Source organism: Bacteroides cellulosilyticus (assembly GCF_020091405.1).
Taxonomy (GTDB): Bacteria; Bacteroidota; Bacteroidia; order Bacteroidales; family Bacteroidaceae; genus Bacteroides.
Window position 1 is genome coordinate 5,365,423 of record NZ_CP081903.1, and the last position, 115,343, is coordinate 5,480,765.

99 protein-coding genes, 7 tRNA genes and 1 pseudogene (2 of these 107 only partly in view) are annotated in these 115,343 nt (G+C 43.7%); 44 read left to right on the forward strand and 63 right to left on the reverse strand.

Features of this window, described 5'->3' with window-relative positions; translation table 11 throughout:
• On the forward strand, positions 1-295 hold the end of the coding sequence (locus K6V21_RS20360; RefSeq protein WP_224319695.1) for an SDR family oxidoreductase. 509 nt of this gene lie to the left of the window's left edge; 295 of the gene's 804 nt are visible here — the last part of the coding sequence; the start codon falls outside the window, past its left edge; it ends in the stop codon at positions 293-295.
• 75 nt (positions 296-370) lie between these two features.
• Positions 371-1,048, forward strand: coding sequence for a porin family protein (locus K6V21_RS20365; protein ID WP_224319696.1), 678 nt, complete (start codon positions 371-373; stop codon positions 1,046-1,048).
• A 1-nt stretch (position 1,049) separates the two neighbouring features.
• On the opposite strand, the gene K6V21_RS20370 is transcribed toward K6V21_RS20365, so the two are convergent.
• The 7 genes from K6V21_RS20370 to K6V21_RS20400 all read right to left on the reverse strand — a co-directional run bounded on the left by K6V21_RS20370 (position 1,050) and on the right by K6V21_RS20400 (position 8,641).
• A complete protein-coding gene (locus K6V21_RS20370; protein ID WP_224319697.1) occupies positions 1,050-2,411 on the reverse strand; it encodes an MATE family efflux transporter in 1,362 nt (453 codons plus the stop codon).
• The gene (locus K6V21_RS20375; RefSeq protein ID WP_044267718.1) at positions 2,408-3,421 is read right to left on the reverse strand and encodes an ABC transporter ATP-binding protein; all 1,014 of its coding nucleotides are present in this window, start codon (positions 3,419-3,421) and stop codon (positions 2,408-2,410) included. The genes K6V21_RS20370 and K6V21_RS20375 overlap by 4 nt, the downstream gene beginning before the upstream one ends.
• Positions 3,422-3,445: 24 nt before the next feature.
• Positions 3,446-4,483 (reverse strand): iron ABC transporter permease, encoded by a 1,038-nt coding sequence (locus K6V21_RS20380; RefSeq protein ID WP_224319698.1) that lies wholly within the window; start codon positions 4,481-4,483, stop codon positions 3,446-3,448.
• The gene (locus K6V21_RS20385; RefSeq protein ID WP_217715734.1) at positions 4,480-5,634 is read right to left on the reverse strand and encodes an ABC transporter substrate-binding protein; all 1,155 of its coding nucleotides are present in this window, start codon (positions 5,632-5,634) and stop codon (positions 4,480-4,482) included. The genes K6V21_RS20380 and K6V21_RS20385 overlap by 4 nt, the downstream gene beginning before the upstream one ends.
• A gap of 121 nt (positions 5,635-5,755) precedes the next feature.
• A complete protein-coding gene (locus K6V21_RS20390; RefSeq protein WP_224319699.1) occupies positions 5,756-7,111 on the reverse strand; it encodes an FAD-dependent oxidoreductase in 1,356 nt (451 codons plus the stop codon).
• Between the two features lie 4 nt (positions 7,112-7,115).
• Entirely contained in the window at positions 7,116-7,706 is a 591-nt protein-coding gene (locus K6V21_RS20395) for a DUF417 family protein (RefSeq protein WP_224319700.1), read from the reverse strand.
• Positions 7,707-7,792: 86 nt separating this feature from the next.
• Positions 7,793-8,641 carry a helix-turn-helix domain-containing protein gene (locus K6V21_RS20400; protein ID WP_217715766.1) on the reverse strand — a complete coding sequence of 283 codons (849 nt, stop codon included), beginning with the start codon at positions 8,639-8,641 and terminating at the stop codon, positions 7,793-7,795.
• Between the two features lie 118 nt (positions 8,642-8,759).
• Here K6V21_RS20400 and K6V21_RS20405 point away from each other — a divergent pair, with 118 nt between their 5' ends.
• The 7 genes from K6V21_RS20405 (at position 8,760) to K6V21_RS20435 (ending at position 17,502) form a co-directional block, all read left to right on the forward strand.
• Positions 8,760-8,918, forward strand: coding sequence for a hypothetical protein (locus K6V21_RS20405; RefSeq protein ID WP_224319701.1), 159 nt, complete (start codon positions 8,760-8,762; stop codon positions 8,916-8,918).
• Positions 8,919-9,003: 85 nt separating this feature from the next.
• Positions 9,004-9,726 carry a precorrin-2 C(20)-methyltransferase gene (locus K6V21_RS20410; protein ID WP_224319702.1) on the forward strand — a complete coding sequence of 241 codons (723 nt, stop codon included), beginning with the start codon at positions 9,004-9,006 and terminating at the stop codon, positions 9,724-9,726.
• A 267-nt stretch (positions 9,727-9,993) separates the two neighbouring features.
• Positions 9,994-10,389: a DUF1573 domain-containing protein gene (locus tag K6V21_RS20415; RefSeq protein ID WP_044267682.1), complete on the forward strand. Its 396-nt coding sequence runs from the start codon at positions 9,994-9,996 to the stop codon at positions 10,387-10,389.
• 135 nt (positions 10,390-10,524) lie between these two features.
• The gene (locus K6V21_RS20420) at positions 10,525-12,516 is read left to right on the forward strand and encodes an OPT family oligopeptide transporter (protein WP_007213898.1); all 1,992 of its coding nucleotides are present in this window, start codon (positions 10,525-10,527) and stop codon (positions 12,514-12,516) included.
• 10 nt (positions 12,517-12,526) lie between these two features.
• Positions 12,527-13,396, forward strand: a complete 870-nt coding sequence (locus K6V21_RS20425; RefSeq protein ID WP_044267678.1) for an alpha/beta hydrolase — start codon at positions 12,527-12,529, stop codon at positions 13,394-13,396.
• 16 nt (positions 13,397-13,412) lie between these two features.
• A complete protein-coding gene (locus K6V21_RS20430; RefSeq protein WP_224319703.1) occupies positions 13,413-16,628 on the forward strand; it encodes a glycoside hydrolase family 2 TIM barrel-domain containing protein in 3,216 nt (1,071 codons plus the stop codon).
• An 88-nt stretch (positions 16,629-16,716) separates the two neighbouring features.
• Entirely contained in the window at positions 16,717-17,502 is a 786-nt protein-coding gene (locus K6V21_RS20435) for an N-acetylmuramoyl-L-alanine amidase-like domain-containing protein (protein ID WP_224319704.1), read from the forward strand.
• A 62-nt stretch (positions 17,503-17,564) separates the two neighbouring features.
• Here K6V21_RS20435 and K6V21_RS20440 read toward each other — a convergent pair whose 3' ends face one another.
• The 3 genes from K6V21_RS20440 to K6V21_RS20450 form a co-directional block, all read right to left on the reverse strand.
• Positions 17,565-19,127 carry an ATP-binding protein gene (locus tag K6V21_RS20440; RefSeq protein WP_224319705.1) on the reverse strand — a complete coding sequence of 521 codons (1,563 nt, stop codon included), beginning with the start codon at positions 19,125-19,127 and terminating at the stop codon, positions 17,565-17,567.
• 290 nt (positions 19,128-19,417) lie between these two features.
• The gene (locus K6V21_RS20445) at positions 19,418-20,341 is read right to left on the reverse strand and encodes an AAA family ATPase (RefSeq protein WP_224319706.1); all 924 of its coding nucleotides are present in this window, start codon (positions 20,339-20,341) and stop codon (positions 19,418-19,420) included.
• 2 nt (positions 20,342-20,343) lie between these two features.
• A complete protein-coding gene (locus tag K6V21_RS20450) occupies positions 20,344-20,700 on the reverse strand; it encodes an HNH endonuclease signature motif containing protein (RefSeq protein ID WP_224319707.1) in 357 nt (118 codons plus the stop codon).
• A gap of 369 nt (positions 20,701-21,069) precedes the next feature.
• Here K6V21_RS20450 and K6V21_RS20455 point away from each other — a divergent pair, with 369 nt between their 5' ends.
• Genes K6V21_RS20455 through K6V21_RS20465 form a run of 3 tightly spaced genes read left to right on the forward strand, consistent with a single transcriptional unit; the run spans position 21,070 to position 24,045 of the window.
• Positions 21,070-21,519 (forward strand): hypothetical protein, encoded by a 450-nt coding sequence (locus K6V21_RS20455; RefSeq protein ID WP_224319708.1) that lies wholly within the window; start codon positions 21,070-21,072, stop codon positions 21,517-21,519.
• 53 nt (positions 21,520-21,572) lie between these two features.
• A complete protein-coding gene (locus tag K6V21_RS20460; protein ID WP_224319709.1) occupies positions 21,573-22,202 on the forward strand; it encodes a BT4734/BF3469 family protein in 630 nt (209 codons plus the stop codon).
• Positions 22,203-22,236: 34 nt separating this feature from the next.
• Positions 22,237-24,045 (forward strand): DUF3987 domain-containing protein, encoded by a 1,809-nt coding sequence (locus K6V21_RS20465; protein ID WP_224319710.1) that lies wholly within the window; start codon positions 22,237-22,239, stop codon positions 24,043-24,045.
• 212 nt (positions 24,046-24,257) lie between these two features.
• Here K6V21_RS20465 and K6V21_RS20470 read toward each other — a convergent pair whose 3' ends face one another.
• Positions 24,258-24,476, reverse strand: a complete 219-nt coding sequence (locus K6V21_RS20470; RefSeq protein ID WP_217715767.1) for a DUF4248 domain-containing protein — start codon at positions 24,474-24,476, stop codon at positions 24,258-24,260.
• Between the two features lie 220 nt (positions 24,477-24,696).
• Between K6V21_RS20470 and K6V21_RS20475 the strand changes: the two genes are divergently transcribed.
• The 6 genes from K6V21_RS20475 to K6V21_RS20500 all read left to right on the forward strand — a co-directional run bounded on the left by K6V21_RS20475 (position 24,697) and on the right by K6V21_RS20500 (position 28,687).
• Positions 24,697-25,176 carry a DNA-binding protein gene (locus tag K6V21_RS20475; protein ID WP_217715748.1) on the forward strand — a complete coding sequence of 160 codons (480 nt, stop codon included), beginning with the start codon at positions 24,697-24,699 and terminating at the stop codon, positions 25,174-25,176.
• Positions 25,177-25,220: 44 nt separating this feature from the next.
• Positions 25,221-25,328: a smalltalk protein gene (locus K6V21_RS20480; protein ID WP_217715749.1), complete on the forward strand. Its 108-nt coding sequence runs from the start codon at positions 25,221-25,223 to the stop codon at positions 25,326-25,328.
• A gap of 2 nt (positions 25,329-25,330) precedes the next feature.
• Complete coding sequence (locus K6V21_RS20485; protein ID WP_217715750.1) at positions 25,331-25,744, forward strand: N-acetylmuramoyl-L-alanine amidase; 414 nt, start codon at positions 25,331-25,333, stop codon at positions 25,742-25,744.
• Between the two features lie 111 nt (positions 25,745-25,855).
• The gene (locus K6V21_RS20490) at positions 25,856-26,971 is read left to right on the forward strand and encodes a DUF262 domain-containing protein (protein ID WP_224319711.1); all 1,116 of its coding nucleotides are present in this window, start codon (positions 25,856-25,858) and stop codon (positions 26,969-26,971) included.
• Entirely contained in the window at positions 26,968-27,981 is a 1,014-nt protein-coding gene (locus K6V21_RS20495) for an AAA family ATPase (RefSeq protein WP_224319712.1), read from the forward strand. Before K6V21_RS20490 ends, K6V21_RS20495 begins: the two co-directional genes overlap by 4 nt.
• Before the next feature lies 1 nt (position 27,982).
• On the forward strand, positions 27,983-28,687 hold the full coding sequence (locus K6V21_RS20500) for a hypothetical protein (protein WP_224319713.1): 705 nt from the start codon (positions 27,983-27,985) through the stop codon (positions 28,685-28,687).
• A gap of 75 nt (positions 28,688-28,762) precedes the next feature.
• On the opposite strand, the gene K6V21_RS20505 is transcribed toward K6V21_RS20500, so the two are convergent.
• Positions 28,763-29,857 carry a PspC domain-containing protein gene (locus K6V21_RS20505; protein WP_224319714.1) on the reverse strand — a complete coding sequence of 365 codons (1,095 nt, stop codon included), beginning with the start codon at positions 29,855-29,857 and terminating at the stop codon, positions 28,763-28,765.
• Between the two features lie 52 nt (positions 29,858-29,909).
• Positions 29,910-30,236 (reverse strand): PadR family transcriptional regulator, encoded by a 327-nt coding sequence (locus tag K6V21_RS20510; RefSeq protein ID WP_007213892.1) that lies wholly within the window; start codon positions 30,234-30,236, stop codon positions 29,910-29,912.
• Positions 30,237-30,482: 246 nt separating this feature from the next.
• Between K6V21_RS20510 and K6V21_RS20515 the strand changes: the two genes are divergently transcribed.
• Positions 30,483-30,983 (forward strand): GNAT family N-acetyltransferase, encoded by a 501-nt coding sequence (locus K6V21_RS20515; protein ID WP_224319715.1) that lies wholly within the window; start codon positions 30,483-30,485, stop codon positions 30,981-30,983.
• A 78-nt stretch (positions 30,984-31,061) separates the two neighbouring features.
• Here the strand turns inward: K6V21_RS20515 and K6V21_RS20520 are convergent, their stop codons facing one another.
• From K6V21_RS20520 to K6V21_RS20535, 4 genes are all read right to left on the reverse strand, one after another.
• On the reverse strand, positions 31,062-32,624 hold the full coding sequence (locus K6V21_RS20520) for a peptide MFS transporter (protein WP_217715755.1): 1,563 nt from the start codon (positions 32,622-32,624) through the stop codon (positions 31,062-31,064).
• 93 nt (positions 32,625-32,717) lie between these two features.
• Complete coding sequence (gene ybaK, locus K6V21_RS20525) at positions 32,718-33,197, reverse strand: Cys-tRNA(Pro) deacylase (protein WP_044270263.1); 480 nt, start codon at positions 33,195-33,197, stop codon at positions 32,718-32,720.
• Positions 33,198-33,200: 3 nt separating this feature from the next.
• Positions 33,201-36,029, reverse strand: coding sequence for an excinuclease ABC subunit UvrA (gene uvrA / locus K6V21_RS20530; RefSeq protein WP_217715756.1), 2,829 nt, complete (start codon positions 36,027-36,029; stop codon positions 33,201-33,203).
• Positions 36,030-36,821: a gliding motility-associated C-terminal domain-containing protein gene (locus K6V21_RS20535; protein ID WP_224319716.1), complete on the reverse strand. Its 792-nt coding sequence runs from the start codon at positions 36,819-36,821 to the stop codon at positions 36,030-36,032.
• 98 nt (positions 36,822-36,919) lie between these two features.
• Between K6V21_RS20535 and K6V21_RS20540 the strand changes: the two genes are divergently transcribed.
• Together K6V21_RS20540 and K6V21_RS20545 are read left to right on the forward strand one after the other, a co-directional pair.
• A complete protein-coding gene (locus tag K6V21_RS20540) occupies positions 36,920-38,698 on the forward strand; it encodes a LysM peptidoglycan-binding domain-containing protein (protein ID WP_217715758.1) in 1,779 nt (592 codons plus the stop codon).
• A gap of 26 nt (positions 38,699-38,724) precedes the next feature.
• Entirely contained in the window at positions 38,725-39,408 is a 684-nt protein-coding gene (locus K6V21_RS20545; protein ID WP_044270335.1) for a porin family protein, read from the forward strand.
• Positions 39,409-39,532: 124 nt separating this feature from the next.
• Here the strand turns inward: K6V21_RS20545 and K6V21_RS20550 are convergent, their stop codons facing one another.
• The 5 genes from K6V21_RS20550 to K6V21_RS20570 all read right to left on the reverse strand — a co-directional run bounded on the left by K6V21_RS20550 (position 39,533) and on the right by K6V21_RS20570 (position 43,309).
• A complete protein-coding gene (locus tag K6V21_RS20550) occupies positions 39,533-40,000 on the reverse strand; it encodes a DUF4293 domain-containing protein (protein ID WP_044270268.1) in 468 nt (155 codons plus the stop codon).
• A 77-nt stretch (positions 40,001-40,077) separates the two neighbouring features.
• The gene (locus K6V21_RS20555; protein WP_007213882.1) at positions 40,078-40,413 is read right to left on the reverse strand and encodes a DNA-directed RNA polymerase subunit omega; all 336 of its coding nucleotides are present in this window, start codon (positions 40,411-40,413) and stop codon (positions 40,078-40,080) included.
• A 22-nt stretch (positions 40,414-40,435) separates the two neighbouring features.
• Positions 40,436-41,251 (reverse strand): outer membrane protein assembly factor BamD, encoded by an 816-nt coding sequence (locus K6V21_RS20560; RefSeq protein WP_007213881.1) that lies wholly within the window; start codon positions 41,249-41,251, stop codon positions 40,436-40,438.
• 151 nt (positions 41,252-41,402) lie between these two features.
• Positions 41,403-41,828: an amino acid-binding protein gene (locus K6V21_RS20565; RefSeq protein WP_007213880.1), complete on the reverse strand. Its 426-nt coding sequence runs from the start codon at positions 41,826-41,828 to the stop codon at positions 41,403-41,405.
• A 182-nt stretch (positions 41,829-42,010) separates the two neighbouring features.
• Positions 42,011-43,309 (reverse strand): phenylacetate--CoA ligase family protein, encoded by a 1,299-nt coding sequence (locus tag K6V21_RS20570; RefSeq protein WP_007213879.1) that lies wholly within the window; start codon positions 43,307-43,309, stop codon positions 42,011-42,013.
• A gap of 115 nt (positions 43,310-43,424) precedes the next feature.
• Between K6V21_RS20570 and uvrB the strand changes: the two genes are divergently transcribed.
• From uvrB to K6V21_RS20600, 6 genes are all read left to right on the forward strand, one after another.
• The gene (uvrB, locus tag K6V21_RS20575; RefSeq protein WP_007213878.1) at positions 43,425-45,476 is read left to right on the forward strand and encodes an excinuclease ABC subunit UvrB; all 2,052 of its coding nucleotides are present in this window, start codon (positions 43,425-43,427) and stop codon (positions 45,474-45,476) included.
• Positions 45,477-45,817: 341 nt separating this feature from the next.
• Positions 45,818-48,025, forward strand: coding sequence for an alpha-galactosidase (locus K6V21_RS20580; protein WP_224319717.1), 2,208 nt, complete (start codon positions 45,818-45,820; stop codon positions 48,023-48,025).
• A 236-nt stretch (positions 48,026-48,261) separates the two neighbouring features.
• Positions 48,262-51,513 (forward strand): UvrD-helicase domain-containing protein, encoded by a 3,252-nt coding sequence (locus tag K6V21_RS20585; protein ID WP_224319718.1) that lies wholly within the window; start codon positions 48,262-48,264, stop codon positions 51,511-51,513.
• A 6-nt stretch (positions 51,514-51,519) separates the two neighbouring features.
• On the forward strand, positions 51,520-52,227 hold the full coding sequence (locus K6V21_RS20590) for an energy transducer TonB (protein WP_007218254.1): 708 nt from the start codon (positions 51,520-51,522) through the stop codon (positions 52,225-52,227).
• A 28-nt stretch (positions 52,228-52,255) separates the two neighbouring features.
• Positions 52,256-52,900 (forward strand): carboxypeptidase-like regulatory domain-containing protein, encoded by a 645-nt coding sequence (locus K6V21_RS20595; protein ID WP_224319719.1) that lies wholly within the window; start codon positions 52,256-52,258, stop codon positions 52,898-52,900.
• A 39-nt stretch (positions 52,901-52,939) separates the two neighbouring features.
• A complete protein-coding gene (locus K6V21_RS20600) occupies positions 52,940-55,837 on the forward strand; it encodes a PD-(D/E)XK nuclease family protein (RefSeq protein ID WP_224319720.1) in 2,898 nt (965 codons plus the stop codon).
• A gap of 104 nt (positions 55,838-55,941) precedes the next feature.
• On the opposite strand, the gene K6V21_RS20605 is transcribed toward K6V21_RS20600, so the two are convergent.
• The 5 genes from K6V21_RS20605 to K6V21_RS20625 all read right to left on the reverse strand — a co-directional run bounded on the left by K6V21_RS20605 (position 55,942) and on the right by K6V21_RS20625 (position 60,427).
• Positions 55,942-57,069 carry a response regulator gene (locus tag K6V21_RS20605; RefSeq protein WP_044270284.1) on the reverse strand — a complete coding sequence of 376 codons (1,128 nt, stop codon included), beginning with the start codon at positions 57,067-57,069 and terminating at the stop codon, positions 55,942-55,944.
• A 36-nt stretch (positions 57,070-57,105) separates the two neighbouring features.
• Complete coding sequence (locus K6V21_RS20610) at positions 57,106-58,044, reverse strand: UDP-glucuronic acid decarboxylase family protein (RefSeq protein ID WP_224319721.1); 939 nt, start codon at positions 58,042-58,044, stop codon at positions 57,106-57,108.
• Positions 58,045-58,207: 163 nt separating this feature from the next.
• A complete protein-coding gene (locus tag K6V21_RS20615; RefSeq protein WP_217716214.1) occupies positions 58,208-58,741 on the reverse strand; it encodes an IbrB-like domain-containing protein in 534 nt (177 codons plus the stop codon).
• Complete coding sequence (locus K6V21_RS20620; RefSeq protein WP_217716215.1) at positions 58,738-60,030, reverse strand: DUF3440 domain-containing protein; 1,293 nt, start codon at positions 60,028-60,030, stop codon at positions 58,738-58,740. The genes K6V21_RS20615 and K6V21_RS20620 overlap by 4 nt, the downstream gene beginning before the upstream one ends.
• A gap of 1 nt (position 60,031) precedes the next feature.
• Complete coding sequence (locus tag K6V21_RS20625; RefSeq protein ID WP_224319722.1) at positions 60,032-60,427, reverse strand: hypothetical protein; 396 nt, start codon at positions 60,425-60,427, stop codon at positions 60,032-60,034.
• 1,246 nt (positions 60,428-61,673) lie between these two features.
• On the opposite strand from K6V21_RS20625, the gene K6V21_RS20630 reads away from it, so the two are divergent.
• From K6V21_RS20630 to K6V21_RS20670, 9 genes are all read left to right on the forward strand, one after another.
• On the forward strand, positions 61,674-62,876 hold the full coding sequence (locus K6V21_RS20630) for a hypothetical protein (RefSeq protein ID WP_224319723.1): 1,203 nt from the start codon (positions 61,674-61,676) through the stop codon (positions 62,874-62,876).
• A 26-nt stretch (positions 62,877-62,902) separates the two neighbouring features.
• On the forward strand, positions 62,903-63,775 hold the full coding sequence (locus tag K6V21_RS20635; protein WP_224319724.1) for a FimB/Mfa2 family fimbrial subunit: 873 nt from the start codon (positions 62,903-62,905) through the stop codon (positions 63,773-63,775).
• Between the two features lie 14 nt (positions 63,776-63,789).
• Positions 63,790-65,226, forward strand: a complete 1,437-nt coding sequence (locus K6V21_RS20640; protein WP_217716218.1) for a DUF4906 domain-containing protein — start codon at positions 63,790-63,792, stop codon at positions 65,224-65,226.
• 8 nt (positions 65,227-65,234) lie between these two features.
• The gene (locus tag K6V21_RS20645) at positions 65,235-67,202 is read left to right on the forward strand and encodes a fimbrial protein (protein ID WP_224319725.1); all 1,968 of its coding nucleotides are present in this window, start codon (positions 65,235-65,237) and stop codon (positions 67,200-67,202) included.
• A 30-nt stretch (positions 67,203-67,232) separates the two neighbouring features.
• On the forward strand, positions 67,233-69,389 hold the full coding sequence (locus tag K6V21_RS20650; RefSeq protein ID WP_224319726.1) for a hypothetical protein: 2,157 nt from the start codon (positions 67,233-67,235) through the stop codon (positions 69,387-69,389).
• A gap of 17 nt (positions 69,390-69,406) precedes the next feature.
• Positions 69,407-69,988, forward strand: a complete 582-nt coding sequence (locus K6V21_RS20655; protein WP_007218244.1) for a DUF3575 domain-containing protein — start codon at positions 69,407-69,409, stop codon at positions 69,986-69,988.
• Positions 69,989-69,995: 7 nt separating this feature from the next.
• Positions 69,996-71,429: a DUF3868 domain-containing protein gene (locus K6V21_RS20660; RefSeq protein WP_224319727.1), complete on the forward strand. Its 1,434-nt coding sequence runs from the start codon at positions 69,996-69,998 to the stop codon at positions 71,427-71,429.
• 442 nt (positions 71,430-71,871) lie between these two features.
• The gene (locus tag K6V21_RS20665) at positions 71,872-72,717 is read left to right on the forward strand and encodes an alpha/beta hydrolase (RefSeq protein ID WP_224319728.1); all 846 of its coding nucleotides are present in this window, start codon (positions 71,872-71,874) and stop codon (positions 72,715-72,717) included.
• 155 nt (positions 72,718-72,872) lie between these two features.
• Positions 72,873-73,193 carry a hypothetical protein gene (locus tag K6V21_RS20670; RefSeq protein ID WP_007218240.1) on the forward strand — a complete coding sequence of 107 codons (321 nt, stop codon included), beginning with the start codon at positions 72,873-72,875 and terminating at the stop codon, positions 73,191-73,193.
• A gap of 117 nt (positions 73,194-73,310) precedes the next feature.
• On the opposite strand, the gene K6V21_RS20675 is transcribed toward K6V21_RS20670, so the two are convergent.
• The 3 genes from K6V21_RS20675 to K6V21_RS20685 form a co-directional block, all read right to left on the reverse strand.
• A complete protein-coding gene (locus tag K6V21_RS20675) occupies positions 73,311-74,045 on the reverse strand; it encodes a DUF5036 family protein (protein ID WP_224319729.1) in 735 nt (244 codons plus the stop codon).
• A gap of 127 nt (positions 74,046-74,172) precedes the next feature.
• Entirely contained in the window at positions 74,173-74,595 is a 423-nt protein-coding gene (locus K6V21_RS20680) for an acetyltransferase (RefSeq protein WP_217716224.1), read from the reverse strand.
• Between the two features lie 149 nt (positions 74,596-74,744).
• Positions 74,745-74,818, reverse strand: a tRNA-Asp gene (locus K6V21_RS20685).
• Positions 74,819-75,014: 196 nt separating this feature from the next.
• Here K6V21_RS20685 and K6V21_RS20690 point away from each other — a divergent pair.
• Positions 75,015-76,328, forward strand: coding sequence for an aminotransferase class I/II-fold pyridoxal phosphate-dependent enzyme (locus K6V21_RS20690; protein WP_007218072.1), 1,314 nt, complete (start codon positions 75,015-75,017; stop codon positions 76,326-76,328).
• 18 nt (positions 76,329-76,346) lie between these two features.
• Here the strand turns inward: K6V21_RS20690 and K6V21_RS20695 are convergent, their stop codons facing one another.
• Both K6V21_RS20695 and K6V21_RS20700 read right to left on the reverse strand, forming a co-directional pair.
• Complete coding sequence (locus K6V21_RS20695) at positions 76,347-77,927, reverse strand: SusD/RagB family nutrient-binding outer membrane lipoprotein (RefSeq protein ID WP_224319730.1); 1,581 nt, start codon at positions 77,925-77,927, stop codon at positions 76,347-76,349.
• 20 nt (positions 77,928-77,947) lie between these two features.
• Entirely contained in the window at positions 77,948-80,920 is a 2,973-nt protein-coding gene (locus tag K6V21_RS20700) for a SusC/RagA family TonB-linked outer membrane protein (RefSeq protein WP_224322076.1), read from the reverse strand.
• A gap of 279 nt (positions 80,921-81,199) precedes the next feature.
• Between K6V21_RS20700 and K6V21_RS20705 the strand changes: the two genes are divergently transcribed.
• On the forward strand, positions 81,200-81,793 hold the full coding sequence (locus K6V21_RS20705; RefSeq protein WP_007218068.1) for a YqgE/AlgH family protein: 594 nt from the start codon (positions 81,200-81,202) through the stop codon (positions 81,791-81,793).
• On the opposite strand, the gene K6V21_RS20710 is transcribed toward K6V21_RS20705, so the two are convergent.
• Genes K6V21_RS20710 through recR form a run of 4 tightly spaced genes read right to left on the reverse strand, consistent with a single transcriptional unit; the run spans position 81,790 to position 84,640 of the window.
• A complete protein-coding gene (locus K6V21_RS20710) occupies positions 81,790-82,323 on the reverse strand; it encodes a GNAT family N-acetyltransferase (RefSeq protein ID WP_217716227.1) in 534 nt (177 codons plus the stop codon). The genes K6V21_RS20705 and K6V21_RS20710 overlap by 4 nt on opposite strands.
• Positions 82,324-82,325: 2 nt before the next feature.
• Positions 82,326-83,534 (reverse strand): glycosyltransferase family 2 protein, encoded by a 1,209-nt coding sequence (locus tag K6V21_RS20715; RefSeq protein ID WP_224319731.1) that lies wholly within the window; start codon positions 83,532-83,534, stop codon positions 82,326-82,328.
• Positions 83,531-83,989 (reverse strand): hypothetical protein, encoded by a 459-nt coding sequence (locus tag K6V21_RS20720; protein ID WP_007218065.1) that lies wholly within the window; start codon positions 83,987-83,989, stop codon positions 83,531-83,533. The genes K6V21_RS20715 and K6V21_RS20720 overlap by 4 nt, the downstream gene beginning before the upstream one ends.
• Before the next feature lie 33 nt (positions 83,990-84,022).
• Positions 84,023-84,640: a recombination mediator RecR gene (recR, locus tag K6V21_RS20725; protein WP_007213814.1), complete on the reverse strand. Its 618-nt coding sequence runs from the start codon at positions 84,638-84,640 to the stop codon at positions 84,023-84,025.
• 159 nt (positions 84,641-84,799) lie between these two features.
• Here recR and yihA point away from each other — a divergent pair, with 159 nt between their 5' ends.
• Positions 84,800-85,405: a ribosome biogenesis GTP-binding protein YihA/YsxC gene (yihA, locus tag K6V21_RS20730; protein WP_224319732.1), complete on the forward strand. Its 606-nt coding sequence runs from the start codon at positions 84,800-84,802 to the stop codon at positions 85,403-85,405.
• Between the two features lie 13 nt (positions 85,406-85,418).
• A complete protein-coding gene (locus K6V21_RS20735; protein ID WP_007218063.1) occupies positions 85,419-86,021 on the forward strand; it encodes a DUF4923 family protein in 603 nt (200 codons plus the stop codon).
• Positions 86,022-86,082: 61 nt separating this feature from the next.
• On the opposite strand, the gene K6V21_RS20740 is transcribed toward K6V21_RS20735, so the two are convergent.
• The 8 genes from K6V21_RS20740 to K6V21_RS20775 all read right to left on the reverse strand — a co-directional run bounded on the left by K6V21_RS20740 (position 86,083) and on the right by K6V21_RS20775 (position 90,326).
• Positions 86,083-86,158: transfer RNA gene (locus K6V21_RS20740), tRNA-Gly, on the reverse strand.
• A 31-nt stretch (positions 86,159-86,189) separates the two neighbouring features.
• Positions 86,190-86,271: transfer RNA gene (locus K6V21_RS20745), tRNA-Leu, on the reverse strand.
• A 34-nt stretch (positions 86,272-86,305) separates the two neighbouring features.
• Positions 86,306-86,378: transfer RNA gene (locus K6V21_RS20750), tRNA-Gly, on the reverse strand.
• Between the two features lie 15 nt (positions 86,379-86,393).
• Positions 86,394-86,477: transfer RNA gene (locus tag K6V21_RS20755), tRNA-Leu, on the reverse strand.
• A 45-nt stretch (positions 86,478-86,522) separates the two neighbouring features.
• Positions 86,523-86,604, reverse strand: a tRNA-Leu gene (locus K6V21_RS20760).
• Between the two features lie 26 nt (positions 86,605-86,630).
• Positions 86,631-86,703, reverse strand: a tRNA-Gly gene (locus tag K6V21_RS20765).
• A 111-nt stretch (positions 86,704-86,814) separates the two neighbouring features.
• Complete coding sequence (gene nspC / locus K6V21_RS20770; RefSeq protein ID WP_224319733.1) at positions 86,815-87,957, reverse strand: carboxynorspermidine decarboxylase; 1,143 nt, start codon at positions 87,955-87,957, stop codon at positions 86,815-86,817.
• A 17-nt stretch (positions 87,958-87,974) separates the two neighbouring features.
• On the reverse strand, positions 87,975-90,326 hold the full coding sequence (locus tag K6V21_RS20775) for an ATP-dependent helicase (protein ID WP_224319734.1): 2,352 nt from the start codon (positions 90,324-90,326) through the stop codon (positions 87,975-87,977).
• 67 nt (positions 90,327-90,393) lie between these two features.
• Between K6V21_RS20775 and K6V21_RS20780 the strand changes: the two genes are divergently transcribed.
• Complete coding sequence (locus K6V21_RS20780) at positions 90,394-92,130, forward strand: hypothetical protein (RefSeq protein ID WP_224319735.1); 1,737 nt, start codon at positions 90,394-90,396, stop codon at positions 92,128-92,130.
• Positions 92,131-92,290: 160 nt separating this feature from the next.
• On the opposite strand, the gene K6V21_RS26845 is transcribed toward K6V21_RS20780, so the two are convergent.
• The 12 genes and pseudogenes from K6V21_RS26845 to K6V21_RS20840 all read right to left on the reverse strand — a co-directional run bounded on the left by K6V21_RS26845 (position 92,291) and on the right by K6V21_RS20840 (position 102,798).
• On the reverse strand, positions 92,291-92,659 hold the full coding sequence (locus tag K6V21_RS26845; RefSeq protein WP_408912905.1) for a hypothetical protein: 369 nt from the start codon (positions 92,657-92,659) through the stop codon (positions 92,291-92,293).
• Positions 92,649-94,055, reverse strand: coding sequence for a group II intron reverse transcriptase/maturase (ltrA, locus tag K6V21_RS20790; RefSeq protein ID WP_224322077.1), 1,407 nt, complete (start codon positions 94,053-94,055; stop codon positions 92,649-92,651). The genes K6V21_RS26845 and ltrA overlap by 11 nt, the downstream gene beginning before the upstream one ends.
• Positions 94,056-94,475: 420 nt before the next feature.
• On the reverse strand, positions 94,476-94,598 hold the full coding sequence (locus tag K6V21_RS20795; RefSeq protein WP_408912622.1) for a hypothetical protein: 123 nt from the start codon (positions 94,596-94,598) through the stop codon (positions 94,476-94,478).
• 16 nt (positions 94,599-94,614) lie between these two features.
• Positions 94,615-94,719 carry a smalltalk protein gene (locus tag K6V21_RS20800; protein WP_217716232.1) on the reverse strand — a complete coding sequence of 35 codons (105 nt, stop codon included), beginning with the start codon at positions 94,717-94,719 and terminating at the stop codon, positions 94,615-94,617.
• 108 nt (positions 94,720-94,827) lie between these two features.
• A complete protein-coding gene (locus K6V21_RS20805) occupies positions 94,828-95,328 on the reverse strand; it encodes an HU family DNA-binding protein (RefSeq protein WP_224319736.1) in 501 nt (166 codons plus the stop codon).
• Positions 95,329-95,504: 176 nt separating this feature from the next.
• On the reverse strand, positions 95,505-96,881 hold the full coding sequence (dnaB, locus tag K6V21_RS20810; RefSeq protein ID WP_224319737.1) for a replicative DNA helicase: 1,377 nt from the start codon (positions 96,879-96,881) through the stop codon (positions 95,505-95,507).
• A gap of 20 nt (positions 96,882-96,901) precedes the next feature.
• Positions 96,902-97,513 carry a hypothetical protein gene (locus K6V21_RS20815; RefSeq protein ID WP_217716234.1) on the reverse strand — a complete coding sequence of 204 codons (612 nt, stop codon included), beginning with the start codon at positions 97,511-97,513 and terminating at the stop codon, positions 96,902-96,904.
• Positions 97,514-98,014: 501 nt separating this feature from the next.
• Entirely contained in the window at positions 98,015-98,296 is a 282-nt protein-coding gene (locus K6V21_RS20820) for a DUF4248 domain-containing protein (RefSeq protein WP_224319738.1), read from the reverse strand.
• Between the two features lie 119 nt (positions 98,297-98,415).
• A complete protein-coding gene (locus K6V21_RS20825; protein WP_224319739.1) occupies positions 98,416-98,808 on the reverse strand; it encodes a TM1812 family CRISPR-associated protein in 393 nt (130 codons plus the stop codon).
• A gap of 241 nt (positions 98,809-99,049) precedes the next feature.
• Positions 99,050-100,810 (reverse strand): AAA family ATPase, encoded by a 1,761-nt coding sequence (locus K6V21_RS20830; RefSeq protein ID WP_224319740.1) that lies wholly within the window; start codon positions 100,808-100,810, stop codon positions 99,050-99,052.
• A 327-nt stretch (positions 100,811-101,137) separates the two neighbouring features.
• Positions 101,138-101,329: pseudogene (locus tag K6V21_RS20835) on the reverse strand (DUF3575 domain-containing protein); the annotation flags it as partial.
• Positions 101,330-101,814: 485 nt separating this feature from the next.
• Complete coding sequence (locus K6V21_RS20840; protein WP_224319741.1) at positions 101,815-102,798, reverse strand: tyrosine-type recombinase/integrase; 984 nt, start codon at positions 102,796-102,798, stop codon at positions 101,815-101,817.
• A 164-nt stretch (positions 102,799-102,962) separates the two neighbouring features.
• Here K6V21_RS20840 and K6V21_RS20845 point away from each other — a divergent pair, with 164 nt between their 5' ends.
• Positions 102,963-103,232 carry an AAA family ATPase gene (locus K6V21_RS20845; protein WP_224319742.1) on the forward strand — a complete coding sequence of 90 codons (270 nt, stop codon included), beginning with the start codon at positions 102,963-102,965 and terminating at the stop codon, positions 103,230-103,232.
• 25 nt (positions 103,233-103,257) lie between these two features.
• On the opposite strand, the gene K6V21_RS20850 is transcribed toward K6V21_RS20845, so the two are convergent.
• The 5 genes from K6V21_RS20850 to K6V21_RS20870 are packed head-to-tail and all read right to left on the reverse strand — an operon-like array spanning position 103,258 to position 110,346.
• Positions 103,258-104,229 carry a hypothetical protein gene (locus K6V21_RS20850; RefSeq protein ID WP_117987605.1) on the reverse strand — a complete coding sequence of 324 codons (972 nt, stop codon included), beginning with the start codon at positions 104,227-104,229 and terminating at the stop codon, positions 103,258-103,260.
• A gap of 39 nt (positions 104,230-104,268) precedes the next feature.
• Complete coding sequence (locus K6V21_RS20855) at positions 104,269-105,273, reverse strand: hypothetical protein (protein ID WP_224319743.1); 1,005 nt, start codon at positions 105,271-105,273, stop codon at positions 104,269-104,271.
• A 2-nt stretch (positions 105,274-105,275) separates the two neighbouring features.
• Positions 105,276-106,205, reverse strand: coding sequence for a hypothetical protein (locus K6V21_RS20860; protein ID WP_224319744.1), 930 nt, complete (start codon positions 106,203-106,205; stop codon positions 105,276-105,278).
• 27 nt (positions 106,206-106,232) lie between these two features.
• Positions 106,233-108,527 (reverse strand): hypothetical protein, encoded by a 2,295-nt coding sequence (locus K6V21_RS20865; RefSeq protein WP_224319745.1) that lies wholly within the window; start codon positions 108,525-108,527, stop codon positions 106,233-106,235.
• A 46-nt stretch (positions 108,528-108,573) separates the two neighbouring features.
• The gene (locus K6V21_RS20870; protein WP_224319746.1) at positions 108,574-110,346 is read right to left on the reverse strand and encodes a tetratricopeptide repeat protein; all 1,773 of its coding nucleotides are present in this window, start codon (positions 110,344-110,346) and stop codon (positions 108,574-108,576) included.
• Positions 110,347-110,551: 205 nt separating this feature from the next.
• On the opposite strand from K6V21_RS20870, the gene K6V21_RS20875 reads away from it, so the two are divergent.
• Both K6V21_RS20875 and K6V21_RS20880 read left to right on the forward strand, forming a co-directional pair.
• Positions 110,552-111,172, forward strand: coding sequence for a superoxide dismutase (locus tag K6V21_RS20875; RefSeq protein ID WP_074435178.1), 621 nt, complete (start codon positions 110,552-110,554; stop codon positions 111,170-111,172).
• Positions 111,173-111,332: 160 nt separating this feature from the next.
• The gene (locus K6V21_RS20880) at positions 111,333-111,941 is read left to right on the forward strand and encodes a thiamine phosphate synthase (RefSeq protein ID WP_217716575.1); all 609 of its coding nucleotides are present in this window, start codon (positions 111,333-111,335) and stop codon (positions 111,939-111,941) included.
• A gap of 20 nt (positions 111,942-111,961) precedes the next feature.
• Here K6V21_RS20880 and K6V21_RS20885 read toward each other — a convergent pair whose 3' ends face one another.
• Positions 111,962-112,846, reverse strand: coding sequence for a sensor histidine kinase (locus tag K6V21_RS20885; protein ID WP_217716573.1), 885 nt, complete (start codon positions 112,844-112,846; stop codon positions 111,962-111,964).
• Positions 112,847-113,018: 172 nt separating this feature from the next.
• Positions 113,019-115,343, reverse strand: partial view of a pyruvate, phosphate dikinase gene (gene ppdK, locus K6V21_RS20890; protein ID WP_029328406.1) — the 3' portion only. The gene runs 402 nt beyond the window's last position; only the last 2,325 of its 2,727 coding nucleotides appear in the window; the start codon falls outside the window, past its right edge; it ends in the stop codon at positions 113,019-113,021.

Sequence of the window (115,343 nt, forward strand, 5' to 3'; positions counted from 1 at the left end):
AGTCGAACCGGGAGATTTCCAGACTGGTTTCACAGCGCAACGGCAAGTGAGCCAGACTTCCCTCTCCCATGCGCAATATGGGGAGAGTTTTGCAAAAGCCATGCGAAATGTAGAGCAGTCTGAAAACAATGGTTGCCGACCGGAAAAGTTAGGTCAAGCGATTTGCAAACTGGTAAATAGCCGCCACCCTGCTTTCCGCACAAAGGTCGGTCCATGGGAGCAAGTATTCTTTGCACGCATCAAGCCTATGCTGCCGTTTAGTCTGGTAGATTGGCTGATCAGGAAATTCTATTAGTTAGCAATTGTATGTAATCATATAATTTATATCTTTGCGATCAAATAAACATCACCCCCTTACAAGGTTCAAGTAATGAAACAGACTATTCTCACTATTTTCTTTGCAATCATAGCATTGGGAGCAAATGCCCAGTCCCCTATCTCCTTCCAAGTAAAAGCCGGAGTCGGTACCTCCAACTTCTATGGAGAAAATGTAGAAAGTGATACACGCATCGCCTACAAAGTAGGTGTCGGCATGAACTATGAACTCAACCGCACATGGGTGTTTCAACCATCACTGAACTTCGTATCGATAGGTGCCCGTGAGGAAGTGGAATATGTAGGCAAAGTGAACATGAACGAGTTGTATATCCAGCTCCCCATCATGATGGCCGCCCGCCTCAACCTTGGAAAGAATTACAGTGCTTCCTTGAGTGTCGGTCCGTATATTGCCTATGGTGTAGGCGGAAAGACATCCGGTGAGATGGAGGAATATGATTACAGTAGTGAATACAATCCTAACAGAAGCTACAGATTCCGCATAGATACTTTCGGTAACCGGATAGATGACAAAATGGGAAACAAACGCTTTGACGCCGGCCTTATGTTCGGCCTCAACATCGAATATCACAAATTCATATTCGGAGCAGAGCTTCAATTGGGAATGATCAAAGTAAACGACCAGCTGGATAATCTATTGCAATCATCCGGCATTGAGAAATTCTCTCCCAAGAATCTCGCTTCGTTCTTCACCGTAGGATACCGGTTCTGATTTACAACTGCTCCGCCTGCTTTCGTTTCATTTCATTCAGTACACTGCATGTCAACGGTATGGCAAGAATGAAAGTCAGAAGATCAGCAGTAGCCTGACACATTTCCACACCCTGCAAACCCAGATAATGAGGCAGGATAAAAATCAGCGGAATAAAGAACAATCCTTGGCGGGCAGAAGAAATAATGGTAGCCTTTACCGGTTTACGAATCGTCTGCAACATCATATTACTCATCACAATCCATGAACCCAACGGAAAAGTAATGAACTGCCAACGCAAGGCGGCAGCCCCTACTGCAATTACATCCGGGTCTCCCTTACGGAACAAAGAAACAATCTCTTCTGCAAATCCCATGCCTGCCAGCGCACACACCAGTAAGAAGATGAATCCCACCTTTACACAAAACCAGAATCCCTGACGAACACGCACATACAATCCCGCACCGTAATTGAAACCGCATACCGGCTGGAAACCTTGTCCAAAACCTATCAGGAAAGCATTAATGAACATTGCGATACGGGTAACAATAGACATGCCTGCAATAGCCGCGTCTCCATAAGCCCCGGCAGCCACATTCAGCAAAATAGTAGCTACACTCGCCAGTCCCTGACGGGCAAGCGAAGGGGTACCACCACCAATAATCTCCTTTATGAAAGCCAGTGAAGGTGTGAAGTTCTTGAAACGGATACGGATATTGCCACCCTTTCTGCACATATATAGCAACAGGGAGAAACTACATATCTGACTGATGACCGTAGCCAACGCAGCACCCGATATCCCCATATCAAAAACAAAAATCAGAATAGGGTCCAGTATCACATTAATCACCGCACCCGATACGATTCCTACCATCGCATACGCTGCATTTCCCTGGAAACGGATCTGATTGTTCAGTACTAACGAAGCAGTCATGAAAGGGGCACCCAGCAATATGATGCCCAGGTATTTCTCCGTATAAGGCAGGATAGTAGGTGTAGAACCTAATGCCAGCGACAACGGGCTAAGGAAGATAAGTCCCACTACTGCCAGAAATATACCCATAAACAACGCCCAGAAGAAACCGGTAGCCGCCATCTTCTCTGCATTCCCAGTCTCCTGCGCACCGAGTTTCCGCGAAATATAGTTCCCCGAACCATGTCCGAAGAAAAAGCCCACCGCCTGAATTATGGACATGACCGAGAACACAATACCTACAGCCGCCGTCGACTGGGTATTGATCTTCCCCACAAAGTACGTATCCGCCATATTATAGAATGACGTAACCAACATACTAATAATCGTAGGTACAGCCAATGATACTATCAGACGGGGCACCGGGGTGGTAGTCAGATAGAGATAATTATCTTTTGTCGAATATCTCATAGAATCTTTACAATCTCTGCAAGCAGTTCATCAATGGTTTGCACAGTCACCGCTTCGCCGTTTACGGGGTGCAGTACAAAAGTACCGTCCCCTTTCAAATCTCCCGTTTCAATATAAACGTCCGACTCCACGTTTCGGTTTGCCAGAATACCATTTCTTTGCAAAGCTTTCCGCACCATAGCGTATTTTTGTCCATGCCCGACAATACGGATCTGGGAAGTATACTCATTGTTCACCCGGAATAATCCTGTCTCCAGATCAAACACAATTCCTTTACGGGCAAAGAAACTACTGAGGGTTCCATCCAGTGAAAGATCTTCGGGAGTTCCGATAGTCACCCCGTTCACCTTATCCATCAACCAGATTTTATCCGCAATCTGCAAGGCAAGTTCCAGGTCATGGGTAGACAGGAAAATAGTCTTATCCGTCTGCCGGCTCAACTGATGGAGCAATTGCATCATTTCCACTTTACTCGGGAAATCAAGAAAGGCAGTAGGTTCGTCCAGGAAAATCACCGGAGTTTCCTGAGCCAGTGCCTTGGCAATCATCACTTTTTGTCGTTCGCCATCACTCAGTGTATGTACCATGCGATGTGCCAGGTGAGATATTCCGACCAGATTAATAGCATGATCCACTACCTCTTTATCTTCTTTGGAGAGTGTTCCCCAGAAACCGGTATATGGGCTGCGTCCCAGACCGATAAGTTCCACAGAAGTCATATTACGGATGTCGCACTTTTCAGTCAGGACTACACTGATCACTTTTGAAAGCTGTTTGTCCGTATAAGAGCCAATCTCTTTTCCCTGTATACGTATTTCACCGGATAACTTCGGTTGAAATGCGGAAAGTGTACGCAACAATGTAGACTTCCCCACCCCGTTGGCACCCAACAGACAAGTCAACTCCCCGCTATTGATTCCGGCACAAATATCGCTTGCCACGACTTTCACATCTCCTTTACCGGGATAGCCAATGGATAGTTTCTCAATATGTATAGTTTCCTGTTTCAAAATCTCTTTATTTTCAATTCTCAATTATTCTTCCAGTTCCCCTTTGCGCTTCCTGAAGAGCACGGATGCCACTACCGGAGCACCTACCAAAGCAGTCACCGAATTCACCGGTAAAGCTCCTTCAAATCCCGGCATGCGGGCGATAAGGTTGCACACCAACGCCAACGAAGCCCCTACCAACAATGTGGCAGGCATCAGTATCCGATGGTCGGATGTATGGAATATAGCCCGGCAAAGATGGGGAACAGCCAAACCGATAAACATAATCGGACCGCAATACGCTGTCACAATCGCCACCAGCACACCTGAACAGGAGATCACCAACAGGCGTGCCCGCTTGATGTTCAACCCCAGATTCCGAGCATAGCCATCGCCCAGCAGCAACAGATTCATTGTCTTTATCAGCAAAAACGAGAGTGGCAACAAGACCGCCATGATACAGACAAACAGTATCATCTGATCCCCCGACACACGGGCAAAACTACCCAGTCCCCAAATGACGTATGCACGAATATCTTCCTCCACACTGAAATATTTCAATACACCGATAATAGCACTTGCCACATAACCGATCATCACACCGATAATCAACAACGTCACATTTCCCTTTACTTTCTGTGAAACGTATACGATAAGCGCCATCACGGACAGTGCTCCGATAATAGCTGCAATGGACAACGCCACTTCTCCCATATATCCGAGCTTGCTCAATGCCACACCGCCCATCGCTCCCGATAGCAATACCACACAGGCTACTCCCAGGCTGGCACCCGAACTGATACCCAATACCGACGGTCCTGCCAGCGGATTCCGGAAAACCGTCTGCATCTGCAAACCACTCACCGATAGCCCCGCTCCCGCCACCAATGCCGTCAATGCCTGCGGCACACGGGATTTCCAAATGATATTCTGCCAGATAATGGATTCATCCGTATTCCCCCATAAAATGTTCCAAACGGCACGAAAAGGAATATGGACAGAGCCTAACAGCAGGTTCAGCAAGAAAAACAGGAATATAGATGCCAGTATCACCAACATCAGAAGCAGTGTCGGTCTTTTCATTGCAAACGTGCGTAGTATTTCGGTTGGTAATCAGGTAATAAATCGGGGTGGAACGCATGGATCAGATCTTCCAGTACTATTTCCGGTTCCATCGGCATACTTTCGTAGAAAGGTTGCTCGCGCATATTGCAATAAACAACACCTTTGTCACGGAATGCACGGAAGTCGGCATAACGGGGATCAAGAGACTTCAAAGCATCATAAGAGAATGTACCGTCGTAACTATTCACAATACGCCAGTAATCGGCACTCTCCGCCTGGCTGTATACTGTTTCAAAATCCAGTGTAACACCACCGGAACGGGGATCGTCCTTCAAGAAGTAATCGGCTCCCGCATCACGGAACAGTTCGGCCAGGAAGCTCTTGCCGCCTACTGCATACCAGTTTCCTCCACGTATCTCACCGCTGAATACTACCGGACGCTTCTTCACATCGGCAGCCAGTTGTTTCAGGTCATTATAGTGCTTTTCTATAGCAGCAAACTTTTCATTCGCCTCCTCTTCCTGTCCAATAAACAAGCCGATGAACTTAATCCATTCCGCCTGTCCCAGCGGAGTCATTTCCTTATATCCCAGGTGCGGAACCAAAGGTATTCCTATTTCACGCATCGTATCATATCCGCCACGCTTGAAAGGAGAGATAAAGATAACATCCGGATTCACACTCATGATCACTTCATTATCAAAGTTACCTTCAATTCCTATTTTGGCAGTCTTACCCGACTTCAGGCGCTCATTCATTTCTTTGTTGAACAAGTGGCGTGTACTGGTTATACCCACCACCTTATCACAGGCTTCCAGTTTGATGAAATTGGATAATTGTAAAGAAGTCATGCAAATGACACTGCGCACAGGTATTTCGATCACCGTATAATCAGAAGGAATTCCTTCAGGTTTCGTTCCCCGGGGCACCAATGCATAATGGAAAGTATTACTACTTTCATTTTGAGGATCACGCAAGTCTACCAATCGGACATGATTGGGAAGATATTTCACTTCAAACCCTTGGGCATAGACCGGATAAATAGAGTCTGCAGCTGATACGGAGGCTGTGGTAGCCTGTAAATCAGTAGAGTTTTGTTTGTTTTTCGGGCCACAAGCCACACATAAAATACTTAAAAGGAAGACAATTATTGCAGTAGTTCGTTTCATGACAATAAAAAGGTATAGAATTCGAGCACAATATTCGTCATTTTTGGGGAGATACGCAAATACAGGCACAATTTAATGAAGAATGAGGAATGAAGAATTCTTCATTAAAAAAACTTCCTCATTAAAAACTCATCAGATCATTCAATGCTTCGCTCATGCTGGGATGTGTAAATATATAATCACGTAAGAAAGTATATTCCTGTCCCATTTTCATTACAATAGATACGATATTAATGATCTCACTTGTTTCCGGTCCGAACAGGGAACAGCCCAGAATCTTATTTGTATCGGCATCCACTACTACCTTAAACAATCCGTCAGTCTCACCTAAAGTACGTGCCCGCGGAATGGCTGCTACGGGAAGTGTATTCACCTTTACGTTCAGTCCTTTCTTACGGGCCTCCATCTCACTCAGTCCTACACGTGCCAAAGGAGGATCCATAAATACCGAATAACTCACAGGCTCACGGTCGTCTGTACGCCGCTCTCCTGCACCAAACAAATCCTCACGGATAATGCGGTAATCGTCCAATGAGATATAGGTGAATTGTAACCCGCCTTTTACGTCGCCAATGGCACGGATGGCCGGATTGGTAGTACGCAGCCACTCATCTACAATAATGGCTCCCCGTTCATTCACTTTCACGCCGGCAACTTCCAGGTTCAACCCCGAAGTATTCGGACGACGCCCAGTTGCCAATAAGATAGCATCTCCTTCCAGGTGATGGATTTCATGAGTTACAGCATCCTCATAAATCACTGTTGTACCGTCCACGGATTGTACTTTCGCGTTGAGATGGAAAACAATGCCTTTCTTTTCCAATACGGTCTGTACGCTGGCGGCAATATCCCTGTCTTCGCGACCAATCAGTTCGGGATACCCTTCGAGTACCGTCACCTTCGAACCGAAAGAGGCATACATGGAAGCAAATTCCAGGCCGATATAACCTCCACCCACAATCACCAGCCGTTCGGGAAGTTCTTCCAGTTCCATGATGGAAGTGCTGGTGTATACGCGAGGATTCTCTTTTATTCCATCAATAGGTGGTACGATGGTTTCCGCACCGGTATTTATAAAGATCTGAGAAGAGTGCAATTCAATTACTTCTGTCTCCGTCCGCACTTCTACCACATCAGGACCGGCAAACGATCCGACACCTGTATACACCGTCACATTAGGATTATCAGCCAGATTATGATAGTTCTTATTCCGCAGGAAGGAAGTCACCTCTTCTTTACGACCAATGGCCTGACGATAATAGTCCTTCTTCTCTTCCCACGTAGCCTTTACCGGAGTTTCCTTAGCCAGATGCACCAACGTCTTTGTAGGAATACAGCCGATATTGATACACGTGCCTCCATACATACGATCTGAACGTTCTACTATGGCAACCGTCTTCTGACGTTTTGCAAATTCGGCAGCCAGGGTCTTCCCACCTTTGCCGAAACCAATGATAATGGCATCATACTTTTTCATATCTTTATTTTTTTAATTGTTCCAGTACGCTCTTCGCACTGTCTGCTAATATAACAATTGCGCCGGCCAAAATGGCTGTATCTTTTATAACTAATCTTCCTGCACCGGTCAATAAAGGGAAACCGAACTCTCCACTGCCCAGATTAGGCACCCATACTTCGGGTGTGGTGACAAGGAAAGAAAGCGTTCCGAGAGTCATGATAATGGCAAGTCCCGCCCCTACCAAGCCTACTTTCGGCCAAAAGATGCCGAGAAAAGTAAGAACACCAATGGTCATGATGAGAATGCCCAGCCCATGAGAAAAGCCATACGTATTGTTTTCCTTATGCCACTCATGCTTCACGGCATCAAATTCACCTTCTTTCAGCTTGTATTCCTTATATTCAGGAGCACTATGCGTATAGAAGAAGCTCATAAAAGGACTGTTTGCCACAAAAGGCACGATACCTTCGGCTTCATAATTCCAGAACTTCAATCCGCCTATCCAAACGAAAATAACCAGAATTGCCACACGGATAAGATTGATACCCAATTTCTGAGTAGATGCAGCCAGTGTCAGGGCCGCCACGAACATTGATTGTAATTTTGTTTTCATACGATTATTGCATTAATGAATTGTTTTGTTTTTCTGATGCAAAAATCGGGATTTATGTCGGGGGGTGAAATGGCAATTCTGCCGTATCAGTTGGCAATATTTCCCGTTGTGTTCGATTTACGGAAATCCGACACACTTTCGCCTGTCATTTTCTTGAAAAAGCGGCTGAATGTGGACAAATCTTCGAAGCCAAGGAGTTCACTGATTTCCTTGGCACTTTTGGGAGTGTAGAGCAGTAGACGTTTGGCTTCCGCTTCCACTCGTTCGTGAATGATGCGCAAAGGAGAAGGGACTCCGCAGGAAGAAAACAGATTGGAAAGTGTCTTGGGAGAACGGAATAAAAGGTTGGCATAATCCTGTACTTGTTTCTTTTCACGGAAATTCTGGTCAACCAATATATAGAAGCGGCGGACAATATCGAAAGCTTTCTCCTGTTCCGGAGTAACACCGCACTTCTCACGGGCAATGCGGGTACAGGTGATGATGAAACGTTTGAGAATGATGCGCAGCATTTCTTCCTGCAGGTTATCACGAACGGCAGATTCCTGACGGAAGATACGGACAATATCATTCAGATTGGCAGCCTGCCCCTGAGAAAGCTTCAATCGCATCACCTGGGAAGAACCATGAAAAAGGAAACCATTGCACGATACTTCGTCATCATGGCCGAAGATGCAGTAGAAATTACTATTGAACAGAAAAGTGAGGTATTCGCCCTCCACAGCTTTAATTTCGATATGATGCAAAGGCGTAAGACAGGCAATTTCGTCTTGTTCCAGCCGCATCGGGATATGGTCTATTTCAACAGTCAGGATGCCGTTGCGTACCCATATAAATTTGTATAAGGTAGTATCTTGTTGCAGTGCTTTATTTTCATGAAAACAAGAAGTCATTGCCAAATTCCCGTTCAAGGGGGTATTTAATTGATAATCCATCATATAATTAAGAGTTAGTGTTCTTTGTCGCACATTGAAGTACAAAAATACATTATTTATCGGGCGATGCAAGGGAAAGCAATGATTTAGTTAGAATTCTTTTCTTAATAAGTTGTGTATGCTCATCATGATTAACCAGACCACGGAAGAAATAGCCCGGATATTAGGTATAGCTTCCGCCAGCGTCACCAGGATACGCTATCGGCTAAGACCCAAACTCCATATTCCGGAGAAAGCTTCACTGGATGCGGAAATAAGGAGGATTATGAAGGGATAAGATTAGTTTTTGGTTATCTTTGCACAGCTTTTCAGTAAGCATTATTCATGTATCACCAAACACTAACCGTTAATCACTAACAAACATGTCCAACCCCGTCATATTCGTATCCCTCGGCCCCGGAGAACCGGAACTTATCACCCTGAAAGGCTTGAAAGCCCTGCAAAATGCCGATTGCATCTTCTGTCCCGAAACTCACACAACAAACGGACGTACCTTATCACGTGCTGCCGATATACTGCACGCACTGGATATTCCGGATACACTTCTCTCCCGTTTCGCATTGCCCATGAGCAAGAACCGGGAACAGGCACTTGCCGCTTATGACAAAGTGTATACCGCATCTGCACAGCTTTATAAAGAGAATAAGAAAATCTGCATCGTTGCCGAAGGAGACGCCGGCCTCTACTCTTCCGTTCATTATATCTTTGATAAGCTACAAGCTGACGGTATCCCCGTGCGGCATATTGCCGGTATTCCTGCTTTCATCGCAGCGGGTGCTTGCGCAGGACTTCACATCGCCAGTCAGGAAGAACGGCTGACCGTCATTCCCGGCATCATAACCGCTAAAGAAATAGAAAAGTATATGCAGGAAAAGACTACCATCGTCATCATGAAACTCTCTCAATGCACCGACGAAGTTCACCGTTGCATCCATCTGCATCCTGAGTATGCTTACCATTATTTTGAAAACGTAGGGACTGAAAATGAAATATATTTAAATGACATCCCGCTGATTGATGAGCGTACCTTCCCCTATTTTTCAATACTTATCATTCGCCGACAAGAAAACATACATAAAGAATAAGAAAAGTTTTTGTTCTGTTTCTCTCCCTCTTTATTACCCGAACCGTACCAAAGCCGTATCAGCTCCGTATTGGCTCCGTATTAGCTCCGTATCCATACGTTTGGACCAGATACGGCCTTGACACGGACCAGACACGGAGCGGGTACGGTGCAGACCCGGATATTGGTCTAAATTTCTGATTTAATACTATTTCGCACATAATAAACACAATTTTTCCGAAAATGCACTACCTTTGTCCCGATTGTAAACTTAAAAAGAGAAATAGACATGAAAAAACTTGCATTGTATATGTTTATGCTCGTTCTGAGCATTGGTTACGTTTCAGCACAGGGGAAAGCTGATATTAAGTTTGATAAGACCTCACATAACTTCGGTACGTTTTCTGAAAATGATCCGGTAGTAAGTTGTGTATTCACATTCACCAATGTGGGCGATGCTCCGCTGGTTATACATCAAGCCGTAGCTTCCTGTGGATGTACAGTTCCCGAATATACTCAGGAACCCGTATTGCCGGGCAAAACCGGAACCGTTAAGATTACTTACAACGGAACAGGCAAGTATCCGGGACACTTCAAAAAGTCCATCACTTTGCGCACGAATGCCAAAACAGAAATGATGCGACTCTTTGTAGAAGGAGATATGACACCGAAAGATGCAAAATAAGCATCTTTATATATAAGAATAAAGGAGAATTTTTCAATTCTCCTTTTTTTTTGCTTTCTTTGAAGCTGATTTGGATAAAATAAACAATTAATTGACGACATAATAACTATAAAACATAAAAGCAATTAAGAAACTATGAAACAAGAAGAAGAGAAATTGACCGGTCTGCCGGAAAATGCGTTCCGTGAACTGAAACCGGGCGAGGTCTACAACCCGTTGATGAGCCCTGACAAGAAGTACCCGGAAGTTAACCTCTGGTCTGTATTATGGGGTATCGCTATGGCTATCCTCTTTTCGGCTGCGGCAGCCTATCTGGGATTGAAAGTAGGACAAGTGTTCGAAGCAGCCATTCCTATTGCAATTATTGCCGTGGGCGTATCAGGCGCAGCAAAACGTAAGAATGCGTTAGGAGAAAATGTCATTATCCAATCCATCGGCGCCAGTTCCGGCGTTATTGTGGCAGGTGCCATCTTTACCCTGCCCGCCTTATACATTCTACAAGAAACTTATCCGGAAGAAATCACAGTAACTTTCACCCAGGTATTCATCAGTTCTCTATTGGGAGGTGTGTTGGGCATTCTCTTCCTCATTCCGTTCCGTAAATATTTTGTAAGTGATATGCATGGCAAGTATCCTTTCCCCGAAGCAACAGCTACCACACAGGTACTGGTATCGGGCGAGAAAGGCGGAAGCCAAGCCAAACCGTTGTTGCTGGCAGGTATCATCGGAGGTTTGTATGACTTCATCGTTGCCACATTCGGCTGGTGGAACGAAAATTTCACCACACGCGTATGCGGCTTTGGTGAGATGCTGGCTGATAAAGCAAAACTGGTATTCAAAGTGAATACAGGTGCGGCCGTACTCGGTTTGGGATATATTGTAGGTCTGAAATATGCCTCTATCATCTGTGCCGGCTCACTGGCTGTATGGTGGATTATCATTCCGGGAATGTCCATGATCTGGGGTGACAGTGTGCTGAACCAGTGGAATCCGTCAATTGTGGCTACCGTAGGCAGCATGGCTCCCGAAGAAATTTTCAATTATTATGCCAAGAGCATCGGTATCGGTGGTATCGCTATGGCAGGTATCATCGGTATCATCAAGTCGTGGGGCATTATCAAGAGTGCTGTAGGACTGGCAGCAAAGGAGATGGGTGGAAAGTCCAATGTAGAAGCCAGCATGAAGCGTACTCAGCGCGATATTTCTATGAAGATTATTGCTATCGGTTCTATTATAACGCTGTTACTGGTATTCTTATTCTTCTACTTCGATGTGATGCAAGGCAGTTTGCTGCATACTGTGGTAGCTATTCTGCTGGTGGCAGGTATCGCTTTCCTGTTTACGACTGTGGCTGCCAATGCCATTGCAATCGTAGGTACGAACCCGGTTTCCGGCATGACGCTGATGACATTGATTCTGGCATCGGTAGTGATGGTATCTGTTGGCTTGAAAGGTCCTGAAGGAATGGTAGCCGCATTGGTAATGGGTGGCGTTGTGTGTACGGCACTGTCTATGGCAGGTGGTTTCATTACCGACTTGAAAATCGGTTATTGGCTGGGTAGTACACCCGCCAAACAGGAAGCCTGGAAGTTCCTCGGAACGATTGTTTCAGCTGCAACCGTAGGTGGTGTAATGATTATCCTGAATAAGACATACGGATTTACCAGCGGACAACTGGCTGCTCCGCAAGCTAATGCGATGGCGGCAGTTATCGAGCCGTTAATGAATGGCGTAGGCGCTCCCTGGTTGCTTTACGGCATTGGTGCAGTACTTGCTATCGTACTGAATGCATTCAAGATTCCCGCATTGGCATTTGCATTGGGTATGTTTATTCCGTTACAACTGAACATTCCTCTCGTTGTGGGTGGTGCTGTGAACTGGTACGTAACCAGCCGTAGCAAAGATGCCGCTCTCAATGCAGAACGTGGCGAAAAGGGTACGTTGCTGGCATCCGGTTTCATTGCCGGTGGTGCGCTTATGGGCGTAGTCAGTGCAGCAATGCGTTTCGGAGGCATCAATCTGGTGAACGATGCCTGGGTAAACAATACGTGGTCCGAAGTACTGGCATTGGGCGCTTATGCATTGCTGATAATTTACTTCATCAAGGCTTCGATGAAAACCAAATAATAGAAATACAATGAGAACAATTTTATTCATTACAGCACTGTTTATGTCAACTCTGCTATCTGCTCAGAAGCCCGTTGAGATACCCTTGTGGCCCAACGGTGCTCCTAATACGAATGGCCTGACAGGAGATCAGGAAGATTTGAACGGCGGCCGTGTGGCCAATGTCGTTAATCCTACCATCACGGTTTATCGCCCGGCAAAGCCAAATGGCATGACTATCTTGATGTGTCCGGGCGGCGGATATGCCCGCCTGGCCATGAATCACGAAGGCCATGACATGGCATCCTGGTTCAACACACAGGGAATCACGTATGCCGTTTTGAAATATCGCATGCCGAACGGGAATCGCGAAGTGCCCCTCTCAGATGCAGAACAGGCTATCCGCATTATTCGCCAGCATGCCAAAGAATGGGGTATCAATCCGAATCAGGTAGGCGTTATGGGTGCATCGGCAGGAGGACACCTGGCCGCTTCTCTCTCTACACTTTACAGTAGTGATGAAACGCGTCCGGACTTTCAGATATTGCTTTATCCGGTCATCTCGATGGTACCGGGTATTACTCATGGAGGTTCGCGCAATAATCTTCTTGGTGATAACCCGACCAAAGAACTGGAAGATGCGTATTCTCTGGAACGTCGTGTATCTCCCCGCTCTCCGCAAGCTTTCATCGTACTTTCTGCTGATGATGGCGCTGTGCCGCCCATGAATAGTATCGGCTACTTCCTTGCTCTCAACCAACAGAAAGTTCCCGTATCCATGCACATCTACCCCATTGGCGGACATGGCTGGGGCTTCCGCGATAACTTCACTTACAAACGCCAGTGGACAGAAGAACTGGAGAAGTGGTTGCGTGACGGGGTGAAATTCGAGAAAAAATAATTAATATAGTAACTCAATGAAAAAACTGACTTTTATCACCTGTCTCGCATTGCTGCCCTTGGCCCTTCAGGCACAAGAGGACCGTTACGACCAGTTGACCAATCCGAAGTTGACCAGTATCAACAAAGAAGCTCCCCGAAGTACGTTCACTTCTTACGACAGTGAAGAGAACGCCATCATCAACGACCGGACGAACGGAGCCAGCCGCCTATCCCTCAACGGGAAATGGAAGTTCAACTATGTGGAGAACTTTGCCGACCGTCCTACCGACTTCATGAATGTGCGTACTGAGGTAAACCGTTGGCCGGACATCAATGTGCCGGGTAACTGGGAGTTACAGGGCTTCGGTACTCCGATCTACGTCAACCAGCCTTACGAGTTCTGTTCCAAGGGTTACGAACCTTATTGGGACAAGCCTAATCCGCCTTATGTACCCAAAGACTGGAATCCGACAGGTACGTATCGCCGTGATTTCGTTGTAGGTAATGACTGGGATGGAAAAGAAATCTTCCTTAGTGCAGATGGTGTGCGCGGTGCTGCTTTCTATTACATGAATGGCAAGTTTGTAGGTATGAGCAAGGATGCCAAAACTCCTGCCCGCTTCAACGTTACCGCCATGGTGAAAAAAGGCAAGAATATGATTGCCATTCAGGTACACCGTTTCTCGGATGCCAATTATCTGGAATGTCAGGACTTCTGGCGCATCAGCGGCATAGAGCGTGATATCTATCTCTATGCCACGCCCAAAATCCATATTGCAGACTTCAAGGTAGAGACTCCGCTGGATCCTTATTACAAGGACGGTATCCTGCAACTGAAAGTGAAGCTTACGAACGAAAGTGATATTAAGTCTCCTTATGTAGTTTCCTATCGTTTACTCGATGACCAGGATCAGCAAGTAACCCAATCCTCTACCCGTGTGGAAGGTGATCAGACCGAAGTAGAGTTCACGAAGAAAACCCTCCGTGGTGTAAAGCATTGGACAGCTGAAACGCCTAATCTTTATACACTCGTCATCAGCCTGAAACGCACCAATGGCGAAGTAATAGAAGCTACCAGTTGCAAGGTAGGTTTCCGTACGATAGAGATTAAGGATAAGCAACTGCTTGTGAACGGCGTGCCTATCCTTGTGAAAGGTGTGAATGTACACGAGCATAATGAATACACAGGACATTACGTTCCGGAAGATCTTATGATCAAGGATTTCGAACTCTGGAAAAAGTATAATGTGAACACCGTACGTACTTGCCACTACCCTCAACAGGAACGCTTCTACGAACTTTGCGACCAATATGGCATGTACGTAATTGATGAAGCAAACATTGAAAGCCACGGTATGGGTTATAACCTCAATGTAGGTGGTACTTTGGGTAACAATCCGTTATTCATGAATGCTCACCTCGACCGTACCATGAATATGTACGAACGCGATAAGAATCATCCGTCTGTAATCATCTGGTCACTGGGTAACGAAGCCGGAAACGGACTGAACTTCTACGTTACCTATAATACTCTGAAGATGCTCGATAGCCGTCCTATCCAGTACGAACGTGCCGGATTAGAATGGAATACGGATATTTATTGTCCGATGTACTCTTCTCCCCAATCTATTGAAAAGTATGCCCAGAATAAGGAAATGACTCGTCCGCTTATCCTGTGTGAATATGCTCATGCTATGGGTAATAGTCTTGGCAACTTCCAGGATTATTGGGATGTGATTGAGAAATATCCGATATTACAGGGTGGTTGCATCTGGGACTGGGTAGATCAAGGCTTTGCCGCCAAGACCAGTGACGGACGCAAATACTGGAATTATGGTGGTGACTACGGCGATACCGGAACTCCTTCCGATGGTAACTTCTGCATCAATGGCGTAGTTTATCCCGACCGCAGTATAAAGCCCCAGACTATTGAAATGGGTAAGGTTTATCAGAACATTAAATTCATTAAGTTCGACCCGCAAACCTGCACGGTGCAAATACGCAATGACTTCTCATTTACTGATCTGAATAAATATGATTTCCACTACATCGTTCGCGATCATGGAAAAGAAATTTATAAGGGCAAAATGGATAACATCAATGCTGCTCCGGGTAAGACGGCTACCAGCGCATTCCTGCAAGGTATTCCTAAAGAAAAGAATACTACGGGAGATGTACGCATCGAATTCTATGCAACCATACGTAAGGCAGAACCTTTCTTACCGGTTGGCACGGTAATCGCACGTGAACAAACTTATGTTCACCCGTTCTTTAAGAAAGAAGTGGTACGCATGGATCCCGCTAAAGTAGATGAAGTCTTTTCACAGGTTGTTTTCAGCGGTGATGATTTCAAGGCTACATTTGATAAACAAAGCGGCTTACTGACCTCTTATATCTATAAGAAACAAGAGTATATCCATAACGGTCAAGGTCCGCAACCTTTCTTCTGGCGTGCACCTACCGATAATGATTACGGAGCAAAACTTCCCACTCGCCTGAAAGCATGGCGCGAGGCCAGTTACCAGGCACCTAAGGCAGAATCGTTCAATGTTTCTAAAGATGGCGGCAAGTCCATTGTAAAGGTTACCTATCGTTTTCCGCAGGTAGATGCGCAGTGGGAAATTACCTATAAAGTCTTTGCCAATGGCATTATCAAAGTGGATAATCGCTTTGTAGCCGAAGGCACGGAAACTCCGATGATACCCCGTGTAGGTTTGCGTATGCAATTATCGGAAACATTCAATGATCTTACTTACTACGGTCGTGGTCCGGAAGAGAACTACCGTGATCGTCGCACTTCCCAGTTTATAGGAGAATATACTACTCCGATAAAGGACTTGTACGAACCCTACATCCGTCCGCAAGAAAATGAGCATCGTACGGATATTTACTGGTGTGCACTCACCACTAAGCAAAAAGCCGGTTTACTCTTCATAGCCGACCGTACGTTTGAACTGAATGCTTCCAACTATCTGCTTGAAAGTCTGGACAGCGGCGAAACGATCAACAATGGTGCTCCACGTACCAACGAAACGAATCATCGTCATCTCACCGATCCGCAACCAGTGAAGCAAGTAGACATGTTCATTGACTATCGTATGATGGGTGTAGGTGGTGATAATAGTTGGGGAGCTATAGCGCACGAACCGTATCTGATTCGTCCCGGTGTAGAAAACGCCATTGAATACGGCTTCTCCATCGTACCATTTGACAAAAAGGCGGATTACAAAAATTTAATCTATCAATATTAAATTTAATCTGTCCAAATTAAGGATTTATGAAAAGGATGTCGTACTTTTGCGACATCTTTTTTTATTTATATTAAAAAACGAAAGAACAATGAAAACAATGATTACACTCCTGTTCAGTGCGCTTTGTGTAGCTACTGTCAGCGCTCAGACAGACGAAAAAGACAACGCCATGCTGAACAATGGAATAAATTTTCTGGATATTCCTTACGTAGCACATACGTTGGAAGTTACTGATGGTGAAGAAGAACTTATCATCAATTGTGATGAAGTAGACTGCACCACTTTTGTAGAATATACTCTTGCTATGGCTCTCTCTCCTACCGAAGACGGACAGGTAGCTGAAGGAGATTTCGCTACCAATCTGCAGAAGATCCGCTACCGTGATGGAAAAATCAACGGTTATCCTTCACGCCTGCACTACATTGCAGACTGGGTAAACAATGGTGTTCGCAACGGTTTCCTGGAAGACGTAACAACAGCTTACAGCCCATACACCCAGAAAGTTTCTCTTTCCTACATGTCTTCTCATCCGGAACAGTATAAGCAGTTGAATAATTCTCCGGAGAATGTAGCAAAAATGAAAGAGATCGAGAAGTCATTGAATGGTCAGGAATTTCATTATGTTCCCCAGGATCAGTTGCCGTTCAACGGTCTGCCTTGGATTAAGAATGGAGATATTATTGCCATTACGACTAATACTCCGGGATTGGATGTAGCTCACATGGGCATTGCTTTCTATATTGATGGTAAACTTTGTTTGTTGCATGCCTCTTCTAAAGAGAAGAAAGTGGTGGTTTCTAAGGTTGCTCTGGGACAGATGTTGCAAAGCAATGATAATTGGACGGGAATTAGAGTGCTGAGAATGAAGAAGTAAAAATTCCAATATGATATATAAGAAAGGCGATGAAGATTAAATCTTCATCGCCTTTCTTAATTCTATTCCTCTACGATAATATATTCATCAATATTCCGTGTTTCTTTGCTGAAATTCACCCCAACTTTCACCAGCCTCTTGCCATCCAACGTGTAAGGTATCAAATATCCCTTTTCTTCAATTTGTTTCAATGCAGCTTCAGCTGTACCGTCCAATTTGAACTCAAAAACATAGATGACGTGAGGGGTATGAACCACAGCATCGGCACGGCCGCGGCTACTACGCACTTCTGATTGGATGAATTGCCCCAGCAAAGTAAACACTACATGAAAAATAGCCTGATAATGACGTTCTGTATCATCACTCAACTCATACGGAATCCCTGCAAAGAATATCTTCAGACGTTCTACGAATGCCTCCACATCGCCACTCTTCAATTCACGCATAAACTTAGCAATATGAAAACCGGATTCATCATTAGATACATTTGTATAGTAGGGCACCAGAAAATTCAGAAAACCATAACGGACTTCATCGTTTGGAAAACCTAAAGTATATAGCTTCACGTCATCATCATACCCCTTAATAGTCAAATAACCACTTTGGTAAATCATTGGAAGGGGATTTCGCGATTCCGCACGATATTCAGAGAAAGCAGAAACTAACACTTCTACCCCATCTATCAATAAACGTATATCGTAATCGCTCTGCTTCAGCAAATCAACCAAATAAGTAGGAGTTCCGGTCTGAAACCAATAGTAACCCAATTCTTCCGCATCGAATGCATTCAACACACTGAACGGATTGAACATCCCTGCACCTTCCGGATGAAAATGATAACCATCGTATTGGCATTCCATTAAATCAATCACTTCTTGCAACGATCTCCCTCTCCGTTTGGCAAGACGCTCCAGTTCCGGAAGAAAGGTCTGCTGCAACTCTTCTCGGGTAATGCCACACAGTGCTGCATAGGGAGATTTCATACTGATATCATTCAGTTGATTCAAGTCACTGAACACGCTTACTTGGGCAAACTTTGTTACTCCGGTGAGGAAAACAAAACGAAGATAACGGTCTGCACTTTTCAAAACGCCATAGAATGCTTTCAATATTTTCCGATACTCATCCAGCAAACCCTCATCCAAGATGGCTTGAAGCAATGGTTTGTCATATTCATCAATCAAGACAACCACTTGTTTTCCTGTCTGTATACATGCCTGCTCTATTATATAAGCAAAACGTTCTTCCGGACTACGATCTTTTTTCTCTGAACCATAGAGTAATTCCCACTTTTCTAAATACTGATTAAGCATAGCTACCAAATCAGCAGCGGTCTCATATTTCCGGGCATTCAAGTCAAGATGTAGCACAGGATATTGTTCCCATTTGGTTTCTAACTTTTCAATGGCTAAACCTTGGAACAAGTCTTTACGCCCTTGGAAATAAGCTTCAAAGGTAGAAAGAAGCAGGCTTTTGCCAAATCGACGCGGACGACTTAGGAAATAAGGAATAGAAGTAGATACTATTTGGTAAATCATAACCGTTTTATCTACATAAAGAAAATTCTCCTCACGCAGTTTATCAAAAGTTTGTATGCCTATCGGCAGTTTACGTATCTGTTCCATTCACTAAAGCTTAATTGGTGTATGACAAAGGTACAATTTATATTTCAAAAATAAGATGAATGACGATGAAGATTTCGCCATATACAATGTAAGCAGTCATTTTAGACCTGTAAAAGCCTAAAATGACTGCTTACAATTGAGTGCTTACGAAATAAACTTTAGACGTTTCTATGATACTTCAAGCCCACGTTCCCTTGCCCAGGTATTTATATTACAATATAAATTGGTGGAGAAAAAATCTCCCTGTGAATAGACATTGAGCATACATTGAAAGATTGCGGCATGTTTACTTAGAGATTAGCCTGAGATTGTTCATACAAATCGACACTCAAGTCCCAATTCATATTAAAAATCTGTGGAGAATGAGTACTTACAATACATTGCAAATTTCTCAATGCCATGATTGATTGCAGATTGGCTAAATAATCCACTTGCCACATCTGATGAAATGAAATTTCCGGTTCATCTATCAACACCAATGAGTCATCAGGAGCCATAAACAGCAATTCAAAAGCCATGATAAGCATTTGTTGCTCTCCGGAAGAGAGCTTGTCTACAGCAAGAATAGTACGTTCTTCATTATCGGCTATAAAACGATAACCATAACGCAGATCAATTTGCATTGTTTTATGGGCAAAAGCAGACTTTTCAATAATATCACTGAATACTTTCAAGCGTTCGCGAAACGACTGATTCTCCGAATTTGCATTTTCCCTCAACAACTCTTTTAGTATATCTACATGTTTCCTCACAGTAGGTACACCATCTGGAGTTTGCACACGGCCATCCCGAATATAATAAAGGGGATGGGAAGTAAAATATAAAGATAGTCCTAAATTCCCTAAATCTTCTTCACCGCCAGTATCCCACCTTATAGAATAGAGAGACCGCTCATTTCCGCTCTTTCTGAATTCTATATCCAAATGTACATTGGTTAACGATGATTCATCAGCATCCTCGTCAATAGTATAATCACGCAGCTGTGCTACAGTAACTTCATAACCATCATCAAACGTAAGCTGTAAATGCTTAAAAGGAATAACTGCCAGTTCACGTATTTTACCCGTGTATAACGCATTCAGAATGTTCAGGATCGTTGTTTTTCCATATCCGTTAGGTCCTGTTATAAAACGAAGAGGTACCTCGTCCGGCTTTATATCCAATGTATAGGAATAAATATCAAACAATGATTCTATAGAGATGGTTTTCAGCATATTCAAGCATTTTTATAAAGCTGCTTTAGTTTTTCACGCAGTTTCTTATTAACAGTAAGATTTCGTTCATCCATAACGTTTTCCCGTCCATCATATTTCACAGACGCAGTATACGAAGGGTAATCACTGGCTTTACTTAGATTATTTTTATAGTGCAATGCCCTTAGATTCAGTAAATTATCATCACCGCCTAATGATATTGGTAGTATATGATCAATAACCCATCCGAAAGGATTATTTTTCCCAAATTTATCCCACATAATCAATGCTCCGCAAGCATCTTTGCGAAACATGGAATCATCCAAACCATCCACAGAACGGGCCTTCTTCCACACCAATAACTTTATATCTTCATCCATTGCAGAACCTTCATGTTTGTGCAAAGATAGAATAATTTGTATACAAGAACAAGTTTCTCAATCAGAAATCCGCAAGCATATAACAATCAAACAACATCCATTTATTGATTTTTCATGCTGATTGATGTAATCCAAAATATTTATTCATAAAGCAGACATTACAATAATATTTTTCATCAAACATTTTGTCAGTTAAAAAACACATTTATCTTTGTACACATTAAACAAATGTTTTTCGCACTCAAAAAACGTATACAAAACAGCTACACATCAACAACTTACCATCAAAAAAGCAACTTCTTTTTCACTTATTGCATAATTTATTTTCACCCTTCATCTTTATCTTATACTTTTGCGTTTTTTTAAACATTGCAAATATCAGTTAATAAACAATCAATATATAAACCAAATGGAAAGTATAAAAAAAATGAATGGCTAAAACGGTCTAGTCAAACAAATAAGACCTATAGTACTGTAAAGCAAAGAAATACAAGTAGAAAAGCAGTAAGTGATGTCAGCTTTATTGAGGAAGAATGGCTGGCGGAACGGAAATATTTCGGAATTAACACCTACGTATACGTAGGCATCCTCAGAGCCTTCAAATTAGGAGCTTATAGAGGACTCGGAATCGAGACAATCAATGATTTAGCAGCACATTTATTTGCAAGTGGAGATATATTAAAACAGGATAAAGGGAAAGATACCCCACTGAAATTAAGCAGTTTAAGGACAGAACTAAGTAAAGTGTGGGCAGTGATAAAAATGGAAGATACGGAAAACATAGATCCTTATGGATATGACGTGACATTAAATCCATAATAGTTCATTCCAAAGAAAGAGGCGACCTTTGCACGAAATTTAAAAACAACGCAATGGAAAACTCTTTTAGAATGTCGCTATTCATGCCCCCTATCTCTCCGATAAAGGACAAAGCAACCGGAAGGATCGTGAAAAATGCCACGCTGACCCCACTACGCACAGTGGAACTCAGCGAAGTATACAAGTTGGTCACTTCAAACGCGAAACTTGCCGCACTCACTCTCGATGTACGAAACGCCGTACAGCAGGGTGACGACAGTGTCTGCCGCCTATTGAAGCAGCAGACACTGCCTTACGTGACCCCGTGCGGAGTCTTCACCCGACGCAGGAGCGACTGTATAGAAGAAACGTCCGGACTCGTAGTAGTGGACGTAGACCATCTCGAATCCAACGAGGAAGCCAAAAAGCTGCGCCAACTATTATTCGAAGATCCCTATCTACACCCGGTGTTAGTGTTCATCAGTCCCACCGGAAAGGGCGTGAAAGCCTTCGTGCCCTGCGCACCCGGACAAAGCGCCACAGATGGAATCCGCTGGGCAATGAGCTATGTACACTGCATGTACGACACCGACCACCGGAATTCGGGTAAAGGAGTGGATACCTCAGGAAAAGACCTCGTACGCTCCTGTTTCCTGTGCCATGACCCGGAAGCGTTGATAAGAACTGAAAATGACAACAAATAAATTACAAATTACGAATTACAAATTACAAAAACCAATGGAACCACTATCTTCATTGCACCTCCTGACCGAAGCCGTCAGAAATGCGGGAGCAGACATCGCTCCCAGTTATCAAGAGTATATACAACTGGCCTTTGCCATCGCCACCGACTGCGGCGAGGCGGGGCGTCAGGATTTTCTCGCCCTGTGCAGCCTCTCATCAAAGTATGACCATCAGGCAGCAGAAAAACTATTCAGCAACGCCCTGAAAAACGGACACAACGACGTACACATAGGCACCGCCTTCCATCTGGCAGAGCTGTGCGGCGTGAAAATCGAATATGAAAATCCAGGCACCGTTGGTACAGTTGGTACAGAAGTCCGCCCCCCTTCTGGCACACACACACGCGCACGCGTGAAAGAGGTGTACTCACAAGAGAAAAATGACTTCTCTTGTGAAGAAGAGACTTCGCCGGGCAGCGCTCCGCTGTCTCCTCTGCCCACTTTCGACAAGAACATCCGGTGGCCTTATCCTCTGGAACGCATCATGAGTTGCGCCACCTCCGATGCCCAGAGCGACGTCCTGTTGCTGGGAACACTCAACGTACTGGGAGCCACCATGGGACCGCACGTCCGGTGCGCATACGGAGGAAAGATGATATCGCCCTGCATGCAGACTTTCACTTCGGCCAACTCCGCATCCGGAAAAGGAGTCCTGTCGCTGGTACGCCTGCTGGTAGAACCTTTTCACGATGAGATACGCAAGCAGGTGGCAGAAAGAATGGCATGCTACCAACGCGACAAGGCAAAGTACGACGCACTGGGAAAAGAACGGGCGAAAGCTGAGGTTCCGACACTGCCGCCCAACAAAATGTTCCTCATCCCAGGAAACAACACGGGAACGGGCATCCTGCAAAATCTGATGGACTCTGATGGCATCGGACTGATATGCGAAAACGAAGCCGACACCATATCCTCCGCCATCGGCTCGGACTACGGACACTGGAGCGATACCCTGCGAAAGGCTTTCGACCATGAACGGGTGGACTACAACCGACGCACCGACAGGGAATACCGGGAAGTAAAAAAAACGTATCTCTCAGTACTCATATCCGGCACTCCCTCACAAGTGAAGTCACTGATACCTACTGCCGAAAACGGGCTTTTCTCACGACAGATTTTCTACTACATGCCCTCCATACGACAATGGCAAAACCAGTTCGACCGAAACGACCGGAATTTGGAAGAACCCTTCACCAAGATGGGGGTGGAATGGAAAGAAAAGCTGAAAAACATCTATATGGGAGGAATTTTCACCCTACACCTCTCCGACGGCCAGAAAGAGGAATTCAACCGGCTGTTCTCCCAACTCTTCACCCGCTCCGAACTGACAAACGGCAGCGAAATGTCGGGCAGCGTGGCACGTCTGGCTATCAACATCTGCCGCATCATGGAAGTGGTGGCCATGCTGCGTATGCTTGAAAGTGGAGATATAGCCACGTCACCACACCTTTCGCCCGATCCCGGCACTTCTGCCGATAATCTGAAAGACCACATCGTAAGCTTATGGGACCTCGACATCACTGAAGATGATTTCCACGCCGTGCTGTCGATGGCCGAATGTCTATATCGCCACGCCACCCATATCCTTTCCTTCCTGCCCGCCACCGAAGTAACCCGTCGGGGCAATGCCGACCGGGACGCACTGGTGCAGTGCATGAAAAAGAGATTTACACGGATTGAATTCCTGCAAAAGGCTGAAGAGATGGGCATAAAAAACGCCACCGCTTCAACTTGGCTGAAACGAATGCTGAAAAACGGGCTGGTGGAGAATATGGATGGAAAAGGAACTTATCAAAAGCCCTGATATAACTTATCAAAAACCTTGATATAACAACGTGCGCTATAATATAAAACGCATGCGTGCGCACGTGTGTGTGTGTGCCAGAAGACCGATGAACTTCTGTACCAACTGTACCAATCCCCCGTTCTCCTTTGCGCTGCCCAACCTCACCTTTACACCGCTCAAGTCAACCTCTACTACACTCAAGCTCACCTTTACGATGTCCAAGCGTAGCCTCAGGGTTCCCCCAGTGCGCCTACTATCAGGCTCACCTGGGCGGGCGTGTAAGAGCGTGAACGGGGAGAAAGCCCCAGGGCGGACAGACCGTCACGCAAACCGGGATAAAGATCAATCCAATGTTTCAACTTACGGTAAGCAGCCTCCGGACAGAGATCGGGACAATAGAGTTGGGCTAATTCTGTACGCCCATAGGTACGGATTTCAAAAGAGTTCATATCTGATATTCCTGTGTTATATTTCATCAAAGATAGACATAAATCATGACATTATCAAAGATATATATGTAAATAACAGACTAAAACAGACCTAAATCGACTCTAAGAGTCCGAAAGTGACAAACGCCTATACCCTCAGTATTACCTTTGCACAGTTGAGTTCAACATCGTGAATCTTTTAAATTATAATTGTTTAATCATTTAAATTATCTATCAAACTATGATTCGTTACAAAAAGTATCAAGTGACGGGCGAAAACAGCCCGCTGAAAGGTCTCTGGTATGCGCGTCCCGTAATTGAAGAGACTTTCGACATTGAGAGACTTGCCAAACACATGTCCAACCACAATACTCCCTACTCGAGTGGTGTCATCAAGGGAGTGTTGACAGACATGGTTTCCTGCACCAAGGAACTGATTCTGGATGGCAAGAATGTAAAAATGGATGATCTGGCAATTTTCTCCGTAGGGATTGTCAGCCAAAAAGGCGCAAAATCTGCCGCCGACTTCTCATTGGCTAATAACGTAAAGGGGTTGAAACTCCGCGCCCGTGCCACGGGTGAGCTGAGCAATGCTCAGATTAATCTGGAAGGGCAAATGAAGGAGGCTTCCATGTACACCGTGGAAGGCAGCTCATCCGGCAACACTCCCGGCGGTGGTTCCGGAGGAGGCGGTGGGCTCGATGAAAATCCATTGGGATAACCCCCGCATTCGCATAAATCATAAACTATAAATCTTTATCTCTCATGAACGAAGAAAGAAGGTCAAAAAACGTATGGGGCATTGTCCTCAAAGTAATCATCACCGTAGCCACCGCCATTGCGGGAGCTTTAGGGTTAGGCGCCTGCCAGTAGACATGCGCACGATTACCCTACTCATTATTCATTGCTCGGCCACGCCTCAGGGCGTGGACCTGAGCTTCGAGGATTGCCGCCGCGACCACATTCGCCACCGCAGCTTCAGTGACATCGGCTACCATTTCTACGTGACTCGTGACGGTGAGATTCACCGTGGCCGCCCACCGGAAAAAGTTGGTGCGCATTGCCTCAATCATAATCGGCACTCCATCGGTATCTGTTATGAAGGAGGTTTGGATGCCGACAGTCAGCCATCCGACACTCGCACCTTAGAGCAAAAAGCTTCGCTGCTTGCACTGCTGCGCGAACTGAAGCGCATCTTTCCACACGCTCTGATTGTGGGTCATCATGATCTGAATCCCATGAAACCTTGTCCTTGCTTCAATGCGGAAAGGGAATATAGGGGGCTGTAAAGTCCCCTATATGCTTATTTCAGAGAAATGAGTTCTACAGAAAACAACCCATTTCTTTGGCTTTGAACTTGATAGTTGTTACCTTTGTTCACAAGAATCCATAGTGATAAAATGAAAGAGCAAGAAGAACTGTTAGAAAGTGAGTCCGGGTTGGACATGGAAGAAAACAACTCGTCGACTATTTATCCCAACGCGGAAGTACGGGTGGAAAAAGCACAATTTAGCATTTTGCACCTGCGACGCCTATGTGTGGAACGAAAAGAAATCATCATTTCCCCCGATTTTCAAAGAAATGACGTCTGGAAAGGAAGACAAACATCCGAATTAATAGAATCGATATTAATGGGAATACCCATTCCCATTATGTACCTATTTGAAACCAGAGAAGGAAAGAAACAAGTGGTAGACGGGCGGCAACGCATTGACACAATATTAAGGTTCTTGGACAATGGATTCAGACTGAAAGATTTAAAAATATTGCATAGCCTAAACGGCTCCCTTTTCAAAGAACTGGATCCCAAACTACAAGGCATATTTGAAGACTACCAGTTATTTTTTTATATCATACAGCCCCCAACCCCGGAACGCGTAAAATATGATATCTTTGATAGAGTGAACCGAGGTGGGACACGATTGAACAATCAAGAAATGCGCAACGCCCTATACAGGGGTAACGCCACATTCCTCATTGATGATATCTGCATATCAGACGAATTCAAAAAAGCAACGGGAGAAGGCGTAAGTTCCATCCGAATGCGGGACAGATATATTGTGCTGCGGGCTATAGCTTTTTATTTACTCATGACCAACCAATTACAAACAGCAGATTTAGGTAAACCAATCGAGTATAGAAGTGATATTGATGATTTTCTCGCCAAAGTGATGATATTTATGAATCAACGCATGTCGCAGGAAGAAATAGAGAAACTAAAAGAGAAATTCCTGACTGCATTAAAGAAAATCTATTCATTACTGGGTGAGGACGCATTCCGGTTTGCCGGCATAAACAAACGCCGACCGATAAATATGCCGCTGTTTGAATGCCTTACCTATCTATTTTTGCTTGAATGGGATTGGAATGATGATAAGGAAATCTATTGGAGCATAGAAGATCTGAAAGATTCACTGGATAAAAGCGGCTCTTTTCAGGGAAATGTGGATTCCATTGCCAGTTTAGGGTATAGATACTCACGTATAAATCAATTCTTTAAAGGTCTACAACAATGATACAGAAAGTAATAATTAGTGGGTTAAAAAATATCAAGCGTGAAGAAATGACGTTGAAACCATTAACGTTATTGACCGGTTTAAACTCAACAGGGAAATCAAGTGTGTTGCAAGCTATCTTATTAGTTAACAAGGCTACCACGAAGAATGGCCAAATCTATTTGAACCATGTACTTTCTTCTTTCTCCACCCTTAGAAACATATATGAAAATGCAAAAGAAGTTTTCATCAGTTTGGAAATAAACGAAAACTGCATAGATTATAAATTATCAGAAGAAATAGAAGAAGTAGAAGAGAAAGGTGAGGGATATACCGGATTGGAAATAGAAAAAAATCTCTATTATCTGTCAGCTAATCGTGTTGGTGCAGAGAACTTAGCCCAAATCTCTTCTGCAATTTTCTGCGGTATTAACGGAGACTATTTATTAGGCACTTTTGAAAAGGAAAAGTCGAAACCTTTGCCTGAACCTTTGATAAAAGATGAAAGCTCCTTTACGTTAGCAGCCCAACTCAACTACTGGCAAAGTTATATATTAGGTTTGAAACTTGAGTTGAAAACAGAAAAGCGTAACGATCAGATAGTTGAAGTAAAATATAATAGCGACAATATTCCGGGAATTCTTCCCACGCAATTAGGAGCCGGTGTAAGTTATCTGACTAAAGTGCTTATTCTTTGTTTAAGAGCTGCCCCAGGAGATGTAGTAATGATTGAGAACCCAGAAATACATCTTCATCCTGCCGCCCAATCACGTTTAGGAGAATTTTTCGCTTTTATAGCTAATGCCGATATTCAGCTGATTATAGAAACTCATTGTGATCATTTAATAAATAAATTGCAGTATCTGGTGTTCAAGAAGAAATTTGAATCTGACAAGGCAATTATATATTATAAAAAAGGAATTGTAGACCCGTTTGAGAAAATTCAGTTGAACAAATATGGACGTTTTGAACCAGAATTTCCTGATGGTTTCTTTGATGCCACATTAGCCGAACTTATAGAGATGGAATAAAATGGGAAACTACAGTTTTGTATTGAGTGATGAATTGCAAAAAGAATATTGCAATTTCAAAGAAGGAAAAGTGTGTGACAGAAATCTAATTGAGAATCTTCTGCATTACTACAAACCTTCCATACTGACAAATACCAGTCAGTTAAAAAGAATTGGTAAGGATACCAGCAAACAATTGGAAACGACATTAAGGAAAAGTGGTTTTACAACACAGTCACTCGAAGATTTAGCTCAAAATACAACCTATAAAATAATATTGTGCACTGACAAAGACCATTATCCTTACGTAAACATCAATGGAGATAAAATAGAAAATAACCTAACAGCTTGTTTTTTCAAAAGAGAAAATAGGCAAAAAGCAATAGAACATATTACCGCTTTATGCAGAAAAGCGAAGAATATTTCTATTTATGATAAATATTCTTTTCTGAATGGAGCAAACATCGAACTACTAAAAAGCATTCTTCCTTTAAAAGAATTGTCCATAACCTACGATTCACAATATATAAATGTAGTGGCATTACAGGAATATTGTGCAAAATGGACATTTATAGACCGTACATTGCCCGAATATCACGATCGCTATCTGGTAGTAGACGATAAAATAGAAATCATATTAACCAGTGGATTTGACTATCTGATTAGAAATGAAAAAGAATTCACTTATATCGTTCGCCCTGTTTCAAGACAACGTTTTCTGATGTAAGGAGGAAAGATAGTTAGCTTGGAGATATTTTAAAGAATACCTCCAAGCCCCCAGAAAAACTAAAATAACAATCTGTTACCCTCGCATCAGCAATTCCGGGAATGTAAATCCTTGCATGGTATAGCAGATAAAGAAGATGGTAGCACTAACAATCCACAGAATAAGCAATGTCCATTTCAACCCGGAAACCATGGGCTGCCAATTGAATACCGGACGGAAGATTGCGAAAACAAGGCTAACCAGAGGAATACCCACTACGAGGATACCTGCAATATATAGTACGATGGCTGACAAAGGAGATGTAGGTAATACAAAATCAATAGCCGGGAACCAAGACATCAACGCTGCACCACCACCAATAGCAACTGCAATAGCGGCAAAGAGCAAAGCCACAAATACAATACCGAAAACAAACAGTACCGGACTGCAAATGATAGCCACAATAACCAGACAAATCTTCAGGAACCAGCCGACAATCATTAACAACGTATCACCGGTCCTTTGCATAGAAGTACGAGGTTTATCAGACTTCATATAATCGTTTACATTATTTGAAACTCTCTCAAAACCATCAGTTACAGTCTTTCCAATGTTCTCTACCGTAACAGCTTCGCCGCGCATATTCAACTTTTCAGTCGCCGTACGAGCTTCGGGAATCACTATCCAGCAAATGATATAGATAGGGATCAAGAACTTGAAACCAAAGATTGCGCAAAAAACAAGAATCAAACGGAACCAGGTAGAATCCCAGCCTAAATAAACACTAAGTCCCCCTATCACGCCACCCAGCATTTTATCGTCCGGATTGCGATACAAACGGCGACGGGTTGAAGTATAAGAAGAATTAGTATCACTATTCCAAGAGCCGGAACCATAACCTTCACCGGAAGCAGCATTCTCCTCCGTACCAGTTTCCATCTCTTCAGGTTTACCCATCCGATTGATTACTTCTTCTGCATCGGTTATAGTGATCACCTGAGAGCCAGCAGTCAGCTTCTCTGAAAAAAGTTCAGAGATGCGGAGTTCGATGTCATTTACAATCTCGTCAGCACCGGCTTGTCGTCTAAAGTGCAGTTTCAGATTGCATAGATAGTTATCCAAAAGGCGATAGGCGTCTTCATCAATGTGGAAAACAGTTCCGCCCAGATTTACTGTTAATGTCTTTTTCATTGCTATTCGTTTTTTAAATTTATACTGATACGAGGTTTTTAATATCCTGAATCTAATAGTTGGCTATATGATTCACTGTTTCATTCAACTCACGCCAGGAGATTTCCAACTCTCCAAGAAAAACTTCCCCTTTTGGGGTGAGCTTGTAATATTTACGTGGCGGTCCTTGTGTGGACTCTATCCATTCGTAACTTAACAGATCGTCATTCTTCAGACGAGTGAGCAAGGGGTAAAGCGTTCCTTCCACTACGATTAGCTTGGCTTCTTTAAGTTTCTGGATAATATCCGAAGCGTAGGCCGGTTCTTTGTGAAGCAGTAGCATGATGCAATACTCTAACATGCCCTTACGCATTTGCGACTTTACATTATTTACGTCCATCTCTTATTGGTTTACGATTCGACAATTTTCTATTTTACAGCAAAGATAGCAACTGATTGAAATAGAGCTTTTCTTTGTATGACACAAATATATGCATTATCTTAGTACTATGCAATACAAAGTACCTTGCATTTTATTTAATTAACACTATTATCTATTCACACCTTATTAATAAAGCGTCAGGGGAGAGAATAACATATAAGAGAAAAATGTATCTTTGCGGAAAAGATATAAATACAACGAACTATGTTAACTATCAGAAAAGCAACTACAGCCGATTGTGAGTTGATCCATAAACTTGCATGGCAGATATTTCCGGAGACTTACAAGGATATACTTTCACCGGAGCAAAACGATTATATGATGGAATGGATGTACTCCATAGAGAACATCCGCAAGCAAATGGAAGAAGAAGGGCATGTATATTTCATTGGATACAAGGACAACGAAGTGTGTGGTTATGTATCTGTGCAACAACAAGGTGAAGACCTATTCCATTTACAGAAAATATATGTACTCCCCTCCTTTCAAGGATCACATTGCGGTAGCTTCTTATTCCATGAAGCCGTCAAATATATCAAGGAAGTACATCCCGGCCCATGCTTGATGGAATTAAATGTGAACCGCAACAACAAAGCGCTGAATTTCTATGAACGCATGGGGATGAGAAAATTGAGGGAAGGGGATTTTCCGATAGGGAACGGATATTATATGAATGACTTTATAATGGGGCTGGAAATCAATTAGAAATTAAAAAAATTAAAGGCTGCGCAGTTCAAAAGAGAACCTTGCGCAGCCTTTATCTTTTTAATTTTCAATTTCTAATTATTCCGTTACTCGTTCCAACCATTTTACCATGGCAAACATAACACCCATTGACACAAGACAAATAACAAAGAATACAGTCCAGCACTGCCAGATAGGAATCTTATTATACATCATAGGACCAAGGAATAAGAAGAGATTTCCTATCGCTGTTGCACCAAGCCACAAGCCTTGACACAAGCCCTGAATATGCTTGGGAGCTACCTTAGAAACAAATGAAAGACCAAGCGGCGAAATGAAAAGCTCAGCTACAGTCAAGAAGAAATAAACCACAATCAGCACCCACGGACCAGCCTTCAACCCTGCTTTGGCAGAGTCAGCCATCGCCTTAAACTCAGTGCCTGAAGGATAACCTTGCATTGCCGAATAAATAGTAAGGAATAAGAAGGCAAGTCCTGCAATACCCATACCAATGGCAATCTTCTTAGGAGTAGATATTTGCTGACCACGACGGGAAAGCGCACCAAAGAAGAGCATGATGAGCGGAGTAAGTACTATCACAAAGAATGGATTCACAGCCTGCCAAATTTCGGGTGCAATACTATCGGTTACTACGAAGTCGCGGGCAAAAAGTGAAAGCGACTGTCCGTTCTGGTGGAATGAGAACCAGAAGAAAATCACGATACCTAATACAGCAAACAGTGCATACAGACGTTGCTTTATCTCCTTTGCCATAGCTGCTTTCTCTGCAGGGGTATAAGTCACCGATTCTTGTTTTTCCTTCTTGCCCGGTGTAGGGAATACCTTTCGACATGCAATGAAAATGAAAAGAGAAATAAGCATAGCTACTACTGATGCTATGAATGAATAGTGGATACCTGTATTAAATACGTCAAGATATTGGGTACAGAAAACGCTCAAATCAGTTGTTACCGTACCTCCTACTTTGACAACCAGTTCATTTAGGTTAGAGAGATTATCGGAAGCCATATTGGCACCTTCCTTAATATATTGATGGCACAATGCAGGCAGATCAGCATTATACATCATGCTGTGAACCTTCAGCCACCATTCTCTAAGCAGGGGAGCAACAAAAGGTGCAATCAAACCACCAATATTGATGAATACATAGAATATCTGAAAACCAGAATCACGACGGCTCTTAGCCAGCTTCAAGGCTTCAGGTCCTTTTTTCTCAGCTTCTTTTTCAAGGTTGTCGTACATCTGACCTACGATAGCCTGTAAGTTTCCTTTAAAAAGTCCGTTACCGAAAGCAATGAAAAACAAAGAGACACAAGTCAAAGGAAGCAACCAACCAATATTTTCAGCAGTAGACAGTACAGGAATAGATAGAATGACATAACCCAATGACATCACTATCAATCCTGACATGATTGTTCCTTTATAGTTTTGCGTCCTATCGGCAATAATACCGCCTACCAAACTCAGTACATAGATACCACAATAAAAGACCGAGTAGATAATGGAACTGGTTTCGTCACTCAGGCCGAATTTGGAGCAGAGGAACAGTACCAGTACGGCATTCATGATGTAGTAGCCGAACCTTTCGCCCATATTGGAGATAGCAGCTGCCAACAGACCTTTAGGATGATTCTTGAACATAGATATAAGTTTTTAAATTAGTAATTAGATTGATTTTCGTTTATTAAATGCAAATATATACATTTTGCTGAAATAACCTGTAAAAAAGTGAAATTAGTCATGAAAAAGGATGCAAACTTCAGCATGAACCTCCTTAATTAAATCATTTGGATCAAGTTTAAGTTGCAGGCCACGCTGACCTGCGCTTATGTAGATATAAGGATAATTGAGACAAGATTCATGAATGTATGTAGGAAAAGGTTTCTTCATGCCGATAGGAGTACATCCACCACGAATATATCCCGTCAAAGGAAGTAATTCTTTCATCGGAATAAGATCACACTTCTTATTACCGGAAGCCTTAGCCGCCAATTTTAAATCTACCTCATGCTCACCGGGGATGACACATACGAAATAGCCATTCTTATCGCCATGCAGGACAAGGGTTTTGAATACCTGTTCGATATTCTCCCCCAAACTGTCCGCCACATGAATAGCGCTTAAATCGTTTTCATCCACTTCATAGGGAATGAGTTCGTATGGTATTTTGGCTTTATCCAAAAGCCTCGCCGCATTCGTTTTATTGATTTTCATAATTTATCCTTTCAATTCTTCTCGCAAAAACTTAGGGGTATATCCCTTCTTACTCTTGGCCACTTCTTCCGGTGTGCCGCAACTGAGGAGTTGCCCCCCACCCTTACCACCGTCAGGACCCATATCGATGATATAATCTGCCATCTTGATAACATCCAGATTGTGCTCGATGACAATCACTGTGTTACCTTTGTCCACCAGTTTATTAAGTACATTCATCAGTACACGAATGTCCTCGAAGTGAAGTCCGGTAGTAGGCTCATCAAGGATATAAAGGGTTTTTCCCGTATCTCGCTTGGAAAGTTCCGTAGCCAATTTCACACGTTGGCTTTCGCCGCCGGAAAGTGTGGTGGAAGATTGTCCCAACTTTATATATCCCAGACCGACTTCCTGTATCACCTTAATCTTATTCAGAATCTGCGGCACATTTTCAAAGAACTCCACCGCACGGTTAATGGTCATATCCAGTACATCAGCAATGGATTTTCCCTTGAAGCGCACTTCCAATGTCTCACGATTATAGCGTTTGCCATGACAGACTTCACAGGGTACATATACATCGGGCAGGAAGTTCATTTCAATTGTTTTGTAACCATTTCCCTGGCACGCTTCACAACGTCCGCCACTTACATTAAAGGAGAAGCGCCCCGGTTTATAACCGCGTATCTTGGCTTCCGGTAATCCTACAAACAAATTACGAATATCAGAAAAGACTCCCGTATAAGTGGCCGGATTAGAACGCGGCGTACGCCCCAACGGAGACTGATCCACATTTACCACCTTATCGATGTTTTCCAATCCTTCGATGCTATCGTATTCCAGAGGATCCTGAAGCGAGCGATAGAACTTCTGCGAAAGAATAGGTTGCAATGTTTCGTTGATAAGCGTAGATTTTCCGCTGCCGGATACACCGGTGACACAGATCAACTTACCAAGAGGAAATTCCACATCTACCCCTTTCAGGTTATTCCCCCGTGCACCACGCAGCCAAAGGCTATGTCCATTACCTTCACGACGTTTTTGGGGTATTTCTATCTCACGTTCACCATTGAGATATTGCGATGTCAGCGTATGCGTCTCCAACATTTCCTTGGGAGTTCCTGCAAAAACAACCTCACCACCCAAGCGTCCGGCTTTCGGTCCCATATCAATCACATAATCGGCAGCCATCATCATATCCTTATCATGCTCCACAACAATGACGGAGTTACCGATATCCCTCAGCTCTTTCAGAGAATGAATTAGCCGCTGGTTATCCCGCTGATGCAAGCCAATACTCGGCTCATCAAGAATATAAAGCACATTCACCAATTGCGAACCGATTTGAGTAGCCAAACGGATACGCTGGCTCTCACCGCCGGAAAGGGTTACAGAACCACGGTCAAGAGCAAGGTAATCCAGTCCCACATCCAACAGGAATTTCAAACGGGTGCGGATTTCTTTCAATATCTCGACAGCAATTTGTTTCTGTTTATTATCCAGATACTGATCGACATTCATCAACCAGTCGTAAAGCTCATTGATATCCATACAAGACAGTTCATAAATATTCTTATCATGGATACGGAAATGAAGGGCTTCTTTATTCAACCTCGCTCCTTTACATTCAGGGCATACAGCAGTCTTAGCAAATTGTTCCGCCCACTTTTGCGCAGTAGCGGAAGCATCCTTTTCCTGTAACATCTGAATATACTTCACTACTCCCTCAAACGTTACAAAGTAATCGGAGGAAGTGCCGATAAGGGAGCTTTTAATCTTAATACGTTCATCCGAACCGTAGAGAATTTCATCAATGGCTTCATCCGGCAATTCCTTAACAGGAGTCTTCAGGGTAGCTTCATATTTTTCCAATAAAGCGGCAATCTGCCAGAAAATCATGCTATTCTTGTACTTACCTAATGGAATGACAGCTCCTTCGTATATAGAAAGCTCCCGATCCGGAATCACTTTTTCCACATCAATCTGATTCACAACTCCCAATCCCTTACATTTAGGGCAAGCACCTTGCGGAGAGTTGAATGAAAAATTGTGGGGTGCCGGCTCACGGTAGGACAACCCGGTAACAGGACACATCAACCGCTTACTATAGTGACGAACATTTTCGGATTGCAAATCAAGTATCATCAACAGGCCGTCACCTTGCTGCATCGCGGTAGCCACACTGTTTTTCAGACGAACATCATCTTTATCCGTCACAACCAGCTTATCAATAACCACTTCTATATCATGATTCTTATAGCGGTCCAGCTTCATGCCGGGTAATGCCTCCCTGATTTCACCGTCTACACGAACATAGAGATACCCTTTCTTACGCACCTGTTCGAACAGTTCTTTATAATGCCCCTTACGAGTACGGACTAATGGAGCCAGAATATAAATTTTCTTGCCTTTATAATCATTCAGGATCAAATCAAGGATTTGCTCTTCAGTGTATTTTACCATTCTTTCACCCGAAAGATAAGAATAAGCTATACCGGCACGTGCATAAAGCAAACGTAAATAATCATAAATTTCCGTTGTAGTGCCGACTGTAGAGCGGGGATTCTTATTCGTCGTTTTTTGTTCAATAGAAATAACCGGACTCAATCCCGTAATCTTATCGACATCGGGACGCTCCAGATTTCCCAGGAAATTGCGGGCATACGCAGAAAATGTTTCGATATACCGACGCTGTCCTTCGGCAAAAATCGTGTCGAATGCCAAGGACGACTTGCCGCTTCCGCTCAGTCCCGTAATAACGGTAAGGCTGTTACGGGGAATTTCCGCATCGATATTTTTTAGATTGTGCACGCGCGCACCATATACATTGATGTATTCTGTTTCTTCTGTCATTTATCTTAATATATTAATATCACTTTTAATCTTGTAATTAACTCCATCTGCTCCCTCCGCTTCTACCACTATAAAATAAACACCTTCAGGGACATTCTTTCCATGCGCAGTACCATCCCATCCTGCATCAATATTCTGCAATCCCCAGCGGTAAAGTTCCTGTCCCCAACGATTGAAAACATACGCATTGAAGCGAACCAGCGACTTGTGCTTTACACGAAACACATCATTCACTCCGTCGCCATTAGGCGAAAAAGCATTCGGCACTTTAAGCTCCGATTCAGTAATGCGGATCATAAAAGTACCGGAAATATTCGTTTCTTCCGTCTCAATATCCGTTATAATCAGACGGACATAAAACATACCTGACTCCTGAAAACTATAAATAGTTTCAGCATCAAAACGTGTCAGAAAGATATCGTTGAAAGCAGCGTCGCGAGAAAAATTCCACTCATAACGCAGATTTACCGTTTCGTCCGATTCTCCTCCGGAATCTTCGTCTCTCCACACGAATCGGAATTCAAGAGGAGCAGCACCGGTATATGTATCATCTGGCGAAATGGTAACTTTCTCTTCAGGAATTGCTCCGTTTTCAGAAAGCAAGATTGCCACGGGAGACATATCCAACAGTTCTGTCTTTCCCCCGTCAGCCCACACCGGTAAATATCCAAGCAGCAACATTGCTGCACAACCGATATATGAAAACAATCCGCATCGCATAATACCTGCAAAAATAACGGTTTCCAAGCGAATATCAGCGGATACATCGGATTTTTCAGTTTTAAAATGCACAATATTATTTCTTAACGCATTCCTTTCGTTAATTTTAGGCAAAATTCTTACCTTTGCAGCTACTTTGGGAAATTGTAAACGTAAACCAACGATATCGAATGAGAACGATTAACCGGATTTTCTGCTCCTTGCTGCTTGCCGGTGCATGCAGTCTCGGAGCTATTGCGCAAGAGAACCAGTCATATTTTCTGCATACCATTGAAAAAGGGCAAAGCCTTTATTCCATATCCAGTATGTATGGTGTCACACAGTCGGACATCGTGAAGTTGAATCCAGGAAGCGATGAAAAAATATTTGTAGGACGCACTCTCCGTATTCCACGGACAGCTGCCAATACTCAGACAGAGACCTTTCACACCATAGCACAAGGCGAGACGCTCTATCGGCTAACCGTCAAGTACGGTGTGTCTGCCAAAGCCATTTGTGATGCCAATCCCGGACTGAGTGCGGAAAACTTCCGCATCGGGCAGGTAATACGCATACCTTCTGCCAGCGAAACCGATGTGGTTACCACTGAAAATGTTACAGAGGTTGCCATCCCCACTATCCAAGGCCCCGTACAATCACGTTGCCGGGATATGCATAAGGTAAAACGGAAAGAAACCGTATACAGCATCAGTCGTGAATATGGCATCTCAGAGGCAGAATTAATAGCTGCCAACCCTGAATTGCAAGGTGAAGATAAGATTAAAAAAGGTACTTTCCTATGTATCCCTTATCCTACCGCACAAGTAGAGAAACCCGCGCAACCACAGGTAGCACCCAGCAACAGTGAATTATTCAGCGAAAATAAAAAAGAAACAGAACGCTTCAGCACTATCAAAGCCGCTCTTATCCTTCCTTTCCTGGATGTTTCCAAAAGTGAAGCGGCACGCATGGTAGAATACTACGAAGGATTCCTCATGGCCGTAGACAGTTTGAAACGCAGTGGAGTTTCCATTGATCTATACACTTACAACTCAGGACCTGAGAATGCGTCTCTGAACTCCATTCTTTCCAAAAAAGAAATGAAAGATATGGATATTATCTTTGGGCCGTTACACCAGCAGCAAGTCAAACCTTTGGCAGATTTTGCACAGAAGAATGATATCCGACTGGTAGTACCGTTTACCTCCAAAGACAATAACGTATTCCGCAATCCGTCCATTTATCAGATTAATACTCCTCAATCATACCTTTATTCTGAAGTGTACGATCACTTTGTACGTCAGTTCCCGAATGCTAACGTAATCTTTATAGAAGCCAGCACGGGCACAAAAGATAAAGTAGAATTTATCAAAGGTCTGAAAGACGAACTGAAAAACCGCTCCATTCCTATGAAATCATTGAAAGAGGATGCAACGGTAGAATCTCTGAAAACAGTATTACGTACCGACCGGGAAAATATATTCATTCCCACTTCGGGAAACAATATGACTTTGATAAAGATACTTCCCCAATTGACTTTGTTGGTTCGCGATAATCCGGAAAGCAATATTCATTTGTTCGGTTATCCGGAATGGCAAACTTATACAAAAGATCACTTGGAAGCATTCTTCGAACTGGATACTTACTTCTATTCATCATTCTATACCAACAACCTGTTACCTGCCGCCATCAATTTCACGAAGAGTTATCGCAGATGGTACGGTAAGGAAATGGACGAACGCTATCCCAAATTCGGAATGTTGGGCTTCGATACCGGCTATTTCTTCCTGAAAGGTCTGTCGCGTTATGGTTCTGAATTAGAAAAGAACATGCAACGCATGGATCTGGTGCCTATCCAGACCGGATTCAAATTCCAACGTGTAAACAATTGGGGTGGATTCATCAACAAGAAAGTATTCTTTGTACGTTTCACCAAGAATTATGAGTTGGTAAAACTGGATTATGATTGATTACAGAAGTTTTAAATCCAAAGACAATGAAGATGAAAAATAGTATAGGGGCTGTCTTGTTGCTTGCCGCATGGGCTTTGCCCAGTCATGCACAGATTGGCGAACAACGCCAGAATTTTGCAGTAGGCTTCAACGGTGGTATCAATATCAATAGCGTCAGCTTCTCTCCTACGGTCCGGCAAAAAAGCCTGATGGGTATCAACGGAGGCTTAACAGCACGCTATATCTCCGAGAAATACTTCAGCATGATTTGTGGCGCACAAGTCGAACTGAACTTTTCTCAACATGGTTGGAGTGAATTCGATGAAGATCACCCCGAACTGGAATATATACGCAAGATGAATTATGTAGAAATACCGCTTCTGGCACATCTGGCATTCGGCAGAGACCGTGGAGTGCAGTTTTTCGTTCATGCAGGTCCGCAAATAGGCTTTTTTATCAGCGATACCAGGAAGAAGAATGACGCATGGAACAACTATACCTCTACTCCTGAGCAACACGATAAGAATGTAGAAAACAAATTCGATTATGGTATTACCGGTGGTGCCGGATTGGAACTACGTACCAAAGCCGGTAATTTCCTTGTAGAGGGCAGGTACTACTATGCCCTGTCCGACTTTTACAAAAGTACCAAGAAAGACTATTTCTCCCGTTCAGCACACGGCACTATAGTAGCGAAAATAACCTATCTGTTTGATCTCAAAAAATAAATTACCTAATACGGAAGAATAAATTACTCAATACAGAAAAATAAATTCCCCAATACAAGATAAAAGAAACGTCCCGAGACTTCTGTACGAAATCCCGGGACGTTTCTCTTTTATCTGCTTTCTCTTATTTTCTCAATCTGAAACTATCCGCTGCTTTCACCATTACTTCATCACGATAAATAGCACGGAAAGACAAATAATTCAAAACAATAGAAATCGCGGGGAGACAAAGCGCCCAACCTAATTGGAAAGACATTGCATCCAAATCATCTTTCAACATAAACATAAATACGAAAAATGCCGCATAATATCCAATCAATAAAATACTGTTGAATACCGTCATACGAACTTGCAACATCCGGTTACGAAACAGGAAAATAGTACAGAATGCCACAACAGTACTCAAAAACAAAATTCCAAATAATCCCCATGTAGATTGAAAGGCATCACTTGCCAACGTCACACCCAATGGCTTAAAAACAAATGCAGTAACTCCATCCGAAGCTATAAATTGCCCTACCGGCAAACACATAGCCGCTATCAGCAAGCCTGTCACAATCAATAAATAGACAGATTGAATTCGTTGTATCATAGTTCTTTTTCTTTGTTAAAGCAACAAAGGTGTGCCTAAGTAAACTTTACTCGGGCACACCTTTGCAGTAATTTCATTTACTGTAATTTTTCTTTTTCTTTAGCCGGGTTACGATAGTAGATCTTACCTTCAACGTACTCTTGCGTTGCGATCAATGTCGGCTTCGGCAATTTCTCATAATAGCGTGAAATTTCAATCTGCTCCCGATTTTCGAATACCTCTTCCAGGTTGTCATTATAGGAAGCAAACTCTGACAGCTTCTTGGAAAGATCACTTTTGATTTCCACACTGATCTGATTTGCACGCTTACCTATAATAGATACGGTTTCGTACACGTTACCGGTATCTGCACACAACTCCATCATATCACGGGTAACCGTGCTGCTGGGAGCATTAGTTTTCTTGTAATCCATAAATATCTAAATTAATATTATCCTAACTCTGTTTATCTTCATTCAATATCTTCTCTGAATCTTTAAAGATTCTATCGGCTTCCTTCATATATTTACTTTCAGGAAACTCGTTCTTGAAAGCGTAATATTCATCCACCGTTTCACGATAACGCTCTGCTCTCTTATCTTCCACACTATATATGGCCATTTCATATTTGGCACGCAAGATAAGAATAGAGAGGTCTTCGCGAAGGTTTGTATAAGGATAGTCCTTCAAAGCGTTTTGTGCAGTAATCACACAAGACTGATAATTGTTTCCTAGGTAATTACCCAAGTTATAGTACAATTTAGCTGAAAGATATTCTTTCATCACCAATTTATCCTGCAACTTAAATATCATATCCTGAGCTTCTTCCTTCTTTGAACTTTGCGGGAAGTACTCCATGAACATTTGTAATTGCTGAATAGCGGCATAAGTACCAGACTGGTCAAGACGGGGTTCAGGGGTATCCAGATACAATGCTTTTCCTGCATGGAAACGCGCCAGTTCGGTAAACGTACCGCGAGGATATACATTAAAATATTGAACGAATGTTTGGGCGGCTGTCTGATAGTCTTTCTGATTATAATAGCTCATACCCAGCATATAGAGGGACTCCTCTGCCTTGTCCGTACCCTTAAGGATAGCAATTAACTCATTAAGCAATGTTGCAGCACGATTATACTGTCCTTTTGCGAAGTAGTTCTTTGCCGCCTCATACTTATACTCATAGTCGGTGCTCTTTAACAGCTTATTGTATTCTCCACACGAGGAGAGCAACACTGCCGCAAGCAAAGTTATTAAGATATTCTTCTTCATTCTTAGCTTTTCAAATAATGTGCAAAGATAAAGGTTCGCACCGAATAAACCAATGATACGAACCTTAATTTTTCAAAAACCAGGAAATGACCGACAAACGCCAATCAATTCACGACGAACCGGGATAATGAACAGTCTGAAAAAACAGTCATTACAATTTATACAAATCGCTCGCCGCAAGCAAATCTACTTTCTTTTCAGTCAGTACACGGATACAGTTTTCCATATCGTTGGGACGAATAATGACATTCGCCGTTTCACCATTGGCAAATGAATACATATATTCAATGAAAACACCCTCATCGGACAAAAAACGCAGGACTTTTGACAGCGAACCCGGAATATTAGGACAATTAATGCCCACCACATCCGTCACATTCACAGCAAAATGATTATCTTTTAAAGCTTTATATGCCTTATCCGGTTCAGATACAATACCACGAAGAATACCAAAATCAGCATTCTCAGCAATACAGAGAGCGGAAAGATTGACACCTTCTTTCGCAAGCACTTCAGTCACTTCTGTCAGACGACCGGACTTATTCTCAAGGAAAATAGAAAGTTGTTTTGCTACCATAAGTTTAAATATTAAAATATGAAGTATTAAATATGAGGTATGAAGTATTAAATATGAAGTATTAAATATGAAGTATTAAGTATGAGGTATTAAGCGTTTAGCATGAAGTATTAGCACTCGCGAAGTAGTGATTTATACTTAATACCTAATACCTAATACTTCATATTTAGCCCTTCATATTTTTACAGTTTCCGATTATCAATCACACGTTTAGCTTTACCCACACTACGTTCGATGCTGCGAGGTTCTACCAGACGGACATCCACACCCAGTCCCAGGACACTTTGAAGACGACCGGCCAATTTTTTCTTTAATGCCAGCATCTTGTTGATTTCATCAGAGTAGTATTCCGGACGCACTTCAACCTGTAATTCCATGGTATCGGTATTATTCTTACGATCCACAATCAAAAGATAATGCGGTTCAAATTCCTCCATTTCAAGGATGACAGACTCTATCTGAGTCGGGAATACATTGACACCACGGATAATGAGCATATCGTCACTACGGCCAAGAATACGATCCATACGAACCAGCGTACGTCCACAAGTACATTTGTCATAATGCAAGGCGGTAAGATCCTTGGTACGGTAACGCAACAGGGGCATACCTTCTTTGGTCAAATGGGTGAATACAAGTTCGCCTGTCTCACCGGGAGCAGCCGGTTCCAAGGTATTCGGATTGATAATTTCAGGGAAATAATGGTCTTCGTTAAGGTGAGTACCATGCTGACATTCACACTCATAACCTACACCGGGACCAGCTATCTCACTCAATCCATAGATGTCATAGGCTTTAATGCCCAGTTTTTCTTCAATCTCATTACGCATATTCTCTGTCCAGGGTTCTGCACCGAAAGCCCCTATTTTCAGTTTGAATTCTTCGCGGGGCAAACCGGAATCTTTAATGGCATCCGCCAGATAGAGAGCATAAGATGGCGTACAACAAAGTACCGTAGAACCAAAATCATGCATTAAAGTAATTTGCTTTTCCGTGTTTCCGCTTGACATCGGAATTACGGAAGCACCTATATTCTCAGCACCTGCATGAGCACCCAGCCCGCCTGTAAACAAGCCATACCCGTAGGCTACATGAAAAAAGTCGGAACTATCCGCACCATAAGCCGTAAAAGCACGCGAAAGACATTCTGCCCAAGACGAAAGGTCCTTGCGGGTATATCCCACTACGGTGGGCTTACCTGTAGTACCGGACGAGGCATGAATACGTACGATCTGGCTCATAGGTACGGCACAAAGTCCGAAAGGATAATTATCGCGCAAGTCATATTTGGTAGTAAAAGGGAGTTTCACGATATCATCTATACTATTAATATCGTCCGGGGTGATTCCCAGTTCCTGCATTTTCTTACGGTAGAAAGGAGTGTTGTGATAAACATGCTCCACGATCTTTTTGAGGCGAATGCTTTGGATTTTACGGAGGCTTTCACGATCCATACATTCGATGCTTTCATTCCAAATCATGTCTTTGTTGTATTACATTGATGGTTATTATTAATTCTTATTTCCTGCAAAGGAATAAAAAAATTTTGTTTATCTCAAGTATTTTCCCGAATATTGCCGACCATAAGGAGAGAAAATGAATAAATTTGAATTAACATCCGCCTATAAGCCCACCGGTGATCAGCCGGAAGCTATTGCAGAGCTCACTGAGGGCGTACTTCAGGGAGTTCCGGCACAAACTTTACTTGGTGTCACCGGTTCGGGAAAGACGTTCACCATAGCCAATGTTATTGCTAACATCAATAAACCAACGTTAATATTAAGCCATAATAAAACGTTGGCCGCACAACTTTACAGTGAATTTAAGTCTTTCTTCCCCAATAATGCCGTAGAATACTACGTTTCTTATTATGATTATTATCAGCCGGAAGCTTATCTTCCGTCTTCTGATACCTATATAGAAAAGGACCTTGCCATCAATGATGAAATAGACAAACTGCGCCTTGCCGCCACTTCTTCCCTACTCTCGGGCCGGAAAGATGTAGTGGTCGTGTCTTCCGTATCCTGCATCTATGGTATGGGAAATCCGTCCGACTTCTATAACAATGTGATAGAAGTACAGCAAGGAAAGGCATTCAGCCGGAACGTTTTCCTACGCCGTTTGGTGGACAGTCTTTATGTACGCAATGACATTGACCTGAATCGTGGTAACTTCCGTGTGAAAGGAGATACGGTAGACATTTATCTGGCGTATGCCGATAATCTGCTACGTATCATTTTCTGGGGAGATGACGTAGACAGCATCGAAGAAGTAGATCCGATAAGCGGTGTTACCATCGCCCGCTTTGATGCATATAAGATATATCCCGCTAATCTGTTCATGACCACTAAGGAAGCCACTCTGCGAGCCATTCACGAAATTGAAGACGACTTGCACAAGCAAGTGCAATGGTTTGAAAATGAAGGACGTCCCTTTGAAGCGAAACGTCTTCAGGAGCGGGTTACCTATGATATGGAAATGATACGCGAATTAGGGCACTGTTCAGGCATAGAAAACTATTCGCGCTATTTCGATGGGCGTAAGGCCGGTAGTCGTCCTTACTGTTTATTGGATTTCTTCCCGGAAGATTTTCTGATTGTCATTGATGAAAGCCACGTAAGTGTACCGCAGATTCGAGCCATGTATGGGGGCGACCGTGCACGTAAAATAAACCTTGTGGAATATGGTTTCCGTCTTCCGGCCGCCATGGACAATCGTCCGTTGAAGTTCGAAGAATTTGCGGAAATGGCAAAACAAGTGATTTATGTGAGTGCGACACCTGCCGACTATGAACTTATCCAGTCGGAAGGTATAGTTGTGGAACAAGTAATTCGTCCTACCGGATTGTTAGATCCTATAATCGAAGTACGTCCCAGCCATAACCAGATAGATGATCTCATGGAGGAAATCCAGATACGGATCGAGAAGAACGAACGCACACTGGTAACAACACTTACCAAGAGAATGGCGGAAGAGTTAACAGAATTCTTACTGAATAACGATGTGAAGTGTAACTACATCCACAGTGATGTAGATACCTTGGAGCGCGTAAAGATTATGAGTGATTTGCGTGAAGGCATCTATGACGTCCTTATCGGTGTCAACCTGCTGCGTGAAGGGCTGGATTTACCGGAAGTGTCACTTGTAGCCATTCTTGATGCAGATAAGGAAGGTTTCCTACGCTCTCACCGCTCGCTGACTCAGACTGCCGGACGTGCCGCCCGAAATGTAAACGGAATGGTCATCATGTATGCCGACCGTATCACCGATAGTATGCGACTGACGATTGATGAAACGAACCGTCGCCGCGAAAAGCAGTTGAAATATAATGAAGAACATGGCATTACGCCTCAACAAATCAAGAAAGGGAAGAATCTGAATGTATTTGCATCAAATGCTCCAACAGAAGACAGTTATATCGAAAAAGGAGCGACGATCACTCCCCGCCCCTACATCGAACAAGAAAGCTCTGCTCATATTGCCGCCGATCCGATTGTACAATACATGTCTCGCCCGCAATTGGAAAAGAGCATCGAACGTACCAGAAAGCTTATGCAGGAAGCTGCCAAGAAGCTTGACTTCATTGAAGCGGCACAATATCGTGACGAATTACTGAAAATGGAAGATATGCTGAAAGAAAAAGTCTAATACCACTTTTCTTAAAATAGCCCCCGCCTTTTCTTAAAATAAATAGAGAAAGCGGGGGTTTCCACTAATAAGTGTTATTAAACATACTTTTTTTCTTGGATAATTTGCAGTTATCCTGAAAGTACGTATCTTTGCACTGTGTTTTTCATAGTATTAGATTTAAGGTTAACAAAGGTTGGAGTACAGCGGTACTCCTTTTTTTATGCCCATACATCTGGTATGCACTGAAAAAACAGACAGCAGACTATCAATATATGATAAAACACTATCAATTCATCTTATCGGAATTGCCTATCTTTGCCGCACTTATCAATATTCAGAAATCTAAAAAGAAGAAAAACATGAGCATCAGAAAACGAATGAATGTATTGTTTGGAACGTTACTGCTGACCGGCAGTCTGTTTTCACAAAATGTATGCGTATCTACCCCTGAAACCTCCCTGGTACTCTCGGCACCTGTCGGTGGTGAGCTGAAACATGTATACTATGGAGATAAACTCTCGGAGGTAGATTTGCAGAATATAAATCTTACAGGAACTCCGGACATGCCTGCTTATCCTGTGTATGGACTTAACTGTCCCGGAGAATCCGCTTTAGCCGTAAAACATGCCGACGGCAACATGACTTTGCAGATGGAAATCGTACAGGTAAAAACGAGCAAGGAAGGAAATGCGGAAATCACTGCCATCGAACTGAAAGACAAGGTATATCCTTTCTATGTAAACGTGTATTATAAAGCCTATCAGGATGCAGATGTCATCGAGACATGGACAGAAATCCGACATCAGGAAAAGAAACCGGTTATACTCAATCAGTTTGCCTCTGCTTTCTTACCTATTCGTCGGGGCGATGTCTGGCTATCTCATCTTTACGGATCATGGGCGAACGAAGGACGTTTGTGTCAAGAGGCATTGGAACCCGGCATGAAGGTAATAAAGAACAAGGATGGGGTACGAAACTCGCACACCTCACATGCCGAAGTCATGTTCTCACTGGATGGAAAGCCACAGGAAAATGCGGGTTGTGTCATTGGCGCCGCCCTCTGTTACAGTGGTAACTACAAACTGCGCATTGATACGCACGACGATGAATATCATCGGTTCTTTGCCGGAATCAATGAGGAAAATTCAGCTTACTCATTAAAGAAAGATGAGATTTTCCGTACTCCCGAACTTGCTTTAACTTACAGTAATGAAGGATTAAGCGGAAGTAGCCGGAACTTCCATCGCTGGGCGCGCCTGCACAAGCTTGCTCATGGTACTGTTCCCCGCAAGATTTTGCTGAATAGCTGGGAAGGTGTCTACTTCGACGTTAACCAGGCGGGTATGGATCAGATGATGAGTGATATCGCTTCCATGGGTGGTGAACTGTTCGTGATGGATGATGGTTGGTTTGGCGACAAATATCCGCGTAAGAATGACAGTTCTTCTCTTGGAGACTGGGTAGTGGATAAGAATAAGTTACCCAATGGCATTGAAGGTCTGCTGAAAGATGCACAAAAGAACGGTGTCAAGTTTGGCATCTGGATAGAGCCGGAAATGGCCAATACAACCAGTGAATTTTATGAGAAACATCCGGACTGGGTGATTAAGGCTCCCGAACGTGACGTGGTGCAGGGACGTGGTGGTACACAAGTAGTGCTGGATCTTGCCAATCCGCAGGTGCAGGAATTTATCTTCAAGATTGTAGATGATCTTATGAGTAACTACCCGGAAATCGACTACATCAAATGGGATGCCAATATGTCCATCTTAAATCATGGTTCCAATTATCTGACGAAAGACAATCAAAGCCACATGTATATTGAATTCCACCGTGGCTTTGAGAAAATATGCCAGCGAATACGCGCTAAATATCCGGACCTTACCATACAGGCTTGCGCCAGCGGCGGCGGTCGTGTCAACTATGGCATCCTGCCCTACTTCGATGAGTTTTGGGTAAGTGATAATACGGACGCTCTGCAACGTATCTATATGCAATGGGGAACTTCGTATTTCTTCCCTGCCATTGCCATGGCATCGCATATCAGTGCCGCTCCCAACCACCAGACTTTCCGCACCATTCCTTTAAAATATCGCATTGACGTAGCGATGAGTGGTCGCCTGGGTATGGAAATACAACCAAAGAATATGACAGAGGAAGAGAAGACACTTTGCAAGAATGCCATCGCTGAATATAAAACGATCCGTCCGGTGGTGCAACTGGGTGATATCTATCGTTTAATGTCTCCGTATGATAAGTTGGGAGTAGCTTCCATGATGTATGTAACGCCCGAAAAGGATAAGTCGGTGTTCTATTGGTGGAAGACAGAACACTTTGTCAACCAGCATCTGCCACGAGTGAAAATGGCAGGACTCGCTCCCGATAAACTTTACAAGGTGCATGAACTGAACCGGATAGATAATGATCCGCTGAATTTTGAGGGAAAGACATTTAGTGGTGCTTATCTGATGGCGAATGGTCTAGAGATACCTTATAATCATAAGGTGGATTACCATAAGCAGAATGATTATTCAAGCAGAGTGCTCTATCTGGAAGAGGTGAAATAGTATTTATCCATTATAGGAAAGAAAAGAAAGAAAAGAGTGATAAGGTGGTAAGGTGATAGGGTGATAAAGTGGCTGCGCTATATATCACAGAGCGTTATCCCGCTATCACCTTATCACCTTACCGCCTTATCACTCTTTGTTCATATCCCTACAGAAGCAAATTAATTCCCCACCAATCCCCCATAATTTCACATTTTTGTGTATGTTTGTACAAAAGTTCAATCCAGCAAATCTACATGGAATTATTAGTATATAAAGCCTCAGCCGGCTCAGGAAAGACATTCACCCTTGCTGTAGAGTATATCAAACACCTGATACTGAATCCAAGGGCTTATCGGCAAATACTGGCCGTAACTTTTACCAATAAAGCTACGGCAGAAATGAAAGAACGTATTCTGCAACAACTTTACGGCATCTGGTTAAGTGACCCGGCATCAGAGCCCTACCTGAACCGCATCCGGGAAGATTTACGACAGAAAAACTTATCTGACTCTGACATCCGTCGGGCAGCAGGAACAGCATTGCAATACATGCTGCATGATTACAGCCGTTTCCGCGTAGAAACCATCGACTCCTTCTTCCAGTCCGTAATGCGCAATCTGGCACGGGAACTGGAACTGAGTCCGAACCTGAATATAGAACTGAACAACGCCGACGTACTGAGCGATGCCGTGGACAGCCTCATTGAAAAACTGACACCTTCCTCCCCTGTCCTGGCTTGGTTGCTGGATTATATCAACGAACGCATTGCCGATGACAAACGCTGGAATGTATCCGATGAGATCAAGCGATTCGGCTGGAACATCTTCGACGAAGGTTACATAGAACGCGGTGAAGGACTCCGGCAACAACTGAAAGAACCGGATATAATCAAACTGTACCGTAATGTGTTGCGGGAAATGGAGACTGAGGCTCTGGAACAAATGAAAAGCTTCTACGACCAGTTCATCGGAGAATTGGAATCACATGCACTCACCGCCGAAGAGCTGAAAGGCGGAACGCGAGGTATAGGCAGTTATTTCCGTAAATTGCGTGACGGACGGTTATCAGACAAAGATGTGCTGAACGCCACTCTGAAGAATAGCTTAGATGACGCAAAGAATTGGGCCACCAAGACTTCGCCCCGAAAGAACGATATCATCCATCTGGCAGAAACAAGTCTGCTCCCTTTATTGCAGGATGCAGAAACATTCAGACCCCGCAACAACAGGACCGTAAACAGTTGCCGGTTATCACTGCAACACCTGAACAAATTGCAACTGCTTGCCCACATTGACGAAGAAGTACGGGAGCTGAACCGCGAACACAACCGTTTCCTGTTGTCAGACACCAACGCCTTACTCCATAACCTGGTACGGGATGGAGACTCTTCATTCGTATTCGAGAAAATCGGTGCCAATATCCGGAACGTAATGATCGATGAATTCCAGGACACCAGCCGTATGCAATGGGATAACTTCAAAATCTTATTGCTCGAAGGTCTTTCACAAGGAGCCGACAGCTTGATTGTAGGTGACGTGAAACAATCCATCTACCGTTGGCGAAACGGAGACTGGGGAATCCTGAATGCACTGGGTACCAAAGAAACGCCTATTCCCTACCCTGTACGTGTAGAAACTTTAAAAACAAACCGTCGAAGCGAAACAAATATCATCCGTTTTAACAACAGTTTGTTTACGGCCGCAGTGGAGTACCTGAATATGCTCCATCTGAAAGAATTACAGGAAGATTGCCGTCCGTTGCAGCAAGCTTATGCCGACGTGGCACAGGAATCTCCACGAACCGAAGCCAAAGGATACATCAAGGCGACTTTCCTGGAACCGGACGAAGAACACGATTATACGGAACTGACCATCATCTCTTTAGGCGAAGAAGTGCAGAGACTACTGGCTGCCGGTGTAAAATTAAACGATATCACCATCCTCGTTCGCAAGAATAAAAACATTCCTCCCATTGCCGATTACTTCGACAAAACAATGCATCTGCCCATTGTTTCAGACGAAGCTTTCCGTCTGAATGCTTCACAAGCATTGTGCATGTTGATGGATGCTTTACGTTACCTTTCCAATCCTGATGATAAAGTGGCAAGAGCCTCATTAATTATAAATTACAAATTACAAATTACAAACGAAAACAAAGAAGGGCGGATGGCGAAGGAAGGAGCCTGTGCGCCTGAAACGAAGTGGGACGATATACTAACTTCCCGACCTGAGGATGTATTGCCCGGGGCTTTTGTCAACCGCATAGAGCCTCTTCGTCTAATGCCACTATACGAATTACTGGAAGAACTGTTCAGCCTGTTTGAGATGAACCGGATCAAAGAACAGGATGCGTATCTCTTTTCTTTTTTCGATGCCGTGACGGAATACTTGCAAAACAACTCATCGGATCTGGATGTATTTATCCGCTATTGGGACGAAACCTTATGCAACAAAACAATCCCCAGCGGAGAAATGGATGGTATTCGTATCCTTTCCATTCACAAGTCAAAAGGACTGGAATTCCATACCGTCTTAATCCCCTTCTGCGACTGGAAGTTGGAAAATGAGACCAACAATCAATTAATATGGTGCTCACCTTCCGAATCACCATTCAGCGCGCTCGACATTGTTCCGGTCAATTATTCCTCTACCATGGCAGAATCAGTATACAGGCAAGAGTATCTTAACGAGCGTCTGCAACTTTGGGTGGATAACCTGAATCTGCTCTATGTAGCATTTACCCGTGCCGGAAAGAATCTCATCCTTTGGAGTAAAAAAGGCCAGAAAGGAACAATGTCCGAACTGCTTGCCAATGCACTGCCACACGTAGCCGCCCGAGAAGGTAATGAAAACTGGGACGAGGAAGAACCTTACGAAACCGGAATGCTCTGCCCATCGGAAGATACCAAGCCGACGACGACCGCCAAAACCTCAGTCAACCGCCTTGCTCAAAAGCCTGACAAGCTCCCAGTACACATGGAGAGCATGAGGCATGAGATCGAATTCCGGCAGTCAAACCGTTCAGCCGACTTCATTCAGGGAGTTGACGAAGATGAATCAGACAATCGCTTCATAAACCGGGGACGCTTGCTGCATACTCTTTTCTCAGCCATTGAAACAGAAGAGGACATCGATAATGCCATCGATCAACTTATATTCGAAGGCATCATCGGCAAACCGGAAACAGAAGATGAAATCCGGGAACTGACCCGGCATGCCTTTTCCATCCCCCAAGTGCAGGACTGGTATTCGGGAGACTGGCAATTGTTCAACGAGTGCGACATCATCTGGCAAGAAAAGGGGGAACTCCGAACCCGCCGACCGGACCGCGTCATGATGCGCGACAACGAAATTGTTGTCGTGGACTTCAAATTCGGAAAACAAAATAAGAAATATAATAAGCAAGTGCAGGGATATATGCAACTGCTCACACGCATGGGATACCCGAAAGAGAGCATAAAAGGATACCTATGGTACGTAGAAGAAGATTTAATAGAAAAAGTATAAAGAATCATGGTACGAGGAAAGCAAACTTGCAAAATATTAAAAGACATTCGCCGGCAAATTGCCGAAGCAAATGATATCGAATATATCACTTCCGAATGTCAATACAAAGGAGATTGTACAGGTACATGTCCCAAATGCGAGGCAGAAGTGCAGTATCTGGAGCAACAACTGGCACGTAAACACATGGCAGGAAAAGCGATTACCATACTTGGAATATCCGCAGGATTGGCAACAATGATACCACAACCGGCCTGTGCAGAGCCGATCCATTCCGAAGCTCCGCATGGTTATTATATAGTAACTCCGGAAATACAGGAAAAACCGGTAATAAGAGTCCTCCCGCCGGACTCTCTCGTACAGGAGGTTATCGCGCAAGATACTACCATATATGGCACCAATGAGTATGATGCGCCGGATACAATGCCCGAATTTCCCGGAGGTATGGCTGCACTGCTACAATTCATAAGCAAAGAATCAAGCCTGAAACTCCCCGTTTATCAAGGTAACGGAACCCAAGGACGAACCACAATCAGATTTGTCATCGAAAAGGATGGAAGTATCACAAATGCCAGAATCCTCAAAGGCATTGATCCGTACTTAGATAAAGAGGCGTTGCGCATAGTCAGGGAATTCCCCAAATGGAAACCCGGTACGGTAGCGGGACAACCCGTACGTGTAGAATATACCGTCCCGGTCATGTTCCAAATGCAGTAGAATAAGGCAATTATAAATCAGAACAATTATGGTACGAGGAAAGCAAACTTGCAAGATATTAAAGGACATTCGCCGGCAAATTGCCGAAGCAAATGATATCGAATATATCACTTCCGAATGTCAATACAAAGGAGATTGTACAGGTACATGTCCCAAATGTGAATCAGAAGTACGATACCTGGAACATCAACTGGAACGAAGACGCATGGCGGGAAAAGCAATCACCTTACTAGGATTGTCCGCAGGGATTATCGCAATGAATGCCTGCGCCAATTCACCAGGCCAGTCAGCAAAGAACACTTCAGAGATCAAGCTTGAGTGCCAGAGCGTGCCGACGGATAAGGACTCACTCTTTTTAATCAAAGGTACGGTTACAGACAGTCTGACTCAAAAACCAATTGTCGGGGCCAACGTATCTGAAAAAGAAACTACAAATGGTACCCTAACAGATGCGAATGGTGAGTTTACACTAAAAGTTTCCGGTAAATATCCGCTAATCATCCAATACGTTGGAATGGAAACACAGGAAATTGAAATAAATAAGAAGGGAGCAACTTACATTCAGGTCGCACTGCGTGAAAGTAATATGACAATGGGAGAATCAACAATAATATCCGGAGAGATACTGGAAGGAGATGTTGATTACGAAACAATAGAAACAACACTACCATAATGTTCAGTGCAGAATAGTTATCAAAAACAAAAGATTAAGATGCAAACTTTTCTTCAATTAGTTGCCCAAGACTTACACCAAAAGATAGGAAACGATCTTTCACGGGTCGCCATTGTTTTTCCGAACAAACGTGCCAGCCTTTTCTTCAACGAGCATTTGGCGGCACAAAGTGACCGTCCTTTATGGTCTCCCGCTTACGTCAGCATCAGCGAACTGTTCCGGCAGCTTTCTCCATGGAAGCTGGGCGACCCCATCCGTCTGGTTTGTGAACTCTATAAAGTATTTCGTGAAGAAACCCGTAGTGAAGAAACACTCGATGATTTCTATTTCTGGGGAGAACTTCTTATCAGCGATTTCGATGATGTTGATAAAAATCTTGTTGATGCCGACCGTCTATTCTCCAATCTGCAAGACCTGAAAAATATCATGGATGATTACGACTTCCTTGACTCCGAACAGGAAGAAGCCATCCGTCAGTTCTTTCAAAACTTCTCCATCGAGCGACGCACGCAACTGAAAGAGAAGTTCATCTCCTTGTGGGATAAATTAGGCGATATCTATCACGGCTACCGCGACAATCTCGCAGAACTCGGCATTGCTTACGAGGGCATGATGTACCGCTACGTCATGGAAGAACTGCAACCGGAAAAGCTGAAATATGACCGGTATGTTTTCGTTGGTTTCAATGTATTGAATAAAGTGGAAACCCGTTTTTTTGAGCGTCTGCGTGATGCCGGCAAAGCATTGTTCTATTGGGATTATGACTTGTTTTATACCCGTCTACCCCGTGAAAAGACTCCGCCTTACACGCATGAAGCGGGTGAATTCATTCTCCGCAACCTGGAAATCTTTCCCAACGAACTACCAGAAACCGCATTCGATGTATTAAGACATCCTAAAAATGTACGTTTCATCTCCGCTCCTACCGAAAATGCACAGGCACGCTATTTGCCGGAATGGGTACGTTCCGTAATGAAAAACGATCCATCGGGTACACCCACCCAGGAAAAAGAGAATGCTGTGGTACTTTGTAATGAATCTCTTTTATTACCCGTACTCCACTCCATACCATCGGAAGTAAAGAATGTCAATATCACGATGGGATTTCCGCTGGCACAGACCCCTGTATACAGTTTCATCAGTGCGCTCATAGAACTGCAAACCAGTGGTTATCGCAGAGATACAGGACGTTATTCATACGAAGCCGTCCAGGCTGTATTGAAACATCCCTATACACGCCAATTGTCCCCCTCCGCAGAAAAACTGGAGAAACAGCTTACGAAAGACAATCGTTTCTATCCCCTGCCTTCCGAATTAAAGCAAGATGAGTTTCTGGAACAGGTATTCACTCCGCAGACCGGCATTTCAGCCCTCTGCCAATACCTGACGGATACACTTCGCGAAGTCTCCATCCTCTACCGGCAAGAACAGGAAACAGATGATATTTTCAATCAGCTTTACCGGGAGTCCTTATTCAAGAGCTATACCCTCATCAACCGTCTGCTCAGTCTTATCGACAGTGGAGAGCTAAATCTGCAAATCGACACATTGAAACGCCTTCTTTGCCGCTTGCTTGCAACCTCCAATATCCCGTTCCACGGTGAACCCGCCATCGGTATGCAAGTAATGGGAGTGCTGGAAACACGTAACCTCGATTTCCGTAATCTCATCATGCTCTCCCTCAACGAAGGTCAGCTGCCCAAAGCCGGTGGAGAATCATCCTTTATCCCTTACAATCTGCGGAAAGCTTTCGGCATGACCACTATCGAACATAAGAATGCGGTCTATGCATACTACTTTTACCGACTGATACAACGCGCTGAAAATATCACCTTATTATATAATACATCTTCTGATGGACTGAACCGTGGAGAAATGTCCCGTTTCATGCTGCAATTTCTTGTTGAATCGCCGCACGATATTTCACGCGAATACCTGGAAGCCGGACAATCTCCTCAAAGTGGCAGAGAAATCCGTATAGAGAAAACACCGGAAATCATTGCGAGAATGTGTGAGAAATACAATCTCGTCCGCCATCCCAAAGCACTTTTCTCTCCTTCTGCACTCAATGCTTATCTGGATTGCCGTTTGAAATTCTACTATCGCTATGTGGCCGGATTAAAAGCTCCCGATGAAGTGAGTGCTGAAATAGATTCCGCACTGTTCGGTACTATTTTCCACCGTTCAGCCGAATTGGCATATAAAGATCTGACTGCGAATGGAAAAGAAATACGGAAGGAAGACCTGGAGCAACTGTTACGTAATGACGTGAAATTACAGAATTATGTAGATACAGCTTTCAAAGAAGAGTTCTTCCACGTTCTCCCCACAGAAAGGCCTGAATATAATGGTACGCAACTTATTAATGCCAAAGTGATTGCATCCTATCTCCGCCAATTGTTGCGCAACGACCTGCAATATGCTCCTTTCGCCATGGAAGGTATGGAAGAACCGGTAAACGAGATCATGGAAATAGAAACTCCACAAGGAAAACTGTCCCTGAACATCGGTGGTACCATCGACCGCATGGACAGTAAGGGCGATACCTTACGTATTGTGGACTACAAAACCGGTGGCAGCCCCAAAACTCCCGAGAATATAGAGCAACTGTTCACTCCTGCCGACGGACGTCCAAACTATATTTTCCAAACTTTCCTGTACGCTTCCATCATGTGCCGCAAACAATCGTTGAAGGTTGCCCCTTCCCTGCTCTACATTCACCGTGCAGCATCAGAAACTTATTCTCCTGTAATTGAAATGGGGGAAGCCCGCCAACCGAAAATACCGGTCAACAACTTCGCTTTCTATGAAGATGAGTTTCGCGAACGCCTGCAAAACCTATTACAAGAAATATACAATCCGGAAGAACCCTTCACACAAACTGAAGATAAAAGGAAATGTGAGTTCTGTGATTTCAGAGACCTGTGCAGACGCTAATAAAAAAACAGACCGTCCGTTCACCTGGAACAGACGGTCTATATGACTCGGACAGACCATCTGTTTCAACCCAACAGACGGTCTGTTTTTCTTTATTGTATCATTTATTTTTTCAACGGAACAGAGAAACTGAATATAGAACCTTCACCCTTCTTCGAGGTAAACCACAACTTACCACCATTCTTCACCACAAAATCCTGGCACAACAACAATCCCAAACCGGAACCTTCTTCATTGTTAGTACCGAATGTGCTGAAGTGAGTATCTGTATGCAGCAATTTCTTTTGTCCTTCTTCGTCAATACCGCAACCGTGGTCTTGTACGCTGACTACCGCCATGCCATCTTTCGCTTCCAGCTTCACCAGCACCTCAGAGTTTTCGTTACTGAACTTAATAGCATTGCTTATCAGATTGCGTATTACAGTCTTCAGCATATCAATGTCGGCAGATACAGCTAACTTCTCCGGTTTCTCTTCACGGATTGTAATCTTCTTCATACCGGCTACCATATTGAAGATGTCGATCACTCCATCCACAACTTCTACTACATCAATATCCTGATATACTACATTCAACTTACCAATCTGGCTCTTAGTCCACTTCAGCAAGTTATCCAACAGGGAGAATACATCTTCTGTCGTCTGATTTGCCATTGTCAGCAGCTCATACATCTCAGCACCGATTTTTTCGGACGGCAGATTCAATATCAACATATTCAGCACCATCTTGATGGAGCCCATAGGAGAACGTAAATCATGAGCAATCACCGAATAAAGTTTGTCACGTCCGGCAATGGTACGTTGCAATTCTTCGGTTTTATTCAAAATAATACGTTTGGCAGCTACCAACGAAATTTGGTGGGTTACACGGATAATCAGCTCTTCCTTGTTAAAAGGTTTGGAGATAAAATCATTTGCTCCCACCTGGAAACCTTTTACAATATCCGTCGTGCTGTTCAGTGCAGTCAGGAAGATGATAGGAATATCTGCGGTTTTGGGATTTGCTTTCAAATGTTGTGCCACCTCAAAACCACTCATATCCGGCATCATCACGTCCAGCAACACCAAATCCGGGTTTTCCTTATCTACCTGCTCTAATGCTTGCCGACCGTTACTTGCCGTAGCGATTGCAAATTTTTCATTTGTCAAGAGTACCTTCAACAATAATACGTTGGACATCACATCGTCGACGATGAGAATTTTGTACTCAGAAGGATTAATTTCCATATTCATCTTATACAATATTGTTTTCCCGTTTATCTATATAATCTATTTACGATATTCCTTAAAATATTCCACAATCCGCTTCAAACCGTCTTCCAGTTCAATGGTAGGCTTCCAGTTCAGCTTCTCTTTTGCCAGCGTAATATCCGGCTGACGTTGTTTAGGATCATCATGCGGAAGTGGCTTGAACACCAACTTCGACTTCGACCCTGTCAACTGGATCACTTTTTCCGCTAATTCGAGGATGGAAAATTCATTCGGATTTCCAAGGTTCACCGGACCAATAAATTCATCCTCCGTGTTCATCATTCTCACCATTCCCTCTATGAGGTCATCAATATATTGAAAGCTTCGCGTCTGATCTCCTGTTCCATAGATAGTTATATCATGATCCTGCAATGCCTGAACCACAAAATTGGAAACCACTCTTCCATCATTCGGCAGCATTCGTGGGCCATACGTGTTAAAGATACGAATAATTTTAATACGAATGTTGTTTTGCCGGTGATAATCCATAAACAAAGTTTCAGAACACCGTTTCCCTTCATCATAACAAGAACGGATGCCTATTGGATTTACATTTCCCCAATAACTTTCCACCTGAGGATGCACTACCGGATCACCATATATTTCACTGGTAGATGCCTGTAGAATCTTGGCATTCGTCTTCTTTGCCAATCCCAGCATATTAATGGCTCCCAATACAGAAGTCTTAATCGTTTTGATCGCATCATATTGGTAATGTATCGGTGATGCCGGACAAGCTAAATTGTATATTTCATCAAGAGTTTCGGTATGATAGGGAAATTCCACATCGTGATGCACAAACTCAAAAAGAGAATTGCTTTTCAGATGCTCGATATTTGCTTCCGCGCCGGTAAATAGATTGTCAAGACATATCACATGATGTCCTTCATTTATCAACCGTGTGCATAAGTGCGACCCTATAAAACCAGCACCACCGCTAACCAATATATTTTTCATGTAAGTTTTTTATAATGTCCGAAGACTTATGAAACCTGTTCATTTGTTTATGATGGCAAAAGTAGGAGATTTGGTTAACTTATGCAAGTTTGTAACAAGATATTTCACTTGTTAATGATAACAAAAGAACATAATAGAAACAAAAATGCCCAAAACGGGCATTTTATTCTTCGGGAACCGGCGTTTCAATCGGATTTGGAATACTAAAACTTTTGTCCGAGAACAAATCCGCCAAGCCGGAAATCTGCTTCAGACGAAGAAGTTCATCGCGATCCATGCCAATATTTTTCATAATCCATTGGTCGGACATACCCGCTTTATCCAGTTCGGCCACGATGTGGCACATCAGTTCGATATTGTGCGAACCTCGTGCACGGTTATGCCGGATGGTAGATGCCATTCGATTGGATAATTCTTTATCAATCACCACTACAGGCAACAAACCGTTTTCCCGCTGATAAATTCGCTTGGAGCTTCTCAACACACTATAACGATGATACCCGTCTACCAATATATAACGGTCGGTTTCGTTATCATAGTAACATACGCAAGGCATCGTAAAACCATCCTCCCAAATAGAAAGTTCCAGTAATTTCATCTCAGGTGGTGCCACTATGTTGGGATTATAATCATTCGCCACTATTTTCTCCACCGGCACAGCTTTTACGGCATATACCGGACTTTGATCTACACTCATAACATCATATTTTTGAATTGTTCCATTATTTTATCTCGCTTGTATGCTTCCTCCTTATTTAAGGCAAAACCCATATATTTGCAGGCATGATCATTCTTCAGAATACATACACACATTCTCTTATACGTGGGGATCTCACGAAACTCAGAAATGTCTATATCATCCAGATAGTCCATTTTAACAGGCTTCTTATGCGTCTTATAATTGGTCGTATTCACCACTTCCAATGACACGCCGGCTTTTCTTAGTTTCTCAATGGTCTCCTCAGCAAGACACCCGCCTTTCGTACGCCAGAACTCAATACTGACGGTCAGTTTCTTCAAATAATTGCGCCGGGTAGTTTCGGGTAAGGTAGAGAGCAGAAATTGCATGAATTCTTTCCAGGTATACCCCTTCGGCAGACGGACGGTTTGCCAGCCCATAGCATGTGTTCCACCATAAATTCCGGTAAAGTTCACCCCATTAACACGGCCTACCATCTTGCCCCATGTACTGGGATCAATCACTTTATAAAGGCGAAGACTTTCCTGAGCTTCACAAAGGAAGGGGCTTGCTACACGCTGGCGCTCAATGTTTACACCGGCTTTATAATATAAATCATATAAATGATTATAGTCCCAGCCAAACCTTCCATTGGCTACCCAGATATCTGTCGTTTTCCAGTCGAAAACAGGATAAGCATTGAAGATATCATTTCCGATTTTAGAAGTCCACCGGTAATTATGATACATCTGATATTTCCGGGCAAGGTGAATACTGCGCCAGCGATTGAAACTTTCCTGCGTACGAATACCTATGAGAAAGCAGGATCGTATCGCATCTTTTCTTGTATGCAACCATTTGGCAAAATGCATCTGAAACTCGTAGTCCCACATTGCATCCGTATAAAAAGGGAAGTCCTCTACAGTCATACTGCCTTCCGGCATTTTCCGTACCCATATATCACGCTGCTCCGGGTCCCAAGGACGCCAATAATTCTGATACATAGATGTACAGGTGGTTACCTTGAAAGGTACGCACACGCGATATACATCCAAAATATCCTTATTGGCTTCCAGAATACGGTCCACGTAATCGATAGTCATGCTATACTGGATTTCATAATCCATGTGGTAAACACAAAGTTTACGCTTCAGATTATTGCGACGGATGTAATCAATACATAAATTCAATAACACACCACTATCTTTCCCTCCCGAAAAGGATACACAGATATTATCAAATTCTTTAAATATAATGTGCAACCGTTCTTGTGCTAATTCATATACATTCTTCTGAGCCTCCCCCATTCTATTTCTCCTTATTCATTTTTACATAGCGTTTCCATTCTTTCTCCACAGAAAAGCCTAATTCCTGGAATACTTTTTGATGCTCAATAAATGTAACTGAGCTCAACTGCTTATCTTCATCTGTGCTGTCTATAACTTTCTCCAAAAGAGCTTTTAATACTTCTGCATTATTCTCCTTTATATAATAGTTATTAATAATTGCTTCCGATTTCTTATGTTCCAGCGGTATAAAGCCAACTATTTCTTTTCCTTCCATCGCAACAAACCATATAAAGTTTTCCGAAGTGCGAAAAGGATAATTATAGTTCTGTTTTAATACTACAGGATTCATAACCAATGGAGCGACCAGTTGATACAACCGTTTCTCCGTGCCTTTTAATTCAACTATTTGTGTCATTATCGATTTGTTATTTATTATGGTTTGAGTTTACATTCCCACATAAAATAGTGCAGACAAAATTAAATAAAAAAAGAATAGAGACAATAAAGAATGGAGAAAATTAATAAAATTATATTTATTAAACATATGAATCTTAAACTACAGTATATTTCTCTAAAATTGCTTATTGAGTTAGCCGGGCAAGATCGTCGCCACAACCTAACGCATTGTCCGGCGATACCGTGGTTCACATCTGTGCCGCTTCGCTCCGTATCAATTATATGAAAATAGAAAATTTCATTTTCAACCGATTACCGAAAAGAGTAAATAGAAGTAATGTATTTTCATAATATTAGCATAGAAATATTCAGCTCTGTTTTTGACATAAAACCATTTATTGACAAATCCTGAATGAAAGGATTAAGGCAAGCATTATCTACTTATATTCAACATGTTAAGCAAGAGAAAAAACATCATTTTAGGTTCATTTTGGGGTCAGGGTCACTTATACACGCATTTGGAGGCAAAAAACAGAAAAAGGAAGTATAGATATGTTTATATTTAAGATAAAAAGAGAACAAGCTCAATTTACGACAAAAAATTCCGCATAGACGGTATATGTATACATATTTCACAATCTAAGTATCTACTCTTACAGTGCAGAAAAGAAAGAATTGAAGAACATGCGAAAATACATAAAAAGTATAAACACAAAATACAAATAAAAAATAATACACTATTAATCAACAAGTTGCCAATAGATTCAAGCCACACACTCTCCCAAATGCGTGTATAGGTGACCCTGACCCCAAAATGAACCCTATTTGCTTGCCAGAACCTTGCCGATCAGGATTGATTTAGTAAATATATTTCCAATATTATACCAATAGTATTTTAAGAAGCAATGTTTTGTCCTGAAAGAAGCAATGTTCTATTCAAAAGCATTGCTTTATATGCGACATAACATTGCTTTATATTCTATTTTATGAAATTAAATTTAGAGCCTATTTCTCAAACAGCCCAGTTACGCAATGCAATATCCTATAACGGAGCTCACTCTCTCCAATAAGGTTAACAGAAGTTGTAATCGATACAATTTTGGATAAAATTCATAAAAATAACCTTGTTTTGATTATTTCCTGTAGAAAATACTACCTGCACTCAAAACTTTCCTATGCAACTGTTGTTGTAATAATCCCAACAGGACGTACGCAACCAAAAATAGTATTGGGAAATTTTATAAACAATTATTTTTTTATAGGACATGAAAATTAAACAGTTATTATTAGCAGGAGTCGTAAGTATAGCATTATTCTCTTGCAGTGACAAAGACGATGTTTCTGTTTCACAGGACGAAATAAAATCCATTTCAGTATCATTAGGAGGGATCAAGACAAGAGCTTCTTCTCCAACAGATATCATCACATCGGATATTAAGAATGTGAACAGTGTATTAATCAATCTGACTGACGTAAATGGAAAAATCATAACTTCCAAAGCCGTCACTAAAGATGAAGTGCTTAACTCCGACTGGAATAAATTGACCGATCCGGCAAAAGGATTGAAGTTCATAAACATTCCCCAGTCCGTTTCAAAAGTGTATATTTATGGAAATCCCGGAGATGCCGTAACTAACAATGTAATTAATACCAAGTTAGCCAATCAACAAGGTAGCGAAGTGCTTTACTATGGTATGGACGATGATCTGAAACCTATCGTTAATGAACCGATAGATCCGACTCCGACAGCAGGTAAGACTTATACGGCACAAGTGACCATAGCCCCTATTGTAGCCCGACTGCAAATTACCAAGATTTCATTCAAGAATTCAGGCAACTTCGATTTTACCCGAACCATTGACGGAACAGACAAGAAAGCAACGGTTAGCTGGACAGGATTCTCAGGAAATGTAAAAGGCTTCTATATGAATAACTTCTATAACACCTATAAGAATCCGGGAACAATGGACAACCTGCTTCTGAACTCAACTTTCGAAGGGCATATCCATGATGGTATGTGGACTTTTGACACTACCCCGATAATAGACGCAGCTCCGTTTGCCAGCTACATTATATATAATGAAGATGGGACCTACGGTAACCTGCCACTGGATTTAGCCGGCAAATGTTATGCTTTCAATTTCTTCCCGGGCACAGCCATACCGCAATTGCATTTAGATCTTTCTGATTTGAACATTACCGGTTTGCAGTCAACCAATACGGAAGTATTTAACCCGGACTTAGCAAATGGCGCACGTTTTGCCAACCTGGTGAAGTATTATAAAGAAGTAAATACTGAACTGACAGCAGCCGACTTCAAACCCGGTACCCTTTATAATATGGAGATAGAGTTAGTTCCGATGCTCGACAATGACTTAGGAAATGTACAATACAACGTACTGGTACACGTCACAGTCGCTCCGTGGAATGAAGAAACAATCACTCCGGGATTTGATCTGGAACAATAAGTTTCAGACTCAACAAACCCTGAAATATGAAAAAGGCAATAATTCTATACATCCTGCTACTGGTAACAGTGACAGGGTGTATAAAAGAAAACCTTGACGATTGTGAGACAACTTTGTACTTCAGCTACCTGGGTGACGGAACAAAGGAAATCTTTCCTCAGAAAATAGAAAAGGTAGATATGTATATATACAATCAGAACAATGTATTTGTACAGAAAACAGTTCTCAACCGGAAAGAACTCAACCGCCAACGCGGCACTACCTTGAATTTGCCAAGCGGTCAATATCACATTATATGCTGGGGAAACTCCCTCAACGACACACGGATAAACGAAGGTTCATCCTTGCAAAACAACCTTGTCGGAGCCCCGCATTATTTTACGAAAGAGTTGATATCGACCAATGACAGTCTGTATTTTGGAGAAAGAGAGATTACAATTGTCAATGAAAGCTATAAGGTTGACACCGTTTATTTCAGCAGTGCGCATATAAAAATGCAAATAGAGCTGGAAGGACTGGATGTTGGCAGTACACGTGCAGCCACTTCCCCCGTCAGTATAGAAATGGGGAAATTAAGTTCAACAGTGGACTTCACCAAAACGTTTTCAAACGAACGCGTCTCTTATTTCCCGTTGGTAACTTTTGACTCCAACGCACAAAAGTTTGGTTCAAAATTCAACGTGTTACGATTTAATGATGATAATGAAGTATATCTGCGATTGCGCGACCTTCAGAGCAATGAAGAATTATACACCATGCAATTAAAGGACTTCATGAAAGATAATAATATTACTGTAAATGGCATCAATGAAGTTACGGTAGGCATCCGCATCTATTTCAATGGAACCGCCATCACAGTAAAACCCTGGGACGAGGAAGTGATCAGACCGGGGATATAACCCCCACAATGTATATGAAGCTAAAATTAAAATACCGGTTCTGTTTGCAGTTGTTTGCCATGGCACTGCTGCTGTACTCTTGCAGTGAAAACGAGACGCCGATATCCGATACAACTGATAATCAGGCCCGGCTAAACTTTCTGATCAAAACGGCTCCTACAAACAAAGCTTTGATTCATGGAGACGATGGCAGCTTTTCCAGTCTGGCACTCTATATTTTCAATAAAGCAGACCAGCACTGTGAATATTCGGAACTGATTCCGGAATTCACCCCGCAGAGACTGGAAGAGTTTTCACGTTCTGTCAATGTGTCGCCACAGACAAAAATAATTTATGCGATTGCTAATTATAACGATCCCGATAAGACCTTTTCTGTTCCGGTGTCCCCAGACCTTACATTGCAGCAATTGGAAAGCCTGACAGTATCCGACAACGCTTTTACCGACGGCAATATCCTGATGGTTGGAAAAAAAGAAGTTGCAATCAATAGTGAATATGTAGTGGCGGAAGTTCCTATGGAACGCCTGGTAGCACGACTGGACATTTATATGTTCAAGAATCAGGGATTAGAGAGTTCGAGTGTAGTTGTCAACTCCATAGAATTTATCAATCAGATACTTAATACGAATAGTAGCCTGGAGGTAACATCGATGCCGACACCCATTAGCAAGAAGAACGTTTCGAATATATTCCTTGGAGGAACAACTCTGCAACTTATGCCATCTGATTTATCAGAAATAGTACCGGAGAATGCACATGCTTCATTCTATACATATCGGAATATAGTTCCTGACGCTACACCGGACGCTAACACTCCCTATATCCGTATAAAGGCACTGTTCAACGGAACCAGTTATACGTACAGGGGATATCTTACCGACCAGGGGCAGACAACCCATAAGTACAGTCTGCTGCATAATACAGTTTACCGCGTCATGGTTATGCTCGACCATCCGGACAACCAGTTAATAATAAAAACGACTCCCTATCCATGGGAGCTTACCTCGTCTGAAATCGGACAAGATATCACGGAGGACGACTATCAGCTTCAACCGTACAATGGAGATGACACCGGTGCCACTACAGGCATCGTGCAATTTCCATACATAGCGAACGGAGGAACTCATAACGAGACTTCCTATGCCAACTACAGTTTTAGTCTGACAGCCCCTGCCGGTGCCATCTGGACCGCTACTCTGACCAATGGACTTGACTTTACGTTCGGCACGAACGATGGTCTCAACGTTTCCAAAGGGATAGCCCGTGATGAAGCATATACGATAAAGGTGGGAGCCACCAAACGCTGGAGTGGGAATCCTAAGAGCACTTACTTCTACATAACCGCAGGAGGCGTGAAACTCAAGATCAATCCGAAGCAAAGCAATGGCAACCGCCAGTTTCCGGGCGACAATGACACGGATATTTTAATCCGCCAAACCGAATATAAATAAGATGAATTATGAAACGAAATAAACTATATATCCTCCCGCTGATACTCTCATTATTCTGGAGCCTCGCCTCTTGTGAGGATGACTCTTCCATCGAATCGGCAGGAACAGGATCGGTAAGCGGAATTACCCTGAAACTGTCTATGCCCAGCTCCGTAGTTTCGCGTGCCGTGGAAGAGCCGGGCGAAGAAGCGCTCAATGAAAATACGATAAAATCATTAGATGTTTTCGTTTACCGTGAAGGAGCAGACGAATGCCTGTTCTACCAGCATTTTGCATTTTCTCCCGAACTGACCGGAACCAGAGAGTATACGGACACCCTGGATGTGGCACAAGAGAAATTCGATCAGAATATCAACCACACCATTTATGTAGTAGCCAACCATACGGCAACCATTCCGGCTACAGGATTATCCCTTCAGGAACTGAAGGCACTCGCCGCCCCTATGCTGGATGCTGATAAGAAACAAGATGCCTTCCTGATGGACGGTAAACATACAATGGTGCTGAATGACGGAATCATCGTCAATAAAGAGGTTCCCGTTGTACTGAAACGTGCCGCCGCCAAAATCAGAATTAGTCTGAATTATATAAACGGTTTCACCCCCATAGATAATAATATACCTTCAAAAAAGATGGTTAATTATGCCGCCAGTGGCTCATCCGTTGCAGACGGTAGTGTAAATGTTCCTACCCTGCAAAGCATGAACTCATTTACGGAACAAAATACAGGTGCAGGCAATAGCAATCAATTCATTCTCTATTCGTATGCCAATGATTGGACCAAAGATACGGGCAGGGAAAGTTATGTACTCATCAATGTCCCCGTAAAGGACGCTGATGGTAACACTACTACTCAGAACTATTACAAAATACCGGTAAACTACCGGCTATCGGACGGAAGCACGGGCCAGACTGAAAATCTCTATAAACTGGAACGTAACCGCTTGTATGATATCCGCGTGAACATAGACAAGAAAGGTGATACCGACCCGCATTCCGCAGTTCCGCTGAATGCCGGATATACCATACAGGATTGGAGTACCCACGAAGTACTCGTTTCCGTAGAAGGAATCAATTTCATCTATGTAAAAGATACCAAGATTTCGATGCCCAACAGTACACAGTTCACCACTACATTCCAGTCATCCACACCGGATGTAGAAATACAGAAGATTACTGTAAATGGTGTATCGGTTTCCAACGGTGGAAAAGAGATAACCATCACCGCCACCCCGAATGCAAAGTCCGGCAACATTACCATAACGAGCCCTCTTCCTGAAAACTTCCTAGCCAAAGATATCACCTTTCAGGTAGTCAATGGTGCCGGACTGACACAACCTGTCACTGTCTCCCAATATCCGGCTCTCTACATCGGTTCTGACATTTCAGCCGATGCTCCCGGAGGAAGCCAGGGGCAGAATAACACGAAGATGTATATAATGAATTCCTTCGTCGCCGACTTCTCTACCCTTCCCAATCCGGACGAGTTTGACGAAGACTTCGGCAGCGGATATTCCCATTATGCAGCCAATCCCGCATTAGGCGCATCTTACGCTTCGTACATACGTGACAATGCCGTACTCGGTTATCCGCTGACAGACAGCGAACACGCAGCCATAGATACGGAAGAAAACAACCGGAGAATCTCTCCGCACTTCATGCTTGCCTCACAACATGGTACGACAACGGCAAGCACATACACCGCATCCAGAATCAAATGCCGAGATTATGTAGAGCGGGATGCCACCACCGGAGAAACCTATTCCGACTGGCGTATGCCTACACAAGCAGAAATCTACCTGATAGATGTATTACAGAACATACGGATATGTGAAGTTAAAGGCATCCTTGAAGGAAATTATTATTGGAGCTCGAATGCTTCCGGTGCTGTCAACTTCATGGATCCCCGCGTTGGAGAAGGTGGTAAATTCAGTCCGCTGAATGCATCCGTCCGATGCGTCCGCGACATCCGGTAAACAGTATTGATGGATTAAATTTAGAAAAGTATGAAACGATTAACCTACCTTATAACACTCCTCGGTCTTCTTCTGGCTTCGTGTACGGATGAAGATACTCTCGGCACTCCCTCGACTGGAAATGACGATAAAACCGTCTTTCAGTTCTCAGTAAATATGCCTGAATATACACCGGCACTCACCCGTGCCGCCACAGATGAGAATGCAGTTAATGACCTGTGGTTAATGACCTTCGATGCCAACGGACTATTCATAGGGCGGTCTCATGCCTCCCTTCTGAGCAGTAACAGTAATGGTACCGGGACATTCCAGGCAAATATACCCGATGACGCAAGAATCATCCACCTCATTGCCAACTATTCCCAATGGGATAGTTTTGACGAACGTGCCGCCATGCAGAAAGATGAAAGAGAGATAATACCTTCACTGAATAGCACCAATTTAGTATTCTGGGGGAGGCAAACAATTTCTTCCGCCAATGATACTCCCAATGTCACACTTTACCGTAACCTGGCCAAAGTGACTGTAGAGACCGAAGCAACCAACTTCGAAGTAACAGGATATGCGCTCTGTAACTATGCAAGTAACGGAACGGTGGCTCCATTCAACCCGAATGCCCCCGCTACCCCATTCACCTTGATAGACGGTACGCCAACCCTTCCCCACGGCCCCATTTCCAAAATCGACCAGAAAGAGGCTGACTGTAATATGGATGCCAAGTATATGTTCGAGAATGAGAACTATTCCAACGATCAGACCTATATCATCATTAAGGGAAAGCTGACAGGAAAAACCGAAGAACTTTATTACAAGATACAGCTTCTTGATACGGATAAGAAGCCCTATCCCGTCATGAGGAATTACCACTACAAGATTGTGATAAAATCCTTCAGCGAGAGTGCAAGCGGAAGTACTGAATTTGCCGACGCAAAAACTTCAGAACCTTCCAATAATATCTATGCCGAGATATTCAAGGAATCTCCTTCTATCTCCGACAATAACAACAATGTGCTGACAGTAAGCAGACTGCACTTCCTGTTCACCCAGGCAGGCACTTTGAAGGTATCAGCCCAATATACGGCTAACGGCGTGACTGATAATTCTAAAATCAGCGTATCCATAGCCGAAGACCAGGGAAATATCCTTCATAATCTGTCTTATGACGGAAATGGAAATATTTCTGCCGATGTATCCCGCATCATTACGGGACAATATGAGGCTACAATCACCGTTAAGGCAGGTGTACTTTCACGTAACATCACGGTTATATCCAGTGCGTTATATCTGTTCGATCCCGCCGGTTTATCACCCGAAATATATACTGCCCGTGATCAGGATGTAGCACTGAGCTTCACTATTCCATCGGCAATACCCTACTATTTGTATCCGCTGAAGTGCACCATTACCACAAGCAACCTCTATCCGGTAGAGCCTAACAAAAACCTGCAACTGGAGTACACTAACGGAGGGTATCAGTATGTCTATTGGGCCACCGGTCCCGGAACCAAAGTATTGAACTTCCGTACCAGTCTTGAAAACAGCGATGAAACCATTCTGATAGCCAATGAAATCTTCCAGACAAAGAGCGTGGAAGTAAAATCACGCCACTTTACCAATGTTTCAGTTAATGGAAACAATACGGTAAATTACGGCGTGAACAATACAGCCAGCTTTATGTTTACTATTCCATCATACCCGGATTATCCGCCCACATACCCGTTAACGGTGTTTATTGCAACCCAAAATCTACAAACTACCCAAAGCGGATGGACAGCAGTTGCAGGTGGTTATCAACATACTTACGCTTCGCAGCCTTCAGGAGGACAAACCGTCACGTTTACCTCTAAAAAAGCCATAAGCAGTGAAAAGCTGATAATATCCGCTCCCGGATTTAGTCCGACGACCATTGACTTTGAGAATATCCTGGCGCACTCAGTAACTGCCAGCAATACGATACAGGTTTATCAGAATAACGGCTTGCTTAATATCCCCCGCTATACTGTAACCTCATCAGATACCGGCATTGCATCTGGTTTTACCGTCAGCCGTACCAGCACTTATTCAACGACCATATATGCCGGAGCCAAATTGAATGATGTGGTTACTTTCACTCTGAGGAATTATAACTATTCCGCCACATATAAAGTGGAAGAGTTACTGCAAAATCCGGCAATTGTTTTACAATAAAATAATGTAATGAAAATATGAAAACAATTAAATTCCTTTTATTGGCAGCCCTGATGCTCACATACACCATCAGTACGTACGGACAGGACAAAAGCCACTACATGCCTAAATTTGCAATAAAGACCAATGCATTGTATTGGGCTACCACTACAGCTAACCTTGGATTTGAGGTCGGACTCTCCAAGAAGCTGACCCTCGATATATCCGGTAACTACAATCCCTGGAAATTCTCGGATCACAAACAAATCAAGCACTGGCTGGTACAGCCTGAACTTCGTTACTGGCTGTGCGAGCGCTTCTACGGACATTTCTTCGGCCTGCACGCCCATTATGCAGAAGCGAATGTAAGCAACCTGAATATATTAGGTTTGGGGCACGAACGCTACCAGGGCAATATCTATGGAGCCGGCATTTCTTATGGATATCAATGGATACTGAACAAGCGCTGGAGCATGGAAGCGGAAATCGGTGTAGGCTATGCCCGCATAGACTACGATAAGTACAACTGCGGCAAGTGCGGCAGCAAACTCGACAGCGGACACAAGAACTACATTGGCCCCACCAAGGTAGCATTAAACATCATATACGTCATAAAATAATATAGTCATGAAAAAAATACTGATATACTCTGTTTTGTGCCTCATAGCCGCACTTCCGGTCAGCGCGCAAAAATTCTATAAAGATGCCATCAACATCACCAATGCCTCCCTATGGCAACAGGGAGAATCGCTCTATATAAACATGCAGATGGATATGCGGAACCTGAAAGTCAGCAATGACCGCACCCTGACATTAACTCCCGTACTGACAGGTCCGGACAATAATGTCGTATTGCCGGAAATCGTTATCAACGGTCGCAGAAGGCAAAAGGCCTATCTCCGTGCCATAGCTTTGGATAAGGCAACTACTATGGAGATACCTTACAATACTCAGGAAGTTCTGAACTACACACAGGTCATACCTTACGAACCATGGATGGAAAATGCTTATCTGAATCTGGAAGAAGATTTATGCGGATGCGGAGGGCACCAGGAGGTACTGACACAGGAAATGATTATGAACGGAGTTTCTACGGAAACCAAACGTCTGGCTGCACTGCAACCTGTCCCCTCTTACATTCAGCCGAAAGCAGAAGTAGTAAAAGCACGTAGCGAACAATATGAAGCTCATCTCGATTTCCCCGTAGGCAAGTCCGTTATTCTGCCGGATTTCATGAGCAACCAGACGGAGTTGCGGAATATTCGGGAAATGTTCAATAAGGTACAGAATGACAAGAAGTTGACCATTACCGGTGTTTACATTGAAGGATTTGCCTCCCCCGAAGGACCGCTTAAACTCAATGAACAACTCTCTAAGAGCCGTGCTGAAGCGTTGAAGAAATACCTGTCCGTACACGAACAGATTCCTGCCAATCTCTACAATGTCTCCTTTGGCGGTGAAAATTGGGAAGGACTGGTAAAAGCTCTGGAAGCCTCTAACATGAAAGAGAAAACCGAATTCCTCAATATCATCCGAAACACCAGCGATATAGCCCGCCGGAAAGAGGAAATAAAACGTGTAGGTGGTGGCGCTCCCTATCGTACAATGCTAAAGGAACTATACCCGGCACTCCGTAAAGTGAATTGCCGCATAGACTATACGATTGCCAATTTTAAAGTAGACGAAGGAAAAGAAATCATCAAGACACAGCCCCAGTATCTCAGTTTGAACGAGATGTATCTGGTGGCCAACAGCTATCCCAAAGGTGGTGACGACTTTATCAAGGTTTTCGACATCGCTGTACGTATGTATCCTGATGATGAAGTAGCCAACTTGAATGCTGCCGCTGTAGCCTTGTCTAAAAAAGATTTGCCCGATGCCCGGAAGTATCTGGATAAATCCAATAAACAGACAGCCGAATATGCAAATAATAACGGCATCTACTACCTGTTGAGTGGCAATAAGGATCAAGCTATTGTTGAATTTACCAAAGCAGCCCGGAATGGCAACGAAGCAGCCCGGTATAATTTGGAAGAAATAGAAAAAGTGATAAAGAAGTAACAGAGAGAATAGAATAGAGAATTCCCGGAACTGATTAAAATTCCGGGAATTTTCTATTTTTATGTATCCCACTCAATTACAATGTAAAAGTAAATCACACACTGTTTACTTCAAAGAGAAGCTATGATTTTGTCTCATTAGTCAAACATCAGGATAGCTACACCCTTTGGTCCGGATGGTGTAGCCCTAAGTACAAAAGGGTGTAGCCATTCCGGACAAAGGGTGTAGCCTTATTATACAATTGATATAGAACCGATTATAAACGACCTATTCGTCAAAAAGGAAAAGCCAGAATTGGGGTAATGACAGAAGCGTGTAACAAAAGAAGAAAGAGATAGAGATTTATGACCAACTTTGGCGAATAATCCTACCCAAAATACCCACAAGTAGGGATTGATAAAACCAATATTTTCTTTCAACTTTGTAACAAGAATCAGATAAAATGAAAAGTCTTTATATAGTATTGCTTATTACGATAGCTTGGACGTCTTCTCTACCGGTACAAGGGCAGGACTCTATTAATATAGGAACCCGCCATTCTTTATTCTCCAACATACTGAATGAAGAAAGGATGTACTGGATTTATGAACCGGAAAAACAACCGGGTGAAGAAGAAAAAGACTACCCAGTTCTCTACTTATTGGATGGAGATGTATTTTTCCATTCCGTAGTAGGTTTTACCCGTTTCTTTGCTTCTTCAAGGGTTTCTTCATTACCCCCTTGTGTTGTAGTCGCTGTTTTGAATACAGACCGTACCAGAGATTTCACTCCTACCAGTTCGGCAGCACGGCGGGATGGCAGTATTCAGCCTGGAGATACTCCAAAAGGTGGAGGAATGAAGGCTTTCTATCGTTTCTTAACTGAAGAGCTGCGTCCGGAAATAGAAAAAAAAGTTTCTGCCAACGGCCGTAACTTCTTAGTAGGACATTCATACGCAGGTTTATTTACCCTACAGGTCCTACTCGACTATCCTGAGTCGTTTGATACCTTTATGGCAATAGATCCCAGTTTATGGTGGGATCAAGGGATATACCTGAAGCAGGCAAAACGAGAAGCACATAAAAAGGATTTCACCGGCAAACAGTTATATGTTGCGTTTGCCACCCAGCAACGCCCCAATGTGAAGCTGAATCAATTCTCACTGGCGGACAGTCTGAAGGTAAATATCATCCCGGATATGGAAAATCAGCATTTGCATGTTATTTATAAAAAGTTTCCGGAAGAGATGCACGGAACCGTTGCACTTCCGGGAATATTTGATGGAATAAAGTCTTTATTCCGGCACTAACTCCACAAGTGAGTACTCTTTGTTACGATCTCTTTTATACTGTTAATAATCCGAATAGTTTAACCACTGCCAAAAACCGTAACGCCGAATTTTTTGTTTTAATAATGGGGGAATAAGTTTTGCCCGAATCCTAAAACCGAGTAAAATTGATTATCATGAGAAAAGAAGTTTCTGAAGTATTTGCAAAAGAGCAATCTAATGATTGCTGTATTAATCTGTATCTGGAAGAATGTGGCTGGTGTGCCTACGAAGTATCAGCTTATCTGCTAATGAACCTTTTAGGAGGAAAATGTATCGTCGAAAAAATAGAGAAATGCGGATTAATGCTTGTCCGCGCATTTCTGAATATAGACTTATTGGGGGGCATTAACTATGGTGAATACCGCTACGCCGGTCTGAATTCCTATAACCTGCAATTGGTAGGGACAAATAAAGTCGATAAGAATTCATTTATCCACTGGAAAAAGAATATATAAGGCATAACACTGAAACAAGCATTTTAAATGATATGGAAATAAAGCTCTGCAAACTGATTTGCAGAGCTTTATTTCTATATATCTATTGGCTAATATTCCATTGCCAAACGCATAATCTTATTTCTTCAGGCCCGCCTTAAACATTACATAAGTATATGCATCTCCCGAACGGACAAATATCCCATAATCTCCATAAGGCCCGGAGATATGATTGATGCTTTCCAGCAATTTAACCTTTAATTTCCCATTTACGAATTGTATATCAAAAGAATTACTATCACTATCCAAATAATCGCTAAAGAGTAATTCCGCATCTTTCGGCAATGTATATTCTATCTCATCTCCAACATCATCCACATTTCCTATAACGGTTTCATATTCGGGTAAGCCATTTGTTTCCGGATATGCCAACACAAATTTCAGTGTCGCTCCCGTTGTAGTGCCATCCACTGTTATGGGAGATATAACATAGGCTTTATAATAACCAGATTCAATTATTACAGCTCTTTTTCCCGAAGGGAAATCCAGGAGAACATCTCTATCATAGATATGATATAAATGTCCGGGAACGACAGCCATTTCATTAGCAAGGTTATCCAATGAAGGTTTTACGGGTGTTCCAAGACCGGAAGCTTCTCCCATATCGGCAATATAACAAGTAGAGGTTTTAAAATTATTTGAGTTATTGATATATACATCCGATTTTCCTAACAAGGTTTTCCCGTTTCCTTCATTCATCATGTTTAGTGTAACGCTTCCTTCCGGGTCTTTGTTGTCATCATCATCGCCACAGCTTACAAAGCCGATTGAACAGAGGAATAGTAGTATTCCGAATAATTGTTTTGTTTTCATAACTGACTAAAATTTAATTATATAGTTTAAGTTTCGTCTCTTGTCTTTTGTTTCGCGGCAAAAGTAATACTTTAATAGACAGGATTGCCAATATACAGGATAATTAACACGCCAATCATCAAACAAGCTATAACCCCATATGTAAGATGGGATACTCCTTACCTTCTCCATCCAATTCCGATCTTCCCACAATATTAAAACCCATATATTTGTAAAAACCAACCGCTTGAGTATTTTGCTCATTCACATCAACTTTAGTCACTTGCAAGTTAGCTACCGCATACGCTACCAATTGTTTTCCAATTCCTGCACCCCGGCAATCGTTATCTACAAATAGCATTTCAAGATTGCCATTCGCAATTCCCATAAATCCAACAAGGACTCCCTCTTGTTCAAACCCTAACAACATAACATATTGAAAATAGACAGGAAGTTGTTTCTTGAAATACAAAAAGTCCTCTTCTTTTAGAAAATCATGGGTATTCAGCACCGCATTCTCCCAAATCTCTATCAAACGCGGATAATCCGTTTCTTTAATTTCTCTAATCATATATGGTAAAGTTAGAATGGTAAAGTTCAGAATAAAAAACATAACCTAAACAAGAACTTTAAAGACAATTCTTTTTCAAAGTTCTGCATAGTATATAAAAAAAGCCTTCGATTATAATATAATCAAAGGCTTCTTCTGTAAGTATTTTGCGGTGCGTACGGGACTCGAACCCGTGACCCCATGCGTGACAGGCATGTATTCTAACCAACTGAACTAACGCACCATTATTTCATTTTTCATTTGCTATCTCTCTCGATTGCGGTTGCAAAGGTAGACATTTCTTTGATATCTGCAATAGCTTGAAAGAAATATTTTTCATCTTTTTTAAAGTGGGCTTGATTATAAGATATTTATATTACCTTTGTGTGACGAAAAAAATTCGAGTAACAAATCAAAATGAACTAAAAGCGAGAAAAACCATGAGAAATACTCCTATTGAACGTAGACTGATTGACGAAACCATCGAAGCATTTCAGATTGCAGACTTTGGAAAAGCAACCATACGTGAAGTAAAAGCCATTGCCGCCAAAGCAGAAGCAGAGTCGGGCGTGGAATTCATTAAAATGGAAATGGGCGTACCGGGACTTCCGGCTTCGGCTGTAGGTGTGAAAGCCGAGATAGAAGCCCTGCAAAATGGCATTGCCAGTCTTTACCCCGACATCAACGGCCTGCCTGCCTTGAAAGAAGAAGCCTCACGCTTCATCAAAGCCTTTATCAATGTAGACCTGAAACCGGAAGGTTGTGTACCTGTCACCGGCTCCATGCAGGGAACTTTCGCCTCCTTCCTCACATGCAGCCAATGCGATGAAAAGAAGGATACGATATTATTCATTGATCCGGGTTTCCCCGTACAAAAACAGCAGTTGGTAGTGATGGGACAAAAGTTTGAGACTTTCGATGTTTATGACTATCGTGGCGACAAACTGAAAGAGAAGCTGGAGAGCTACCTCTCAAAAGGCAATATCTCCGCTATCGTCTATTCAAATCCTAATAACCCCAGTTGGATTTGCCTGAAAGAAGAAGAACTGCGCATCATCGGAGAACTTGCTACGCAATACGACGTTATTGTTTTAGAAGACCTGGCCTATTTTGCCATGGATTTCCGCCAGGATTTAAGCAAACCGTTCGAAGCGCCTTTCCAACCCTCAGTAGCGCACTATACAGATAACTACGTATTACTTATTTCCGGCTCCAAAGCATTCAGTTATGCCGGACAACGCATCGGGGTAAGCTGCATTTCCGATAAACTGTATCACCGCTCCTATCCCGGCCTGACAAAACGCTACGGTGGTGGCACATTCGGTACGGTATTCATCCATCGTGTGCTCTACGCCCTTTCATCCGGTACAAGCCACTCTGCACAATATGCCCTTGCCGCCATGCTGAAAGCAGCCAGCGACGGACAATACAACTTCCTGAATGAAGTGAAAATATACGGTGAACGTGCCCACAAGCTGAAAGAGATTTTCCTGCGCTACGGTTTTCATCTGGTATATGACAATGACTTGGGTAATCCCGTAGCCGACGGTTTCTACTTTACTATCGGCTATCCGGGGATGACCAGCGGTGAACTGGCTAAGGAATTGATGTACTATGGTGTCAGCGCCATATCACTGATTACCACCGGTAGCCATCAGGAAGGTTTGCGTGCCTGTACTTCATTCATCCAGGATCATCAATATGCACAATTAGAAGAACGGATGGCAATCTTTGCAGAAAACCATCCGGTATAATAGAATAAAAGAATAAACTTACCAATTAGTGCCGGCATCCCACCACAAACGGGTGCCGGCATTATCATCTCCTCCCAAAGCTTTCACCAATGCACGGTATTGCTCCGGATTTTCCGTTTGTAATCCTCCGGGAAAGTTTAAACGGCGAATCATGATTTCCGTATCAACGCAGCCGTCCTTACTATGATTGAAAAGAACAGGGAAAAGACGCGGATATCCGGTTCTGCGCTGCTCCGCCCAGGCTTCACATCCTTCAGGAAACATTGCCAGCCATTTCTGCGTAATAATCTTCTCCAACTTCGTATCCCGGTCAGCTGTTTCAATCCACTTCGGTGAGACTTTACAATAGGCTTCTATATTATTTTCAGCATCAAATGTATCTACAAAATCAACTGGCAATTTATCACTGTTCAAATACGAATCAGTCTGCATGATACCATACTGATGCAGGGAGGAAGTAATTCCTTTTTCATAGCATGTACCGGCATCTTCACTCGTCCAGTTTCTCAAAGCGGCTTCGGCACGCAGAAACCATACCTCGGCAGCAGTCATAAGAACCGCATCCGTCGACTGAGTGGTCTTCAGTTTCGACAAACCCATATAATTGCTGTGAGAAAAGCAAGTCCCCTGCCGGATTCCACGGTACTGACCTTTAAACGACTCATCCTGGCATGTGGCAAAAAAAACAGTACGCCGAGGATCTTCATAACCGTTCATGATAGACTCCATCGGAGCACTCATATAAGTTTCGTTCCACACCAGATTGAGTTCTCCCAACGGATTGGTATACCCCTTCTTTGTAGATACCGCCACTGGTTCATTTTCCGCTTCCAACGTTCCATATTCATTATTAAAAGCTTTCAGGAACTCTGAACGGGCTTTCTCTCTATCCACTGTAGCTATTCGCATTGCAAGCCGCATTCTCAATGAATTGGCAAACCTTATCCACGAAGTGTATTCACCATTCATCAATATATCAAAACGGGAAAACTCAGCAGCTTCCGGATTTGACTCTACATAACCGGTAAGGGTACTCACAGCTGTATCTAATTCACAAAAGAACTCTTTATAAACCGCTTCTTGTGTATCGGGCATATATTCTGCGTTAGGATCAGCAAACCGTGAATAAATGATAGGACCATAGTAATCCGTAACGCGGTGCATCACTTCCACTTTCAGAATCTTGGTGACTCCGAAGAAACCCGGATGTTTCTCACGCGTTGCATTCTCCGACTGATATATCTGTGGAAAAATATACGAGTAGGTATGTCCCCACATTGCACTGTTCCAACCATCTTGCAAATTATAGTCCGAATTATGGCTACCTCCATTCAATGGTTTTCCATCATGCATATATCCACTGAACATGTCTGCATTCAGGTTCTGCGTCAACTGGAAAGGCCAGTTCTTACCCTTTCCATAATCATAATTGAAGTAAATGCCCTGCTGAATCACTCCCAGACGAATACCATGTTCATTATAATCAATCTGCAAATCCTCATCCGTAATTCCGGATAAATCCGTATTGATATCCTTAAAGTCACCCGTGCAAGAAACCAGAACTAACAGAGCACCGAATATCCAACTATATTTTTTCATATCAATCCTCCCCTCTCCCATTAAAATTCACACTTCAATGAAAAGCCCCAACTGCGCGTTGTCGGCATCCCATACACATCAATACCTTGATTATCATTACCGGTAGATAACACCAGATCCGGATCAAAAGGTGCCTTCTTATAAAAGAAAAACAAATTGCGGGCTATAAAAGAAACCTGCGCTTTCTTCAGGACTTTAGATTTTTCCATCCAGGAAGCAGGCAACTGATAAGACAATGAAAGTTCTCTCAACCGGATGTTGGTCGCATCATACATATAATATTCCGTTGTCCCTGCGCGTCCGCCTACAATCTTATAGAATCCCTTCACGTTCTCTATCCGCTGCCCCTCCAGCATAACATAACCATTATCACGGGCTTTTCCGGTAATTTCCGATACACCGTACAAGTCCATATCTGCCTGAGTTTGCGAAAGCACTTTACCGCCGTAACGACAATCTACCAGGAAATAGAGAGACAAGTCTTTATAAGAAAGCGTATGATTCCATCCCAGCTGGAACTTCGGATTGGAGTTTCCAACCTTTACCGTATTCCCGTCACCTTCTACTTTTGGCAATCCTGCATTATTCCCTTCCGTCTCATAAACAATATTACCGGAAGCATCTCTGACAAAAGCCTTTCCATAAACATCGCCAATCGATCCACCTTTTATCAGTTTCATGGCATAACTGGAAGAGAAACTGGTAGGGCCATAAACAAATTCTTTCAAATCTTCATGCAAAGCAACTATTTTGTTCCTGTTAGAAGCAAAATTAAGAGTAGTGCTCCACATAAAATCTTTTACCATCACAGGAGTAGCGTCCAATGCGATTTCCCATCCCTGATTCTGAATGTTACCGGCATTCACATAGCGGTAAGCATATTTGTCGCCCGCCAGCGTAGGCAATTTAAAAAACTGGTTATGAGTATTTGTTCTATAGAAAGTGATATTAAACCCGATACGGCTGTTCAGAAAACGTCCTTCCGCACCAATTTCCCACGAATAATTCATCTCCGGTTCCATTTCCTTGAAAGGTGCCGCATCATTCGCCAGATATTCACCACCGGCAGTGATATGGGAAGCGGAATTCGTAATATACAAAGGAATATCATTCCCCACCATACTATAAGCAGCACGCACCTTTGCATACGACACCCATTCAGGTAAAGTCAGCAGACGGCTTAGGATCAACGAAGTACCAACTGAAGGATAAAAATATCCTCTGCCTTCGTGCTTGGTATGTGATAAAGTGGAAGACCAGTCATTGCGAGCCGTCAAATCTATATAGGCACTCTCTTTATAGCCCACTTGCGCCGTAGCAAACAGCGATTGCAGCTGACGGTGTGAATCAATTTTCTGGTCAAGAGCTGCTGAACCGTTCATTATAATATTTGCCAGAGTAAATACATTGGCATAGTACAAAGAAGCTGTTTTGGAATCATAACGGGTAGAATTAGTAGTCTTATCAGTAATACTTCCCCCAAATGCACCATTTACTGAGAAATCGCCCCATTTCTTCTTCACCATAAGCATCAGGTCACCATAAAACTGGAGATCCTGATAATCCATTTCCAGGTAACGTCCGTTAGCACCGGCTAATGCCGGAGCTGTAGAAGCATAAAATTTCTGACGGACTTTATCGTCAATGCAATCCACATTGCCACGGGCCTGTACCGTCAACCAGTCATTTACTTGCAAGTTTGCCGATAAGGAGACAATGGCATGCATACGCACTTCCTTAGTTTGTATGCGGTTCGTTATCCAATACGGATTCTGCTCAAAATCTTCATAGGAAGTATGCCAGTTCTGTATATTCAGATTTCTACTTTCATCGTACACTTCGAAATTATCCCTATAATACGACAAGTCCTCTCCACGGGGAAACCGATAAAGCCCCACCAACGGGTTCATATAAAATCCGCCTACTGTCGGCTTGTTTTTAGAGACTTGTCGCATCAAATTCACATTACCATCCAGTTTCAAACGATTATTGAACATCACAGAAGTTTCCCTGAATGTAATATTATGCTTGGATAAGCGATTTTTATCAATAATCCCTTTACCGGTAGTATTGGCATATGAAAAATAATTCTGCAATTTCTCATTGCCATGGCTTACGGATACGGAAGTAATGGAAGTCACTCCGGTAGAGAAGAAATCATTCAGATTATCGTATTTCGGCAAGTCTTTTCGTTCCCCCCAACTATCCACCCCATCACTTACTCCATAACGATTTTGCATTTCGGGTAAAGAAGATGCTTTATCGAACATCAGACTGGTAGAAAATGATATGCTCCGTTGTCCTTGTGATTTACCTTTCTTGGTCGTAATCAATATCACACCGTTACCTGCCTGGCTACCATAAAGTGCCGCTGCAGGAGCCCCTTTCAGAATACTTATGCTTTCTATATCTTCCGAGTTTAAGTTTGAGATACCGTCACCACCATCGCGGTTACCTGCATTAGCTGTTCCGCCAATGGCACTGAAAGCCTGTTCCGAAGTTGAATTTAACATAGGAACACCGTCAATTACATAAAGAGGTTGGTTCTCCCCGGCTACCGAACGGATTCCGCGAATGTTTACTTTAGCGGAAGCACCCAGTCCCGATGATACCTGATTAACCTGCACACCGGCAGTCTTACCGGTCAATGAAGTTATCAGATTGGGCATTTTAACCCGTGTCAGTTCTTCACTTTTCACCTGACTCATTGCATAAGAAAGAGAGTGCTCCTTCTTTTCGATACCCAATGCAGTCACCACTACTTTATCAAGTTCCACTGCATCTTCCTCCAATACAATGTCCAGGAATGTATGTCCTTTTACGCTTATTTCCTGCGTTTTATATCCCATAAAAGAGAATCTCAGCACCGCATCATCAGCAACTGTCAGCGCAAATTTACCTTCCAAATCGGTTACTCCACCATTCGAAGTACCTTTTTCCAGCACTGTAGCTCCCGGTAAAGGTATACCACCCTCATCCACAACACGTCCCATTACACTTTTCCGGGCGGTAAATACCTCAAGCCGATGGTTCACATCGTCTGCAACAAAAGCATAACAAGAACTACTGTACGAAAAAAAATAACTAAAAATTAAAAAACAGATATATTTATAGATAGTCAACCTCATGATTTACAATAAAGAAATAACAATTTGCAAAAGTAACCAATTTCTTCCTAATAAAAACCTGTTATATAACATATATAAAAAGGCTATCAGTGAAAAAAGAGAAATAATATTTGTTTTTAAAGGATTTGTCTGTATATTAGTGGCATGGATACTAACACAGACATATTCAAAATTGAAACGAACCACGTATTACCTTCACGTGGAAAAGTACTGATATCCGAGCCTTTCCTCTATGACGAGATGTTCGGACGCTCTATTATCTTGCTGGTAGACCATACGCTGGATGGTACAATGGGATTGGTATTGAACAAATCTCTCCCGCTATATCTCAATGACGTATTGAAAGACTTCAAAGATGTGGAAAATATACCTATTTATAAAGGCGGTCCGTTATGTACCGATACGCTGTTTTACCTTCATACACTAAAAGGTGTAGAAGATTCTCTGCAAATAGGAAAAGGATTCTATCTGAACGGAGATTTTGATGCCATCCGCCGTTATATTTTGGAAGGCAATGACATCACCGGAAAGATACGCTTCTTCTTGGGATATTCAGGCTGGGAACATGACCAGCTATGCCAGGAAATTGAAGAAAACACCTGGCTGATAGGATCGACAAACATCGCTTCCCTTATGGATGAAAAGGGAAGCGCAGAGCTTTGGAAAAATGTTTTGGGAGAACTGGGAGGCAAATACGAAACATGGTCACGTTTCCCGCAGATACCCACATTGAATTAATCGACCCGGATGCACTGCAGTAATGCAACATCTTTGAAATAACCTTCTACACACAGCCAATCTTTTAACAACCCACACTGAACAAAGCCGCAAGAGGCGAACAAACGCATGCTTGCCTCATTATCCGTGGCGATATGGACAACCAACTGTTTCATACGCAGAAAGTCGAAAGCATAGTCACAAAGTAGTGTCAATGCATCTTTTGCATAGCCTGCGCCACGAAACTCTTTCCGGATAACGATACCCACTTCTCCGCGTGCATGCATCGGAGAAAAGTCTGTAATATCAATCGTTCCTATCGTAGCACGATCTTCAAGGCGCACCACCATCATACGTAGCTGCTTATCGGAAAACATATCGCATTGTGAATTCTCCATATATTGCTTCATCACATAGCGTGAATAGGGTACAGTGAAGTTACTGATATCCCACTGTTGCGGGTCGTTTTCCATCTCACAAATCAGTTCCAGATCCTCCGGTTCCATAGCACGGAGGCGAATACGGTCGTTTACAAAATAAGTATGTTTCATGATCAGAGATAACATTTTTCGGGAGTCACCAGTACGCGACTTTCCGGGTTATAAATTCCGAGACGCAACCCCATTTTCCGATGATGGGACAGCAAGCGGATAATTGTAGAAAAAGAAAAGGCACGGCAATCATACACCACATGCGTGAAACCTTTCAGCGAGATGAATGGACTGGCATGTCCGTCGGCGGCAGACGCTTCGTTTGCCACAACGAAATGATGCTTTCCGATCAGCCCGTTACGTTTGAAAAGTCCACGCAAACTATGAATAGTGGCTTCTTCACCGAAAACAAGAAAACGAGGGAAAGCTTGTCCTTTAAGGAAGGGGACTTTCGCTTTTTTTCCCGGGAAACTGAATATACGTCTCAAGGAAAGCATCAGCAAACGAATATACATCTGTAAATGGATACCGATCCGAACAAGCCAACGCCCCAAGAGCCCATAACGTTCACCATGCTTACGAAAGAAAATATCCATTGCTCCACAAAATACACGCACATGGTGATAGGTATCTTTCGATGTACTTTCTCCCTTATAATGCAATATAGGATAAGGCAAGTAGTAATTTTCATATCCCGCCTCCTCAATCCGGCAGGACAAATCTATATCTTCACCATACATAAAGAAGTCTTCATCCAGTAATCCGGATTTTTCCAATGCAGAACGGCGCAGCAACATGAATGCACCTGCCAATACTTCCACCCGGTGAATGGTATCCGCATCCAGGGCATTACAATAATACCCACCTAAACCTTTAGAACGGGGGAAAAGTTTTCCCAAGCCGGACAGTTTACCAAAAGTGGCAGCCAAAGTAGGATATCCACGTTTTGATTCCCGCAGAAAACGTCCGTCATCCGTCAGCATTTTCACACCGGCAGCTCCGGCGCAAGGATGCGTGTCCATAAACAGAAGCGCTTCTTCTAAAGTCTGCTCCGGCAATACCGTATCAGGATTCAGCAACAGCACGTATTCTCCCTTCGCTTGACGAATGGCCTGGTTATTAGCACGGGCAAAACCAACATTCTCCTTATTATATATATAGGTAATACGCGGGAAGCGTTCGGTAAGGTATGCCTCCGAATCATCGACGGACGCATTATCCACTACAAAAATTTCGGCTGAAAGATTGTCAATAGCCCTGTATAAGGAACAGAGACACTGTTCCAGATAATACTTTACATTGTAATTGACTATGACAACAGAGAATTTCATGCTTCCTCCTCTTTATTGATATGCAATTCTTTACGTAAGCGTCCTTCGCCGGGCAAGCAAAACAGCGAAGCCGTAAGAGCAATAAAAGCACAAAGCAAACCTTTATTGCTCAATGTAAGATAATAAACTGCAAGACCTACCCATACCGGCAGCGAAAGCAGAGCTACCCGAACTTTACTCCAGAAAGAATATAAACGTAAAGCTTCAGGCAAACTAACTTTATCAATCTTCCGCGTCAGCACCCAGGCGAAAAGTTTCAGAGAAACCGGCACGCAAGCTGCAACCAGCAAAATAGACAACGTTTCTGCAAAATAAGTCGTACGGACATCATCGGCATATATACCTACCCAATCTCCACCGGTTTCACCTACTATGATCCATATCACCGGCAGCAACCAGAAACTGATAAATATTACTTTTAAACGACTCGCAACGTGTTTTATCTGTTCTTCCATTCTCTTATAAACAATAAACTTAATAACAATAATTTAATTCGTTCCCGTAAAAAGCGTCCGGTTTACAATACTACGCCCCAGAGTGACCTCGTCCGCATATTCCAACTCATCGCCCACTGAAATGCCACGGGCAATCACACTTAGCTTCACCCCCATCTTTTCAAGCTTACGATAAATATAGAAGTTAGTTGTGTCACCTTCCATCGTAGTGCTGAGTGCCAGGATCACCTCCTTGATTCCACCGGCAGCCACACGCCGTACAAGACTTTCTATCTGCAAGTCACCCGGACCTACCCCGTCCATTGGTGAAATAACACCACCCAAGACGTGATATAGTCCACGGAATTGCTGCGTCGCTTCCACCGCCATGACATCGCGGATATTCTCTACAACACAAACTGTAGATGCATCCCGCTGCGGATTGGCACAAATACGGCAAGTTTCCGTATCTGAAATATTGTGGCAAACTCTGCAATATTTTACTTCATGCTTCAGTGTAACAATAGCGTTACCAAAGGCTTCTACCACTGCCGTATCTTGTCTCAGAAGGTGTAGTACCAGGCGCATAGCCGTCTTCCGCCCCACTCCTGGCAGTTTGGCAAACTCGCTCACCGCCTTCTCCAATAATATCGAGGAAAATTGTCCGTTCATACTAAAAAATCAACTATTGGCGGCAAAGATAATGCAAATTGAGTGCAGAACTTTCATGCAAGCATGAAAAAGTTATGAGAAATTCTGAAATAAGTACTACCTTTGCATACGCAGGAAAAAAAGAAAAAGAGTAAGAAACTTTCTAAATTTGACATAAAAATGGAGATTACAAGCGCTGAATTCGTCATTAGTAATACAGATGTGAAAAAATGCCCCTCCGGGATATTCCCTGAATACGCCTTTATCGGACGTTCCAACGTTGGAAAATCCAGCCTCATCAATATGCTGACAGGGCGTAAAGGACTTGCCATGACTTCCGCCACTCCGGGAAAGACTATGCTCATCAATCATTTCCTTATTAATAAAAGCTGGTACATCGTCGATCTACCTGGCTATGGTTATGCCAGACGCGGACAAAAAGGAAAATCACAAATACAGCGTATCATCGAAGATTATATTCTGGAACGTGAACAGATGACCAATCTCTTCCTGCTTATCGACTCACGGCTTGAACCACAAGTCATCGATATCGAATTCATGGGATGGCTGGGCGAGCACGGAGTACCTTTCTCCATTGTCTTTACCAAAGGGGATAAGCTGAAAGGCGGCAGGCTGAACACCAATATCCAGCAGTATCTGAAAAAACTAAAAGAGCAATGGGAAGAACTTCCCCCTTATTTTGTGACCTCTTCTGAGAACAGAATGGGCAAAAAAGAGTTATTAGATTATATAGAGAGTATTAATAAAGAATTGAATACCAAATAAAGTAATAGTAAATATGAAAAAGAGTGTATTTTCACTGGCATTTATTGCCACCTTACTTCTTGTGTCGGCCAATAGTCAGGCACAATCGCTAAAAGATTTATTCAACAAAGAAAATGTAGAAAAAGTAGTCAGCGCCGTTACCGGTAAGAATACTGTTGATATGACAGGTACATGGTCGTATACCGGTGCCGCTATCGAATTCGAATCAGACAACCTGTTGATGAAAGCCGGCGGAGCCGTTGCTGCTACCACTGCCGAAGCCAAACTCAATGAGCAACTGAGCAAAGTGGGTATCAAACCCGGACAAATGAGTTTTACCTTCAATGCCGACAGCACTTTCAACGCTAAACTGGGAACCAAAACTCTGAAGGGGACTTATGTGTATGACGCCACCGAAAAGCATGTAACCATGAAGTTCGTCAGACTGATAAACATGAATGCCAAAGTTAACTGTACATCCGGCAGCATGGATTTACTGTTCGAATCGGACAAACTACTGAAGCTAATCACTTTCCTTTCCAGCAAGAGCAGCAATGCCACACTGAAAACAATCAGTTCACTGGCAAACAGCTACGACGGCATGATGTTAGGTTTCTCACTTGAGAAGAAAGAATAAAACGGAATATCAATAAAAAAGTCCCGTAAACATAATGTTTACGGGACTTTTTTATTCTCAATGGAGCGGAAAACGAGACTCGAACTCGCGACCCTAACCTTGGCAAGGTTATGCTCTACCAACTGAGCTATTTCCGCATTAGATGACTCTCTTTTCACAAAGAGAAAGTGCCCAGAACAGGACTCGAACCTGCATGCCTCTCGACACACGCACCTGAAACGTGCGCGTCTACCAATTCCGCCACCTGGGCATTATCAGTCATCCAGACAAAAACAAAAAAAATGAGCGGAAAACGAGACTCGAACTCGCGACCCTAACCTTGGCAAGGTTATGCTCTACCAACTGAGCTATTTCCGCATTATGATAATCGTGTGAAGAGGAGGAGACTCGAACTCCCACAACATTTCTGTCACTACCACCTCAAAGTAGCGCGTCTACCAATTCCGCCACCTCTCCATACTATCTCATACCTTCAAAGAACTAAAGCTTGCCTCACCTATGTGCCCAGAACAGGACTCGAACCTGCATGCCTCTCGACACACGCACCTGAAACGTGCGCGTCTACCAATTCCGCCACCTGGGCATTAGGTAATTGCAACTATGTGCTTGAGCGGAAAACGAGACTCGAACTCGCGACCCTAACCTTGGCAAGGTTATGCTCTACCAACTGAGCTATTTCCGCGTTTGCGGTTGCAAAGGTAGATATTTTCTCTAAACCTGCAAACATTCCGGCTATTTTTTTCGCAAAGAAAAGTACACGTCTATCCCTGTATACACAGCAGTTTTTTGATTATCAGCTCATTCTATCCCGATAATCTTCATAAAAAAATTGCCTGAATATTTCCGCTTTCCCTTCTTTTGTCCACATTGCAATGGCAGGATGGTGGATTCCATTGAACATATTTGTTTTTACCATCGTGTAGTGAATCATATCTTCGAAGACAATACGCTCTCCGATTTGCAATTCATGGTCAAAACTCCAGTCGCCCATATAGTCACCACTCAAACATGAATTTCCACCCAGGCGATATACATGGCAACCGCCGTTATTTCCCATTTCAGCACCACGTACGGCAGGTTGGTAAGGCATTTCAAGACAATCGGGCATATGACAGGTAAAACTCACATTAAGAATAGCGGTACGGATACCACGGCTTTCCACAATATCCACTACCTCAGAAGCCAACACACCGGTCTGCCAGGTAAAGGCAGAACCAGGTTCAAGGATAATACGCAAATGCGGATGACGGGCACGCAAATCTTTCAGCAGTTGAATAAGATGCTCCACGTCATAATCTTTACGCGTCATCAGATGCCCACCTCCCAGATTCAACCATTTAATTTGCGGAAACCAACGAGAGAATTTTTTTTCCAGATGTTTTAATGTCCGTTCCAGTTCATAAGATGAAGATTCGCAATGACAATGACAATGGAAACCATCAATACCTTGTGGCAGAGCCTCAGTCAATAAATCCGCTGTTATGCCGAAACGAGTGCCGGGAGCGCAGGGATTATAAAGTTCCGTTTCCACTTCAGAATATTCCGGATTAATACGAATACCACAAGAGATGCCACTCCCCTCTTTCACGACCTCCGGATAGAAACGGCAGAACTGCGACAAAGAATTAAAAGTTATATGACTACTGCAACGCATGATTTCAGGAAAATCAGCTTCCGTATAAGCGGGAGAATAAGTATGCGCCTTACTACCGAATTCTTCCAGTGCCAGACGCGCCTCGTATACCGAACTTGCCGTAGAGTGCTCTATATACTCCCTGAATATGGGAAACGAACGCCACATGGCAAAAGACTTGAATGCCAGGATAATTTCTACTCCGGCACGATCGGCAACGCTTTTTATAAGGGCGAGGTTCTTTCTCAGCAATTCTTCCTCCATGATGTAGCATGGAGAGGGGAAACAATTGAAATCTATCATAAATAGTATTTTTTCATTTAACCGATAATCTTAAAACGGGCAAAGCGCAATAAAAGTTGCTTGTCGCCCGCATTCTTGAAATGAATAGTCGCTTTGGCATTATCACCATTGCCTTCTACCTTCATCACTTCTCCCAGTCCAAAACGTTCGTGCTCAATAAGCTGCCCCGGCTGCACAGCCATTGCCGAAGCGGAAGACGGCGCGGCAGGTGATGCGGACGGGGTCACCCGTTTCAGATTGCGCGGCACGCTCGGAGCAATAATCTGTTGCTTGGGACGCTGGGGAGTTTCCTTTTCAGCGTTATACAATGACTCGCGGGTATGAGGCGAACGAGAGAACCCGCTACTATTTTCCCTACGGAAATGTACCGCCTCTTCATCAATCTTACTGCCCAACCCCGCATCCTGGGGCAAGCGAAGGAAGCGGATATCAATATCTTTCAGAAAGCGGCTGGGACTGCCGAATTCCATTTTTCCATAGCGGAAACGGGTGCGGGCATACGAAAGGAAACAATGTTCTTCCGCACGAGTGATGGCCACATAAAATAAACGCCTCTCCTCTTCCAGCGCACGGGGAGAATCTCCCACCATACCGCTGGGGAAAAGATTTTCTTCCATTCCCACCACAAATACATTTCTAAATTCCAGTCCTTTGGCAGAATGGACGGTCATAAGCGTTATTTTCTCATCATCCTCATTGTCCGAATCCTGGTCAGTCAGCAATGATACTTCCGATAAAAAGTCTGTCAGTGAAATATTAGGATTACCCTCTTCCAAGCGCAAAGCACAGAAATCGCTCATGCCATTCACTAATTCCTCAATATTCTCTTTACGGCTAAGATTTTCCGGTGAATTGTCTTGGCAGACGTCATTAATAATGCCGGATTGACGGATAATCTCCGTACCAATCTCATAGGCATTCTTCTCCATTACCCCTTCTATAAATCCACCGATCAGGTCACGGAAGCCCTGCAGTTTAGAGTGCGTGCCTTTATTTAAATTCAATCCATACGTCAGCGGCTCACAGAGCACGACCCAAAGACTGATATTATTTTCCGTAGCAGCGGCGATAATTTTGCCTACCGTCGTATCTCCAATACCACGGGCCGGATAATTGATAATACGCTTGAACGCTTCCTCATCATTAGGATTGACCACCAGACGGAAGTAAGCTATCACATCCTTTATTTCTTTGCGCTGATAAAAAGACAAACCACCATAAATGCGATAAGGCATACCCCGCTTACGCATAGCTTCCTCAAATACACGGCTCTGCGCATTGGTCCGATAAAGTATGGCGAAATCCGAATAGGCGTAATGCTCCGAACGACGCAACTCAGCAATCTTATTGACTACAATATCTCCTTCTTCCACATCACTGTATGCCTGAAACACACCGATGGCTTCCCCTTTCTCCTTTTCAGAGAAGACTTCCTTACGTATCTGCCTTTCATTCTTTTCAATCAAACTGTTGGCAGCGCAGACAATGGTTTGCGTAGACCGATAGTTCTGTTCCAACTTGAATACTTTCGTATTGGGGTACACTTTTGTAAAATACAATATATTGTCAATATCTGCCCCCCGGAAAGAATAGATACTCTGCGCATCATCTCCAACCACACACACGTGCTGATGATCCTTTGCCAACTGCAACACAATACTGTGCTGGGCATAGTTGGTATCCTGATACTCATCTACCAGAATGTAGCGAAACTGTTCCTGATAACGCGCCAGTACTTCAGGATGATCTCTGAAGAGAATAAAAGTATAAAAGAGCAAATCATCAAAATCCATGGCATCCGCCTGCCTGCAACGATCCCAATAACGATGGTAAATATCCCGGATTGCAGGCATCTTGGCGGCACAATCCCCTTCATAAGCCTCTTTGTTGGCAGCATATCCCGCAGGAGACACCAGGTGGTTTTTCGCATTGGAGATGCGTGCCTGCACACTGCCCGGCTTATACACTTTCTCATCCAGCCCCATCTCCTTAATGATAGAGCGCACCAGACTCTTGCTGTCCGCCGTATCATAGATAGTAAACTGCGAGGTAAAACCGATGCTCGCAGCTTCCGCATGCAGGATGCGCAGGAAGATAGAGTGGAATGTACCCATCCACAAATGACGTGCCCGCTGTTCTCCCACCTGCCGGGCAATACGTTCTTTCATCTCACGGGCGGCCTTGTTGGTAAAAGTCAGAGCCAGGATATTCCAGGGCTGATAATCATTTTCCAGCAAATAGGCTATTTTATAGGTCAGCACCCGTGTCTTCCCGGAACCCGCACCGGCTATCACCAGCGACGGACCCTCGTTATAGAGCACTGCAGCGCGCTGTCCTTCATTCAATTCTTCGATATAATTCGTATTCATGTATGCAAAATTAAAAGAATCTTTTTATATTTGTACAATGTTATTCTAACTAAAATCACAGAGAACTATGGAACAAATTAAAAATATGCGACTTTATATTTCTTTTATGTGCCTGTTGGCATTCTTGTGCGCCTCACCTGCAATGGCGCAAAAACAGAGTAAAGTGGAAAAACTCTTGAAGTTTCTGGTAAACAACGAGAATGACAAGTTCACAAAAAACCGTGACAAATTAGACACAGAAACCGCAACCGCCTTTGAAGCGGAAGTCAAGCTGATCGATCTGTGCGACCAGATATGGAACCAGCAGGAAGTAACTGTAGCCAAGGATTATTTCCAGGCTTATGTAGATGCCACCAAAGGCAGTTTCCTCTCCATTTGCCAGGAAGCCGGCGTAGATCCCGGCGCTATCCGCAAACGTATGGAGAGCAGCATCAGCGCCATTCTGGATGAATATCCCAACAAGCTGGTCTATTCCGGCACATTGGTAGAAGCCGTCAAGGCATCCGGATACGAATTATCCGATGAAGTCAGCAAACATCTCTATGATGTGCATGAAGAGGAATTATGGAAAGACTTCGTGCGCAACAAGAATATTCCGAAATGCGAAAAATATCTGACTGAGTATGCAGATGGCAAGTATAAAGCAGAAGCCATGATAGAATACAATCGTCTGTTGTTCCAAACCGTACAGAAATCACCATCCGCCAGCAATTTTAAGAGATTCTTTGATCATGACCGTCTCAATACATTCTTCGACGGACGTTCCAAGCGGGAGTCCATGGCGCAAGCCCTCTCCCTCTACGACGATTATCTTTACGGAAATATCTGCAAAGCGCAGGCCATCGCTTCCATCAAGCAAGCCATTGCGGAATACGAACAGGCTTCTTATCTGAGCCCGTCCGACAAGAAATATACGAATACATTGGAGTACAAAAAGGACAGTATCGACTATGAGACTTTGAAGCTGGAAGTGAATTCCCCAAGCAAACTGGGGCTCATCAAAGAGTATCTCCAGACTCATAAATACAAGGAATTCCGCGACAAAGCCAATAAGTTGCGTGTGCCTTTCGAGCAACAACTGGTGTGGAGCAACCCCACTGTCATCCAGTCCTACAGCCGCGGACTCCTAATGAAGTCCAACGAAGTGAAAAATGGAAAGAATACTCAAAAGACCTACACGTATGACGAGAATGGAAGGTTGGTAAGTATCAAGGAGGTTATAGAAGATAAAGGAACCACCACCCTGCAGACCAACTTCCTCTACAACCCGCAAGGCAATTGCGTAGAAGAGGTGCAGGTGAACCAAAGAGGCATGAAAGAGGTTTATAAGCGCCTCCGCACTTTCAGCACGCTGGGCATAGTGCTTACCGATTCCACTTTCCACCAGAACGGAAAACTGACAGTGAGAAAATATCATCCGCAACTCAATCTTCCGACGGAAGAAACAAACTATGAGAAGAATGTTCCGGTATCCTCCGTTGTCAACCAATACGGCAAGAACGGACAGATAGTGAAACGGGAGGAAACTTTCCCGCTGATGAAAGACCCGCTTCCTACCCAGGTGAGCAAACAAACCGACGTATACGAGTATGATCCTTACGGTTACCTGACTAAAATTACGTTTGAAAAGACCCTTGTCAACAGTGAAAAGACCAGCGGTTCGCTCATCTTCCTGTATGATGAGTTCGGCAACCAGATAGACAGTAATGCTTATTATGAATATGACAGCACCGGACGGTGGATACAGAAAACTGACCGGGGAGATGTCAAGAATACGGAGAAGATACAGGTGATTTATCAGTAATGCGAATCAGCCAATTGAGTTTAGTTCATTACGGTATAGAAAAGAAGGAAAAGAGTGATAAGGTGGTAAGGTGATAAAGTAGCTGCGCTATATATCACAGAGCGTTATCCCGTTATCACTTTACCACTCTACCACCTTATCACATTTAGCTCATATCCCATCAGTAATACGCCGGATTAGGCGGTGGCGGTTCCCGAAGTACGGTTTCCGCATCAAAGCAGAGGCCGGGACATCCCGCAAGCCGACATCCGGGATAATCCCTCAACAGCAGCATCACCAGCACGCGAAGGGAATGTTTCTGAAATTCAGTGCGCGTATCGGCCGGGGATCCTGCAGAGTCCACACCGCCTTCATAGCAGATTCCGACAGAGTTCCGTTGCAGTTTACCACACAGGGTTTTGATATCTCCGTTCTTTCTTATATAAATCGAGTAGGAGGAAAACGAAGTAGTTTTCTTCCTACTTTCGCTTTCCGACCTCTCACACCACCACGCATGCCGTTCGGCACGTGGCGGTTCTTTACTTACGATGCAATTTACTGTAATACTCCATCAAGGTAGGGTACCCCACTAGTTTCAATTTGTCATTATCCATGGCAGAAGTTAGGATTCTGCTCCCAGCTATACACCAATACCCTAAGCGAGTATTGGCATGTTGCCAGGCATAGAACTTACTGATGCCACACTTCTGCAAATTGGCAAACCGAGTTTTGACCTTCTTCCAGTATTTCCATATACACATGCGTATCCTACGACGAAGCCATTCATCTATACGTTTCAGATAACTCTGCATATCTGCCAACTGAAAGTATTCTATCCAGCTACGTATAAACAGATGAAGCTTTGATTTGCGCTGCTCATACCCCATACCATTACTTCTTCCGGTCAGTTCTTTCAAGCGAACTTTCAGTTTAAGGTAACTTTTGGGATGGACAGATAAGCGACATTCGCCATTCTTTACATAAAAAGAATAACCCAGAAACTTCATGCCACGAACATAACCAACGCTGGTTTTATCTTGATTTACCTTTAGGAAAAGATCTTTCTCAATAAAAGCGCTTATGCTCTTCTTTACACGCAGGGCAGAACGTTTACTCTTACAGAAAATCATACAGTCGTCCGCATAACGCACAAACTTGTGCCCACGGGATTCCAACTCTGTATCCAATTCATGGAGCATAACATTGCTCAGCAAGGGGCTCAAAGGTCCTCCTTGGACAGTTCCCTGAACACGGCTCTCGTAGTGACCATCTACCATTGCCCCCGAGAGGAGGTATTTATGGACGAGGGAGATAACACGACCATCCTTCACGGTGCGTGACAAAATCTCTATCAACTTGCTATGATTAACTGTGTCGAAGAACTTTTCTAAGTCCAAGTCAACACAGTATTTATGACCACTATTGATATGAGATTGGGCGCGCCGCAAGGCTTGGTGAGCACTGCGTTTAGGGCGGAAGCCAAAGCTGTTGTCACTGAACTGGCGTTCGTAAAGCGGACTAAGCACCTGGCTGATGGATTGTTGAATAAGACGGTCAATAACGGTAGGAATACCTAATTGACGTTTCTTACCTCCATCCTTGGGAATTTCAACCCGCCGGACGGGATTGGGACGATAGCTACCGTCCAACAAAGAGTTTATCAGTTCGTCTTTATGGAGTTTCAGGTAAGGAAGTAAATCTTCCGTTTCCATCTTATCGACACCTCCACAGCCACCGTTGGCCACGACCTGCTTGTAGGCGCGGTTCATGTTTGCGGGCGACACAATACGTTCCAATAAAGCATCTTTGGTAAATTGCGCTTCCACGAGGTGGTTTTCAGTTATCCCAATAAAGGTCTGCACTCCGGCATAGCTTTCGGATTCCGTCCTATCCTTTTGCCGGCAGTTATCACTCAATGTTGATATTTTCTGCATTCGTTCCTTTATTTGGTAACATTCATTGACTACTCGCTTAAATAAAGTTCAGACCTTCCCCGAATGCCGATTTTTTTTTTCGGGTACTATGTCGTCTGCTGACTTCTCACAGCAAGCTTTACTCCGTGCTTCTGAAAAAAAACATCTGCACGTCTGTGAGACCTCCCCAGTTAAGAATACATTCTTTCCATCTTATACCTGCCGGATTTACTTTGGATGTTTCCGGATAGTTATAAGGCTTTGTCTTGTTTAGCAGACTAACCCACATCCTTTAGCCTTATATCCGGTTTCTGTACGTCAGGCCAGATGTTTGCCGCTACCTTCCTTCAGATTCCAACTCACGATGGACACCCTTGGCGTTGGCTAAACACTTCCCACTATCAGGGCGTGTTAGGGACTTGCACCCATTAGAATATACCCATGCTGGGCGAACTAAGAATAACCTGTGCCGGAATTTTTCCGGCACAGGTTATTTGTTATCAGGTCATGTTCCGTATAGCAACGGTCAGCGCGGGTGGCGCTGCTACAAATGACAATTAAATCAATCCTTTCCATTAGACTTTTTTTGTAATTAAGACCTTCCCGTCATCGCATGCGCGCTAAACGCACCCAACACAGCCGAAGCCACTGCAATCACCACTTTCAGAATCGCATCCCAAGTAATTTTCTTTTTCACAACAGTCAAGGTTTAAATTAGTGTTCCGCTCCTACAGCATATCCCACACTGCGCAGCCTTTAATTTTCAATTTTCAACTTTCAATTTCTACCGCCTCCGGCGGTAGACTCATCCCAGCGGATTCTCGTCCAAATTTCCGCCGCCACCTTCTCCGCTGCCGCCGGAAGAAGAGCCGCCCTCCTTATCTTCCGGCTTTTCCAAGGCGAAGCTCACGTTTGCCAAGCTTCTGGTGGTGGCATTGGTGCCGTTCACCAATCTCAGCGCCTTATCCGGAACAAAGCGGATATTCACCTTCTTGATATTCCTCACCGTACAATCCTCCGACTTCGCCACTCCCGGACAACTGAAGGTCATGTGGAATGTCCCCAACTGATCCAGCTTCACCTTATTGCCATCGGCAAGGCTCTGCTGAATCTCTTCCATAATAGCCTCGAACACGTGCTTCACATCTCCCTTCGTCATCGCGCAGCTCTTCTGCACGGCAGCCGCAAGCGTATCGGTATCCACCGTCTTGCACGTGCCGGGTTTCTGACGAAGATAAAAGAACTTGGGAGAATTGACATCAGTCATAATCTTTCTACGAAGATAACGTTCTACTGTTACATCCATAAGTCAAATAAAATCAAGTTAAGGTTTAAGTTTATAAAATCTCTTCAAATCACTATGCAAAGATACAATATCAGAACCCGAAAGTCAAGTGTTTCACCATTTATTTTTCAATATTTTTTCAACACTTATACCTCCTAAATAAATCATGATTTATAAATTATAAATCACGATTCCCCTCACTTCGCATGCCTCATCAGCCACTCCATCGGCGGCATATAATCCCCTATCTTCGTCAGGCTGGGGTTGTGGGCAAAGTAGATGTCGCCCGTCTCCCCATTGCGGTGTTTGGCCACAATCGCCACTCCCAGCCCTTCTGAAGGATATTTGCTCTTGCTCTCACTTTTCATATTGTGCATGGCCGGACGATAAAGCAGCATTACCATGTCCGCATCCTGTTCTATCGCCCCACTCTCACGCAAGTCGCTCAACGCCGGGCGGCAATCGGGACGCCCCTCGCTGGCACGGTTCAGCTGACTGAGCAGCAGTACCGGCACATTCAGTTCCTTCGCCATTAGTTTCGCCTTGCGGGCGGCCTGCGCCACCTCCTGTTCGCGGTTGCGGTTATCCTGCCCCGCATCCATCTTGCACAGTTGCAGGTAGTCCAGGATAATCAGGTCGCACTCCCCCTTACTCTGCAACATCCGCGCCACTCCGCGCACATGATCCATGCTCACCACCGGACTGTCGTCCACTCGGATAGAAAGTCCCGCCAGTTCCACCGAGGCTTCCCTCACCTGCCGCAACTCACTTGTATCGAGCTGCCCGTTGCGCAAGTGCGAAGGATTTACATCTTCCGTAGCTGCAAGCAGCCACCGGTCCCCCAGCCTCTCGCCCTGCATCTCCAGACTGAAAACCACCGTGTGGCATCCCGCCGCAGCAGCCGCCCGTGCCAGGTGCAGCGCGAAGGCCGTCTTTCCCACCGACGGACGCGCGGCGATGACAACCAGGTCGCCCTGCTGCCATCCACCCGTCATCTCGTCCAGTTCGGTCAGCCCGGTGGGAATGCCCGTGACGCCGTTCTTATTGTTCTCCACGCGAGCTTCCACCTGCACCAGCGTATCCTCCATCAGTTGCTCCATGCCCCGGAGATGGTCGGCGGTGCCCAGCGTCCCTTCCAGGCGGTCCAGCAAATTGTGCATACCCACCAGGATGTCCGCAATGTCCACCGACTGATCCGAGGCGGCAGCCAATTGCTTGTGCGACCCCAGTATCGCCTCCCGGCGTATGTACAGTTCCTTCAGTATGGCAACGTGATATTCCAGATGCGCCCCCGACGCCACGCGACCGCTCAGGCGCGTCACGTTGTAGGCCCCTCCCGCCGCTTCCAGTTTGCCGCGGGCTGCCAGTTCGCTCTTCACGGTGAGGATGTCAATAGGCAGGCCTCTATGGTTCATGCTCAACATGGTGGAGAAAATCAGCCGGTTTGTCTCGTTGTAGAACACCTCCGGGCCAATCTTCCCGGCAATCAGCGGCATGGCTTCGCTCTCTATCAGACAGGCGCCCACCACCGCTTCTTCCATCTCCTCATCCTGAGGATTCCATATTCCATTCATATTCTGCAATTTACTGATTATCATTCATATTCATCCCTGAACAATCCGCCGTCCAGATAGCCGGCGGCTTGGCGGCAATACTTCGTGTCGCGCAGATGGAAGTAATAGTCCTCTATATGTTCCGTCGCCATTTTCCTGTCCGCTTGCGACAGTTTCTTCCAAATGCTGAAAGCACTTTCGCGGCTTTGCCTGGGCATATGGGTGATTTCGTGATATTCGTTCCAGAATTCGCAGAAAGACGCTTCGAGCGCGCCTGCACCGGCACTTCCGGTTATCTTCTTGCCCGTCCACACATCATATCCCGGTATGCGGATATGGGTGAGGGCATCCCCCTTCAGCTTCTCGATGTTGCCGTCCGCCATCAGCCTTCCGAAGAAGCGCCGGGTACGCCCGATGCTCCATCCCAGAATCTCCGACCAGTGGCGAAACGAGATCACCGATTCCCCACGTCCGCAGACGATGTCCGACTCCTGACGTTTCACCGTCGCTTCCGTATAGTTCACGTAGGTCAGCACTCTCAGAAAGGCCGCCATGTCTCCACTTGCTTCAGGACACTCCTCAAATGCTTTGAGCAGCAACGAACGGGGAATCATGACATAACCGGAAACTTTTAAATCATTAAATATATTCATAGTTGTTTTTTTATTTGCGACTGCAAAGGTAATGCAAGAAAGCCGCATCCGGTCTGCCCGATGCTTGATCCGGCTACAATCCGCTCTTTTCGGCTACAATTTCATACAAATGGCATCCTGAAGCGCTCCCCGGAAACGCTCTTCGGAAGCGAACTTTTTTTGAATCACTCCGTGTACCGGATAACCTACTGACAGCAAACATCTTACTTTTCCGCGTGAACCACCAACCGTACCACCAACCGTACCCTAATAAGTAAATATAAGAATTTAAAAGAAGGATATATAAATATATCCTTCTGCATTCCGGGGCTTTGAAGGATATGTAAAAACCCTCTTGAAGTTCTCTTTTAGACACGGATTACACGGATTTCACTGTTGCAATTTTAAGAAAATCCGTGAAATCCGTGTAATCCGTGTCTAAAAAATCATCATGATGCAACACACTTATACACTTTTTACACAGCCTCTTTGTCGGAGGCATTACTGCACAAAAAAGGGAGGTTACCCCTCCCCTTCCTTCTTCCGCCTTCCGTGTTCTCTTCTCACCTGATCCGGAAAGCCCAGATGGCGTACAATCACCGCGTTCTGGAGTGGAGTCAGATTAACCAACTTGTCGGTATATTCCACACTCAGCAAGTCGGCATACAAGGCGGGAAGTTCGCGCACATGCTTCCGGAACGAACGGATGGACGAAGTGTTAAGCTCACACGGATAATACGCCTGTGCCACCCGGGACAAGGCATGGCAGCCCGAAAGCAACCAATCAAAATTTTCTTCTTTCATGTCTTTTATTTAAAATTTGCCGGCACGGGGAGCTTTGTGCACCCGGCCTGTTTAGAAAACAGGGGCAAAGGTAGGAAGAATCCGAAAGTAAGGAAAAACGAAATATTCAACTTCGGAAATTATCTCCCTCTCTCTTGCTTGAAGTAGGACAAGATGGTGGTGAAATTAAGGAAATGACGGTCGCGGACATGAAAGCGGCTTTCGAACAAATAGCGCGAGCAGATGACGCTACAGAAGTAAGCATAATTCAGATGCCGGTGCAAACGCGACTGTAGGCGGTCGTAGAGCCGGGAAGCGTATGCTATGAAGTTGCGTATCTCCGCGTAGTGAACAATGCGGGGACGCAAGCGTTGCGTGCCGGCGCGTTCCATCATTGCCAGGGCATATTCTATTTGCTCCATTTTATCACGATTGTTCTGCATGCTTTGCAGCAAGGCATCCAGGCGGATTTCCTGACGTTCATAACGTTGCCTTGTACGTTCGAGGCGTTGTCTCAATTCTTCTTCAGTCATTGTTTTTATCAGATTAATTTTATTTTCAGCATCTATAAATGTACGTAAAAAGGCTTTGCAACGGACGATCTGTTTGCACTAAACAGACCATCTGACACAACAAAACGGACGGTCTGTTCAGTGCAAACAGACCGTCCGTTTTGTTTAACATTTCATAGGTTTGGACACGTTCAATCGGATGCCGTTCAAACCGTTCAACGGGAGAAGGCGGATTGAAAATCCTTATACTCGGGGGGACGGATTAAGAAATTTCCTCGCACACTCGCATTTCCATCCCCTTATATACCACCACAATCTTGTGCAGGCGGGTGCTGCCGATGGCGCGCTTCACCGTGTCGGTATCGGCGTAGCGGTTGGCTTGGGCGATGGCTTCCTGACGCAATTCTTCCACGCGGGTTTCGGGATCTTTGTATTTGGCATATTTCAGCTCCACGATGTAGCTGTGCGTCATGTCGGAGTAGATGTCCAGCATGGGGCAGAGGAAGATGTCGACGTAACCCGCCTGCGTGTCCTGTTCGGAGACGGGGCGGTAGAAGCGGTTCTGTGCGGTCATGGCGAGGGTGAAGCCGTGAACGAAGAACTCGCCTTTCTGCTTGTCGCGCTGCGAGGCGTAGGTTTTCAGGCAGTCGGCGATGTAGTCGAAGTAGGCTTGCCAGTCACCCCGATAGGCGAGACGGCTTGCCAGTTCACTCTTCTCGTAGCTGCTGAAACTGAGGTCGGCATCGTTGTAGGTGTTCAGCAGATAAGTATAGAGTTGTTCCTGCACCACCAGATTGGGGATGGTCAGTTTCGTTTTTCCTTCGTGCGTGCCGCTGATGGTGAGCATACCGAAATAGTAGAGCAAGCTCACGAAGTTGTCCGGATTGGTGATGCCGGAGGCAGGAAAGCCGGTCTTCAGTTCACCGGTGATGAAGCCCTGGCTCACCAGCGTCTGGATGACGGAAGCGTCATGGGCAAATTCCTTGTCCTTGCGGATGAGCATGCGCAGTTTCTCGTAGTCGATGCGGATGTTCTCTTCTACCATGTTATCCGGAGCATTACCGTACAAGATGTAGTTCTTAACGAAGTAAAGCACCATATTGGAGTTGTACATCGTAGTTCCGCCGTAGCTTTTCTGCGCGAAGCAATAGTTGTCGTACCACGGTTTCATTATCTCTATCAGTTCGTCTACGGTGTGGTGGAAGGGGCTGGTAGTAGAATAGTAGGTCAGCATCTCGCGCACTTCCTCTTCCGTGAAGCCCATCAGCTGGTTAAACTCCGGTGTGAGAGAGTAGTTGGTACCGATGTTGAAGCCGCTGGTGAGGTCGTCCATCGTCACGGGGCTTACTCCTGTGATGAAACAACGCTCGATGCTGGAATAAGTCCCTGCTTTTACTTTATTGAAGAAAGCGCGCAGGTAGCCTTCACCATGCGTTTCGTTGGTGTAGCGGTGCAGGCTTTCGGGGTCGGCGAGGATGGCGTTGGTGAAGTGGTCGTATTCGTCGATGAAAAGATACATCTTCTGTCCGGCACGTTCGCAGGCCTGATAGAGGTAATCCAACTGTTCCACTGCTCCGCTCACGGCACACAATCCTTCCGGAGTGCCTTGCGGCAGAAGGTCGGCATATTTCTTGCAGAAGTTCTCGAAAGTAATCCCACAGTGCGCATCCAGTCCTTTGCGATAGTTGTTCAGTTCGCCGGTGATGCCGGAGAAATTGAGGTAGAGCACCAGATAAGTATTACGGCTCGGTGTGGGGTGTTGGCCGATGTACAGGTCGCCAAAGAGGTCTTCGAACCGGTCGCGGGTGCGCACGTCGTAGTAGTGTTGCAGTAGGTTCAGCGTCAAGCTCTTACCGAATCGACGGGGGCGGATGAAGAAAAAGAATCGATCCGCCTCCTCTATCATGGGGATGAAGCGGGTCTTATCCACATAATAATAATCTTCACGACGGATGACCGCGAAGTTCATCATGCCGTAAGGGAGACGTTTTCTGCCGGGTACTATGTATTTCAATGGATCCATAATCTGTCCTTCTGATTTGTTTTTTTATCTAAGCTATTGTTGTCTGTCGGAGATAACGATACAAAGATAATTAAAGTTCTTGTAGAGATGACTTTCTATCATCTCATTTTTTCGGCTTTTTTATGTACCGAGAATCAGGAGTTAAAGAATTTATCGCTTCGCTCAGGAGTTAAAGGAGTTAAAGCCGATACTCTGTCGCGAATGCCTTCTGTTCTCCGTTCAATCGGATTTGCAATCCTAATACTCGGGGGATGGCGGATTATAAATCCGCCGGGACGAAGGCTCTTATCTCACCTAAAAAGCAAGGATGAAACGGACTTTACAGTCCAGCCAATAACGCCCTTCCAGTCCACCGGAAAGCACCTGAAGACAGTATTTATCACCGTTCAGCTGCCACCAGGGGAACATATATTCGCCGTTCAGCGACCAGCGTTTGCCGATGGGGAGTTCGATCTCGATGTTGGGCATCAAGGCAGCGTCGAACAACAGATTTGTTTTCAAGGCAAACAAGGGGCGACGGTAAGCACGAACAGACAGGGAATACTTCTTTTTTCATAAGCAAGTGGAGTTCGGAATAAATCGCGTCATAGAATGGGCGACATATTCGGGAGTTTGTGTATGGGATATTCGCATAGTAACTTCTTTTATTGTTCCATTACTTATCAAGTAACGGGAAGAACAGTCTTCCGGCATAAAAAGAAAAAGCGTTTTCTTACCAATTATTCTAATTTTACTTTAAAAGAAGCCTATTTTGCGACAAGTAAAGCAAATAGACGAAGAGTCCGTTTTTGAAGAATCAAAGATGGATGAAGAGATGTGTGCTTTTCAGTTTGCATCAAGAGCAATATGAGATGTTTTTAGTGTTTGTAAACAGATTAATGGATAAAATTTAAGTTGTTGACGTGAAAAAATGACTTTTAATTTGGGGCAATCAAAAATAATGTTCAACTTTGTAAGCGAAATCCTCCGTTACTTGATAAGTAACTCCTTTACAACATCATGTATCATAGCATATTGCATATCATATCATTCCCCCATTTACCTTTTCTAACAGTAGAAATCAATTTACGATTAGCCTTATCCACTCTTTCATTTTCGAAGGGTTTCAGATAAGTTTCCGTCACACGAACCGAAGAGTGTCCTAATGCCTGGCAAATGATGCCGATGGGCATGTCCATATGATAAGCCAGCGTGGCCCATGTATGGCGGGCAGTGTAGGAACTGATTTTTACACCGGGGAGTAGCCATCGTGCCAATACGCCCAGCATCTTATTAAAATCACGCAAGGCCTTCTGATAGTATTCATACGATGTATAATCCTCTTTTTGCGCAGCATTCAATATGGGGAAAAGATAAAGCGAAGTACTGTCTTTATTTTTAAACTCTTTCAGTAAAGGCAATGCTTCTTTGGGAATACACACCGTCATCTGCTTGCCCGTCTTGTGGCGGCGATACACAATCCTGTTGCCTTGCACGTCTACCTTGCGCAGGTGTGCCAAATCAATGAACGGCATACCGCGCAACAGGAACATCAGCAAGAAGTAGCCCCGTGCACGTCGTACCTCTTCGGGAAATGTATCGGAGTCTGCATACATCAGCCGGTTCGTCTGTTCTTCCGTCAATGCACGTTTGGTTTGCGACTTCATCTTGGTATACACGTCATCAAAGAGTTTAGGATTGCATCCCGGCATGCCGGGCGGGAACAGTCGGTTATACACCGCCTGCAAGGTGCGCATATAGGTAGAAACAGTATTCCACCTCAATCGCCTTTGCAGCAACCAATCCTCATACTCCTTCAGCCGCCCCGGAGTAAACACTTCATTCATAGGCATCATACCACCGGAGAACTTTGCAAAGGAATGCAGCGTACTGGTATAGATATGCACCGCCGGATACTTCCTGTCCTGCCTCAACTCTTCAATGACCTCCGCCATATACAACGCTAAATCCATCTTTCCATTATCTTTCTCAATTCTTTCTGTATTCATAACTCTTATCGCTTTAAAGTTGCACATTACAAAATGACTCCTGATAACAGGATTCAAAGGCATAATGTTTGTGAATACAAAGTAAAGAAAATGAGAAAGGATAGATGGCATCAAATGTGCAGACGGAATCAAGGTTTCCCAAATTAAAGGAAAAAACAAAGCCAATGTTTCCTTTAATTCAGGAAACTATTAATATCTTTGTCCGTAAAAAAAGGAAAGTGTATGAGAAAGGATGTCATCAAGTCGCTTATTGCTATCAAGCAAGCGGAAGTAATGCCACCATGCTTTCCACAGAGTTGAGTTCGGCTTTACGTGGCTATCCTCTGGAATATGAAACTTATCCGCTTTCGTTCAATGAATATTGCCGTTTCAAGGAAATCAACGTGATACCTGCATGGAAATGGCTGTTGCAGGAAGAGGCTGTGTCTTTTTGAAAACACAGCCTCCCAATGTATAAATCTACGCCAAGCGTTGAGCAATCTCCTGAATGGAGAAGGAACCGTCCAAAACACGTACCTGAATCTTTCCGTGCAACAAGTTGAAGAAGAAATCAGCCACTTTCTCCGGAATGATTTCACAGAGTTCCCCATTTGCACCGACTCCCAGGTCATAGGTTTTCAGCAACTGGCTTCCCAATGCAGTAGCCCCTATCAGGAAGTGATTCCGCAGCTTATCCACATTGACCAAATCGGCAGCCAACACTTTTCCCACTACCGAATAACAATGCACCAACACTTTCTCATCTCCTTCAAAAAGCTGGGATTCCTGTTCGTCGGAGTAAGTGTTCATCTCTATGATACCTGTATTCTCCATCTCGGGGGTTCCCGCATAAAGGGCGCCCAAGTCCGCCAGACTCAGATTGAACAGACGGGTCTCGCTCATGACCTGCATCTCTTCGCCACTGAAAGCACTGGGCAACAGTAGCTTTATATCTCCGCTCACCGATACCTGCTTTGCATTGAAAGTCCCTACAATACAGTCTTTCATATTCAGTTTGGCCGTAGCGAAAACACCGCCCAGCACAATACAGTCTTCCAGTATGACTTCATCCGCAAATATGCTTCCGGCAACAAAAGTATTGCACAACTTGACTGTCTTTCCGTTAATGTCAGCCATGAACATCAGACGGCAATCACGGGCATACGACACCAACGAGTCCGAGGTAGCCACCGTCTTACGCAGGATAATGTTCCCTTTCGCATTATTACTGATATGGAACTCCAGTTTGGTGAACACCGCACCGCGTATTTCCACATCCCCATTTTGTATTTCCAGCTTGCGGGCATATACAGCCCCTTCTACGATAGTATCATTTTGTATCAGCACATCCCTCTCCAACTCAGCGGATGTGCGGGGGAGAATAGAACCTTTTACCAGGTTTTCACTTAATATCACTCCATTCTCCAGACTTATCACTTTCAATTCTTTCATAACTTTACTTCTATTTTATAGAACACAAGTAACGGCATCTCACGATAAAAAATCTCCGGCAAGTTTCCTCATCATCCCGGCTACCCGCTTGTCGTGTTCCGAAGAACCTAATCTTTGAATCTCTCTCTCCAGATGTTTTCCGATGCGCTGCTTATCCTCTTGCGTCATGGCAGGCATGGATGCTTGCTGAACATTCTGACGTACTTTCCAGTCATTGACTCCCATACGTGCGGTTTGCTCATTCATCACGATCTCAGTTTCTTTTCCGCCACCGACACCGGTCTTCTCAACAACAACAACCGGCAACATCCAACGGGCATTTCTGCATCCGCCAATCAGCACATGTTCTATATGACTGGCCAGTTGCTTTTGTCCGAGCAAGTATTGCTTGGCACTCTCTATCAATCCGGCAGCCCGCTGCTTCACTGTAATAGCCGAAATATGTGCCTGTACATCCAACTGCTCTTTATGTCCCACCAATGCCATTGCCGAAAGAGAAGAGTCCGTGTTGCGCAGCTGTTCCCTACTGCTGCTTTCTACAAAACGGAAGCAAGGTTCCATCAGCATGTGGATGCGTTGCAGCAATTCACGGTCCAGATTCTCAAAGACACCGGAATAGCGGGTGGTCAGGATGTCATAATCATCTTCCATCACCGATTTACGGTTGGTTAGCTCTTCGGACTGAGACTGCAACTCGCTATATACGGCTTCTACATTGGAACATTCCTCCATGTTCTGTATATCCAGGCTGGCGGTTATATATCCCAAAAAGCCTTTGGATATACGTTTACCAATCTGCTGCGTACTGGCGATCTTATGGGCAACCTCGGCCGCATTGCACGCCACAACAGAGTTGCGTAAACTCTCGATGTGCTTGCTGCAATCCTGTACGCTGCTATTATAAGGATGGTCGTCTATCTCCAGATAGATATCAATCGGTTCTTCCAGAACAACGGTCTTGGAAGCTGACTTATCGCCTACGGTAAGTGTCACAGTTTCACTTTTCCGTATCACGTCATGCAGGATATGTCTTCGTCCTCCCATAATCAGCCCTCCTTCGTGTTAAGCCAGGTTTCATTCCGGGCTATGAGTTTCTTCATGTTCTCTTTCACCCTTTCACTAAGGTCGGAAGTTGCAATCAGGCGCTCAAGCTTCCCGGCCACCATCCGCTGAGACTCCATCGAGATGTTTTCCCATCCGCTGCTTTCAATCTTACGCTCCATGCCTTCACGTATCTTCATGCAGGAGCGTTGACCGATAAGCTGCTCCAATCCCGAAGGTAGTTTAGTTTCCATAACTTCTCCCGCATCTCCCCGTTTCACCAACAAGATGCCTGGTAAATATCGAAGGACGGATTTGCCAACAAACGAATTCAACTTGATTTTTTGCATCTTGGCACTCTGCTGTTTGCAGGTGGTGAGGAAGTTGGTCATTTGTGCAATCAAAGCTTGCGCATTGTGCTTGACGTGTGCGGCGGCAATAGCCTGAGAAGTGGACAAAGATTCGGTTTGGTTGACCGGTACAGAAGCTATCTGATAGTAGACGCGGTTCAGGGTGTCCGTTATGTCCTGCTCACAAAAACGAATGACGGGTTTATCCAGCTCATGAATACGATTGTGAAGAGCTGTGTCCAGTCCTCTGAACAGTTTGGAATAACGCCCTGTCAAAATCACAAAGTCATCATCCATTCTCTTTTTCAAATCAAGCAATGCGCCCCCCTGCTCCTCCAGTTCAGAGAAATACGCATTCACAGCGCTCAATGCCGTAGCATTTTTCTGTTCTATCTGCGAGGCGACCAGTGAGAAGAAGCCTTTATTCAGCCTTTTGCATAGTTTGTTCGTAGCATCCCTCTCAGCGGCTATGACTGCTGCCTCCATAGCAACAACTGCTGTAGTGACCCCGCTGACCTTATTAGATACGGTATCTATCTTATTGGCCATGTCGCGGGTATCGACTGTAACATCATATTTTGCCATAATCTTTAATTTTCAAATTTATGAATGCTATTTATCTTTTTCAAGATCACTTAAATCGTCCAAATCATCCAGATCGCTCAAGTCATCCAAGTCGTCCAGACCACTCAAATCATCCATTTCATCCGAAACCTCAGGAGTTGCAGGGACTTCAGGGGTAACAGAGGGGGTGGGAGTAACAGGAGCTTCGGAAGCAGCAGGAACTTCGGAAACAACAGGAGTCTCAGATTCTTTCGGAACTTCCGCTTCCTCTGAAGTCTCTGACATTTCAGGCTTTGCCGCTTCTACATCAGGGCTCATTCTGATTGTTTTTTCAGCTTCTTCCATATGTTGGGGAGCATACACCGAATATTCCATCGCATCGCTATCATCCACCAGTTCAGCATGATAATCCAACGTTGCCTCCTGGCTGTTTTCTGCAATTTCCTGCAAGGAATCGGTAGCTACCCGCGCTATATCCAAAGACATATACTCTTCCACACATTCTTCAACGGCAGGAGCCGGCGGCATATTGGAAGCAAATGCATAGAATGGATTGATACTTGCCAAAGGACGGCGCCGGTCATCCAACAGGGCTACATTATCATTGGCGTCCACTATTTTCTTTGCCATTCCGTCACGAAGGCTGGCATCGAAATACTCAATATATCCATATTCTTTAGCCTTCTTATTAATATCACCCTGCAAAAACTTCATGTACTCTTTAAACTCTTCCTGAATTTGCTTGAAGTCATCGGACTGCTCGGCAAACCTTCGCGAGGTGTTTTCCAACTGATCTCCGGCATTTTCTTCCAACTCCTGGGCATCTCCATCCATCATCTGTTGCAGCATGCGGGATTTCATCCGGTCGAGGCGTTCAAAGGTGGATTGCGCAGCAAGAAGCTTGGTCAGATTACTACGCATGATGTTGATGAGGTCGTCACCCGAAGTCCGGTTACGTCCGTAGAAGTCCTGGGTTTCACGATGCCACTGGTTCAGATAATCACGCTTCTGATTATCAATGTCATTGTAGATATCCAAACGGTTCAAACGTGTCTCTGCCAACAGGTTTTGCACGATAGGCGCCACAATTTCCTCTTGTATCTGACTGATACCATAAGGCATTGTCGTGCGGCTGCCGTCTTCTGCAACCCATGAATGGTCTTTCATGTCATAACGCACACGCGAACTTTCTTTCAGTTGGAAAGGTGTATAGTTCTCAACCGTATCGCGGAAGTTAAAGTTTGTTTGGCGGATTTTCTCCAGTTCATCCTTTTCCAGCTTCGGCGAATAGTGATTATAAGAGGTTTTCAGAATGGTGAACAGCAATTGATTAGAACTTTCCACCAGCGAATTAGTAGATTTAACCTTCGCTGCCGCAATTGTCTGCACCGCATAGCCCACATTTGAAATCAAACGCCGTAATACATCTTCAAATTGCTCGCTTTGGTCAGACAGCGAATGACGCATGGCATTCAACGAATTAAATTGCTCTATTTCCTTATCATACGCTGCCGTATCAAATACATTCAGCACAGGCGCTCCCGACGGGTTGGCCGTACCATATTCATTCAAATAAGAAATAACCGGCGAATCTGGAGGAATGACAGGCATGCCTACAGAAACAGTATGCAAGTCCGACAAGAAATAAGCACTGTCGCGCAGATTACGATCCATACGTCCAAAGTAGTCATAGAACTTCACTTTAGGTATAGATGTTGAATAATCTTCTGTGGAAACCTCTTCCACTCCCTTGCTTTCTTCTACCAAAGGAGCCGTAGTGGAGAGTTCATCCAGTTCTCTCAATTTCTCGGAAAGCGCTCCTTGGTTATTAACTAATTGCAGTTCAAAGTTCTGTACAGAACTATTTCCGGTATGATCTATCACAAAGCTCTTATTCTCGAAAGGAACCTGACTGGCAACAGGGACATAAACCACCCCCATCTTTTCAATCTTATAGTCTCTGAAAATCTGTTGATGCTTATTCTCCAGTTCTTTCAACTCCACTCCGACATCATCGATGGATTTACCGCTGGATTTAAACAGCTTATAGTTTTTCATCCCCCAATAAAGACCGGCTACTGCAATAGCAATACTTAGCCACCCAATTACCGCTATCAATGCAAGACCGACAACAAGAATTCCCAATCCTACGTACATCTGCGTTTGGGCTTTTTTCTTACCCGTAGCATTCATAGTCAACGAATTCTTTAATTCTCCCATCTCCTTTTCTAATTCTTCTTCTTGCGACACTATTTTTTCTGCCGCATCTTTATAAAAATCAAAAAGGATTTTCGCTTGATCCTGATACAAATCTTGCGAAGAAGAAAAAACCTTTCCTTTCATACCTGATATGTTTTTATAGTAAATAAATAAAATAAGATCTGCGTTTCTAATTGTATCCTAATTCCAGCAGTTTGCGTTCAGCCAGCGCAAAGCCCTTCGCCTTGGATTTCCGATACCACATAACGGCCTCAAAGATGTCTATACCAACTCCTTTTCCTGTTTCATACATGAGGCCGAGGCAATACTGCGCTTCTGCATTTCCGGCATTGGCCAAAGATTTATAAATATCGAATGCTTTCTTGTAATCGCCATTCTGTGTAGCTTCCCGAGCTGCTTCCAAAGAGTTGGTCTGAGCTTTTTTCTCTGCTTTCTCAGGTTCTGCCTGTTGTTGAGGTTCATTCACGGGAGTCTTTGCCTCCGGCTGAGCTTTAGGTTGAGGTTGTTCTTCTGCTTTAGGTTGCTCTTCTACTTTAGGTTGCTTTTGCTGCTCTACAGCTTTAACCGGAGTTTCCTCAGGAGTGACAACAGGCGCCACAGTCGTGGTATCCTGCACCACAGTAATAGTGTCAGCAACAACAACCGGAGGTACAACAACTGGCTTAGGTTTGGATGCAAACACAAAATACAAGCAGATCAAAACCAAGATCAGAAGCACACAGCCACCTATTATATAAAGAGATTTTCCGGATTTCTTTTGAATAGCAGGGGCCTCTTCTTTTCTTTCCGGATCCGGCTGCTTCACTTCAGGCTCTGGCGATTTTACCTCCGGTTGAGTTGATTCAACAACAACGGGATCACTTTGCTTTATTTCCGGTTCAGCCTGTACTACTTCCGGTTCAACCTGTTTTACGTCTGCTTCTGCAAGTTCTGGTTTATCCTCAATAGGTTCTGATTTTACTTCAGTAGGTTCGGAAACAACTTCAGCAGGTTCACTCTCTACCGATTCTATTTCCGGTTCTACTTGTTCGATCTCCGGTTCCGTTTGTTCTATTGCCGGTTCAACCAATTCATCCGCAATCTCAGTATTTTTCTCTTCTATCTCTTCTTCCTGAATATCCACTGATTCCACAACCGGAACACTTTCTTCAAGCACTACCTCCTCTATCCCTTCAAGAACTTCTTCCGGTTTTTCCTCAATAGCCTCCACTTCCTCTGCCTCTGGTTGACCTTCCTCAATCAATGATATTTCCGCTGGAATATCCAGTACAATAGGCTCTTGCCCTGACTTTCTATAAAATGCATCTAAGACACCCCGAATAATACTAAAGTAATAAACTTCCTCCTTAAACAGTGATGGAAAATTCAAATACAACTGTTCAGCCATCTTCCAATACAGTTCTTTATCGGAAGTATTGTTACAAGCATCAAACAAACCATTCGCTTCCTTCAGTAAAGGTAAGAACCGTAAATTGATTCGAAGCACTTTCAATCTAAGTACATTCAGGAAATTCGCCTCACATAAGTCAGCATATTCATTCAGGTACTTCACCAATTTAGGAACCTTTTCTGCATAAGGTTTTATTTGAGTACGCAACTTGTTAATGGCCTGTTGACACGCCTCACTATCTGCCTGAGGCTTCTTGAAGTTTTCAGCAAGTACAGCCAGTTCCGGAGCTATTTTCTTTAGAATAACATGTTCCGCATTCTTCTGAAGGGCAGACCGCAAAAGCTGAAAGCGTTCTGCATCTTTCAAGTTTAAAACAAACTTCTGAGGGAGCAGATCTTTCCTGATTGCCTCCAGCATAGCCACCAATGAAACATTATCCATTTCCAAAGCAGCAGCAATGCTTTCGCACTCTTTTAAAGTAAACTTTCCACTCTTTTCAATAATAACCCGACGGATTTTAGTTATCTCATCCAACAAATATGTTCTATCCATAATACCAAATTCATAAAAAGTCTCTAAAAATACATATTATTTTCACCAAAACAACTCTTTTCACGACTTTTTCACTCGTATATGCCTATTTATCACGGTTTTCCGTGACAAACTATATTTTACTTTGGAAAAATTAATAGAATCTGAGAGAACATTTACAAGATACCAAACGTTATATTAACAAAACCATAATTCAAGACAAATTATGAATACGTTATTAACATCTTTAATGCTTATAATTATGACTCACGAAATGCCGAAACTTCCGTATGCAAATAATGCATTGGAACCTGTAATCAGTCAGCAAACCATAGATTTTCACTATGGTAAACACTTACAGACATACGTAAATAACCTCAACAACCTGGTACCGGGTACAGAGTATGAAAACAAAGATCTAGTGACTATAGTAGCCACTGCACCGGATGGAGCAATTTTCAATAATGCCGGACAAGTATTAAATCATACCCTCTACTTCCTGCAATTTTCACCGAAACCCGCTCAAAGCGAACCTACTGGAAAATTAGCAGAAGCCATCAAACGCGACTTTGGAAGCTTTGATAACTTCAAGAAAGAATTCACAGCTGCAGCTGTAGGATTGTTCGGATCAGGTTGGGCTTGGTTATCAGTAGATAAAAATGGTAAATTACATATTACCAAAGAAGCCAATGGCAGTAACCCTGTACGTTCAGGATTTACCCCCTTGTTAGGCTTTGATGTTTGGGAACACTCCTACTATCTCGATTACCAAAATCGCCGTGCCGATCATGTAAATGCTCTTTGGGGTATCATTGATTGGAATGTAGTAGGCAGCCGGATGAAATAACAACAACATCATAAACTCTTTTTCAAAAAAACGCACCTGCGGGAATTATCAGTCCCCAAGGTGCGTTTTGCATATCCTATCTAACATATTTTAAAGAAAAACGTTGGCTACTGAAAGCTTTTATCATTAACTTTGCTAACATAAACGTTTATCAAAAGAAATGAAGCTCATTGTAGTCACAGCACCCACATTTTTTGTGGAAGAAGACAAGATTATCACGGCACTCTTTGAAGAGGGGTTGGATATTCTACATCTGCGAAAACCGGAAACACCTGCAATGTATTCCGAGCGACTTTTAACGTTGATACCAGAAAAATATCACAGGCGTATCGTCACTCATGAGCACTTTTATCTAAAAGAAGAATTCGACCTCATGGGCATTCACTTAAATACGCGCAATCCGCATGAACCGCATGACTATTCAGGGCATGTCAGTTATACCTGCCATTCTGTAGAAGAAGTAAAAAGTAAAAAGCATTTTTACGACTATATATTCATGAGTCCCGTTTATGACTGCATATCCAAGGAAGGAATTCTTTCCGGCTACACACCCGAAGAATTGCGTGCGGCAGGAAAAGAAAGAATCATTGATACTAAAGTCATGGCTTTAGGCGGAATTACTCCCGACAATATTCTGGAAATAAAAGATTTTGGATTCGGAGGTGCGGTAGTACTCGGTGATTTATGGAATAAATTTAATGTCTGTACAGACCGGGATTATCTGGGCGTTATCCGCCACTTTAAGAAACTAAAAGAAATGGCAGATTAAAAAGTTAAAAAGCATCCATATTAAAATTTCCCATATTCCTTATACTCTGCACTGGCAGGTAAAGTAAAGTAGAAAGTAGATCCTTCTCCTTTTTTCGACTCTACACCAATGCCACCACCATAGTGCTCTACAATGGATTTTGTGATGGAAAGACCTAAACCTGTACCACGAATATTATAGTTCATCTTCACAAAGCGCTCAAAAATAGCACGGCGGCTTTCTTCATCAATACCGCAACCTGTATCAGCTACGTAAAAGTAAAAACTATCATTACTCAGACGGCGGTATCCAATTCTGACACTACCTTGTTCTGTAAATTTCAATGCATTCTTTACCAGATTATTAATCACCTGCGCAAAACGTACCCGGTCAATCATTAAACGACATTGAGGCAGTTTCTCTACAAACTCGATCTGAATACCCGATGGCCGGGGATGTGCATTTTCCGCAGCACATATTTCCTGAATCAATGTATTCACATCCACATCTCCATCTTTATATTCCATTGTATTGGCCTCTATTTTCGAGAAGTCCAATAAATCATTGATCATCTGAACCAGGAAGTTTTTATTATCATTGATTTCTTTTAGAAAAATCATCCGTTCTTCCCTGCTTAAATTATCTGTTTCGGCAAGCACATTTGTAAACCCAACGATAGCATTGAGCGGCGTACGTATTTCATGCGTCATATTGGCAATAAAAGCATTCTTCAACTGATTGCTTTCCTCAGCCACTTCATTTAATTGCTGCAATGTTTTCAAACGCCTGGTTTTATTGATAGACACAACAATCATTATAACCAGAAGCAATAAAATAATAACTCCAAAACAAAGCAGCAGTATTTCATTCTTCTGAAAAAAATCAGTAGCCCAAAGAACATATAATGCAGAAAAATCCAGATTCATAAAGTTGGTGATTAAAATATTAGGTAATCAGACTGTTTTAAAGTGCCGACAAAGATAGCAAAGAAAAAACAAATATTTGATTATTAGATACATGTTTTTCCAAAAAAAATAGGCTGTAAACCTATCTAAAAAAGGTTTACAGCCTATAATTATGAGATTTTAGAGTAATATTTTACTTCAAATCTTCAATCGCCGCCTGCGCCGCAGCCAACCGTGCTATGGGCACTCTGAACGGAGAACAGCTCACATAATTCAAACCAACTTTGTGACAGAACTTCACAGAAGAAGGCTCACCACCATGTTCACCACAGATACCGCACTTCAAATCCGGACGAATAGCACGACCTTTTTCAGTAGCCATACGTACCAGCTGTCCCACACCGTTCTGATCGAGAACCTGGAACGGGTCTACTTTCAAGATTTTCTTTTCCAGATAAACCGGGAGGAAGGAAGCGATATCATCACGTGAATAACCGAATGTCATCTGTGTCAAGTCATTCGTACCGAACGAGAAGAATTCAGCAGAAGAAGCAATACGGTCGGCAGTCAAGGCAGCACGAGGAATTTCAATCATTGTACCCACTTTAAAGTCAATACTGTCACCCACTTCAGCGAAAAGTGCAGCAGCTTCTTCACGAATCACCTTTTCCTGCTCTTTGAACTCATACAAGATACCAGTCAGCGGAACCATGATCTCCGGATGTGTTTCCACGCCTTCCTTCTTCAGTTCCAAAGCAGCACCAAGGATAGCACGCGTCTGCATCTGAGTAATCTCAGGATATGTATTACCCAAACGGCATCCACGGTGTCCCAACATCGGGTTATGTTCGCAAAGCGATTCTACACGTTGCTGGATATAATGCAGGCTAACCCCCATAGCATCCGCCATTTCCTGCTGACCTTTCAAATCGTGAGGCACGAACTCATGCAAAGGAGGATCAAGCAGACGAACAGTTACCGGACAACCTTCCATAGCCTGGAAGATGCCCTTAAAGTCAGCTTGCTGGTAGGGCAATATCTTAGCCAACGCTTTGCGACGTCCTTCTGCATCTTCCGCAAGAATCATCTCACGCATAGCCTTAATCTTTTCACCTTCAAAGAACATGTGTTCCGTACGGCAAAGACCGATACCAATAGCACCAAAGTTGCGAGCCACAGCAGCATCATGAGGAGTATCCGCATTGGTACGAACCTGGAGTTTCGTATACTTATCAGCTAGATCCATCAGTTCTGCGAAATCTCCTGAAAGTTCAGCCGCCTTCGTTTCTACCTGACCTTTATAAACCACACCTGTACTACCATTCAATGAAATATAATCGCCTTCTTTCAGCAGAACGCCATCTATTTCTACCGTACGAGCCTTATAATCAATATTCAAAGCACCGGCACCCGACACACAACACTTACCCATACCACGGGCCACTACTGCTGCATGAGACGTCATACCACCACGGGCAGTAAGAATACCTTCTGCAACTGCCATACCGGCCAAGTCTTCGGGAGAAGTTTCGATACGTACCATTATAATACGCTTACCGGCAGCATGCCATTCTGCAGCATCATCTGCAAAGAACACAATTTGTCCAGTAGCAGCACCCGGAGATGCAGGAAGACCGCGAGTCAGAACTTTAGCTTGTTTCAAAGCAGTCTTATCAAATACAGGATGAAGCAATTCATCCAATTTATTGGGTTCACAGCGCATCAAAGCTGTTTTTTCATCAATCATACCCTGATGCAGCAGATCCATTGCAATCTTCACCATAGCTGCACCGGTACGTTTACCGTTACGCGTCTGGAGGAACCAAAGCTTACCTTCCTGCACAGTAAACTCCATATCCTGCATATCCTTATAGTGGTTTTCCAATTTAGTTTGCAGCATATCCAGCTCCTTGTAGATTTCCGGCATAGCCTCTTCCATGGACGGATATTTTGCTGCACGCTCTTCTTCGCTAACGCCTGCAAGTTCTGCCCAGCGTTGCGAACCGACCTTTGTAATCTGTTGCGGAGTACGGATACCTGCCACAACGTCTTCACCCTGTGCGTTGATCAGGTATTCACCATTAAACAAGTCTTCACCCGTACCGGCATCGCGGCTGAAGCAAACACCTGTAGCTGAAGTTTCGCCCATATTACCGAATACCATTGCCTGTACGTTGACAGCTGTACCCCACTCATCGGGTATACTTTCCATCTTACGATACAGAATAGCACGTTCGTTCATCCAGGAGTTAAATACTGCGCAAACAGCACCCCACAACTGCTCATAAGCACAAGCCGGGAAATCTTTTCCGGTTTGCTCCTTCACGGCAGCTTTAAACTTCTTCACCAATTCTTTGAGGTCTTCCACTTCCAATTCGTTATCCAGCTTCACACCTTTCGCATGCTTCACTTCTTCAATGATAGCTTCGAACGGATCGATATCCTCCTTATTAGTTGGCTTCATACCCAAAACCACGTCACCATACATCTGTACGAAACGACGGTAAGAGTCCCATGC

Bases quoted from the DNA above. Each gene is read 5' to 3' on its own strand.
- K6V21_RS20365 (WP_224319696.1), top strand. From the start codon at position 371: ATGAAACAGACTATTCTCACTATTTTCTTTGCAATCATAGCATTGGGA.
- K6V21_RS20370 (WP_224319697.1), bottom strand. From the start codon at position 2,411: ATGAGATATTCGACAAAAGATAATTATCTCTATCTGACTACCACCCCG.
- K6V21_RS20380 (WP_224319698.1), bottom strand. From the start codon at position 4,483: ATGAAAAGACCGACACTGCTTCTGATGTTGGTGATACTGGCATCTATA.
- K6V21_RS20385 (WP_217715734.1), bottom strand. From the start codon at position 5,634: ATGAAACGAACTACTGCAATAATTGTCTTCCTTTTAAGTATTTTATGT.
- K6V21_RS20390 (WP_224319699.1), bottom strand. From the start codon at position 7,111: ATGAAAAAGTATGATGCCATTATCATTGGTTTCGGCAAAGGTGGGAAG.
- K6V21_RS20395 (WP_224319700.1), bottom strand. From the start codon at position 7,706: ATGAAAACAAAATTACAATCAATGTTCGTGGCGGCCCTGACACTGGCT.
- K6V21_RS20400 (WP_217715766.1), bottom strand. From the start codon at position 8,641: ATGGATTATCAATTAAATACCCCCTTGAACGGGAATTTGGCAATGACT.
- K6V21_RS20405 (WP_224319701.1), top strand. From the start codon at position 8,760: ATGCTCATCATGATTAACCAGACCACGGAAGAAATAGCCCGGATATTA.
- K6V21_RS20410 (WP_224319702.1), top strand. From the start codon at position 9,004: ATGTCCAACCCCGTCATATTCGTATCCCTCGGCCCCGGAGAACCGGAA.
- K6V21_RS20415 (WP_044267682.1), top strand. From the start codon at position 9,994: ATGAAAAAACTTGCATTGTATATGTTTATGCTCGTTCTGAGCATTGGT.
- K6V21_RS20420 (WP_007213898.1), top strand. From the start codon at position 10,525: ATGAAACAAGAAGAAGAGAAATTGACCGGTCTGCCGGAAAATGCGTTC.
- K6V21_RS20425 (WP_044267678.1), top strand. From the start codon at position 12,527: ATGAGAACAATTTTATTCATTACAGCACTGTTTATGTCAACTCTGCTA.
- K6V21_RS20430 (WP_224319703.1), top strand. From the start codon at position 13,413: ATGAAAAAACTGACTTTTATCACCTGTCTCGCATTGCTGCCCTTGGCC.
- K6V21_RS20435 (WP_224319704.1), top strand. From the start codon at position 16,717: ATGAAAACAATGATTACACTCCTGTTCAGTGCGCTTTGTGTAGCTACT.
- K6V21_RS20440 (WP_224319705.1), bottom strand. From the start codon at position 19,127: ATGGAACAGATACGTAAACTGCCGATAGGCATACAAACTTTTGATAAA.
- K6V21_RS20445 (WP_224319706.1), bottom strand. From the start codon at position 20,341: ATGCTGAAAACCATCTCTATAGAATCATTGTTTGATATTTATTCCTAT.
- K6V21_RS20450 (WP_224319707.1), bottom strand. From the start codon at position 20,700: ATGGATGAAGATATAAAGTTATTGGTGTGGAAGAAGGCCCGTTCTGTG.
- K6V21_RS20460 (WP_224319709.1), top strand. From the start codon at position 21,573: ATGGAAAACTCTTTTAGAATGTCGCTATTCATGCCCCCTATCTCTCCG.
- K6V21_RS20465 (WP_224319710.1), top strand. From the start codon at position 22,237: ATGGAACCACTATCTTCATTGCACCTCCTGACCGAAGCCGTCAGAAAT.
- K6V21_RS20470 (WP_217715767.1), bottom strand. From the start codon at position 24,476: ATGAACTCTTTTGAAATCCGTACCTATGGGCGTACAGAATTAGCCCAA.
- K6V21_RS20475 (WP_217715748.1), top strand. From the start codon at position 24,697: ATGATTCGTTACAAAAAGTATCAAGTGACGGGCGAAAACAGCCCGCTG.
- K6V21_RS20480 (WP_217715749.1), top strand. From the start codon at position 25,221: ATGAACGAAGAAAGAAGGTCAAAAAACGTATGGGGCATTGTCCTCAAA.
- K6V21_RS20485 (WP_217715750.1), top strand. From the start codon at position 25,331: ATGCGCACGATTACCCTACTCATTATTCATTGCTCGGCCACGCCTCAG.
- K6V21_RS20490 (WP_224319711.1), top strand. From the start codon at position 25,856: ATGAAAGAGCAAGAAGAACTGTTAGAAAGTGAGTCCGGGTTGGACATG.
- K6V21_RS20495 (WP_224319712.1), top strand. From the start codon at position 26,968: ATGATACAGAAAGTAATAATTAGTGGGTTAAAAAATATCAAGCGTGAA.
- K6V21_RS20500 (WP_224319713.1), top strand. From the start codon at position 27,983: ATGGGAAACTACAGTTTTGTATTGAGTGATGAATTGCAAAAAGAATAT.
- K6V21_RS20505 (WP_224319714.1), bottom strand. From the start codon at position 29,857: ATGAAAAAGACATTAACAGTAAATCTGGGCGGAACTGTTTTCCACATT.
- K6V21_RS20510 (WP_007213892.1), bottom strand. From the start codon at position 30,236: ATGGACGTAAATAATGTAAAGTCGCAAATGCGTAAGGGCATGTTAGAG.
- K6V21_RS20515 (WP_224319715.1), top strand. From the start codon at position 30,483: ATGTTAACTATCAGAAAAGCAACTACAGCCGATTGTGAGTTGATCCAT.
- K6V21_RS20520 (WP_217715755.1), bottom strand. From the start codon at position 32,624: ATGTTCAAGAATCATCCTAAAGGTCTGTTGGCAGCTGCTATCTCCAAT.
- ybaK (WP_044270263.1), bottom strand. From the start codon at position 33,197: ATGAAAATCAATAAAACGAATGCGGCGAGGCTTTTGGATAAAGCCAAA.
- uvrA (WP_217715756.1), bottom strand. From the start codon at position 36,029: ATGACAGAAGAAACAGAATACATCAATGTATATGGTGCGCGCGTGCAC.
- K6V21_RS20540 (WP_217715758.1), top strand. From the start codon at position 36,920: ATGAGAACGATTAACCGGATTTTCTGCTCCTTGCTGCTTGCCGGTGCA.
- K6V21_RS20545 (WP_044270335.1), top strand. From the start codon at position 38,725: ATGAAGATGAAAAATAGTATAGGGGCTGTCTTGTTGCTTGCCGCATGG.
- K6V21_RS20550 (WP_044270268.1), bottom strand. From the start codon at position 40,000: ATGATACAACGAATTCAATCTGTCTATTTATTGATTGTGACAGGCTTG.
- K6V21_RS20555 (WP_007213882.1), bottom strand. From the start codon at position 40,413: ATGGATTACAAGAAAACTAATGCTCCCAGCAGCACGGTTACCCGTGAT.
- K6V21_RS20560 (WP_007213881.1), bottom strand. From the start codon at position 41,251: ATGAAGAAGAATATCTTAATAACTTTGCTTGCGGCAGTGTTGCTCTCC.
- K6V21_RS20565 (WP_007213880.1), bottom strand. From the start codon at position 41,828: ATGGTAGCAAAACAACTTTCTATTTTCCTTGAGAATAAGTCCGGTCGT.
- K6V21_RS20570 (WP_007213879.1), bottom strand. From the start codon at position 43,309: ATGATTTGGAATGAAAGCATCGAATGTATGGATCGTGAAAGCCTCCGT.
- uvrB (WP_007213878.1), top strand. From the start codon at position 43,425: ATGAATAAATTTGAATTAACATCCGCCTATAAGCCCACCGGTGATCAG.
- K6V21_RS20580 (WP_224319717.1), top strand. From the start codon at position 45,818: ATGAGCATCAGAAAACGAATGAATGTATTGTTTGGAACGTTACTGCTG.
- K6V21_RS20585 (WP_224319718.1), top strand. From the start codon at position 48,262: ATGGAATTATTAGTATATAAAGCCTCAGCCGGCTCAGGAAAGACATTC.
- K6V21_RS20590 (WP_007218254.1), top strand. From the start codon at position 51,520: ATGGTACGAGGAAAGCAAACTTGCAAAATATTAAAAGACATTCGCCGG.
- K6V21_RS20595 (WP_224319719.1), top strand. From the start codon at position 52,256: ATGGTACGAGGAAAGCAAACTTGCAAGATATTAAAGGACATTCGCCGG.
- K6V21_RS20600 (WP_224319720.1), top strand. From the start codon at position 52,940: ATGCAAACTTTTCTTCAATTAGTTGCCCAAGACTTACACCAAAAGATA.
- K6V21_RS20605 (WP_044270284.1), bottom strand. From the start codon at position 57,069: ATGAATATGGAAATTAATCCTTCTGAGTACAAAATTCTCATCGTCGAC.
- K6V21_RS20610 (WP_224319721.1), bottom strand. From the start codon at position 58,044: ATGAAAAATATATTGGTTAGCGGTGGTGCTGGTTTTATAGGGTCGCAC.
- K6V21_RS20615 (WP_217716214.1), bottom strand. From the start codon at position 58,741: ATGAGTGTAGATCAAAGTCCGGTATATGCCGTAAAAGCTGTGCCGGTG.
- K6V21_RS20620 (WP_217716215.1), bottom strand. From the start codon at position 60,030: ATGGGGGAGGCTCAGAAGAATGTATATGAATTAGCACAAGAACGGTTG.
- K6V21_RS20625 (WP_224319722.1), bottom strand. From the start codon at position 60,427: ATGACACAAATAGTTGAATTAAAAGGCACGGAGAAACGGTTGTATCAA.
- K6V21_RS20630 (WP_224319723.1), top strand. From the start codon at position 61,674: ATGAAAATTAAACAGTTATTATTAGCAGGAGTCGTAAGTATAGCATTA.
- K6V21_RS20635 (WP_224319724.1), top strand. From the start codon at position 62,903: ATGAAAAAGGCAATAATTCTATACATCCTGCTACTGGTAACAGTGACA.
- K6V21_RS20640 (WP_217716218.1), top strand. From the start codon at position 63,790: ATGAAGCTAAAATTAAAATACCGGTTCTGTTTGCAGTTGTTTGCCATG.
- K6V21_RS20645 (WP_224319725.1), top strand. From the start codon at position 65,235: ATGAAACGAAATAAACTATATATCCTCCCGCTGATACTCTCATTATTC.
- K6V21_RS20650 (WP_224319726.1), top strand. From the start codon at position 67,233: ATGAAACGATTAACCTACCTTATAACACTCCTCGGTCTTCTTCTGGCT.
- K6V21_RS20655 (WP_007218244.1), top strand. From the start codon at position 69,407: ATGAAAACAATTAAATTCCTTTTATTGGCAGCCCTGATGCTCACATAC.
- K6V21_RS20660 (WP_224319727.1), top strand. From the start codon at position 69,996: ATGAAAAAAATACTGATATACTCTGTTTTGTGCCTCATAGCCGCACTT.
- K6V21_RS20665 (WP_224319728.1), top strand. From the start codon at position 71,872: ATGAAAAGTCTTTATATAGTATTGCTTATTACGATAGCTTGGACGTCT.
- K6V21_RS20670 (WP_007218240.1), top strand. From the start codon at position 72,873: ATGAGAAAAGAAGTTTCTGAAGTATTTGCAAAAGAGCAATCTAATGAT.
- K6V21_RS20675 (WP_224319729.1), bottom strand. From the start codon at position 74,045: ATGAAAACAAAACAATTATTCGGAATACTACTATTCCTCTGTTCAATC.
- K6V21_RS20680 (WP_217716224.1), bottom strand. From the start codon at position 74,595: ATGATTAGAGAAATTAAAGAAACGGATTATCCGCGTTTGATAGAGATT.
- K6V21_RS20690 (WP_007218072.1), top strand. From the start codon at position 75,015: ATGAGAAATACTCCTATTGAACGTAGACTGATTGACGAAACCATCGAA.
- K6V21_RS20695 (WP_224319730.1), bottom strand. From the start codon at position 77,927: ATGAAAAAATATAGTTGGATATTCGGTGCTCTGTTAGTTCTGGTTTCT.
- K6V21_RS20700 (WP_224322076.1), bottom strand. From the start codon at position 80,920: ATGGGACGTGTTGTGGATGAGGGTGGTATACCTTTACCGGGAGCTACA.
- K6V21_RS20705 (WP_007218068.1), top strand. From the start codon at position 81,200: ATGGATACTAACACAGACATATTCAAAATTGAAACGAACCACGTATTA.
- K6V21_RS20710 (WP_217716227.1), bottom strand. From the start codon at position 82,323: ATGAAACATACTTATTTTGTAAACGACCGTATTCGCCTCCGTGCTATG.
- K6V21_RS20715 (WP_224319731.1), bottom strand. From the start codon at position 83,534: ATGAAATTCTCTGTTGTCATAGTCAATTACAATGTAAAGTATTATCTG.
- K6V21_RS20720 (WP_007218065.1), bottom strand. From the start codon at position 83,989: ATGGAAGAACAGATAAAACACGTTGCGAGTCGTTTAAAAGTAATATTT.
- recR (WP_007213814.1), bottom strand. From the start codon at position 84,640: ATGAACGGACAATTTTCCTCGATATTATTGGAGAAGGCGGTGAGCGAG.
- yihA (WP_224319732.1), top strand. From the start codon at position 84,800: ATGGAGATTACAAGCGCTGAATTCGTCATTAGTAATACAGATGTGAAA.
- K6V21_RS20735 (WP_007218063.1), top strand. From the start codon at position 85,419: ATGAAAAAGAGTGTATTTTCACTGGCATTTATTGCCACCTTACTTCTT.
- nspC (WP_224319733.1), bottom strand. From the start codon at position 87,957: ATGATAGATTTCAATTGTTTCCCCTCTCCATGCTACATCATGGAGGAA.
- K6V21_RS20775 (WP_224319734.1), bottom strand. From the start codon at position 90,326: ATGAATACGAATTATATCGAAGAATTGAATGAAGGACAGCGCGCTGCA.
- K6V21_RS20780 (WP_224319735.1), top strand. From the start codon at position 90,394: ATGGAACAAATTAAAAATATGCGACTTTATATTTCTTTTATGTGCCTG.
- K6V21_RS20795 (WP_408912622.1), bottom strand. From the start codon at position 94,598: ATGGAAAGGATTGATTTAATTGTCATTTGTAGCAGCGCCACCCGCGCT.
- K6V21_RS20805 (WP_224319736.1), bottom strand. From the start codon at position 95,328: ATGGATGTAACAGTAGAACGTTATCTTCGTAGAAAGATTATGACTGAT.
- dnaB (WP_224319737.1), bottom strand. From the start codon at position 96,881: ATGAATGGAATATGGAATCCTCAGGATGAGGAGATGGAAGAAGCGGTG.
- K6V21_RS20815 (WP_217716234.1), bottom strand. From the start codon at position 97,513: ATGAATATATTTAATGATTTAAAAGTTTCCGGTTATGTCATGATTCCC.
- K6V21_RS20820 (WP_224319738.1), bottom strand. From the start codon at position 98,296: ATGAAAGAAGAAAATTTTGATTGGTTGCTTTCGGGCTGCCATGCCTTG.
- K6V21_RS20825 (WP_224319739.1), bottom strand. From the start codon at position 98,808: ATGACTGAAGAAGAATTGAGACAACGCCTCGAACGTACAAGGCAACGT.
- K6V21_RS20830 (WP_224319740.1), bottom strand. From the start codon at position 100,810: ATGGATCCATTGAAATACATAGTACCCGGCAGAAAACGTCTCCCTTAC.
- K6V21_RS20840 (WP_224319741.1), bottom strand. From the start codon at position 102,798: ATGAATACAGAAAGAATTGAGAAAGATAATGGAAAGATGGATTTAGCG.
- K6V21_RS20845 (WP_224319742.1), top strand. From the start codon at position 102,963: ATGTTTCCTTTAATTCAGGAAACTATTAATATCTTTGTCCGTAAAAAA.
- K6V21_RS20850 (WP_117987605.1), bottom strand. From the start codon at position 104,229: ATGAAAGAATTGAAAGTGATAAGTCTGGAGAATGGAGTGATATTAAGT.
- K6V21_RS20855 (WP_224319743.1), bottom strand. From the start codon at position 105,273: ATGGGAGGACGAAGACATATCCTGCATGACGTGATACGGAAAAGTGAA.
- K6V21_RS20860 (WP_224319744.1), bottom strand. From the start codon at position 106,205: ATGGCAAAATATGATGTTACAGTCGATACCCGCGACATGGCCAATAAG.
- K6V21_RS20865 (WP_224319745.1), bottom strand. From the start codon at position 108,527: ATGAAAGGAAAGGTTTTTTCTTCTTCGCAAGATTTGTATCAGGATCAA.
- K6V21_RS20870 (WP_224319746.1), bottom strand. From the start codon at position 110,346: ATGGATAGAACATATTTGTTGGATGAGATAACTAAAATCCGTCGGGTT.
- K6V21_RS20875 (WP_074435178.1), top strand. From the start codon at position 110,552: ATGAATACGTTATTAACATCTTTAATGCTTATAATTATGACTCACGAA.
- K6V21_RS20880 (WP_217716575.1), top strand. From the start codon at position 111,333: ATGAAGCTCATTGTAGTCACAGCACCCACATTTTTTGTGGAAGAAGAC.
- K6V21_RS20885 (WP_217716573.1), bottom strand. From the start codon at position 112,846: ATGAATCTGGATTTTTCTGCATTATATGTTCTTTGGGCTACTGATTTT.